Here is a 115,343-nt window from a genome sequence, read left to right as displayed (position 1 = left end):
AATTGATTATGACACAAAAACTAAAGGTACTGTTACAATTAGAGATCGTGATACTACAAATCAAGTTATAGTTAAAGTTGATCAACTTAAAGAATATTTATATGACAAATTAGACATTATTTGTTAGAATTGTGTGAAAAAATATGGATATCGAGTTTAATAAAAAAATTAATGAAGTTAAAGCAAAAATTAATATTGTCGAAGTTATGGGTAAATATTTAAATTTGATCCGTAAAGGCAATAATTTTTGAGCTATCTGTCCTTTTCATGAAGACTCTACTCCTTCATTATCAATTTCACAAGAAAAACAAATTTATAAATGTTTTTCTTGTGGTGAACAAGGAAATGTTTTTATTTTTTTACAAAAATATAAAAATATTAATTTTATTAATGCTCTTAAAGAAGCAGCAGATAATATTAATTTAAATTTAAAAGAGTTTGATATTAATTTATCTGAATTTAATGTTGAAACTAAAAAAAATCCACTAAAAATTTTAAATAATATTGCAATGAATTTTTTTAGTTATCAGTTACTAACTGATATTGGTCAAGAAGTAATGAAATATTTACGAAATCGTAATATTACTACTGAAAATATTAAATATTTTAATATTGGTTATGCACCTATTAATAATGAATTAATAGATTATCTTAATGCACAAGGTTATAAAGATAATATTGAATTTGTAAAATTAGGACTTATGAAAATTAATAATAAGGATCAACTTCTTCCTACCTTTTCAAATCGAATTATGTTTGCTATTAAAGATGAAGATGGAGACTGTGTTGGTTTTTCTGCAAGAAATTATAATAGAGAAGATAAAAGTTATAAATATATTAATAGTCCAGAAACAGATTTTTTTAAGAAAAGTAAAATTTTATATAACTTTAATAATGTTAGAAATTATATTAAAAAAAATGAAGTTATTTATTTGACTGAAGGTTTTATGGATGTTATTGCTCTAAATAATCAAAATATTAAAAATGTTGTTGCTTTAATGGGAACAAATTTAACAAAAGAACATATTTTACTTTTAAAAAAAATTACTACTAATATTATTATTTTTTTAGATGGTGATTTACCAGGAAAAATAGCATCTTTAAAAATAGCTAGTGTTTTATTATCAAATAATTTTAAAGTACAAATTATCAATAATGATACTAAATTTGATCCTGATGAATTAATAAATAAATTTCCTCAAAAATTTTATGAAATAATAAAAAAAACTATTCATCCTTTTGAATTTGCAATTAATTTATCATTAACTAAATATAACATTAAAAAAGATAGTTATGAACTTAATGAATTTTTAAAATCATTAGTTCCAATTTGAACAAAAATCAATGATGTTATTACTCAAAAGTTTTATTTAAATATGTTAGCAAAAATAACTAATTTATCCACTGAAGACTTAATACAAATTTTAAATATTGATAATAATTTAGTAACTACAACTTTTAGTATCAAAAATAAATCTAAAATAGAAGTAAAAAATATTTTTTTTGAAGCACAAGAACAACTTATTTTTTTAGTAATGTTATCAAGAAATGTTTATTTAATTTTAGAAAAAGAAAAATTTATTTTTCCAAATCAAGATTTTATGAATTTATACTTTTTAATTAGTCAAAAATATCAAAATAATCAAATAGAAGCAATTAATTTTGATTTAATTTTAGAAGAACTTAAAGGTAATTCACTTTTAAATATTTTAGAAAAACTTCTTGATAAGTATAAAAATAAAAAGTTTGATTTAAAACCTCAAATTATTAATGATTACTTAAAAATTATTAATAATCAACTAATTGATTATGAAATAAAAATGATCAATGATAAATTGAAATCTGAAAAAAATATTGAAAAACAAATATTGTTATTAAAAGAAATATCAGTATTAAAAAATAAAATAAAGAAAAAATAAGTATGATGATAAATTAAGGATAAGGTGAAAATATGGCTGCTATACAACAAAAAACGAAATTGAAAAAACTTTTAACTTTAGAGGAAGTAGAAAGTAATTTAATTAAAAAATTAGAAAAGAGTCAAACAAAAGAATTAAAACAAGAAGATGTCATTAAAGAGTTTGCACATTTAAAATTAGATGATGATACGATTGAGGAAATTTTTGATCGGTTAGAAAAAGAAGGAGTAGTCTTTACTGATATTTTGATGGATGAAGTTGAAGATGATGCTAATTTTCCCGATATTGATGATGAACAATTACCTGATGATTTAGATATTGATATTTTAGTTAGTGATTTGAGTTTTAAAAATACAATGGGGATCTCTAATGATACAAGAAGAAAAGATGGAATTAAGTCTTATTTTAATATTTTGGGAACAAGTCAAATATTGAGTCAAAGTGAGGAAATTAAATATGCTAAAATGTTAGAATCAAAAGATGTTGAGGAAAGAACATATGGTCGTGAGCAATTAATTAAATCAAATTTAAAATTAGTAGTTTCTGTTGCTAGAAAACATTTAAATCGTGGTTTAGATTTTGCTGATTTAATTGAAGAAGGTAATATTGGTCTTATTAAAGCAGTTGATAAATTTGATTATCGCCGTGGTTTTAAATTTTCAACTTATGCTACTTGATGAATTAGACAATCAATTACACGAAGTTTAGCTGATCAAGGTAAAATGGTTCGTGTACCTGTTCATATGGTTGAAAGAATTAATAAGTTAACAAGAATTGAAAGAAACTTAACACAAGAATTAGGTCGTGATCCTACTCATGAGGAAATTGCCAATAAAATGGGACAAAACATGACAGCCGATCGTGTTCGTGAAATTAAAAAACTTGCTATTGAACCAGTATCTTTAGAAAAACCAATTGGTGAAGAAGATGATACACATTTTGGTGATTTTATTAAAGATAAAAATATGCTATCTCCCGATGAATATGCTGAAAGACATTGATTAAGAGAACAATTGGATCGTGTTTTTGCTGAAGTATTAACAAAACGAGAAGAAAAAGTTATTAGAATGCGTTTTGGAATTTTACCAACAAAATTAAGAAGATTATTAGAACTTTGTGAAGATGAAAAAGAAATTACTGAATTAAAAACAGTAGTTAATAATTTACAGTTACACTATGATACTAGTTTAGATAAAACAGAATTGTTAAGTGATAAGGTTGTTCATCGTCATATTACTAAGTACGATTCTCCAAAAACTCTAGAAGAAGTTGGTAAAGAATTTATTGTTACAAGAGAAAGAATTAGACAAATAGAAGCAAAGGCAATTAGAAAATTAAAACATCCGTCTAAATATAAACATATTAAAGAATTTTATAAAGGATAATAGTTAACATGTTAACTATCAATAATATAATTAATGTTTTAGAAACATATTTTCCTTTAAAAGATGTTTGTGAATGAGATTTTTCAGGAATACAAATTAAATCAAAAACAAAAACCAATATTAATAAAATTTTAGTTTGTTTAGATGTTACTAATGAAGTTTTAACTGAGGCCATTAATAATAATATTGATTTAATAATTTCTCATCATCCATTAGTTTTTGCTAAAGATATTAATCAATCTAATATTTCAAATTGAAAAAAAGAATTATATAGTAAAATACTAATAGCAGATATTAATGTATATTCATTACATACTAATTTTGATATATCATTAGTAGGTATGAATATGTTGATGGCTAAAGAATTAAAAATTAAAAATATTCATTTTATTAATGAAGAAAAGTTGGCAATAGTTGGTAAATTTGATAGACAAATGCCATTAAAAGAATTGATTAATAACTTAAAAAAATATTTTAATGTTGCAAATATACAATTGGTTAATAATAAATTGAGTGATAACAATATAGTGACTGTTGCTTTATCTGCTGGTGCTGGTGGTGATATTATTAGTAATTTATCTAACAATATTGATTTATTAATTACTGGAGAAATGAAATGAAACTATATTATGGAAGCTAAAGATAGAAAAATTAATGTTATTTTGGTTGGTCATTATATGGAACAAAAATTTGTTGATTTTCTTTTTCAATTACTTATTGAAAAATTATCAACAAAAGTTAAAGTTTTTAAATATAATTTAGAAAATCCTATTACTTTTTTTTAAACTTATAAAATTTAAAAAGGAAAAAACTATTTTTTAAATAAAAATAAGTTTTAGGGGGTTGATAAATATGATTTTAGAAGATTTAGAACCAATGACTGATCAAGAGTGTCAGGCAGTTAGTGGTCGTTTTGCTCAATTTTTAATGGGTGCCGTGTTAGCGGGGATAGCAATTCCTGTTATTAAAAATTTATGAAATAGTGTTTCAGGAAGTATTAAGTTACCAGGTGGTATTGAAAGTAAATGAGACAGTTCTAAAGATGATAGTAAAGATTTAGCAAAAATTAAAGATGAATTTAATAAATTTCAAGAAAAATTAACACATTTAATACCGCCTTTTTATGAATTTTAAAGAACTTAATAATACAAAAAAACCAAGAGAAAAAGCCATTAAATATGGCTTTGACGCTCTTAGTGATAATGAATTATTAGCAATTATTTTGCGAACAGGAACTAAAGAAAAAAATGTATTATTTTTAGCGCAAGAAATAATTACTAATTTTAATGGTCTTGAGAGGCTTTTTAATAATCTGTGTATCTTTGTTTTACAAAGTTACTAATTTAGATTAATTCTGTCTTCAAATTTTATCATAAAATGAGCAATTGCTGTATTTCAATTTTGAATAGGCAATGTTCATTTTTTTGTTATATTTTCAATTGCCAAGTAAAATATTTTGAAAACTGCCATATCATTAGGAAAAACTTTTTTATTTCTGATGATTTTTCGTAATTGACTATTAACAGATTCAATAGCATTTGTAGTATAAATCACTCTTTTGATTTCTACTGGATAACTAATAAAAACCATTAAATTATCTCAATTTTTATATCAAGATTTAGTAATTTGAGGATATTGTTTATTTCATTTACTTTCAAACGATTCTAAAGCTTGCATTGCTTGTTCTTCACTACATGCACTATAAATTGGTTTTAAATCTGCAACTAGACCTTTTCGATGTTTGTATGAAACATATTTTAAACTATTTCTAATTTGATGAACAATGCATAATTGATGTTCTGTTTTAGGATAAACTGATTGTATTGCTTCTGACATGCCTGTTAAATTATCACTACAAGCAATAAGAATATCATTTAAGCCACGATTTTTCATTTCTGTGAAATTAGATAATCAAAACTTAGAACCTTCATTTTCACTAATTCATAATCCTAAAACATCTTTTTTGCCTTCTAAATCAACTCCTAATGCTATATAAACTGATTTGTTAATAATCGGTTTATCTTGTCGTACTTTAACTACTATACAATCAAAATAAACAATAGGATAAATACTTTCTAATGGTCGATTTTGTCATGCTTTAACATCATCAATAACATCATCAGTAATTTGACTAATAACACTTTCACTAATATCAGCACCATGATATAACTCTTGCAACTGCATTCTAATGTCAGATAATGTCATTCCTTTTGCATACAAGGAAAGAACTTGTTGATCAAAACCATCAAATCTTCTTTGCCTTTTAGGAACTATTACAGGAGTAAAATTACTATTGCGATCTCTTGGTACATCAATTTCAATTTTACCTTGTTGAGTTATTAATTTTTTTGAACTTGTACCATTACGAGCATTTTCAGTAGTAATATGTTGATTTTTTTCATATCCTAAATAATTTTGCATTTCGAGGCTTTTTAATAATCTGTGTATCTTTGTTTTACAAAGTTACTAATTTAGATTAATTCTGTCTTCAAATTTTATCATAAAATGAGCAATTGCTGTATTTCAATTTTGAATAGGCAATGTTCATTTTTTTGTTATATTTTCAATTGCCAAGTAAAATATTTTGAAAACTGCCATATCATTAGGAAAAACTTTTTTATTTCTGATGATTTTTCGTAATTGACTATTAACAGATTCAATAGCATTTGTAGTATAAATCACTCTTTTGATTTCTACTGTATAACTAATAAAAACCATTAAATTATCTCAATTTTTATATCAAGATTTAGTAATTTGAGGATATTGTTTATTTCATTTACTTTCAAACGATTCTAAAGCTTGCATTGCTTGTTCTTCACTACATGCACTATAAATTGGTTTTAAATCTGCAACTAGACCTTTTCGATGTTTGTATGAAACATATTTTAAACTATTTCTAATTTGATGAACAATGCATAATTGATGTTCTGTTTTAGGATAAACTGATTGTATTGCTTCTGACATGCCTGTTAAATTATCACTACAAGCAATAAGAATATCATTTAAGCCACGATTTTTCATTTCTGTGAAATTAGATAATCAAAACTTAGAACCTTCATTTTCACTAATTCATAATCCTAAAACATCTTTTTTGCCTTCTAAATCAACTCCTAATGCTATATAAACTGATTTGTTAATAATCCGTTTATCTTGTCGTACTTTAACTACTATACAATCAAAATAAACAATAGGATAAATACTTTCTAATGGTCGATTTTGTCATGCTTTAACATCATCAATAACATCATCAGTAATTTGACTAATAACACTTTCACTAATATCAGCACCATGATATAACTCTTGCAACTGCATTCTAATGTCAGATAATGTCATTCCTTTTGCATACAAGGAAAGAACTTGTTGATCAAAACCATCAAATCTTCTTTGCCTTTTAGGAACTATTACAGGAGTAAAATTACTATTGCGATCTCTTGGTACATCAATTTCAATTTTACCTTGTTGAGTTATTAATTTTTTTGAACTTGTACCATTACGAGCATTTTCAGTAGTACTATGTTGATTTTTTTCATATCCTAAATAATTTTGCATTTCAGAATTCAACATTTTTTCAACTAATCTTTTTGTTAATTCTTTATATAAACCGCTAGGTTTAAAAACTGTTGTTAAATCTTCAGTATTTTCTAGTAATAAATCTACTGCTTTTGATATTGGATCATTATTATTAAAGTTATCTTTTTTAGCCATCTGTAACTCAATCTTTCTAGTCATTTAATTATATTTACTAGAATTAATTAAACATAGTTATTTTTGTAAGTTACACAGATTACGAAACATTTCCAATGGCAACCCTTTTTAGGACTATTTTTTGGTAGACATTTGTTTTTGATAACTAACTGGAGTTAGGTAGTTTAGAGTACTGTGAATTCTTATGTTGTTATATCAATTGATGTAATCAAATAATTCTAATTTTAATTGGATTAATGATGTAAAATTTTTATCATTAATAAATTCAATTTTGAAAGTTTTAAAAGTTGCTTCAGCAACAGCATTGTCATAAGGACATCCTTTTTTGCTTAAAGATCGAGTTATGTTGAAAGCTAATAAAAGTTTATCAATAGTTTTATTATTGAATTCATTACCGCGATCAGTATGAAATATTTCAATATCTTTTAAACAGTGATTTGATTGCATAAATGCTTGATATACTAATGATGCATCTTTTTTAACTCCAACACTATGTCCAATAATTTCGCGGTTAAATAGGTCGATTAATAGGCAAATATAGTTTCATTTACCATTAACTTGAACATAAGTTAAATCAATAACAATAACTTCATTTTTAATTCTATTATTAAAGTTTCTATTAACAAGATTGGTTATTTGACTATCATTGACTTTATTATGATAATTTTTGAATGATAATTTAGTGTATTTTGATATTAAATTATGCTTATTCATAATTTCTTTAATTTTTCTGCGTGATAAATAAATTTCTTGGTTTGCTAGTATGACTTTTAATCTTCTAGTACCATAAACTTCTTTATTTTCTTTAAAAGCACTAATAACAGCTTGTTCATAAATATTATTTTGAATTTTATTTTTTTTCTTTAAATTAAAATAATATGTTGATTTAGAGAGTTTTAAAAAATGACACATTGTGCGAATTTTATATTTAGATTTATTATTTGCAATAATCTCTACTTTCTGCCTATTATTAGTGCTGCTTGCTTTAAAATATCAATTTCCATTCGTAACTGTTTTAATTCTTTATTTGCTTGAATTAATTGTTTTTCTAAATCTGAAAGATTATCTTTAGTTTTAAAACTACCTGAATTAGTAAATTGCTTAATTCAATTGTAAGTAGCTGCTCTTGTAACATTGTATTCTTTAACAAGGCAAGATACTGATTTGCCACTTTGATATAAAGCTACTATTTGTTTTTTAAATTCATCTGAATATGAGTTAATAGTGACCATAATTATAATTCCTTTCTTTTAACTAATTTGTTCACTTGTCTATGTAATTAGTGTCCAATAAAGTGTAACCCATCCAAATCTTGATATAAAAATTGAGATAATTTAATGGTTTTTATTAGTTATCCAGTAGAAATCAAAAGAGTGATTTATACTACAAATGCTATTGAATCTGTTAATAGTCAATTACGAAAAATCATCAGAAATAAAAAAGTTTTTCCTAATGATATGGCAGTTTTCAAAATATTTTACTTGGCAATTGAAAATATAACAAAAAAATGAACATTGCCTATTCAAAATTGAAATACAGCAATTGCTCATTTTATGATAAAATTTGAAGACAGAATTAATCTAAATTAGTAACTTTGTAAAACAAAGATACACAGATTATTAAAAAGCCTCTCAAGACCATTAAAATTAGTAATTATTTCTTGCGCTAAAAATAATACATTTTTTTCTTTAGTTCCTGTTCGCAAAATAATTGCTAATAATTCATTATCACTAAGAGCGTCAAAGCCATATTTAATGGCTTTTTCTCTTGGTTTTTTTGTATTATTAAGTTCTTTAAAATTCATAAAAAGGCGGTATTAAATGTGTTAATTTTTCTTGAAATTTATTAAATTCATCTTTAATTTTTGCTAAATCTTTACTATCATCTTTAGAACTGTCTCATTTACTTTCAATACCACCTAGTAACTTAATACTTCCTGAAACACTATTTCATAAATTTTTAATAACAGGAATTGCTATCCCCGCTAACACGGCACCCATTAAAAATTGAGCAAAACGACCACTAACTGCCTGACACTCTTGATCAGTCATTGGTTCTAAATCTTCTAAAATCATATTTATCAACCCCCTAAAACTTATTTTTATTTAAAAAATAGTTTTTTCCTTTTTAAATTTTATAAGTTTAAAAAAAAGTAATAGGATTTTCTAAATTATATTTAAAAACTTTAACTTTTGTTGATAATTTTTCAATAAGTAATTGAAAAAGAAAATCAACAAATTTTTGTTCCATATAATGACCAACCAAAATAACATTAATTTTTCTATCTTTAGCTTCCATAATATAGTTTCATTTCATTTCTCCAGTAATTAATAAATCAATATTGTTAGATAAATTACTAATAATATCACCACCAGCACCAGCAGATAAAGCAACAGTCACTATATTGTTATCACTCAATTTATTATTAACCAATTGTATATTTGCAACATTAAAATATTTTTTTAAGTTATTAATCAATTCTTTTAATGGCATTTGTCTATCAAATTTACCAACTATTGCCAACTTTTCTTCATTAATAAAATGAATATTTTTAATTTTTAATTCTTTAGCCATCAACATATTCATACCTACTAATGATATATCAAAATTAGTATGTAATGAATATACATTAATATCTGCTATTAGTATTTTACTATATAATTCTTTTTTTCAATTTGAAATATTAGATTGATTAATATCTTTAGCAAAAACTAATGGATGATGAGAAATTATTAAATCAATATTATTATTAATGGCCTCAGTTAAAACTTCATTAGTAACATCTAAACAAACTAAAATTTTATTAATATTGGTTTTTGTTTTTGATTTAATTTGTATTCCTGAAAAATCTCATTCACAAACATCTTTTAAAGGAAAATATGTTTCTAAAACATTAATTATATTATTGATAGTTAACATGTTAACTATTATCCTTTATAAAATTCTTTAATATGTTTATATTTAGACGGATGTTTTAATTTTCTAATTGCCTTTGCTTCTATTTGTCTAATTCTTTCTCTTGTGACAATAAATTCTTTACCAACTTCTTCTAGAGTTTTTGGAGAATCGTACTTAGTAATATGACGATGAACAACCTTATCACTTAACAATTCTGTTTTATCTAAACTAGTATCATAGTGTAACTGTAAATTATTAACTACTGTTTTTAATTCAGTAATTTCTTTTTCATCTTCACAAAGTTCTAATAATCTTCTTAATTTTGTTGGTAAAATTCCAAAACGCATTCTAATAACTTTTTCTTCTCGTTTTGTTAATACTTCAGCAAAAACACGATCCAATTGTTCTCTTAATCAATGTCTTTCAGCATATTCATCGGGAGATAGCATATTTTTATCTTTAATAAAATCACCAAAATGTGTATCATCTTCTTCACCAATTGGTTTTTCTAAAGATACTGGTTCAATAGCAAGTTTTTTAATTTCACGAACACGATCGGCTGTCATGTTTTGTCCCATTTTATTGGCAATTTCCTCATGAGTAGGATCACGACCTAATTCTTGTGTTAAGTTTCTTTCAATTCTTGTTAACTTATTAATTCTTTCAACCATATGAACAGGTACACGAACCATTTTACCTTGATCAGCTAAACTTCGTGTAATTGATTGTCTAATTCATCAAGTAGCATAAGTTGAAAATTTAAAACCACGGCGATAATCAAATTTATCAACTGCTTTAATAAGACCAATATTACCTTCTTCAATTAAATCAGCAAAATCTAAACCACGATTTAAATGTTTTCTAGCAACAGAAACTACTAATTTTAAATTTGATTTAATTAATTGCTCACGACCATATGTTCTTTCCTCAACATCTTTTGATTCTAACATTTTAGCATATTTAATTTCCTCACTTTGACTCAATATTTGACTTGTTCCCAAAATATTAAAATAAGACTTAATTCCATCTTTTCTTCTTGTATCATTAGAGATCCCCATTGTATTTTTAAAACTCAAATCACTAACTAAAATATCAATATCTAAATCATCAGGTAATTGTTCATCATCAATATCGGGAAAATTAGCATCATCTTCAACTTCATCCATCAAAATATCAGTAAAGACTACTCCTTCTTTTTCTAACCGATCAAAAATTTCCTCAATCGTATCATCATCTAATTTTAAATGTGCAAACTCTTTAATGACATCTTCTTGTTTTAATTCTTTTGTTTGACTCTTTTCTAATTTTTTAATTAAATTACTTTCTACTTCCTCTAAAGTTAAAAGTTTTTTCAATTTCGTTTTTTGTTGTATAGCAGCCATATTTTCACCTTATCCTTAATTTATCATCATACTTATTTTTTCTTTATTTTATTTTTTAATACTGATATTTCTTTTAATAACAATATTTGTTTTTCAATATTTTTTTCAGATTTCAATTTATCATTGATCATTTTTATTTCATAATCAATTAGTTGATTATTAATAATTTTTAAGTAATCATTAATAATTTGAGGTTTTAAATCAAACTTTTTATTTTTATACTTATCAAGAAGTTTTTCTAAAATATTTAAAAGTGAATTACCTTTAAGTTCTTCTAAAATTAAATCAAAATTAATTGCTTCTATTTGATTATTTTGATATTTTTGACTAATTAAAAAGTATAAATTCATAAAATCTTGATTTGGAAAAATAAATTTTTCTTTTTCTAAAATTAAATAAACATTTCTTGATAACATTACTAAAAAAATAAGTTGTTCTTGTGCTTCAAAAAAAATATTTTTTACTTCTATTTTAGATTTATTTTTGATACTAAAAGTTGTAGTTACTAAATTATTATCAATATTTAAAATTTGTATTAAGTCTTCAGTGGATAAATTAGTTATTTTTGCTAACATATTTAAATAAAACTTTTGAGTAATAACATCATTGATTTTTGTTCAAATTGGAACTAATGATTTTAAAAATTCATTAAGTTCATAACTATCTTTTTTAATGTTATATTTAGTTAATGATAAATTAATTGCAAATTCAAAAGGATGAATAGTTTTTTTTATTATTTCATAAAATTTTTGAGGAAATTTATTTATTAATTCATCAGGATCAAATTTAGTATCATTATTGATAATTTGTACTTTAAAATTATTTGATAATAAAACACTAGCTATTTTTAAAGATGCTATTTTTCCTGGTAAATCACCATCTAAAAAAATAATAATATTAGTAGTAATTTTTTTTAAAAGTAAAATATGTTCTTTTGTTAAATTTGTTCCCATTAAAGCAACAACATTTTTAATATTTTGATTATTTAGAGCAATAACATCCATAAAACCTTCAGTCAAATAAATAACTTCATTTTTTTTAATATAATTTCTAACATTATTAAAGTTATATAAAATTTTACTTTTCTTAAAAAAATCTGTTTCTGGACTATTAATATATTTATAACTTTTATCTTCTCTATTATAATTTCTTGCAGAAAAACCAACACAGTCTCCATCTTCATCTTTAATAGCAAACATAATTCGATTTGAAAAGGTAGGAAGAAGTTGATCCTTATTATTAATTTTCATAAGTCCTAATTTTACAAATTCAATATTATCTTTATAACCTTGTGCATTAAGATAATCTATTAATTCATTATTAATAGGTGCATAACCAATATTAAAATATTTAATATTTTCAGTAGTAATATTACGATTTCGTAAATATTTCATTACTTCTTGACCAATATCAGTTAGTAACTGATAACTAAAAAAATTCATTGCAATATTATTTAAAATTTTTAGTGGATTTTTTTTAGTTTCAACATTAAATTCAGATAAATTAATATCAAACTCTTTTAAATTTAAATTAATATTATCTGCTGCTTCTTTAAGAGCATTAATAAAATTAATATTTTTATATTTTTGTAAAAAAATAAAAACATTTCCTTGTTCACCACAAGAAAAACATTTATAAATTTGTTTTTCTTGTGAAATTGATAATGAAGGAGTAGAGTCTTCATGAAAAGGACAGATAGCTCAAAAATTATTGCCTTTACGGATCAAATTTAAATATTTACCCATAACTTCGACAATATTAATTTTTGCTTTAACTTCATTAATTTTTTTATTAAACTCGATATCCATATTTTTTCACACAATTCTAACAAATAATGTCTAATTTGTCATATAAATATTCTTTAAGTTGATCAACTTTAACTATAACTTGATTTGTAGTATCACGATCTCTAATTGTAACAGTACCTTTAGTTTTTGTGTCATAATCAATTGTTACACAATACATAGTACCAATACCATCTTGATAACGATAAGATTTACCAACACTTGATGATGCTTCATAAATTACTCTTAATTGTGTTTTATTTAACATTTCAAAAATTTCATATGCCTCTTTACCTAATTTTGTTTTATTTAAAGACATAACAGCTACTTGATAAGGGCAAATACTCTTATTTAATTTTAACACTAACCGTTCTTTATCGTCTTTTAAAACTTCTTTTGTAAATGCTTCACAAACTAAAGCTAATAAAAGCCTTTCAACACCAATTGAAGGTTCAATAACTGAAGGAATAACCATTCTTTTTACTGTAACATTAGGATCTTGAATCTCAAAATTTACACCAGAATTCTCACTATGTTTTGTTAAATCATAATTCCCACGATTAGCTATACCACATAATTCACTCATACCAAAAGGAAAATTATATTCAATATCAGTAGTTGCTAATGCATAATGTGCTAGTTGATTTTGTTCATGATTTTTAAATTTTATATTTTTTGAATTCAATAAACCTACTAGAGAGAGAAATTCTTTACATTGATCAACTCAATAATTAAATCAAGTATTATCATTTTTATCCTTTGGAATAAAGAAAAATTCTAATTCCATTTGTTCAAATTCTCTAGTACGAAAAATAAAATTACCAGGAGTTATCTCATTTCTAAAGCTTTTACCAATTTGACCAATACCAAATGGTACTTTTTTATTACAACTATTTCTTACATTATTAAAATTTATAAATATTCCTTGTGCGGTCTCAGGTCTTAAATAAATTTTATTTTTATCTTCTTTTAAAACACCTTGATATGTTTCAAACATTAATTGAAATTGTCTAACTTTAGTTCAATCTTCATTATTGCATTTAATACATTTAATATGATTTTGATTAATATATGTTTCTAATTTTTCATTACTTCAATTATCACAATTAATACTAGGAAAATAATGATTAATTAAATTATCAACTCGAAAGCGAGACTTACATTTTTTACAATCAATTAATGGATCACTAAAATTACTCAAATGCCCTGAAGCTTCTCAAACTTTAGATTTCATAATAATTGAACTATCTAGCCCAACATTGTATGGATTTTTTTCGACAAAAAAAACTCATCAACTTTTCTTAATATTATTTTTAAGTGCTACACCAAGCGGACCATAATCTCAACTATTAGCAAGACCTGAATAAATTTCTGATCCTTGAAAAATAAAACCATTTTCTTTTAAATGAGTAATTATTTCCTTCATTGACTTATCATTGATAATTTTATTAATCATTGCCCCTCCATTAATCATAAAAATTTTCTTAAATATCTTAAATAATACATAAAATCTCTAAAAAGAATAATCCTGTTAATAATATGTTCATAGATAGGTTTTGTCAACCTATTATAAGTGTTATATATTATTAAAAACAATATAACAACTAATTATTAAAATATTTATGTAATTATTAATTTATTATTATATTTTTGACAGTGGTTTTCTAAAATATTAAGAATTTTATTAAGTTCTTCTTTTTCAACTTTTCATTTATTAATATCTTGATAATTTAATAAATAAAGTTGATATATTTTTTTAAACAAAACAATGTCAAAATTAATTATAGCTAATTTTAAAGAACAATTTTTACAAAAAACACCACCCAAATCATAATTAATTAAATACAAATTAGTTATTTGATTACAATTAATACAATTAGTAAAGTTAAACTGAATTCCTTGAAATATTAAACTATGAAATAAGAAAAAAACATAAACTTTCTTAAAATTACTATTTATCATTAACTGTTCATATAAATTAAATAAAAAAGAAAAGATATTTTTATTATTAATAATAATTTTTTCTAAATAATTAATAACTATCTTGTTAAAACTCTTAATCAATTGATAACTTTTTTCATTTATAAAACTATTAAAACTTTTTATTTTTTTATATGTTATACATAAGTTTGAACAATCATAATTTTGATTAAAAATAAAAATTCAACAATCTAAAAGACTATATTTATTTAAATTGATTTTTATTTCTGGTAAAGAAACTATTTTAACACCATAATTTGATGTTAAAATAGTAACATTATTTATTGATTTAATGTAGTTAATGTTTAAAATCAAACCAGTATCAATATTAAACACATTTTAACTATAACCTAACTCTTTTAATTTTCTAGGATTATTTCTTCAATCAGGTATTACTTTTACAAAAGTTTTTAATATAATATGAGAATCAAAAATACTTTCTAAATCTGTTCTAGCTCTTATTCCAATTTCTTTAATCATACTACCTCCTTTACCAATAATAATTCCTTTTTGTGAGTCTCGTTCAACAACAATAACAGCATTAATATCAGTAATATTAGTATTTGGATTATAATTAATACTTTCAATTAATACTGCTACACTATAAGGAATTTCTTCTTCTGTTAAATTTAAAATTTTTTCACGAATAATTTCCTTAATTAAAGTATTATCTGAAACATCATCGTTATTTTCGATTAAATGATTCTTTTCACCAATTGGTAAATACTCATATAGTTTTTTCAATAATATATCTAAATTCATTTCTTTTATAGCAGAAATTGGAATTATTTCTTTAAATGGTAATAAATCTTTTCACTCATTAATTTTATCCATTAATTTTTCTTTTGTTACTAAATCAACCTTAGTTAATAAAAGTAGAATAGTTGTATTTACCCTTTCTGATAATAATTTAATAATATGTTTATCGCTATTTCCAATGTATTCATTACATGGCGCTAATAAACAAATAATGTTAGTTTCTTTAATGGCGCGATTAGCATCGCGATTCATCATTCGTCCAAGTTGGTTATTATGTTTATGAATGCCGGGAGTATCAAAAAATATGATTTGCATATCATCACTATTATAAATACCTTGAATTTGATTTCTGGTTGTTTGTGGTTTATTAGACACAATTGCCTTTTTTTCTTGAAGAATGGTATTTAATAAAGTTGATTTTCCAACATTACTTCTACCAATAAAACTAACAAAACCTGATTTAAAATTATTATTCATAAATTAATTCCCTTTCAATGAACTTGGTTTAAACGCTAAAGGTAATAAGTCTTTTACTAATATTTTACAAATTGTTTTAGTATCATTATTTTCATTTTTATTACTAATATAAATAGGACATGTTTCTGGCATAATTTCAATCATAAATTGACGACACATACCACAAGGAGAACCAACAGTTTCACTATCAGTAATTAAAAATAGACTAATAATATCTTCTTTTTTATAACCTTGAGCAATAACTTGTGACAAAGCCGCTCTTTCAGCACAAATGCCTACTGAGTATGCAGCATTTTCAACATTTACTCCTAACACTTCTTTACTATTTTTCAAAAGTACTATTGCAGCAACTCTAAATAAAGAATAAGGAGCATAAGCATTTTTTTGTATTGCTTTTGCTTTTTTCAATAATACTAATAAATCTATATCTTGTTCCATTATACCACCCCTTATTTTCTAGTAATACCAAGAATATTTAAAATTTCATCTTGTAAATCAAACATAACCTTTTCTTCTAGGCTATTTTGATGATCATATCCTAATGTATGAAGTAATCCATGAATAAAAAGAAATGATAATTCTCTAATTAAACTATGGCCATATTCTTGTGCTTGCGCTACTGCCTTTGAATAACAAATATAAACATCACCTAAATCTCTAATATCAATATTAATATTTGGAAAATCATCATCATTATTTCCAAATGATAAAACATCAGGAACATAATCTTTATGACGATACATTTTATTTAATTCAATACTAGTCTGTTCGTCATTAAAAATAGCAGCAATACACCATGTAATTTTCTGTTTTAACTTAATAGCTACTGCATTTAAAATTTTTTCTGATAAAATATTAAAATTTTTAATGTCATAGTTATGATCATTGTAAATATTTACAATATTAATTTTTGCTGGCATTTATCTACCTAACTTCTTTTTGATTAAATTATATCAATATTTACATTTATGTTGTAATATTATTTCAAATAAATGTTAACAAACTTTCTTCACCAATAATTATTAATACCATTTGATTTAAATATGTATTAGAATTAATATTTTCTTCAATTAAAAGTTGATTATTATCATTTCATTTTGGAAAAAAAATTGTTAAATAACATTTATTAATAGAGAAAAAAATGAGGCTTTTTAATAATCTGTGTATCTTTGTTTTACAAAGTTACTAATTTAGATTAATTCTGTCTTCAAATTTTATCATAAAATGAGCAATTGCTGTATTTCAATTTTGAATAGGCAATGTTCATTTTTTTGTTATATTTTCAATTGCCAAGTAAAATATTTTGAAAACTGCCATATCATTAGGAAAAACTTTTTTATTTCTGATGATTTTTCGTAATTGACTATTAACAGATTCAATAGCATTTGTAGTATAAATCACTCTTTTGATTTCTACTGGATAACTAATAAAAACCATTAAATTATCTCAATTTTTATATCAAGATTTGGATGGGTTACACTTTATTGGACACTAATTACATAGACAAGTGAACAAATTAGTTAAAAGAAAGGAATTATAATTATGGTCACTATTAACTCATATTCAGATGAATTTAAAAAACAAATAGTAGCTTTATATCAAAGTGGCAAATCAGTATCTTGCCTTGTTAAAGAATACAATGTTACAAGAGCAGCTACTTACAATTGAATTAAGCAATTTACTAATTCAGGTAGTTTTAAAACTAAAGATAATCTTTCAGATTTAGAAAAACAATTAATTCAAGCAAATAAAGAATTAAAACAGTTACGAATGGAAATTGATATTTTAAAGCAAGCAGCACTAATAATAGGCAGAAAGTAGAGATTATTGCAAATAATAAATCTAAATATAAAATTCGCACAATGTGTCATTTTTTAAAACTCTCTAAATCAACATATTATTTTAATTTAAAGAAAAAAAATAAAATTCAAAATAATATTTATGAACAAGCTGTTATTAGTGCTTTTAAAGAAAATAAAGAAGTTTATGGTACTAGAAGATTAAAAGTCATACTAGCAAACCAAGAAATTTATTTATCACGCAGAAAAATTAAAGAAATTATGAATAAGCATAATTTAATATCAAAATACACTAAATTATCATTCAAAAATTATCATAATAAAGTCAATGATAGTCAAATAACCAATCTTGTTAATAGAAACTTTAATAATAGAATTAAAAATGAAGTTATTGTTATTGATTTAACTTATGTTCAAGTTAATGGTAAATGAAACTATATTTGCCTATTAATCGACCTATTTAACCGCGAAATTATTGGACATAGTGTTGGAGTTAAAAAAGATGCATCATTAGTATATCAAGCATTTATGCAATCAAATCACTGTTTAAAAGATATTGAAATATTTCATACTGATCGCGGTAATGAATTCAATAATAAAACTATTGATAAACTTTTATTAGCTTTCAACATAACTCGATCTTTAAGCAAAAAAGGATGTCCTTATGACAATGCTGTTGCTGAAGCAACTTTTAAAACTTTCAAAATTGAATTTATTAATGATAAAAATTTTACATCATTAATCCAATTAAAATTAGAATTATTTGATTACATCAATTGATATAACAACATAAGAATTCACAGCACTCTAAACTACCTAACTCCAATTAGTTATCAAAAACAAATGTCTACCAAAAAATAGTCCTAAAAAGGGTTGCCATTGGAAATGTTTAGTAATCTGTGTAACTTACAAAAATAACTATGTTTAATTAATTCTAGTAAATATAATTAAATGACTAGAAAGATTGAGTTACAGATGGCTAAAAAAGATAACTTTAATAATAATGATCCAATATCAAAAGCAGTAGATTTATTACTAGAAAATACTGAAGATTTAACAACAGTTTTTAAACCTGGCGGTTTATATAAAGAATTAACAAAAAGATTAGTTGAAAAAATGTTGAATTCTGAAATGCAAAATTATTTAGGATATGAAAAAAATCAACATAGTACTACTGAAAATGCTCGTAATGGTACAAGTTCAAAAAAATTAATAACTCAACAAGGTAAAATTGAAATTGATGTACCAAGAGATCGCAATAGTAATTTTACTCCTGTAATAGTTCCTAAAAGGCAAAGAAGATTTGATGGTTTTGATCAACAAGTTCTTTCCTTGTATGCAAAAGGAATGACATTATCTGACATTAGAATGCAGTTGCAAGAGTTATATCATGGTGCTGATATTAGTGAAAGTGTTATTAGTCAAATTACTGATGATGTTATTGATGATGTTAAAGCATGACAAAATCGACCATTAGAAAGTATTTATCCTATTGTTTATTTTGATTGTATAGTAGTTAAAGTACGACAAGATAAACGGATTATTAACAAATCAGTTTATATAGCATTAGGAGTTGATTTAGAAGGCAAAAAAGATGTTTTAGGATTATGAATTAGTGAAAATGAAGGTTCTAAGTTTTGATTATCTAATTTCACAGAAATGAAAAATCGTGGCTTAAATGATATTCTTATTGCTTGTAGTGATAATTTAACAGGCATGTCAGAAGCAATACAATCAGTTTATCCTAAAACAGAACATCAATTATGCATTGTTCATCAAATTAGAAATAGTTTAAAATATGTTTCATACAAACATCGAAAATGTCTAGTTGCAGATTTAAAACCAATTTATAGTGCATGTAGTGAAGAACAAGCAATGCAAGCTTTAGAATCGTTTGAAAGTAAATGAAATAAACAATATCCTCAAATTACTAAATTTTGATATAAAAATTGAGATAATTTAATGGTTTTTATTAGTTATCCAGTAGAAATCAAAAGAGTGATTTATACTACAAATGCTATTGAATCTGTTAATAGTCAATTACGAAAAATCATCAGAAATAAAAAAGTTTTTCCTAATGATATGGCAGTTTTCAAAATATTTTACTTGGCAATTGAAAATATAACAAAAAAATGAACATTGCCTATTCAAAATTGAAATACAGCAATTGCTCATTTTATGATAAAATTTGAAGACAGAATTAATCTAAATTAGTAACTTTGTAAAACAAAGATACACAGATTATTAAAAAGCCTCATTTTTTTCTCTATTAATAAATGTTATTTAACAATTTTTTTTCCAAAATGAAATGATAATAATCAACTTTTAATTGAAGAAAATATTAATTCTAATACATATTTAAATCAAATGGTATTAATAATTATTGGTGAAGAAAGTTTGTTAACATTTATTTGAAATAATATTACAACATAAATGTAAATATTGATATAATTTAATCAAAAAGAAGTTAGGTAGATAAATGCCAGCAAAAATTAATATTGTAAATATTTACAATGATCATAACTATGACATTAAAAATTTTAATATTTTATCAGAAAAAATTTTAAATGCAGTAGCTATTAAGTTAAAACAGAAAATTACATGGTGTATTGCTGCTATTTTTAATGACGAACAGACTAGTATTGAATTAAATAAAATGTATCGTCATAAAGATTATGTTCCTGATGTTTTATCATTTGGAAATAATGATGATGATTTTCCAAATATTAATATTGATATTAGAGATTTAGGTGATGTTTATATTTGTTATTCAAAGGCAGTAGCGCAAGCACAAGAATATGGCCATAGTTTAATTAGAGAATTATCATTTCTTTTTATTCATGGATTACTTCATACATTAGGATATGATCATCAAAATAGCCTAGAAGAAAAGGTTATGTTTGATTTACAAGATGAAATTTTAAATATTCTTGGTATTACTAGAAAATAAGGGGTGGTATAATGGAACAAGATATAGATTTATTAGTATTATTGAAAAAAGCAAAAGCAATACAAAAAAATGCTTATGCTCCTTATTCTTTATTTAGAGTTGCTGCAATAGTGCTTTTGAAAAATAGTAAAGAAGTGTTAGGAGTAAATGTTGAAAATGCTGCATACTCAGTAGGCATTTGTGCTGAAAGAGCGGCTTTGTCACAAGTTATTGCTCAAGGTTATAAAAAAGAAGATATTATTAGTCTATTTTTAATTACTGATAGTGAAACTGTTGGTTCTCCTTGTGGTATGTGTCGTCAATTTATGATTGAAATTATGCCAGAAACATGTCCTATTTATATTAGTAATAAAAATGAAAATAATGATACTAAAACAATTTGTAAAATATTAGTAAAAGACTTATTACCTTTAGCGTTTAAACCAAGTTCATTGAAAGGGAATTAATTTATGAATAATAATTTTAAATCAGGTTTTGTTAGTTTTATTGGTAGAAGTAATGTTGGAAAATCAACTTTATTAAATACCATTCTTCAAGAAAAAAAGGCAATTGTGTCTAATAAACCACAAACAACCAGAAATCAAATTCAAGGTATTTATAATAGTGATGATATGCAAATCATATTTTTTGATACTCCCGCTCCCGGCATTCATAAACATAATAACCAACTTGGACGAATGATGAATCGCGATGCTAATCGCGCCATTAAAGAAACTAACATTATTTGTTTATTAGCGCCATGTAATTAATACATTGGAAATAGCGATAAACATATTATTAAATTATTATCAGAAAGGGTAAATACAACTATTCTACTTTTATTAACTAAGGTTGATTTAGTAACAAAAGAAAAATTAATGGATAAAATTAATGAGTGAAAAGATTTATTACCATTTAAAGAAATAATTCCAATTTCTGCTATAAAAGAAATGAATTTAGATATATTATTGAAAAAACTATATGAGTATTTACCAATTGGTGAAAAGAATCATTTAATCGAAAATAACGATGATGTTTCAGATAATACTTTAATTAAGGAAATTATTCGTGAAAAAATTTTAAATTTAACAGAAGAAGAAATTCCTTATAGTGTAGCAGTATTAATTGAAAGTATTAATTATAATCCAAATACTAATATTACTGATATTAATGCTGTTATTGTTGTTGAACGAGACTCACAAAAAGGAATTATTATTGGTAAAGGAGGTAGTATGATTAAAGAAATTGGAATAAGAGCTAGAACAGATTTAGAAAGTATTTTTGATTCTCATATTATATTAAAAACTTTTGTAAAAGTAATACCTGATTGAAGAAATAATCCTAGAAAATTAAAAGAGTTAGGTTATAGTTAAAATGTGTTTAATATTGATACTGGTTTGATTTTAAACATTAACTACATTAAATCAATAAATAATGTTACTATTTTAACATCAAATTATGGTGTTAAAATAGTTTCTTTACCAGAAATAAAAATCAATTTAAATAAATATAGTCTTTTAGATTGTTGAATTTTTATTTTTAATCAAAATTATGATTGTTCAAACTTATGTATAACATATAAAAAAATAAAAAGTTTTAATAGTTTTATAAATGAAAAAAGTTATCAATTGATTAAGAGTTTTAACAAGATAGTTATTAATTATTTAGAAAAAATTATTATTAATAATAAAAATATCTTTTCTTTTTTATTTAATTTATATGAACAGTTAATGATAAATAGTAATTTTAAGAAAGTTTATGTTTTTTTCTTATTTCATAGTTTAATATTTCAAGGAATTCAGTTTAACTTTACTAATTGTATTAATTGTAATCAAATAACTAATTTGTATTTAATTAATTATGATTTGGGTGGTGTTTTTTGTAAAAATTGTTCTTTAAAATTAGCTATAATTAATTTTGACATTGTTTTGTTTAAAAAAATATATCAACTTTATTTATTAAATTATCAAGATATTAATAAATGAAAAGTTGAAAAAGAAGAACTTAATAAAATTCTTAATATTTTAGAAAACCACTGTCAAAAATATAATAATAAATTAATAATTACATAAATATTTTAATAATTAGTTGTTATATTGTTTTTAATAATATATAACACTTATAATAGGTTGACAAAACCTATCTATGAACATATTATTAACAGGATTATTCTTTTTAGAGATTTTATGTATTATTTAAGATATTTAAGAAAATTTTTATGATTAATGGAGGGGCAATGATTAATAAAATTATCAATGATAAGTCAATGAAGGAAATAATTACTCATTTAAAAGAAAATGGTTTTATTTTTCAAGGATCAGAAATTTATTCAGGTCTTGCTAATAGTTGAGATTATGGTCCGCTTGGTGTAGCACTTAAAAATAATATTAAGAAAAGTTGATGAGTTTTTTTTGTCGAAAAAAATCCATACAATGTTGGGCTAGATAGTTCAATTATTATGAAATCTAAAGTTTGAGAAGCTTCAGGGCATTTGAGTAATTTTAGTGATCCATTAATTGATTGTAAAAAATGTAAGTCTCGCTTTCGAGTTGATAATTTAATTAATCATTATTTTCCTAGTATTAATTGTGATAATTGAAGTAATGAAAAATTAGAAACATATATTAATCAAAATCATATTAAATGTATTAAATGCAATAATGAAGATTGAACTAAAGTTAGACAATTTCAATTAATGTTTGAAACATATCAAGGTGTTTTAAAAGAAGATAAAAATAAAATTTATTTAAGACCTGAGACCGCACAAGGAATATTTATAAATTTTAATAATGTAAGAAATAGTTGTAATAAAAAAGTACCATTTGGTATTGGTCAAATTGGTAAAAGCTTTAGAAATGAGATAACTCCTGGTAATTTTATTTTTCGTACTAGAGAATTTGAACAAATGGAATTATAATTTTTCTTTATTCCAAAGGATAAAAATGATAATACTTGATTTAATTATTGAGTTGATCAATGTAAAGAATTTCTCTCTCTAGTAGGTTTATTGAATTCAAAAAATATAAAATTTAAAAATCATGAACAAAATCAACTAGCACATTATGCATTAGCAACTACTGATATTGAATATAATTTTCCTTTTGGTATGAGTGAATTATGTGGTATAGCTAATCGTGGGAATTATGATTTAACAAAACATAGTGAGAATTCTGGTGTAAATTTTGAGATTCAAGATCCTAATGTTACAGTAAAAAGAATGGTTATTCCTTCAGTTATTGAACCTTCAATTGGTGTTGAAAGGCTTTTATTAGCTTTAGTTTGTGAAGCATTTACAAAAGAAGTTTTAAAAGACGATAAAGAACGGTTAGTGTTAAAATTAAATAAGAGTATTTGCCCTTATCAAGTAGCTGTTATGTCTTTAAATAAAACAAAATTAGGTAAAGAGGCATATGAAATTTTTGAAATGTTAAATAAAACACAATTAAGAGTAATTTATGAAGCATCATCAAGTGTTGGTAAATCTTATCGTTATCAAGATGGTATTGGTACTATGTATTGTGTAACAATTGATTATGACACAAAAACTAAAGGTACTGTTACAATTAGAGATCGTGATACTACAAATCAAGTTATAGTTAAAGTTGATCAACTTAAAGAATATTTATATGACAAATTAGACATTATTTGTTAGAATTGTGTGAAAAAATATGGATATCGAGTTTAATAAAAAAATTAATGAAGTTAAAGCAAAAATTAATATTGTCGAAGTTATGGGTAAATATTTAAATTTGATCCGTAAAGGCAATAATTTTTGAGCTATCTGTCCTTTTCATGAAGACTCTACTCCTTCATTATCAATTTCACAAGAAAAACAAATTTATAAATGTTTTTCTTGTGGTGAACAAGGAAATGTTTTTATTTTTTTACAAAAATATAAAAATATTAATTTTATTAATGCTCTTAAAGAAGCAGCAGATAATATTAATTTAAATTTAAAAGAGTTTGATATTAATTTATCTGAATTTAATGTTGAAACTAAAAAAAATCCACTAAAAATTTTAAATAATATTGCAATGAATTTTTTTAGTTATCAGTTACTAACTGATATTGGTCAAGAAGTAATGAAATATTTACGAAATCGTAATATTACTACTGAAAATATTAAATATTTTAATATTGGTTATGCACCTATTAATAATGAATTAATAGATTATCTTAATGCACAAGGTTATAAAGATAATATTGAATTTGTAAAATTAGGACTTATGAAAATTAATAATAAGGATCAACTTCTTCCTACCTTTTCAAATCGAATTATGTTTGCTATTAAAGATGAAGATGGAGACTGTGTTGGTTTTTCTGCAAGAAATTATAATAGAGAAGATAAAAGTTATAAATATATTAATAGTCCAGAAACAGATTTTTTTAAGAAAAGTAAAATTTTATATAACTTTAATAATGTTAGAAATTATATTAAAAAAAATGAAGTTATTTATTTGACTGAAGGTTTTATGGATGTTATTGCTCTAAATAATCAAAATATTAAAAATGTTGTTGCTTTAATGGGAACAAATTTAACAAAAGAACATATTTTACTTTTAAAAAAAATTACTACTAATATTATTATTTTTTTAGATGGTGATTTACCAGGAAAAATAGCATCTTTAAAAATAGCTAGTGTTTTATTATCAAATAATTTTAAAGTACAAATTATCAATAATGATACTAAATTTGATCCTGATGAATTAATAAATAAATTTCCTCAAAAATTTTATGAAATAATAAAAAAAACTATTCATCCTTTTGAATTTGCAATTAATTTATCATTAACTAAATATAACATTAAAAAAGATAGTTATGAACTTAATGAATTTTTAAAATCATTAGTTCCAATTTGAACAAAAATCAATGATGTTATTACTCAAAAGTTTTATTTAAATATGTTAGCAAAAATAACTAATTTATCCACTGAAGACTTAATACAAATTTTAAATATTGATAATAATTTAGTAACTACAACTTTTAGTATCAAAAATAAATCTAAAATAGAAGTAAAAAATATTTTTTTTGAAGCACAAGAACAACTTATTTTTTTAGTAATGTTATCAAGAAATGTTTATTTAATTTTAGAAAAAGAAAAATTTATTTTTCCAAATCAAGATTTTATGAATTTATACTTTTTAATTAGTCAAAAATATCAAAATAATCAAATAGAAGCAATTAATTTTGATTTAATTTTAGAAGAACTTAAAGGTAATTCACTTTTAAATATTTTAGAAAAACTTCTTGATAAGTATAAAAATAAAAAGTTTGATTTAAAACCTCAAATTATTAATGATTACTTAAAAATTATTAATAATCAACTAATTGATTATGAAATAAAAATGATCAATGATAAATTGAAATCTGAAAAAAATATTGAAAAACAAATATTGTTATTAAAAGAAATATCAGTATTAAAAAATAAAATAAAGAAAAAATAAGTATGATGATAAATTAAGGATAAGGTGAAAATATGGCTGCTATACAACAAAAAACGAAATTGAAAAAACTTTTAACTTTAGAGGAAGTAGAAAGTAATTTAATTAAAAAATTAGAAAAGAGTCAAACAAAAGAATTAAAACAAGAAGATGTCATTAAAGAGTTTGCACATTTAAAATTAGATGATGATACGATTGAGGAAATTTTTGATCGGTTAGAAAAAGAAGGAGTAGTCTTTACTGATATTTTGATGGATGAAGTTGAAGATGATGCTAATTTTCCCGATATTGATGATGAACAATTACCTGATGATTTAGATATTGATATTTTAGTTAGTGATTTGAGTTTTAAAAATACAATGGGGATCTCTAATGATACAAGAAGAAAAGATGGAATTAAGTCTTATTTTAATATTTTGGGAACAAGTCAAATATTGAGTCAAAGTGAGGAAATTAAATATGCTAAAATGTTAGAATCAAAAGATGTTGAGGAAAGAACATATGGTCGTGAGCAATTAATTAAATCAAATTTAAAATTAGTAGTTTCTGTTGCTAGAAAACATTTAAATCGTGGTTTAGATTTTGCTGATTTAATTGAAGAAGGTAATATTGGTCTTATTAAAGCAGTTGATAAATTTGATTATCGCCGTGGTTTTAAATTTTCAACTTATGCTACTTGATGAATTAGACAATCAATTACACGAAGTTTAGCTGATCAAGGTAAAATGGTTCGTGTACCTGTTCATATGGTTGAAAGAATTAATAAGTTAACAAGAATTGAAAGAAACTTAACACAAGAATTAGGTCGTGATCCTACTCATGAGGAAATTGCCAATAAAATGGGACAAAACATGACAGCCGATCGTGTTCGTGAAATTAAAAAACTTGCTATTGAACCAGTATCTTTAGAAAAACCAATTGGTGAAGAAGATGATACACATTTCGGTGATTTTATTAAAGATAAAAATATGCTATCTCCCGATGAATATGCTGAAAGACATTGATTAAGAGAACAATTGGATCGTGTTTTTGCTGAAGTATTAACAAAACGAGAAGAAAAAGTTATTAGAATGCGTTTTGGAATTTTACCAACAAAATTAAGAAGATTATTAGAACTTTGTGAAGATGAAAAAGAAATTACTGAATTAAAAACAGTAGTTAATAATTTACAGTTACACTATGATACTAGTTTAGATAAAACAGAATTGTTAAGTGATAAGGTTGTTCATCGTCATATTACTAAGTACGATTCTCCAAAAACTCTAGAAGAAGTTGGTAAAGAATTTATTGTTACAAGAGAAAGAATTAGACAAATAGAAGCAAAGGCAATTAGAAAATTAAAACATCCGTCTAAATATAAACATATTAAAGAATTTTATAAAGGATAATAGTTAACATGTTAACTATCAATAATATAATTAATGTTTTAGAAACATATTTTCCTTTAAAAGATGTTTGTGAATGAGATTTTTCAGGAATACAAATTAAATCAAAAACAAAAACCAATATTAATAAAATTTTAGTTTGTTTAGATGTTACTAATGAAGTTTTAACTGAGGCCATTAATAATAATATTGATTTAATAATTTCTCATCATCCATTAGTTTTTGCTAAAGATATTAATCAATCTAATATTTCAAATTGAAAAAAAGAATTATATAGTAAAATACTAATAGCAGATATTAATGTATATTCATTACATACTAATTTTGATATATCATTAGTAGGTATGAATATGTTGATGGCTAAAGAATTAAAAATTAAAAATATTCATTTTATTAATGAAGAAAAGTTGGCAATAGTTGGTAAATTTGATAGACAAATGCCATTAAAAGAATTGATTAATAACTTAAAAAAATATTTTAATGTTGCAAATATACAATTGGTTAATAATAAATTGAGTGATAACAATATAGTGACTGTTGCTTTATCTGCTGGTGCTGGTGGTGATATTATTAGTAATTTATCTAACAATATTGATTTATTAATTACTGGAGAAATGAAATGAAACTATATTATGGAAGCTAAAGATAGAAAAATTAATGTTATTTTGGTTGGTCATTATATGGAACAAAAATTTGTTGATTTTCTTTTTCAATTACTTATTGAAAAATTATCAACAAAAGTTAAAGTTTTTAAATATAATTTAGAAAATCCTATTACTTTTTTTTAAACTTATAAAATTTAAAAAGGAAAAAACTATTTTTTAAATAAAAATAAGTTTTAGGGGGTTGATAAATATGATTTTAGAAGATTTAGAACCAATGACTGATCAAGAGTGTCAGGCAGTTAGTGGTCGTTTTGCTCAATTTTTAATGGGTGCCGTGTTAGCGGGGATAGCAATTCCTGTTATTAAAAATTTATGAAATAGTGTTTCAGGAAGTATTAAGTTACCAGGTGGTATTGAAAGTAAATGAGACAGTTCTAAAGATGATAGTAAAGATTTAGCAAAAATTAAAGATGAATTTAATAAATTTCAAGAAAAATTAACACATTTAATACCGCCTTTTTATGAATTTTAAAGAACTTAATAATACAAAAAAACCAAGAGAAAAAGCCATTAAATATGGCTTTGACGCTCTTAGTGATAATGAATTATTAGCAATTATTTTGCGAACAGGAACTAAAGAAAAAAATGTATTATTTTTAGCGCAAGAAATAATTACTAATTTTAATGGTCTTGAGAGGCTTTTTAATAATCTGTGTATCTTTGTTTTACAAAGTTACTAATTTAGATTAATTCTGTCTTCAAATTTTATCATAAAATGAGCAATTGCTGTATTTCAATTTTGAATAGGCAATGTTCATTTTTTTGTTATATTTTCAATTGCCAAGTAAAATATTTTGAAAACTGCCATATCATTAGGAAAAACTTTTTTATTTCTGATGATTTTTCGTAATTGACTATTAACAGATTCAATAGCATTTGTAGTATAAATCACTCTTTTGATTTCTACTGGATAACTAATAAAAACCATTAAATTATCTCAATTTTTATATCAAGATTTAGTAATTTGAGGATATTGTTTATTTCATTTACTTTCAAACGATTCTAAAGCTTGCATTGCTTGTTCTTCACTACATGCACTATAAATTGGTTTTAAATCTGCAACTAGACCTTTTCGATGTTTGTATGAAACATATTTTAAACTATTTCTAATTTGATGAACAATGCATAATTGATGTTCTGTTTTAGGATAAACTGATTGTATTGCTTCTGACATGCCTGTTAAATTATCACTACAAGCAATAAGAATATCATTTAAGCCACGATTTTTCATTTCTGTGAAATTAGATAATCAAAACTTAGAACCTTCATTTTCACTAATTCATAATCCTAAAACATCTTTTTTGCCTTCTAAATCAACTCCTAATGCTATATAAACTGATTTGTTAATAATCCGTTTATCTTGTCGTACTTTAACTACTATACAATCAAAATAAACAATAGGATAAATACTTTCTAATGGTCGATTTTGTCATGCTTTAACATCATCAATAACATCATCAGTAATTTGACTAATAACACTTTCACTAATATCAGCACCATGATATAACTCTTGCAACTGCATTCTAATGTCAGATAATGTCATTCCTTTTGCATACAAGGAAAGAACTTGTTGATCAAAACCATCAAATCTTCTTTGCCTTTTAGGAACTATTACAGGAGTAAAATTACTATTGCGATCTCTTGGTACATCAATTTCAATTTTACCTTGTTGAGTTATTAATTTTTTTGAACTTGTACCATTACGAGCATTTTCAGTAGTACTATGTTGATTTTTTTCATATCCTAAATAATTTTGCATTTCAGAATTCAACATTTTTTCAACTAATCTTTTTGTTAATTCTTTATATAAACCGCTAGGTTTAAAAACTGTTGTTAAATCTTCAGTATTTTCTAGTAATAAATCTACTGCTTTTGATATTGGATCATTATTATTAAAGTTATCTTTTTTAGCCATCTGTAACTCACTCTTTCTAGTCATTTAATTATATTTACTAGAATTAATTAAACATAGTTATTTTTGTAAGTTACACAGATTACTAAACATTTCCGGAATTTATGGAAAAAGTTGCAATTAAAAATCAATTTAAAGTTATATCTCTTTATGCCCAAATTCAAGCACTAAATTTTTATAAAAATTTGGGTTATAAAGTTTGTTCTGAAATATTTTTGGACGCTGGTATTAAACATTGTAAAATGGAGAAAAAAATATATAATGAAGGTAAATTTTAAAAAATAATATTTTAAATACATTGTTTTTAAAAAAACAATGAAAGGAAAAGAATATGTTTGAGTGAGTTAGAGAAATATTTGGAATAAATATAAATATTAATAACAAAGAAGCAAAAATGATAGATGCTATTAAAAATAAAAAGTTAGATGTAGTTAATAAAATATTAAAATATGATATTAATATTGATTATATTGATAGAACTGGTTATACGCCTTTAATGTGGGCCGCTGAAAAAGGTTATCTAGAAATAGTTAATGTTTTATTAGAACATAATGCTAATATTAATTACATATCTGTAAATGGTAATACTGCTTTAATCTTAGCTGCTAAAAAAAAATATACAAAAATAGTTAATCTGTTATTAGAACATAATGCTAATGTTAGTTGTGAGGATCAATTTGGTAATACTGCTTTAATTTTAAGTACTGAAAATGGAAATTTGGAAATAGTTAAAACTTTATTAACACTTAATGTTAATGTTAATCATGAAAATCGATATGGCGAAACTGCTTTGTTAGTGGCTGCTAAAAATGGATATACAGAAATAGTTAATGATTTACTAGCAAATGGTGCTAATATTAATCATGTCTCTATAAATGGTAATACTGCTTTAATATTAGCAATTAAATCTAATTATTTAGAAATAGCTAATGCCTTATTAACAAATTATCCTAATGTTAATAGAAAAAATATGTTTGGTTATACGCCTTTAATGTGGGCTGCGATGAATGGTCATTTAGAAATAGTCAGAACTTTATTAGAATTGGGAGCTAATGTTAATTGTATAAATGAAAATGGTGATACGCCTTTAATGTGGGCTGCGATGAATGGTCATTTAGAAGTAGTTAATTTGTTATTAAATAAAGGTGCAAATGTTTATTCTATAACAAAAATTTGTGGTTATACTGCTTTAATTGCTGCAGCTGGTAGAGGTCATTTAGATGTAGTTAATACTTTAATCAAAAATGGCGCTAATGTTAATCATGTAACTATTGATGGTTTGAGTGCTTTAATTGCTGCAGCTGGTAGAGGTCATTTAGATGTAGTTAATACTTTAATCAAAAATGGCGCTAATGTTAATCATGAAAATATAATTGAAGAAACCGCTTTAATTGTTGCTGCTAAAAATGGACATTTGGATATAGTTAAAACTTTATTAATAAATAGTGCAAATGTTAATTTTATAAACGAAAAAGGTTGCAATGCTTTAATGTGAGCTGCTAAAAATGGACATTTGGATATAGTTAAAACTTTATTAGCACATAATGCTAATATTGATGATGTAGATGTAAATGGCAATACTGCTTTATTATTTGCAACCAAATATAATCATTGACAGATAAAAAAGATAATTATTGAAGTAAATAGTTTAAAAAGAGAAAATTTATTAAATGTTAAAAAAATGATAAATAAAATGAATATTATTTTTATTAAAAATAAAGAAAGAATTTATTCAAAAAAAATAGAAAGAAAATTTATTAAAATATTGCAAAATTATGAAGATTATATTAATAAAAAAACCAAAAATATTGATGGACAACTAAATCTTTTTTTTAAAAAAGAATTTATTAATAGTCTAAAATTTGAAGAGGAAAATTATTCATTATTGCATATAGCAGTATTAAATGATTGACAAAAATTAGTAACTTATTTAGTAACAAAATGACCGGTTGATATTGATTATAAAGATAGTTCGGGGAATTCGGCATGAAATCATGCTTGTATGTTACTAAAAAAAGAAAATGCTTTAGCAATTAAATCAAAAGTTCAAATAAATGAAGAAGATAAAATATTTTTAGAAAAAAATATTGATTTATTATCAAGAAAAGAATCTTGTTTTATTAAACCTTTAAATAAAAAAGATAAAAATGCTAATAAAAATAGATTTAACATTATAAATTATTATTATGATGTAGATGAAGTTGCTATTGATGCTTTTGATTATTTTAAAAATAACATAAATTTAATTGAAGATGATAATACTTTTTTAACAATTAATAATAAACAAACTTTACAAATATAAAGGTAATTTTCATTTAATTATACAGATTAAATTTTAAGTAAACACTCAAATCATAATAAAATAATAATTAATGTAATATAACAAAAATTATATATAATAGGTATAGTAAAAAAGATTTAAAGATTGAGGAGAAAAATATGAATATTATAAAATCGGTATTAAGATTAATGTCGGCAGTTGCTTTAACTACAGTTAGCACAATCTCAGTTATTGCATGTGATAATCAAGATTTGGAAGAAAATTTATTAAATGCAAAAGTTTCACAAGGTTTAAAATTGACTAATGCTACTGGTGAAGGATTATTAATGCCTACTATTAATATTGATGAAAATGATAAATCACAAGTAACTTGAAAAATCAATACAACTAATATTAAGGTAATAAATTTGATTAAAAATGATAAAAAAGCTAAAGATGAAGAAAGTTTTCAATTTTTAAAAAATGTTTTAAATATTAAAATTGATAGTGGCACAAAATTAGAAGATGCTATTTTTAATGAAACAGAATTAAATAATGTAACTACTATTATTTCAAATATTAATGTTGATTTAAATCCAGTAACACAGAAAAATGATTTTTATATTGTAAAAGGTTCATATAATATAATGTTTACAAATGGTGTTACAAAAACTGATAAATATAAAGTAGTTACAAAAACAAGTCCAAATGGAGTAATTAATCATGATATTTTTCCAATTAAAAAACAGATTTTAATAGTAATTTTCAAAGTGAATTTAAAGTAGGCCAATCAGTAAGTAAATTTCAAATTAAGAGTGATTTGACTTCAATGTTAGATAATTCTAAAGATAATGTTAAAACAATCTTTGGAATCCAAAAATTATTAAATAAAGGTTCACTAAAATTATTAGTAACAAAAAATGATAAATCAACAGGTAATTTTATAGCCACTGATAAAATTACAGTTAGATTTAAAATCGGTGAAGTTATGATTTTTGTAGGAGAAGAATTAATAGTTAACCCTTAATAATAACATCATACTCAATGCTAATTATTTTAATAAAATATATCAAAAAAATAAAAAATAGTTTTTAAAACTATTTTTTATTTAATATAACAGGAATAATTAAAGGGTTTCTTCTTTTCTTTTTAAATATATAAGGTGCTAATGTTGATTTGATAGCATTTTTTATTGTGGCAAAAGTAGGTCTTTCGCTTTTTAATACTTCATTAATAGATTTTGTTAATAATGATATTGCTTCAGATACTAAAGGTGCTGCATCGCGAACATAGAAAGAACCGCGAGAAATAAACGTTGGTGGTGCTAATAATTTATTATTTTGTGAATCAATAGAAACAACAATTGCAATTAAACCATCTTTAGAAAGAATTTGTCTATCACGGATTACTGCAGCAGTTGTTACTCCTGACATATCTTTACCACCATCAACATAAATAGGATCAGCAGCAATGCGTTTATCACTTAAAGAACATTTACCATTATCCATAATAATTGGATCACCGTTAGCACAAATAAATATATTTTCTTCAGGGATTCCAATTGATACAGCTGTTTCTTTATGAACTTTTAACATTCTATAATCACCATGCATTGGCATAAAGTATGATGGTTTAATTAAATTTAACATTAGTTTTTGTTCTTCTTGTGAAGCATGACCAGAAGTATGTAATCAATTTAATGGTGAATTTTCTTCAACAATCGCACTAAGTCGTGTTAGTTTATTAACTACTCTTTCAACGTCAGCACGGTTACCAGGAATTGCCGATGAAGAGAATATTACTGTATCACCGGGTATAATTTTTATTTGACGATGTTCGCGATTAGCAATTCTTGATAATGCTGCCATTGGTTCACCTTGGGAACCCGTACAAATAATAACAATTTGATTATTATCATATTTTTTAGCTTCTTCTGCTTTAATAAATGAACTATCGCGAACTTTTAAATGTCCCATTTGACGAATAACATTAACTATTCTTTCTAAACTTCTTCCAACAACAATAACTTTTCTATTATGTTTTGTTGCAACTTCAATAATTTGTTGTAAACGGTGTACATTAGAAGCAAAAGTAGAAATTAAAATTCTGCCCTTCGCTTTAGCAAATATTTCACTAATTCTTTTAACAACAAGCATTTCTGTCATTGTATAACCGGGTACTTCAGCATTGGTTGAATCTGCTAAAAATAATGTTACTCCTTTTTGACCCATTTGTGCCATTTTATCAATATCTGCTTTATGACCTAAAGGTGTTCAATCGAATTTATAATCACCTGTTGTTACAACAGTTCCATTTGAATTTTCTACACAAATTCCATATGCATCAGGAATTGAATGATTAACAGCAAAGAAACTAATAATAAATCTGTTAGTTTTAATTTTACTATTACCATCAACAATATTTATTTTTATTTTTGATTTTATCCCTTTGTCTTTAATTTTATGACGAATTAAAGCTGCTGCTAAATTAGGAGCGTAGATAGCCGGAATATCACTAATTTCTTTCAATAAGTATGGTATACCACCAATATGATCTTCATGACCATGAGTAATAAATATTCCTTTAATTTTATGTTTATTTTCTTTTAGGTAGATATAATCAGGAATTACTGCTTCAATTCCTGGCATAGAAGCATCAGCAAATTTTACTCCAGCATCAATAATAATAATTTCATTATCTTGTTCAATTACATAAGTATTTTTTCCAACTTCTTCTAGCCCACCAAGCGCAAAGATTTTCGTGACGAACTTTTTAACTGGTATAGTATTTTTTGTCGATGTATCACTCATATTTTTTCTCCTTCATTCATTTTAAAATTATAAGAAAATAACATAAAACATAACATAAAAAAATGTAATGAATTTAATCATGTTTTTACTTATTACTTATTTGGTATATTATATTTAACTATAATAAAACAATTTAAAAACTTAAGTTTATCATTCTACCTTATATCATAATCCATTTATCATCATTAAGTCAAGGATTATACTTATTAATGTGATGATAAAAGAGTTTTCCTTCTAAATGGTCTTGCTCATGTTGAAAAACAATTGCTTCATAACCTCTAACAGTTAAAGTTACTTTTTTCTTTTTTAAATAGTCATAACCTGTAACGTTGATTTTATAACTACGTGGAACTAAACCTTCATGAGGGTGATTAGTTACACTTAAACAACCTTCACCTTTTTTTAAATAAGCTATTTGTTCGCTTTTACCAATGATTTTTGGATTTATTAATGCATGTTCATAGTAAATAATCTTTTCATTTTTATCAGGAATTGGTAATAAAATATAATACATTTTTATATTTTCTCCAATTTGTGGTGCAGCAATACCAATAGCTTCGGTTAAAATGTTGTTAGCATTAAATTCTTTATCTTGTGATGCTTTTACTCAATCAATCATACGTTTCATAATATTTTCATCTTTAGGTGTTAAGGGTAAAATAACATCAGCACAAGGTTTTAATAAACTAGCTTTTGTATCTTCAGTAATTCAAGATGCTGATGGTACTTCGTTTTGTAATTTGTTTAACATTGCAGATCCTTTCATCAGTTTGTAATAAATAATAAATTAAATTAATTTGCTTTTATCAAATTTAATGATAAAGTTATTATAAACTAAATTTTGGAGAAAACATGAAAATTATTGCTGGAAAATTAAAAGGAAAAAAAATAATTACTTTAGATGGTTTATCAACACGGCCAACATTAAATCGAATTAAAGAAAATATTTTTAATATTATGTTAAATTATTGTAGTTTTGAAGATAAAATTGTTGTTGATTTATTTGCTGGAAGTGGTAATTTAATTCTTGAAAGTTTATCACGAGGGGCAAAATTTGCTTTTGCAAATGATATTAACAAAGCTGCTTGTAATATTATTAATCAAAATTGTTTTGCTTGTAATTTACAAGAACAAGTTAAATTAAGTAATTTGGATTATCAAATTTTTAGTAAAACACTAGTACAACAGTGTGATATTGTTTTTATTGATCCACCGTTTGTAAATATTACTTGTCAACAGTGAATTATTGATTTCTTTTATAAAAATAATTTACTTGCTAATAATGCTTTAATTGTTTTAGAAACAAATGTACCACTTGAAAATTTACAATTAAATTTCCATTTTAAAGTAGTATCTAATAAAAAATACGGTAAAATATATATTAAAATAATTCAATTTTATGAAAAGTAGAAAGTAGAATCTAAATGGCACAAAAAAAAGGAAAATTAATTATTCTTTCTGGACCAAGTGGTGTTGGTAAGGGTGCAATTATTGCTAAATTATTTGCTGATAAATCATTAAATTTAGCATATTCAGTTTCGATGACAACAAGAAAACCACGTAATAAAGAACAAGATGGCATTAATTATTTTTTTGTTGATGTATCAACTTTTTTAAATCATGTTAAAGGTAATGATTTTTTAGAATATACAAATTTTATTGGTAATTACTATGGTACTAGTAAGAGTTATGTTTTAAATTTGCAAAATCAAGGTTATAATGTTATTTTAGAAATTGAGGTTGATGGTGCTAGTCAAGTTTTAAAAAATTATGAACATCGCAATGATATTATGAGTATTTTTATTATGCCTCCTTCTTATCAAGAATTAGAACAAAGAATTCGTATGCGTGCTAGTGAGTCAGAAGCAATTATTGAGAAAAGGTTAAATAAAGCAAAAGAAGAATTTAAAGTTCAACATGAATATGATTATATTGTTATTAACGATGACTTAGATATTGCTGTTAAAGAAATAACAGATATTATTAAAAATAATATTAATTAGTTTTTGATTTGATAGTTTAGAATTAAATATTAAAAACATTTAACGATGTTAATTTGTATAAAAATATAATGGTATAGAAAACTATATTACAATAATTTTATAAACTTAATATCAAGTTTATTTTAAATCCTATTTCTTTAATTTTAAAGCAATAGATTTTTTGTAAACTTTTTAAATGTTAAAAATGTTTTTTATGATTTTTTTGTAATTTTGGTAACCAGAATCAGCCAAAATTTGTATTTTTGGATTAATAAAAAGTAAAAATTATAAGTAGTGCTAAAAGAAAAAAAGTGTTGAAATAAGTTTTGGTATTAAAAATTATTAAAAACTAATAAGTGTTACAATTAAACAAAGGGGGAAGTATATTATGGATTTAAGTTGATATGATTGTATTAAGGATTGAAAATTTTATTTTAAATTAGGTTTTGGTTTATTTTTTCTAGCAGTTTTATTATATGGATTATTATCACCTTTAATTAATGGAATTACTGTAACTGATCAACAAAAAAAAGATGCTAGAAATTGAATGTGATTTACTGAAGATAAAGGAGATTTTATTTTAAATTATTTTTCTTTTTTTACAATTCAAACTAATGTTTTTGTTATTATTTGATTAATATCATCTGCTATTTTTTGAGAACAAGAAGGTAGAATTAATAGTAAATGATTTGGCCAATATATGACTTTAGCAGTAACAACTTTTATTACTATTACAGGTATTGTTTTTAATGTTATGTTATTACCAACTTTAGTAAATCAACTACAAACCTTTTATGCATGATTTACTAATATTGTCCAACATATGGTAGTTCCAATTATAATGATTATTTACTTTTTTATTATGCCAAGAGAACAAGGTAGTGTTTTCACAACTAAAGAATTTTGAAAAAAGCGTATGTGAATGTACTATATTTATCCAGTTATTTGAGCAGTTATAATGTTAATTCGTGGTGAATTTCGTTGACAAGCAGGAAAGGTTTGAGCTTATCAATATTTCTTTTTAAACATTCACAAATCTTTTTATGGTATTCCAGGGGCTATATGATTATTAATAACTGCATTATTAATTATTTTGATTATTTTTAGTATTTCAACTTTATTTAATTTAATTAATTTAAAACAATTAAAACGAAAATATCATACATATTATTTAAATGATACGACAAAATAAAAAAACAAATCTTGCTATGATCGTGTTTCGTTTGGTTTATAGTTTTATGAAAAGAGATTACAATTATTATATTTGTTAATTTTAATTATAGAATACTTTAATATACTAATATTATTAATTTATAATAAAGGTTAACAATTAAGGTAGGTTTAGAATAATCTTTAAGTGTGTATTCATTTTTAAAAACAAAACAGGCATAATTGTGTTAGTCATAAATTTAAATAAAAATAATAAAGTTAAATCAAAGAATATAACAAAATAATTTGCTAAAAGTACTATTTATAATTAAAAAGTAGATTATAACGTAAAGTATTTTTACGTTGTGAAAAGAGAATTTAAAAAATATTAGATAAAAACTAAATAAAAAAATATAGAAAAGAAATGATTAAAGACAATGAATGTATAGTATTTTTATTGATAAAGATTAATAAATTTCATTTCTTAAAAAATATTGTAAGAAGTATTTTTATCTTTAAAGGAATTAGCAAAACTATCAAATGCATTAAAAATGATAATACAATTAAAACAAAAATTATCTTCAAGAGAAAATAGTAAAGATAGTGATAATGATTTTTTAATAAAAGCAGAAGTAAATGAGAATTTACCAACATTATCGGTAGTAAATAAAAATAATGTTCATAACACTGTACCAAATTTATAGTAAATAAAGATAATTAACAAATAATAATTTTATAAACTTATATAAGGTAAAATCTAAAATTATTAGTAATATTAATACTCCTTTAAATTAAAAATAAATTTAAAAGGAGTATTTTGTTATGATAAGTTGTTATACTAATAATATCAAAAATAATTTTTTTACTTTATAATTAAAGTAGTGGAATCAAAAAATAAAGGAATGGTGGTATTTAATATGAGTGTATTACCGTTAAATATTATTTCGACTGTAATTTCAGCAGATATTGGAACAGTTATTGCTGAAATAGCGGTTTTATTTGGAATAACCATTTCTTTATTAATGACAATTCTTATTTTAATAGTTATGAATACTTTTATTCGTGGTAAAAAAGTTTGATGAACAACAAGAAATAAATCTCATATGAAACTACTAGCAACTTCAGAAAAGAGAATGTTAGCAAGTGTTTTAGCAGAAGCAGTGATTAAATTAGCAGAAGAAAAAATTGGAGCACTAATTACTATTGAAAGGAATGTTTCATTAAATGAATATACTGATTTGGGAGTAAAAATTGATGGTGAAGTTACTTCACAACTATTACAGTCTATTTTTATTAAAGGTTCACCATTGCATGATGGTGCAGTTATTATTCGTTTAGGTCGTATTGAATGTGCCTCTACTTATTTTCCACTAACTAATAAAAAAATATCTAGTCAATTTGGTTCACGTCATCGTGCTGCTATTGGAATATCAGAGCAAACCGATGCAGTATCAGTTATTGTCAGTGAAACTAATGGTTCTGTTTCAATAGCTCGTAGTGGTAAGTTTTTACAAGTTGAAAACTTAAATAATCTTGTTCGTACACTATATGATGAATTAGCTTCAACTAAAGAAATGGTTCAACAAGTATAATAATGAAAAGTTTGTTATTAGTAGATATTGGTAATACATTAATTAAGATTGCTATGATTTATGATAGTGAAATTATTGAACAATGAGCAGTAATAGAAACCAAAAGTAAAACTGCAATTGATCAATTGAAAAAAGCATTTAAATTAAATAAAAAATTACATTTTGAAGAAGCTGTTATTAGTTGTGTTGTTCCAATTTTTTTAATAATAATAGAAAAATTAATTGTTTTTACATATAATTTAAAACCGTTAATTGTTGATTTTAATTTGCTAAGTTCTTTACCTTTAAAACTTAATTTAGAAAATCGCCAATTAGGTAGTGATTTGATAGCATTATCATATGCTGCTTATACTAAGTATCACAATGCGATAGTTGTTAGTTTGGGAACTGCTACTACCTATAGTATTGTTGTTAATGATGTTTTGGTTGGCGTTATTATTGGACCTGGATTTAGTACAAGTAAAGATGCATTGATTGATAATGCTGCTTTACTTGTCGATTTTGAAATGCAACATTATCAATCAATGTTAGGTAAAAATACTAATCATGCTTTATCAATTGGTTATGGTTATGGTTTTAGTGCAATGATTAATAGTATAGTTGTTAGGATTCAAAATGAAACAAATATTAGTTTACCTGTAATTTTAACAGGAGGTAGTGTACCAATTTTAAAATCTTATTTTGATTTTTCTTATATTTATGAACCACAAATGTTATTTTTAGGTTTAGTTGATATTATTAAATATTTTAGAAGTAATAATAAAATAAAAGATTAATATCTTTTAATATATTTAAAATATAAGGAAAGGAGAAAAAAACTATGTTAATGTTAATAAAAATTTATAAATTAACTAGTGCACAAATTATTATAATAACTATTATTAGTTTATTAATTTTTACTATTATCGTTTTAACAAGTTTATTAGTAATTTTTAGTTCGTATAAAAATAAACAATTTATGGTTTATAAAAATTTGCAATATATTCAAAATATTAATATTAAAGAAAGATTAAATCGTATTAATCAAATGGTACAAGCAAATGAACAATATAGTTCTATTTTAGGAATTTGAATTAGTCGTTATAATCTTTTTTTAAAAAAAGATTTAAATAAGGTTTTTAAAAATTATATTCAAATTTTAAAATTACAAAATAATAAAGAATTATGAAAAAGATATAAATTAATGTATAGAATGCATAATAAGAGTAATAATTTAAAAAATCAGTTGCAGTTATTAACAATTGAAATAGATTATTTTATTAGTATTGATCAATTATTACGAGAATATCAATTATTTTTTAAACAAAATTTTAATTATTTACAAGATCAAATGATCAAGATTAATTTACAAAACGATCTTAATCGAGAACAATTAGATGAAGTTATTAAGATAATTAATGATATGTTTAAAGAATTAGAAACAAATATTAATGCTATTAATGTTAGTCAAATTATTACTATTTTAAGTGAGATTGCGATTGCTGTTGTAACATTGGCAGAAATTTTAGATAATTTACCAACACTTCGTTATATTATAACATATGAAATTAAACAGAAAATGGCTGCCTTAAAAAATAAATATCAAATGATAAAAATAAATAATACTTTACTTTTACAATACGAACAATTAGTAGCAAACGTTGATGAAAAGTTAAGTTTTATTAATAAACAAATTAATAATTTACAATACAAAAAAGTTAAGGTTAACACTCAAGAAATATTAAAATTAATTGCCATTTTTAGTAATAAAATTGATAAAGAACAAATATTTTATAATATTTTTAAACAAAATTATGAAAAATTTTTAGTTATGAGTTTTAATTTTAATGAAATATTTGAAACTATTAAAAATGAAATTGCTCTTTCAAATAAAATTAATTCTAAAATGATAGAAAATAGCAAAATAACTAACTTAGAAACTATTATTAATAAACAACTTGCTACTGTTAATCATTTTGATAATTTATTAATCATAGAACATCAAAAATCAATAAAAAATACTAGTTATGAAACATTAGTGATGTTATTAGCGGCGTTATTTGAAAATAGTATTGTTGTTTTTAATAGTTTAAAAGAGTATAATAAATTGTTGAATGAACAAAATAAAGCAAAAATTAAATTTAAAACTTATGTTGATAAAATCAATTCAATGATGTTACAAATTGATAATATTTTAAATAATATTAATTTTTATTATTTAAATGAAATTTATAAAGAAAAGTTTAGTGATTTACAATATTTAATAAATGATACTATTTTAAATTTTAAAAATGGAAATTATGATAATTCTTCTTTTAGTAAATTTAATGATTTACAAAATAAAATTTTTCATCTTTATACTGAATTAAAAATGGAAATTACTATTCATAAATTATCACATTTAACTCTTGTTTATGCTAATCGTCATCGTTCAATTAATCAGCAACTTAATAGTAAATTTAATGAAATTGAAAATAATATCACTAATAATCATAATCAAAAAGCATTAACATTATTATTGGAATTAATGGAATAAATTTTAAAAAAGAGGAAAATTAAATGGTACCAATTATTATTATTCGTTATGGTGAATTAACAACTAAAAGTAAAAATCGGATTGATTTTATTAAACAATTAAAAATAAATATTAAGTATGCTCTTAGTGATTATAAACAAATAAATATTATTCATTTTCATGATCGGATGGAACTAACCAATTTATCTCTTGATGTAATGAATGATGTTATTAATATTTTGGTGAAAATATTTGGTATTAGTTCATTATCACCTGCTTTTAGAATTGCTAAAAATATGGAAATATTATCAGAAAAAGTAATATCATTAATTTTAAGTCAAGATCTAACAAATTTTAAAACATTTAAACTTTTTGTTAGTCGTAGTGATAAGAGTTTTTCATTAAATTCAGAACAAATAGTTAAAATTATAGCTTCTATAATTTTAAAGAAAACAGATTTAAAAGTTAATGTTACTAATCCTGATTTAAAAATAAATATCAAAGTTAATAACGATGATATTTATTTATTTGCAAATAAAATTATTGGTGCTGGTGGATTTCCAGTAGGTAGTTCAGGGAAAGTGTTATTATTATTGAGCGGTGGTATTGATTCCCCTGTAGCAGCATATAAATTAATGAAACGAGGATTACAAGTTCAATATTTACATTTTGCTACTCCACCTTTTACTTTACCAACAGCATTAAAAAAAGTAGAAACTTTAGTTCAAATTTTAGCACCTTATAATGCTGGTAGTAAAAATTTATATATTTGCAATTTTACTAACTTGCAAAATGAATTAAGTCATATTAAGAAAGAAAGTTATCGTATTACTTTAATGCGTAGAATGTTTATTAGAATTGCTAGTTTATTTGCAGAAAAATATAAAATTCAAGCATTAGCAACTGGTGAAGCAATTGGTCAGGTTGCTTCACAAACATTAGCAAGTATTAATGCTATTAATATTGTTAGCAATTTACCAATTTTGCGTAGTTTAATTGCCGAAGATAAAGTTGATATTATTAATCTTGCTAAAAAAATTGGTACTTATGAAACATCAATTTTACCATTCGCTGATTGTTGTTCATTATTTGTTCCCAAAAACCCTGTTACACAACCAAAGATTAAAGAATGTGAACTTTTAGAAAATGATTTAAAGCAAATAATTGATTGAGAACAAATTTTAATAAATAGTTTTAAAGATATTGAAAAAATATAAATAAATTTATTAATAATTTAATAGTTTTAATAAATTGTAGTTTATTTACTTTAAATATAAAAAAATAGTGAAACTTCACTCTTTTTGTTATTTTTTAATAGTAAACTATAAAATATTACAATAAGTATTTTGATTACTTGTGGAAATGTTTAGTAATCTGTGTAACTTACAAAAATAACTATGTTTAATTAATTCTAGTAAATATAATTAAATGACTAGAAAGAGTGAGTTACAGATGGCTAAAAAAGATAACTTTAATAATAATGATCCAATATCAAAAGCAGTAGATTTATTACTAGAAAATACTGAAGATTTAACAACAGTTTTTAAACCTGGCGGTTTATATAAAGAATTAACAAAAAGATTAGTTGAAAAAATGTTGAATTCTGAAATGCAAAATTATTTAGGATATGAAAAAAATCAACATAGTACTACTGAAAATGCTCGTAATTGTACAAGTTCAAAAAAATTAATAACTCAACAAGGTAAAATTGAAATTGATGTACCAAGAGATCGCAATAGTAATTTTACTCCTGTAATAGTTCCTAAAAGGCAAAGAAGATTTGATGGTTTTGATCAACAAGTTCTTTCCTTGTATGCAAAAGGAATGACATTATCTGACATTAGAATGCAGTTGCAAGAGTTATATCATGGTGCTGATATTAGTGAAAGTGTTATTAGTCAAATTACTGATGATGTTATTGATGATGTTAAAGCATGACAAAATCGACCATTAGAAAGTATTTATCCTATTGTTTATTTTGATTGTATAGTAGTTAAAGTACGACAAGATAAACGGATTATTAACAAATCAGTTTATATAGCATTAGGAGTTGATTTAGAAGGCAAAAAAGATGTTTTAGGATTATGAATTAGTGAAAATGAAGGTTCTAAGTTTTGATTATCTAATTTCACAGAAATGAAAAATCGTGGCTTAAATGATATTCTTATTGCTTGTAGTGATAATTTAACAGGCATGTCAGAAGCAATACAATCAGTTTATTCTAAAACAGAACATCAATTATGCATTGTTCATCAAATTAGAAATAGTTTAAAATATGTTTCATACAAACATCGAAAAGGTCTAGTTGCAGATTTAAAACCAATTTATAGTGCATGTAGTGAAGAACAAGCAATGCAAGCTTTAGAATCGTTTGAAAGTAAATGAAATAAACAATATCCTCAAATTACTAAATCTTGATATAAAAATTGAGATAATTTAATGGTTTTTATTAGTTATCCAGTAGAAATCAAAAGAGTGATTTATACTACAAATGCTATTGAATCTGTTAATAGTCAATTACGAAAAATCATCAGAAATAAAAAAGTTTTTCCTAATGATATGGCAGTTTTCAAAATATTTTACTTGGCAATTGAAAATATAACAAAAAAATGAACATTGCCTATTCAAAATTTAAGGAAATGTTTAGTAATCTGTGTAACTTACAAAAATAACTATGTTTAATTAATTCTAGTAAATATAATTAAATGACTAGAAAGAGTGAGTTACAGATGGCTAAAAAAGATAACTTTAATAATAATGATCCAATATCAAAAGCAGTAGATTTATTACTAGAAAATACTGAAGATTTAACAACAGTTTTTAAATCTGGCGGTTTATATAAAGAATTAACAAAAAGATTAGTTGAAAAAATGTTGAATTCTGAAATGCAAAATTATTTAGGATATGAAAAAAATCAACATAGTACTACTGAAAATGCTCGTAATGGTACAAGTTCAAAAAAATTAATAACTCAACAAGGTAAAATTGAAATTGATGTACCAAGAGATCGCAATAGTAATTTTACTCCTGTAATAGTTCCTAAAAGGCAAAGAAGATTTGATGGTTTTGATCAACAAGTTCTTTCCTTGTATGCAAAAGGAATGACATTATCTGACATTAGAATGCAGTTGCAAGAGTTATATCATGGTGCTGATATTAGTGAAAGTTTTATTAGTCAAATTACTGATGATGTTATTGATGATGTTAAAGCATGACAAAATCGACCATTAGAAAGTATTTATCCTATTGTTTATTTTGATTGTATAGTAGTTAAAGTACGACAAGATAAACGGATTATTAACAAATCAGTTTATATAGCATTAGGAGTTGATTTAGAAGGCAAAAAAGATGTTTTAGGATTATGAATTAGTGAAAATGAAGGTTCTAAGTTTTGATTATCTAATTTCACAGAAATGAAAAATCGTGGCTTAAATGATATTCTTATTGCTTGTAGTGATAATTTAACAGGCATGTCAGAAGCAATACAATCAGTTTATCCTAAAACAGAACATCAATTATGCATTGTTCATCAAATTAGAAATAGTTTAAAATATGTTTCATACAAACATCGAAAAGGTCTAGTTGCAGATTTAAAACCAATTTATAGTGCATGTAGTGAAGAACAAGCAATGCAAGCTTTAGAATCGTTTGAAAGTAAATGAAATAAACAATATCCTCAAATTACTAAATCTTGATATAAAAATTGAGATAATTTAATGGTTTTTATTAGTTATCCAGTAGAAATCAAAAGAGTGATTTATACTACAAATGCTATTGAATCTGTTAATAGTCAATTACGAAAAATCATCAGAAATAAAAAAGTTTTTCCTAATGATATGGCAGTTTTCAAAATATTTTACTTGGCAATTGAAAATATAACAAAAAAATGAACATTGCCTATTCAAAATTGAAATACAGCAATTGCTCATTTTATGATAAAATTTGAAGACAGAATTAATCTAAATTAGTAACTTTGTAAAACAAAGATACACAGATTATTAAAAAGCCTCTCAGAAATAAAAAAGTTTTTCCTAATGATATGGCAGTTTTCAAAATATTTTACTTGGCAATTGAAAATATAACAAAAAAATGAACATTGCCTATTCAAAATTGAAATACAGCAATTGCTCATTTTATGATAAAATTTGAAGACAGAATTAATCTAAATTAGTAACTTTGTAAAACAAAGATACACAGATTATTAAAAAGCCTCAATTTTGCATTTCAGAATTCAACATTTTTTCAACTAATCTTTTTGTTAATTCTTTATATAAACCGCTAGGTTTAAAAACTGTTGTTAAATCTTCAGTATTTTCTAGTAATAAATCTACTGCTTTTGATATTGGATCATTATTATTAAAGTTATCTTTTTTAGCCATCTGTAACTCACTCTTTCTAGTCATTTAATTATATTTACTAGAATTAATTAAACATAGTTATTTTTGTAAGTTACACAGATTACTAAACATTTCCACTTCACCAAGTACCTTTATATTGCCAAAAATCATGCTTCTAGGGGCTTTAATTTTTAAACCAGTAACTTTTGTATCTTTATCTAATGGTTTTTGTAATTTAATAATGATTGGATAACCATCTCTTGTTTTAAAATCTTTAATTTTAATAATAGTTATACTTTTAGTACTTCTAGTTTTTGGATTTTGATAAGGTTGTGAATAATTATTAATTATATATAAATTATCAATATTATTTTCAGTTAAAGGTTCATTTATACTAACTGCATATAACTTAAATTGATTTAATAAATTTATTTCTTGAAATATTAAATTTTTAATATCAGTCATACTATATTCAATTGTATTATCATTAATATTAGTACTTGCTCTTTGATTTAATTGCATAGTAAAATCAGATGTTTCAACAGCAGTAGTTTTTAATACTTTATCAATATCAATAAAACCTATTTTAATAGTATTTGCTGAAAATTTTAAACTATTATTTTCATTATTTTTAAATAAACGTTCAATTTCATAAATATATATCGTTCTTTTTTTAAATTCATCATATGCTCTATTAATATCTGGGTCACTAGTAGCACGCATCATATTAGTAAAGTCATAAGGAATGTTATCAATTAAATAATCATTTTCTACTTCTGCTTGATTAAGTTTAGTTTGTTTCTGTGGAAATTTCGTTTGTGGTTTGTTGTTGTTTTCCATTGTTCTTTCCTATTAATTGGTTATTTTCGGGATTAAATAATTTTAATTTAACTGTTAAATTATTAATTTCTTGATCATCATTAATATTAAATGTTTTACTATTTAATAAATCTTTATCTACACTTACTAATATTTGAATAAATTTAAGAATATCAATATTAAATTGTCATAATTTTTGTTAAATATAATTAATAGTTGAAATATTTACTGCTGTACTTTCGGGAACTGATTGTTGTGCTGATTTCTTTTGACTTGGTATATGAATACCACAACGTTTAAATATTTCATTAACATTTCAATCATATATATCAGTTAAATTTTTACCTTTAAAATTACTATTTGTCATATTGATATTTTCGTTTTGTTCATTATTATCTCCACCGCTTTTAAATATGTAATTTTTAGTAACTAATGTTCTTACTGCGTCTTCTATTAAAGATTGAACATTGCCATAAGTTTGACTAAATATAAATTTAGGTGAGTTTAAAATAGTATCTAAAACAATTTGTTCATAAATAACATCTAATGCTTTAATTTTATCCATTACTTTATTACAATCTGCTAGCTCATTTGCTTTATTTCTCATAATTGCTATTGGTATATAGTTAATATTTAGTGTTTGTTCTTGTGCTAAATTAGGGTTATTAATGAATGATTTAAAATCTAATGGAAATTGTTTTTTATTATCACTAATACTATAAATTGCACGATTAATAGTTATTTGTTCATTATTTAATGTATAAACTTCAAATAATCTTACCATTTGTGCATTTTGTTCATAACTATCATAAAAAATAGTACATTCAATTAATTTACCAGTAATATCATAAACTCTTTGTTGTATATCTACTACTTGAAAATATAAGTCATCATTAGCAATATAAATTAAATAAGCACTAATTCCTAATTTACTTAATTTAAAAATTGAATTTCAATTTTTTCTGTAAAATTCTTGTTGAATTAAATATTGTTTAATAGTTTCATTATTAATATCTAATGGAGCATTATATAAATTAGCATTATTTTCTGCTACAAAATCAGTGAAATAAGTTTCATGGTTAAAATCATTAAAACCAAAATAATTTAAAATTGAAGCATGAGTACTTTTATTTTTATTAGTTAAAAATTTTACTTTTTCATTTTGATTATCACTAATATTACTTTTTTCTTTTCTTTTAAATAGACTTAACATAATATTCACCACCTTTTTTTAAAATATTTGATTAATTTTTAATACAATTTTTATAATAATAAATATAATTAAACCTGCTGTTGCTGATGATAAAATTACTCCTATTAAACCTAAAATAATTTTTATAATTTTAAAAAACATAATATTATTCCTGTAATTCTTCTAATTTTTTAAAAATATAATCTCTACCCATACCCCACATTATTCTATTATTATAAATATTAATTTCAGTATCCGCATTAACATTATTATTTGATATTCATAAACTACTTTTTAAAACATTTGTATCTAATTGATAATAAAAATTAATTATTTGTCAACTATAATTTTTATTATTTTCTTTACTAGTATAATCACCAAAACTATAATATTGGATGGGTTACACTTTATTGGACACTAATTACATAGACAAGTGAACAAATTAGTTAAAAGAAAGGAATTATAATTATGGTCACTATTAACTCATATTCAGATGAATTTAAAAAACAAATAGTAGCTTTATATCAAAGTGGCAAATCAGTATCTTGCCTTGTTAAAGAATACAATGTTACAAGAGCAGCTACTTACAATTGAATTAAGCAATTTACTAATTCAGGTAGTTTTAAAACTAAAGATAATCTTTCAGATTTAGAAAAACAATTAATTCAAGCAAATAAAGAATTAAAACAGTTACGAATGGAAATTGATATTTTAAAGCAAGCAGCACTAATAATAGGCAGAAAGTAGAGATTATTGCAAATAATAAATCTAAATATAAAATTCGCACAATGTGTCATTTTTTAAAACTCTCTAAATCAACATATTATTTTAATTTAAAGAAAAAAAATAAAATTCAAAATAATATTTATGAACAAGCTGTTATTAGTGCTTTTAAAGAAAATAAAGAAGTTTATGGTACTAGAAGATTAAAAGTCATACTAGCAAACCAAGAAATTTATTTATCACGCAGAAAAATTAAAGAAATTATGAATAAGCATAATTTAATATCAAAATACACTAAATTATCATTCAAAAATTATCATAATAAAGTCAATGATAGTCAAATAACCAATCTTGTTAATAGAAACTTTAATAATAGAATTAAAAATGAAGTTATTGTTAGTGATTTAACTTATGTTCAAGTTAATGGTAAATGAAACTATATTTGCCTATTAATCGACCTATTTAACCGCGAAATTATTGGACATAGTGTTGGAGTTAAAAAAGATGCATCATTAGTATATCAAGCATTTATGCAATCAAATCACTGTTTAAAAGATATTGAAATATTTCATACTGATCGCGGTAATGAATTCAATAATAAAACTATTGATAAACTTTTATTAGCTTTCAACATAACTCGATCTTTAAGCAAAAAAGGATGTCCTTATGACAATGCTGTTGCTGAAGCAACTTTTAAAACTTTCAAAATTGAATTTATTAATGATAAAAATTTTACATCATTAATCCAATTAAAATTAGAATTATTTGATTACATCAATTGATATAACAACATAAGAATTCACAGTACTCTAAACTACCTAACTCCAATTAGTTATCAAAAACAAATGTCTACCAAAAAATAGTCCTAAAAAGGGTTGCCATTCCAGTTATTGGATTTTTAATTAATAAAATAAAAAATTTCTTCAACCGAAACTAATATACAAGTTGAAGAAATTTTTTTATTACTTTCAAATTTTCCAGCAATAATTTTCATGTTTTTTTACTAAATGCACTATAAATTATTTTAAATTGATTTTCAATAGTCTTTAGTATTTTTCTAAACTGGTTCTAATTTAGTAAACATTATATAAATTTTAAAATTAGTTTAAATATGAAAAAATTATATAATTTAAGGTTAATGATATTATCATTAACCTTAAATTTCATTAACAACTGTTAAAATCATAGGTAACTTACCAGTTTCTTTTTTAATATAATCTTGTAAATCATTTTTCATTTTAGTCTTAACTTCACTAAGACTAAAAGCAGTATTAGTTTTATATTTTTCAATAACATTAATAATAATGTTTTGCAATTTTTTCAACATTTCTTCATTATTAGTTAAATAAACAACACCACGCATTTGTGCATCAATTAAAGAAACAATTTCCTTAGTTTTACGATTTATTGTCACTCCTGTAATTAAAATACCATCACGTTGTAATTGTTTTCTTTCACTAATAACAATTGAACCAATATCACCAACACCAATACCATCTACATATACATCACCAGTTTTTATTAAGTTATCTGTTGTTTTATTAGTAGCATTTTTATCATTAAAACGAGAAGGACGTGCAACATACTGTTTAACAAAATTATCAATTAATTTACCATTTTCAAAAGTAATAACTTCACCATTATCATGAATTAAAGCATTGTTATGTAACACACCAGCATCAATGGCTGCTGCTTGTGCTGCTACAAAATCTTTATATAAACCTTTAACTGGTAAAAAATATTTTGGTTCAATAATATTAACCATTAACTTAATATCTTCATAAGAAGCATTTAAACTTCAAGCTTGTTTTTCTGATATATTAATAACTTTAACATCAGTACGTGCTAAGTCATCTAATAAGGCTGCATGAGCCAATTCATTTCCTGGAATTGGTGGAGTTGCTAAAATTATTGTATCTTGCGATTCAAGTTTTAAATAATCATCATTACCAATAGCAATTTTATTCATTCTAGTAAATAAACGTTCACCACTACCAGTAACAATAATTACTGTATCTTTAGTACCAATTGTTTGTGCTAAATTAATAATTTGTGATTTATCAATATTGAAAGCGTTTAAATCATTAACTTTTAATAAAATATCATATAAAGTTGCACCATAAACTGCAATTTTACGTTTAGAGTCAGTTTCTTTAATAGCATTAAGAATTTCACTAACACGATATAAATCTTGATCATAACATGCAAGAATAACCCTTCCTGGTGCTTCTTTTAATACTGGTTCAATAATAGTTTGAATTTTATGCTTAGGAGCTGTAAAAGCTTTTCTATTGGCACATGTTGCTTCACTAATTAATAATAAAACATCATTTTTAGGAACACTAGCTAAATGTTGAATATCAGTAGTAAAATCACTACGATGTTCACCATCAAAAATATAATCACCCGTATAAACAATTGTTTCATTTAATTTAATATTTTCACCATTATTTACAGTTAAAACAAAACCTAAACTACCTGGAATTGAAGTAGTTGTTTTAAATGTTTTAACAACAACATTACCAAACGATACTTTTTGTTCAGGCTCAATAGTTTTAATTATAATTTCATTTTGATTAATAAAACGAAAACGTTCTAATTTCTGCTTAATCATAAAATCAGTTAATTTACTAGTAAAGATTGGAACTTTATACTCGGGTTTTATTTTATTAAAATCTTTTAAAATATAAGGTAGTGCTCCAAAAGCATCATCAGATGGTTTTGAAATAAATATACCTTGAATACGATGTTTATTTTCTTTTAAATATGTATAATCTGGAATAATAATATCAATTCCTAAAATTTCTCTTTCTGGGAGTCTAATGCCGGCATCAAATACAAATATCTTATCATTTACTTCAACAACATATAAGTTTTTACCACGTTCATCTAATCCACCCAGAGCAAATACTTTTATCTTTGCCATGTTTTCACCAGTTTTCAACTTTCTTTATTTTTATTTTATAAAATTTAATATCTTAGAAAAACATAAAAATTAAAATTTTAACTTAAATTCCCAAGATGCTGCTATATTATGTTATTAGTATTTTAACACTAATTTAATAATAAAACTGTAATTAATTTTCATTAAAAATAGTTTCAAATTATTTATCAATAATTTCTAAGCTAAGCTTACTATTATCTTCAACTTTAATTACTCGAACTTTAATTATATCATTGATTTTAACGACATTATTTAAATTATCAATACGTTTATTAAATTTTTTTGAAAATTCTGAAATATGAATTAAACCATCAATCTTATCTTGTAAATTAACAAAAACACCAAAATTAACAATTTTTACAACTTTACTATCAAATTCAGAACCGATTTTAATTTGAACAGAATTAACAATACTTTCAATAATTTGTCAAGCTTTATCAATGGCTGATTGTTCATTATGATAAATCATCAATCGTCCATCATCTTCAATATCAATTTTAACATTATCACAGTCGGTAATAATTTTATTAATAACTTTCCCACCAACACCAATAATATCACGAATTTTATCAATTGGAATTAACTTTTGAATAATTTTTGGAGCATTAGGTGCCAATGTAGTTCTAGGCTTTTTAATTACTTCATTCATGTTTGCTAATACTTGTAATCTCGCAACTCTGGCTTTTTCCAAAGCTTGTGTAATAATATTAAAATCAATACCAGTAATTTTAATATCCATTTGTAAAGCACAAATACCATTGGCTGTTCCTGCCACTTTAAAATCCATATCACCTAAGTGATCTTCTAATCCTTGAATATCAGTTAAAATTGTAAAATCTTTTTCTTCTTTAATTAAACCCATGGCAATACCAGCAATTGCAGCTCTAATTGGTACGCCACCAGCCATTAATGCCATTGATGAAGCACAAATTGCTGCTTGTGAAGTTGAACCATTTGATGCTAATACTTCTGATACTAATCTAATTGTATAAGGGAAATCTTTTTCAAGAGGAATAATTTGTAATAATGCTTTTTCACCAAGGGCGCCATGACCAATCTCACGTCGTGAAGGAACACCCATTCTTCCGGTTTCACCAACAGAAAATGGAGGAAAATTATAATGATGAATAAAACGTTTATACTCTTCTTTACCTAATCCATCAATAATTTGATGTTCAGCAAGTGCACCCAACGTTAAAACTGATAAAACTTGTGTTTCACCACGAGTAAACATTGCACTACCATGAACAATAGGTAAAACATCAATCATACTTGTTAATTTTCTAATATCATCAGCTTTTCGTCCATCAACTCGTACATTATTTTTTAAAATCATAGTACGCATTGCTTTTTGTAATAATTGATCAATACTTTTGCGTAAATTATGAATAGTTGTTTCTTCACCAATATTTAAAACTTCTTGATTAAATTCATTTTTAAAACTTTGAAATGTTTCTTCAACTAAATTTTTAATCAAGTTGCTTCGACTTTTTTTATCAACAGTAGTACTAATTTTACTAATTTGTGATTGACAATTTGTTTCTACAAATTGTTCAATATTAACAGGAATTAATGCTAACTGTGGCTCAAATTTATTTGGTTTTAATTTTTCAATGATACTTTCTTGAAAAATTATTAATTTAATAATATGTTCATGTGCAAATTTTAATGCTTTAATCATATCTTTTTCTAAAATATCATGACATCCTGCTTCAACCATATTGATGGCATCTTTTGTTCCACCAACAATTAATTCCATTTTTGAATTTAATAATTGCTCTTGTGTTGGATTAAGGACAAGTTCATCATTTATTTTACCAACAACAACAGTAGCACTAGGACCCTGAAATGGCAAACTACTTAATCCTAAAGCAAGTGAAGTCCCAAAAGCTGCATTTACTCTAACATCACAAGCATCATCTAACGCAAAAACATTATTTACAACTTGCACTTCATTAACAAAACCTTTTGGAAATAATGGACGAATTGAACGATCAATTAATCTAGCACATAGTGTTGCATATTCACTAGGTCGACCTTCACGCTTTAAAAAACCACCCGGAATCTTACCAACTGAATATAACTTTTCTTGAAAAACTATTTGTAATGGAAAAAAATCTTGATTATTAATAACTTCATTATAAGATACAGTTGTTAATACAACTGTATTTCCATAAGTAATTTTTACTGATTTTTCTGCTAAATTAGCCATTGTACCTAATTCAACAATTAATTCATATTTTCCTTCTTTAAAAAGGAATTTTTCTTTTAACATTATTTTACTCCTTAACTTCCATTTTTTGTCGCAACTATGAGCATTATAGCATAATAAAATGTTAAAATAAGTTATAGAACAATTTTATTTTAGGAGGTCATAACTTATGTTTAAACATAAAATACAAAATGAAATTTCAATTTCAAATAAAGACTTTGATAAAATTAAAAATAAAGCTTTAATTATTGATGTTCGTGATGTTGCTGAATATCAAATTTTAAAAAAAATAACAAATGATAATGGTGAACTTAATATTGTTAATATTCCTTACTATGATTTGATTAAAAATCCTAGTAAATATATTGAAAGCAAAAATCAAGTGATTATAACTATTTGTAATGCAGGAAATCGTTCAACTGCTGCTGCACTAACACTCAGAGAATTGGGCTATACTAACACTTATGTTTTAATTAATGGTATTTATGGATATTACAAAAAATAACTTATTTCTCATTATTTAATTTAATAAGATCATTAATAGCAATACTTAAATTATTACAATAAGTTCCTAGGACTAAACTAACACTATCGTCTTTGTCTAAAATACCACGATTTTTAATTTTTTTAAGATTATTAAAATTAATTTTTGAATGATCAATAATCTCTACCTTAATTTTATTTGCTGTTGCTGTTGTCCCTTTAATATTATCAATTCCTCCTAAATCAACAATAAAATTTTTTAATTTAAATGGGAATTTTTGTGGTTTATTAATGGGTTTTAAACTACTTTCTTGTTGATTGCGTAATTTTTTAGCTGTACTAACATTTCATATTCAAATCCCAATACTAGCCACAGCAAATAACAATGCAATAACTAATAATACTATTTGTCAAATTGGCATAATTACCTTCCTTAATTAATATATTTTTAAATATTTTCTTAATCTTCTTGAATAAAAGCTTTTTTTACTTTAGCAAGTAAAGAATGATGATTAAGTCGATATTCTAAAACTTGTAACGTTAATTTTGATAATTTAATTGTTACCTTATCATTTAGTTTATCATTAAAATCAAAAGTATCAACAATTAATTTTCCAAAATCGCTCAATTTACTATCTTTTTGAATATTTTTCAAGGTAATTTCATGATTTTCATCCAAAATTAGTGGTGAATTTAAACTGCGATAACTATTATTAGCTACTGGAGCAATTTCATGAAATTGCATTAAGTTATGATTTGAAATTAAAACAGCACCACCAAGTGATTTCATTAAACCCGTCGAACCAGTTCTTGTTGCAATAACTAAACCAGAACCACGAAAGTTTTCAAATAATTGATTATTAATTAACACTTGACATGAAAGAGTTGTTGTTAAATTAACAAATTTAACTTCATTAATAGCATATAAAATCTTATTATTAATATTTACTTCTAATAATGAAAATTTATTTACTATTAAATTATTATCATTTTTATCAATTCACATTAATACTTTGTCAACTTCTGTGTTTAAAAAGTTTTCATAAAAACCAAGATTACCACATTTAAAACTAACAAACTTAACAGTATTGAGTATATTATTATAATCATGAACAGCTTTTAAAAATGTTCCATCACCACCAATAATAAAAACAATATCTGGAAAAGAAGTATCTTCAAGTGCTTTAAGGGCCAATAACTTGGCCCTTAATTCCTTAGCTAATGATTGAGAATTCTCATATTTATTAGCAATAATTGTAAATTTATAATTTTTCATCATGTATTCCAATCATATTTCAATTAAAATATTTCACAAGAATCTTCAAATTCGTTTTCAATAGAACCACGTAAAAATAATTCAATCTCATCTTCATTATAACCAATTTGAATACGTTGTTTATTTTCTTGAACAATAATTGGACGTTTTAAAACAGTTGGTGAAGTTTTAATTAAATCAAAAACTTGTAACATTGTTAACTTTTCAATATTAATAGCATGTGTTTTAATAAACTTTGCTCTTGTTGAAATAATATCACCAACACCATTTGGTACAAATCTTAATAATAATTTAATTTCAGTATCGGTCAATGGATTATGGATAATATTACGTTTAATATATGGAATTTTATGCTTATCAAAAAATTGAATAACTTTTTTTGAAGACAAACAACTTGGCGAAACATATATTTTAATCATGACAATACCCCTCTTTGCTTTTAGACTACATTTGATTTAAATACTCTTTTTTTAAAATTAATATTTTTTTATCTTTTAAAGATAAAAGTTAATAAACTCTACATTACTATAATAATATATATTTCCACACTATCTTTGACCAAACTTAGAAAATAAGTACATGAAAGACCTTTTCCGCTATATCCTTCACCCACACATTATATCATATTATTTTTTGAAAAATAGATACTTTTATTCCTTAAATTTTATAAAAAAATTTAACATATATTTTACTGTCAAATTTAATTTTATAATTTGAATTATAATATAATGAAATTATAAAATTAAATTTTCTTTATTTTAAAGTAAATAATTAAAAATAAATAATTTTTATGCGTAAAAAACAAGGAGTTAACTAAACATGCCTATTCAAAATAATAACAGTAAATATTTTAAAGAATTTATAATTGGAACTATAATTAGTTCCACCGGAATATTATTAACTGGTCTTAGTTTATCAACTATTTTATTTTTTTTATGATAATACAAGAAATGGAAAATCAATAAAAGATAAATTAAATACTATTTTAAATCCAAATAATTTAGTAGTATGCATAATGGGTTCTGTATCTTTAATTCATAGTTTAAACATAACACAATTTGGTAATAAAAAAATAACAAATGCCACTAAGGGATTAATAGAAAATATGCTAGTATCATTTTCAAAATCTAAAAAAACAACTCCTTTATTAGCAAATAATGATGTAACGAACATCAATAACTTTGAATTACAAAACCCAGTCAATAATATAAATAATAAAGTAACAATTAATACTTTATAAATATTTATCTTTTTATTTTATGAATAAAATTTAATTTAAATACTTTAATAAATTAAACTGAACTTATCATTTTAATTGATTCTGTTGTTATATCAATACCAGAATCGTTAGAATTACTCTTTTCTAAGAGTGGCTTTACTTTAGTAAATGGTTCTATTTCTAAAAGTTGTTTTTTTGTTTCAATTTCTACTTCTATCTTAAAATTATCTAAACTAGAATCTGAAATAGATGATTCATTTTCATTAATTTTTATTTTTAATTCACTTTCTCTTACTATTACTGTTTCTATATTTTTATCAAGTTTATCTAAACTAATGGCATTTAATGAATTTAATTTATCACTTTTTTCTTTTTGAAGTATTTCTAAATCAGTTAATGGTTGCGTATTTTCAATTGAAATATTTTTTAATTTTTCTCTTTGTTGTTTAATTTTTAGTATTGTATTTTCTAATAAAAATTGTTTTTGACTATTAGTTACTTTTAAATCTTCTATTTCTTTAGTATTATTCTTTTTGCTTAATTGTGCTTTTAATACTAGTCAATTTTCCTTTAATATATTTGTCTCTTTTTTATGTTTTAATATTTCATCAGACAAATCTTTTTTTTGTTTTATTTTACTTTCATTTGTCATTCGTAAATCAGCAATTTCTTTATTTATATTACTTCGATTAACAAATTCTTTATCTAATTTTTTTTGAACACTTTTGTAACTACAAAAAATGCCAAAAGTTAATATTGCAATAACACGACGTCAATTACTATCTCTTCAATCTTGTAAAAGTAAAAGATTCTGAAAAATATTTTCTGAATCTTTTACTTTTAAATTAATATCTTTATCATTACTTTCAATTTCTTCTTCTAAACGAGAAATTGAATTAGTTTTTGCATCTATCTTGTCATTTAATGTTTTAATATTTAAATTTATTTCATCTATTTTTGTGATTAATTGTTCTTTAGAAGTTTCATTATCATTAAAAATAGATTGTATTTGACCGTTATTTACATCAATCTCTGTTGTTAATTGTTCCTTGTTTTTTTCTAATCTTTCAATTTCTAATTCAATTTCTGATTTTTGTTTTATTAATGCAATTAACTTTTCTAAACTTTGTAATTCCACTTTCAATTCTTCTTTTTTTAAAATTTCTTTTTTTAAATTTAATATTTTAGTTTTTTCTTCTTGTAATTTTGTCATATTTTCTTTTAATGCTTTTAAACTACCATTAAAAAAAGATGATTCTTGAATTATTTTTTTTAAATTAAATAATTCATTTCTAATTCTTTCTAAGGTTCTTCTGTTATCTACTCTGTCTAGATTTCTGTTTTTTATATCTTTACTAGTTTCTTTACTTTCAACTTCTAAAGTATATATATATTCATTAACTGCTTTTAATTTATCAGTCATCTGATTAACATATTGTTCAATAAATGTTTTTTTATCTTCACTATCTTTGATATTTCTTAATTGACTTTCAGCTTTCTTCAATATATCTTCTAGTTGTTTTCTTTCAAATTCAAAACTTGCTTGTTTTTCAGCAATATTTTGTTTCTTGATTTCTAATTCCTCGAGTTTTAACCCAAGAGTTTGAAGATATTCTTTCACATTGTTTCGATCTTTTATTTTATTTAAATATTTTTGTAAATCATCCTTATATTTTTCTTCTCCAAATAACATAAAAAAACTCCTTTATAAAGTAAAAAACCCATTACTCTTAAAAAATAAAAGCTATGGGTCAAAAACTATTTTTAATTTATGTTTTTATTATATCAAAATCAAACAAATTTTAATATAATTAATTGAATTATTTAACTTTATCATTGATAATTAATTATATTAAAAAAATAATTTGGAGGAAGCAAAATATATGGCTCGTATTATATCCGGAATAACTAGCACTGGAAAATTAACTCTTGGTAACTACTTGGGAGCAATTAATAATTTTTTAAAATTGCAAGAAGAACATGAACTCTTAATATTTGTTGCAAATTTACATGGATTAACACTACCAATAAAAGCACAAGAATTAAGAGATAATATTAAAGATATTGCCGCTTGATATTTTGCTGCTGGTATTATACCAAATAAATCTCATATTTTTATTCAATCTGATGTTTTAGCCCATAGTCAATTAGGATATATATTATTATGTAATAGTTATGTCGGTGAATTAGAACGAATGACACAATTTAAAGATAAAAGTCAAAAAATGACAAATCAACAAAATAAAACGATTAGTATTCCAACAGGTATTCTTACATATCCAGCATTAATGGCTGCTGATATTTTACTATATGACGCTGATTTTGTGCCAGTTGGTGTTGATCAAACTCAACATTTAGAATTGACAAAAACTTTAGCAACAAGAATGAATAACAATTATAAAACTGATTTATTCAAAATTCCTAAAATCATTATTGATAAACAAGCACAGAAAATTATGAGTTTACAAGAACCTGAAAAAAAAATGTCAAAATCTGATACTAATCTAAAAAATACTATTTTTTTAAGCGATAGCAAACAAGAAGTTGCCAATAAAATTAAAAAAGCAGTTACTGATTCAGAAAATATTATTAAATTTGATCCAGAACATAAGCCTGGAGTTAGTAATTTATTAACTATTTATGCTAGCATTACTAAAAAAGATATCAAAACTTGTGAACAATACTTCAGCAATCACAATTATGGTTTTTTAAAAGAAGAAGTAATTAAAGTAATAAATGATTTATTAGAACCAATGCAAAAAAAACACCAAGAATTTATTAACGAAAAATCATCACAATTAGCAAAATATTTAGAAGAAGGTGCAAATTTTGCTAATAATATTGCTACTAAAAAATTAAACTTTGTTCAAGACACAATGGGTATTAATTTTATCGAGAAAGAAAGATAGGAGGAAGAGATAATGTCTTTATACAATAAAAAACAAAAACATTTAATCCTAGTTGATTTAGATGGTACTCTATTAAAAAGTGGTGGTCGAGAAATTCATATTAATACTAAAAAAGCACTAATTGATGCTCAAAAACAAGGTCATATTGTTTGTATTGTCACTGGTCGACCTTATCGTGGATCAATTAAATTTTATCGTGAATTAGGTCTTAATACATTACTATGCAATTTTAATGGTGGCCATATTCATGATCCAAAAATCAAAAAATTCAAACGATTAGTTTTTCCAATTTCTGAAACAATTGTTAAACATATTTTAAATGAAGACTATATTTTTCAACAAATTGAAAACGCGGTTATTGAATATTACAACAAAGCAGTATGTTGAAAAAAAGATGATTTCTTTGAAACTTATTTTCATTTAGATACTATTGAGAATGATACTTTTACAATTAGTAAATTAATTCGTGATTGAAAAGGGAGCGCTAATGCCATTTTAATTGAATTTAAAGAAAATACTAATCTTGATCAAGTATATCGTGACTTAGAAAAATATTCAAACTCAATTAAGGTAAATACTTGAAATCGCTATGATAATAATAAACTAATCTTTGAAATTTCAAGTAAATTTATTGATAAAGGAATGACAGCTCGCATTTTGGCTCAATATTATAATGTTGATATTAGAGATGTTATTGCTTATGGTGATGAAATTAATGATAAAGAAATGTTGATGGAAGTTGGCTATGGTGTAGCAATGAAAAATGGTAATATTGTTATTAAAAGTATTGCCAATGATATTACTACTAAAACTAATGATGAGGGTGGAGTTGGTGATCATTTAGCAAAATTATTAAATCTTTATGAAGAAAGTGAAATTTATATTTAATAGGAATGAAAATATATTAACTATTATTTCTATATTTGTAATATGATATAGTTTTTAAAAATTAATATAAGTTTTTAACCTATTTACTTTATTTTTAAAGTAAATAGGTTTTTATTTAAAAAAGTTTTTTATAAATTTAATATACTAAAATAAAAAAACCTATTGTTTTATTTTTTAAAACAATAGGGCATTAATTTCTACTAAATATAAATATTTTAATACTATTAATACAAAAAAACTATAAAACTTCTAAAGGCAAGAAGTCAAAAATTTCTGGGTGATTGGCACAAAACTTTAATTCCGAATCATTTTTTTGTTCTTCAATTTTAATTTTTAATTCATTTAATTGCTTTTTTATTTTAAGTAATTGAGCAGATGCTGGTGGTTGTTTATCTCATTCATCAAATAATATTTTACCTGTTTTAAAAAGTTTTTCATACTGACATTTTAAACAACTTTTTTGCTGTGATTCATGATCATGGATATTTTTGCCAAACATAAAATTACCTACTTTCCTCAATTCTTTTATTTAAATTTATTATACCAAATAATAAAAAAGGAGAAATAATTCTCCTTTTTAACTAGTAAAATGCTATAAAACCGTTGGTAAATAATGTAAGAAAAAACTATTTTCTAATTCTCATCCTCAATCACGCTGATTCTGGGGCGTTAAAATTCACCTAGCAAAACTTTCGGCAAAAAATTCATCATCAAGATTTATATTATATTTACCATTAAATCAGGCACTACGACCATAATTACTATTAACTGTTATTAAACCAAATAATAATTTTTGCTTAATATTAGTTAATTTTGCTTGTTGACCTAAATAATCAATTAAATATCAAGTACGATCATAAATTTGTTTGTTATCATTGTTAACGGTTAGTTTATGAGAAACTGATGTCATATTAGTATTAATATCACTATAACTGCTATCTGGTCACTTTCAATTAGCATTAAATGAATTTCTTTCATCAGCACTTAAACCAATAAAATTACTTAAAGCATGACCATATTCGTGAGTTGTAACACTAATTATTTGATCTGAAGATCAAAATCCCTCTTGAAATTGTTGATCAATTAAATTAATATTTGCAAATTCAGGACCATAACCCATACGTTGATTATCAGCTTTTGAATTAAAAGCAGTTCATGCTACTGTGCTATCACTTACAGCAACTGGTGCTACTTTTTGAATTAGTTTAATAACAGTGTTTTTATGAAAAACTTTAGCAAAAATATTATAAAAACGTAATTGTTGTTGCTCTGCTAATTGTAATTGTTCATTATTTAAACCAGCTTTTTTATACATTTCAACTCAATTAACATCAATGGTTTTACCACCAATTTTAGTATGAGTTAAATCATATTGTAAACTATCATAATTACTTCAAATTACATCACTTTTATTATTATCATACAAGTTATTAAATTCATCAATACTTTCTTTACTTGCCATTTGATGTATTTTATATTCATATTTTTTTACCATCTTTGCATCTTCTGGTGAAAGTTTTCATTTTAATAAACTAGCATTAGCATCATGCTTATTTAAATAGACATAATGATCACTGTCTGGAGAAAACGTTAACATTAAACCATTAACTGTTACAAGATTTAATGCTGTAATCATAGTTACTAATTTAATACCTTTTTTCATAATTAACCTCCCCTTCATATCATAATTATAATTATGATTTTACATTGTAGCATTTAAATAAAAATACTGCACTAACTATTCTCATTTATTTTTAATTTTTTTATTAGTAAAAATTTCAACTTCAAAAACAGCAAATTCTTTGCGAACCTTTATAACTTTAAATGAAAAATTTCGAAATTTTAAAAGTGGGCTATTTTTCCTTACTTTCTTTACTTTTGTTTTAAACATATATCATTCTTGGACAGTTTGTTTATTATAATTTGGAGGTTTTCTTTTTAAATAACGTTTAAATAATACTTCAAGTTTTGAAGAACCATCAACACGAAACTTATGTGTTCCTATTTCTTGTATCAATCCAATTTCATCAGTTTCATCATAAATTTCACCAACTAATTCTTCAAGAATATCTTCAAGTGTAATAATACCATTAAAATCTTTTTTATCTTTATTATTGCAGACAATAGCCATATGCATTCTTTCGGTTTGTAAAATTTCCAATGCTTCATTTAACTTAGTACGCTTAGAAATAAAAATTGCTGGTAACATTAATTGTAATAAATCTGGATTTTCATTTTCTAACATATTAATAATAAATTCTTTAATATTTAAAATACCAATTACATTTTGATTAACATGATCTAAAAGAGGAATTCTACTATATTTTTCTTCTAAATATAGATGTTTAATAACTTTAGGTGGCGTATCATCATAAATATATTTAATTTTACTTTTGAGATGCATAGCTTGAAAAACTGATTTTTCATCAAATTTAATTGCAGATTCAATTAAATCACGTTCTGCTTTTTCAAGAACTCCTTCTCTTTCAATTATTGAAATCAGTTCAATAAGTTCTTGTTCAGAACTTGTTGGTTTTTTACTTTTAAATTGAAATAAAGTAACAATAAAAGTTATTGGATAAAAAATAATATTAAGAATATACAAAATATATGCATAATTTAAAGCTATTGTCTCAGGATGTAATTTTGCAACACTTTTAGGTATAATTTCACCAATAATTAAAACAACAATCGCCGAAACTAAAGTTGATATTAAAGGACCATAAGTAGGAGAAACATGAAAAGAATCAATAAATAATATGGTACTTAAAGTACCAATTCCAACATTAATTACTGTGTTACCAAGTAAAATTGTTGTTAAAGTTACATTATAATTTTTAACTAACTTAAATACAATATTAGCACGACGACTTTTCTTACTACGTAATTTACCAATAGATTTAATTCTTATAACATTTAAAGAAGTTAATGATGTTTCAGCAGATGAATAAAAACCACTTAAAAATAATAAAACTAGCAATATTATTAAATAAATATACCAATTACTGTCCATATAGAAAAAAAACTACTCCTTTTGATTTTTATATTGTTATTAAGATTATAACATAGTATACTTAGTACGTTATATTTAATTATTAATTTATTACTCATATAACTTTATGATATTATATTGAAGGTGATGAAAATAAATGCGTAAAAAATTTGGACTAATAGCAGCCTTAATAATAGGCACAACAACTAGTTTACAAGTTAGTGCTTGTACAGATGATTCAAAATATCAAGAATTTATTAGTGATGTTAATAGTGGGCATGCTTTTTTTGGCATACTTGGTGCTGCTGATAATCCACTTTCTAAGCAAATTATTGACGGTTTACACACAATGCAAATCAAAAATAATAATGTACCAAGTAAATGAGATAACTGATTAACAGAAAAGAAAACTGAAATAAACAGTGTTACTACTAATGGAACTATTGATATTAAAATTTATGAAAAATCTCCTTATGCCAACCCTAGTAGTGATATTGTTAACCAATTTTGAAATGATAAAAAAATTAGTTGACAACAACAAATTTATCATTGACTACTTGACCATAAAATTTCTGATAATAGTTCAGCACCTGTTGCTGATTCAGGTGTCAAGGAAATTCAAAATCCTGTTGATAAAAAAAGAGCATTTAAAGCTTTACCAATTGTTTTTATTGTTAATAAAGGTAAACTAATAACTGTTGGTCAAGAATGAGGAACTATTGATGGTCCAAATCAGTTTTTTGATCAACTAACAGCTTTAATCACAGGTAATCTATTAAAAACTGCTGCTAAAAAAACTATATAATTTTTAAAAGAAGATAATTATATATCTTCTTTTACTTTTTTATTTCTTAATATTTTTTATTCCATTTTTTATAAATTTATATAACTAAAATACGTGTTTATTTTTTATTGTATTTTATTTATAAGGTGCTAAAATTTTAGTAGATAAGCAGATTTAGTAAAAATAACAATAATTCTAAACATTTCTAACTCATTACTTTAAAAAAAGTAATGAGTTTTATAGTTAAAAAGAGGTATCTAAAATGAATGATTTACTTATTAATAATACCAGTGAATTGGTAACTTTTAATACTAACAGTACAGATCCTACTAATATAAAAAATATTACTTGAAAAAATTCTATTCAAGAATACAAAAATAAAGTTGAACAAACATATCAAAATTTTTTAAAATCACAAGAATGAGGAAAAAAGTTAAGACAACAAATAACAACGCCATTAACAACAACTAAAAACAAAAATAGACATAAAAAAAAGAAGCACAAATATATTGGTTTCAACACTCACAACTGAACAAATACAAAGATTATCAACAAAACAAATAAAATGATTAACAAATTGACAAATTAAAACATTTACAGCAGAACAAATAAAAAGTTTTACACTTCAACAAATACAAGCACTAACAAGCGAACAAATACCCGCATTAATGCCACATCAAATTGAACAATTTACATTTTGACAAATCTCTGCTTTTACAACAGAACAAATACAAGTACTAACAGAAAAACAAATACAAGCATTATTACCTGAGCAAATACAAAGTTTTACAAGTGAACAAATACCTGCATTCACCAAAGAACAAATACAAAGTTTTACAAGTGAACAAATACCCGCATTCACCAAAGAACAAATAAAAAGTTTCACAATTCAACAAATACAAGCACTCACAACAAAACAAATACAAAGTTTTACAAGTGAACAAATACCTGCATTCACAATAGAACAAATTGAACTCTTTACAAAAGAACAAAAAGAAGTATTTTGACGGAAATGTTTAGTAATCTGTGTAACTTACAAAAATAACTATGTTTAATTAATTCTAGTAAATATAATTAAATGACTAGAAAGAGTGAGTTACAGATGGCTAAAAAAGATAACTTTAATAATAATGATCCAATATCAAAAGCAGTAGATTTATTACTAGAAAATACTGAAGATTTAACAACAGTTTTTAAACCTGGCGGTTTATATAAAGAATTAACAAAAAGATTAGTTGAAAAAATGTTGAATTCTGAAATGCAAAATTATTTAGGATATGAAAAAAATCAACATAGTACTACTGAAAATGCTCGTAATGGTACAAGTTCAAAAAAATTAATAACTCAACAAGGTAAAATTGAAATTGATGTACCAAGAGATCGCAATAGTAATTTTACTCCTGTAATAGTTCCTAAAAGGCAAAGAAGATTTGATGGTTTTGATCAACAAGTTCTTTCCTTGTATGCAAAAGGAATGACATTATCTGACATTAGAATGCAGTTGCAAGAGTTATATCATGGTGCTGATATTAGTGAAAGTGTTATTAGTCAAATTACTGATGATGTTATTGATGATGTTAAAGCATGACAAAATCGACCATTAGAAAGTATTTATCCTATTGTTTATTTTGATTGTATAGTAGTTAAAGTACGACAAGATAAACGGATTATTAACAAATCAGTTTATATAGCATTAGGAGTTGATTTAGAAGGCAAAAAAGATGTTTTAGGATTATGAATTAGTGAAAATGAAGGTTCTAAGTTTTGATTATCTAATTTCACAGAAATGAAAAATCGTGGCTTAAATGATATTCTTATTGCTTGTAGTGATAATTTAACAGGCATGTCAGAAGCAATACAATCAGTTTATCCTAAAACAGAACATCAATTATGCATTGTTCATCAAATTAGAAATAGTTTAAAATATGTTTCATACAAACATCGAAAAGGTCTAGTTGCAGATTTAAAACCAATTTATAGTGCATGTAGTGAAGAACAAGCAATGCAAGCTTTAGAATCGTTTGAAAGTAAATGAAATAAACAATATCCTCAAATTACTAAATCTTGATATAAAAATTGAGATAATTTAATGGTTTTTATTAGTTATCCAGTAGAAATCAAAAGAGTGATTTATACTACAAATGCTATTGAATCTGTTAATAGTCAATTACGAAAAATCATCAGAAATAAAAAAGTTTTTCCTAATGATATGGCAGTTTTCAAAATATTTTACTTGGCAATTGAAAATATAACAAAAAAATGAACATTGCCTATTCAAAATTGAAATACAGCAATTGCTCATTTTATGATAAAATTTGAAGACAGAATTAATCTAAATTAGTAACTTTGTAAAACAAAGATACACAGATTATTAAAAAGCCTCCTACTAATAAAAGTAGTGGGTCTCATAATAAAGTCATTTCATCCATTTACAAATTCAAATTTGGTAGTATTTTTTCAATAGTTAGTTATTGCCACAATTGGTGACATAATTATTGAAACTGTTCATGATAAACTAATTAAACTAAATGGTTTTATTCCTGATTTTCAAATAGGAGTAGTGGTAGTTTTAATATTATTGTTATTACCAGTTAATAATGGTAATTATGAATCTGTTAATGATTATGACAAAATTAAATCATCCTTTTTATTTTCATTTTAACTATCTAATTTTGTTCTTGTAAAAATGTTAATAATTGCTCAATTGCTGAATTATGATGAGAAATTTTATTTTTATCTGCTAATGACAATTCACCTAAAGTAGCATGTACTACTGGAACATAAAATATTTGATCGTAACCAAAACCATCATTACCTTTTATCTCAGTAGTGATTTCACCTTCAAGTTTACCAATAAATGCTTTAGTAATCTTATGATCAAAATCAACATAAGCAATAGCAGAAATAAATACTGCTGCACGATTAGTTTCACCTTCCATTTGTTCTAAAATGTCTAACATTGCATCATGATAGGACATTTCTCCCTTTCATCGTGCTGAGTTAACACCAGGAAAATTATTTAAAGCCAATATTTCTAATCCTGAATCATCAGCAATAACAGGACCATTCACTAATTTTGCAAGTGTTGTTGCTTTTAAAATTGCATTTTCAATAAATGATGTACCTGTTTCATTAATTTCAAGAGGAGAATTAAGATCTAACATTGATTTGACATTATATCCCTTTGTTTGTAATATACTCTTTAATTCATTAATTTTACCGATATTATTAGATGCAAACCATAAGGTTTTAGCAGTCATTAATAATCAATCCCTTCACGAGCAATTTGACCTTGTTCAAAATAATGTTTAATTGATTTAACTTCACTAATTAAATTAGCACATTGTTCTAAGGCAAAAGATGCATATCTACCAGATAATGCAATTTCAATATGTCTTTTTTTATTTTTTAAAATTTCAATTAAGTCTTGTTCTTTAATCAAATTATTTTGAATACACCCTAAAATTTCATCAACAACAATAAGATCAGTATTATCACTTTGACTTAACAGTTTTAATCTAGTAAGACCATAATTAGTTTCTTGTTTTAATTTATTTTTTTCTTCTTCATCCATTTCTCAAAAAAATTTTTGCGAAGATTCATAAAAACTTTCAATTTTAAGTTTAGTATTTTGTTTTAAAAAATTAATTTCACCAGAAGGACGATTTTTTAAAAAACGTAAGTAACTAACATTAAGATTATTACCCAATGCTCTAATTACCATACCATTAAGAATTGAGGTTTTACCTCTTCCTTCACCTTTATAAATATGAATATAACCTTTTTTTAACATACTATCACTTACTTTCAATAATTTTTATTTAATAAATTGTATAATTTTATTACGGACAATACAAGCAAAATAGAGGTGTCATTTTGAAATTTAAAACTATTAAACCACCATATCAATTAGAACTATTAAAAACAAAAGGTTTAACCAATGACTTATTTTTAGTAAATAAACATTTTTTTTTAAAACAATCTAAAGATATTTTGCAACCTTTTTTGAATTTTACAAATCAAATTAATGTTATTAAATTAATTAAATCAAAAAAATTTACATTACCTATTAATGAAGTCAATATTAATAATAAACTATTAACCTTAATGCCATATTATCATAATTTAATTAATTTAAGCGAACAAATAATTAATAAACAAATATTAGAACAAATTTCATCATTGGTAAAACAACTACATAATATTAAATTTGATAATAAATCATTAATTAAAACTTGAAAAGGCTTAGAACAACTTAATTTATACTGTAATTTAACTACTAGTAATCCTTGCTTAGAAAAAATAACCAGTGAGGTAATCAAATGAATTGTTACTTATCAACCAACAACAATTGTTTTATCTCATAATGATTTAACATTAAATAATTTTGTTAAAAAAAATAATTGCTGATATTTAATTGATTGAGATTTTGCCTGTTGAAATGATGAATTATTTGATATTGCCTCTTTTGCTTCTGAAAGTTTAACTTCTGAAACCGAAATTAATACTTGATTTAATTGTTTTAATTTAAATAATGAACAAACAATTATTGCTAAAAAATGAATGAATTATCAAAATTTAATTTGATATTATTGAGCTTGTTATTTATACGAACAAACTAATTTAAACATATATAAAGAAATTAGTGAAAGTAAATTAACTAATCTATTAAAATAAGTTATTTAAATAATTCATCATTTTAAGTCTGATTATGTAGTTTTAACTTCTTAACAAATTGAACCATAATTAGGTAATTTATTAGTAGTCTGTTTTTTTTGTTCAATTTGTTTTCCTTGTAAATTTATTTCTACTATATTATTAACAGCTGAAATGTTTGATTCTATTTCAATAACTATACATTTATTATTTGAAGTGTGTTCTTGTAACAATGGCATTCTTTCATCATTTACAATTTGACAATTATCATTTGAAGTAATATTTTTATGTAAATTTTTTTTATAATCACAGTTTGCACAAATTTCATTATTATCTTTTATTTGATTTATAAATTCTTTTACTCAATATTTCATTATTTATTTACTCCCTTTTTTCTTTTTTATTTTTCATTAGCATATACAATAAAATTTAATTTTACTGGAAATAGTTTTTAATAAATAGTATTTATAATGTTTAATAATTATTGTAAATATAAAGAATATCACAATTATTATGGCTTTAATAATTTACTACTAGAATTAGCAAAATATTTAATTGTTTCTATTAAATCTTTATCCACTTGTTTTTTTAAATCATCTAAATTAGTAAATTTTAAATTATCACGAAGAAAATCTAAAAATCTAACTTTAATGATTTTTCCATATAAATCTTGATTAAAGTTTAATAAGTAAGTTTCAACTAACGGCTTATTATTACGTAACATAATTACTGTCATACTTTGATATCATTTATTATCTACTTCAGTAAGCGTAATATAAGTAGCAAGACCTGGTAGTGCATAGTTTGTTAATAACGATAAATTAGCAGTTGGAAAATTAATCATTCTAGCCTCTTTAATACCATGAACTACTTTACCACTAATTGTATATGGCTCTTGTTGTAAACAAAGATTAGCACTACTAATATCTTTATTTTGTAAAAGTTGTTTAATATAAGTTGAAGAAACTTTGTTATTATTAATAATAATATCATTACAAAGATAAACTTGTAATGAAGATTGTTGTAATGTTTTAATATTACCTTGCCCTTGATAACCAAACCTAATATTTGGATTAACAACTACTGCTTTAACATTATTTGCCAATAATCACGAAATAAATTGCTCTGGTGAAAGTGTTGCTATTTCTTTACTAAACTTAATTTCCCAATAATAATCAAAATTATATTTAGCAATTGTTTTAATTTTATCTTCATTACTTAATAAAACCTCATTATTTTTATTACTAATTACACTTTGTGGTTTTCTATCAAAACTAATAATACATGTTTGATAATTATTTATTGTTGAATTAACTAATAATTGTTTAAATAAGGCTTGATGACCTTGATGAATACCATCAAAAAATCCTCAACAAGCAATAATTGGTTTAGACATCAATTTTTGATTTTGAATATTTAGATTTTTCAATTTTAATATCTTCATTACATTTAAAACCTCGTTGGCTTACGTATAAATTATTTTTTTGATTACGATAAATAGCTAATGGCAAATGTTCAGAATTAACAACTAAAACATATGGCTCATTAATACTATCAATAACTAAAGGTTTACCATCAATAACACTTTTACTATTATCAACAACAATCGCTGGCATAATATTTTTAACACCATCATAAATACTAATATGATTTTTACTAACTGTTTCTTCATTGATAACATCTAAATTTAAGGCATTACTTAAATCAAAACCCGATTGATGAATTCTTCTCAAATAAGTTAAAGTTGCTGATGTATGTAAAATTCTAGCAATGTCAGTAACCAAAGCTCGAACATAAGTTCCTTTTGAACATACTACTTCAAAAGTAACTAAATCATTATTAAAACTAATTAATTTTAAAGATTTAATATAAACCTTACGTTTTGGTAATTCAACAGGAATATTCTCGCGAGCATATTCATAAAGTTTTTTACCATTAATTTTAACTGCTGCATAAGCAAGAATTATTTGCTCATATTGACGATTATTATAAAATTCAAGTGCTTTAACAATTTCTGATTCTTTTAAATCAAGATGTGGTTTTGATTCAATAATTTTACCAGTAATATCGCCGGTGTCGGTTTTTAAAAATAGTTGCATTTTTGCAATGTAAACTTTATCACTTTTTAAAATAAAATCACTAATTTTGGTTGCTTCATTCACAAGTACTACCATTAGTCCTGTTGCTAAAGGATCTAACGTACCTGTATGACCAATTTTATTTAATTTCAAACGTTTTTTAATAACAACAAGACAATCTTGTGATGTCATAAATGAAGGTTTATCTATTAATAATATATAATCTTTTAACATGCGTTTCACCTACTTTACTTCTTTATCAGAAGCTATTTCTTTATACTTTTCAACATGTTTACAATTTGGATAATTAGTACACCCTAAAAATTTTCGATTTTGTTTTGAAGATTTAACAACCATTCAACCATCTGTACATACTAAACAAGGTTTAATTTTTTCTAATTGTTTTTGAATATATCGACATTTTGGAAATGCTGAACAACCGTTAAATTTACCATATCTTCCTGTTCTTTGCACAAGTGGGGCACCACAAAGTGGACAATCTTGATCTAATAAAACTGGTTTAATTTTAAACTCAGTCATTTTATCAAAAGCATCATCAATCCTTGGTTCAAACTTAACTCAAAAGTCTTTTACCACTTGATGCATATCAAAATTACCATGAGCAATTTGATCTAATTGAGTTTCAACTTGTGAAGTATATGTCTCATTAATAATATCATAAAAAAACTCTTGAAGTTTATCATTAGTTAAAAGACCTTTCTCAGTAGCTTTAAAAGACTTATTTTCAATAATAACATAACCGCGTTCTTTAATAGTGTTCATAATTGGATTATAAGTTGATGGTCGACCAATTCCTAGTTCTTCTAATGTTTTAATTAATTTAGCTTCTGTGTATCTTGGTTTTGGTTTAGTAAAGTGTTGCTGTAAATTTACTGACTCAACTTTAATAATTTGATTTTTTTCAAATTTTGGTAAAACTAAAAGTTCTTCATTTTTAAGACTTTCTATATCAAGCGTTAAAAATCCTTTAAACTTGATTTGTTGTCCTGTTAAACGAAATTGATAATCATTATTTTTAAATAAAACAGTAGTACTAATTAATTGTGCTGGTGGCATTAATGAACTAAGGGCACGAAAATAAATTAAATTATAAAGTTTTAATTGATCTTTATTTAAAAAATCAATAGCACGTTTATTATTCATTGTTAAATCAGTTGGTCTGATTGCTTCATGAGCATCTTGCACATTTTTTTTATTAGTCTGTTCTTTCTTCTGCCCAAGATATTGGTCACCATATTCATTAACAATTAATGTTTTGGCATTTTCAATAAATTTATCATTTAAACGTATTGAATCAGTACGAGGATAACTAATAAATCCGGTAAGTGTTCCATTAACATCAATTCCTTCATACAATTGCTGAGCAATAAGCGTTGTTTTAGCAGTACTAAAATTTAATTGCGTTGATGCTGCTTGTAATAAACTACTAGTAGTAAATGGATTTAATGAATTACGCTTACGATTTTGTTCAGTAACAGAAATTACTTGATAACTATCACTTAATGCATTTTTAATAGCAACTGCTTCTTGTTCATTATTAATAACTAACAGTTCTTCTTTATATTTTTCACAATTTAATATTATTTTTTTTTGATAAGTACTATTAATTGTTCAAAATTCTTTACTAATAAAATTAGTAATTTCACGTTCTCTTGTTGCTATTAATTTTAATGCTACTGATTGTACTCTCCCTGCACTACGTGAACCGATCTTTTTTTGTAATAGATTACTTAAGCGAAAACCAATGATACGATCAACCATTCTTCTTGCTTCTTGACTACGAACTAATGGTAAATCAATACTATGTGGAGATTTAAATGCTGTTAAAATTGCATCTTTAGTAATTTCATTAAAAGTTATTCGTGATGATATATTACTTGTTGCTAATACTTGATCTAAATGATAAGCAATTGCTTCTCCTTCGCGATCATGATCGGTTGCTAGATAAACATGAGTAATACTTTTTAATTTACTTTTTAATTCTTTTACCTTTGGCATTTTTTTGCGATCAATTTTGTAAATTGGTTCAAAAGTTTCTAAATCAATTCCCAAACCATATTGACCTTTAATTGCTAAATTACGAATGTGTCCATCCGAAGATAACACTAAATAATCATTACCTAAATATGATTGTACTGCTTTACTTTTAACTGGAGATTCCATGATTACTAATTTTGATGGCATCTTATATCTTCCTCTATATATAATTTATTAACTTTATTCAAATACTATTTTGTAATATATATATAACTTTAACGCGAAAGTCAATATTTTTTTGGATATATGCTTTTTTATAAAAATTTTAAATAACTTATTAACAATTAATATATAAATTATGCTATATTTATTTAGTAAAAATTTAATATAAGTTTTTATCCTATTTATTTTTGTAAATAAATAGGTTTTTATTTTGATTTGAAAGGAACATAAAAATGAAATTTTTAAACACAAATGAGAGCGAAATTAATTCTGAAATACTTTCTAATTTATTAAAATCAATACTTCCAAATAATCCTCTTACAGTGGGATTAGTGTGTCTTGCTGGTGGAATTGGTTACTATTAATGAAATTTTTACAAAAATAAAAAACAAGAATTAAATATAAAAGTAATAGAAAAAAATGAAAATGAAAAAAAATATTTAGATGAATGGATGGGTTACACTTTATTGGACACTAATTACATAGACAAGTGAACAAATTAGTTAAAAGAAAGGAATTATAATTATGGTCACTATTAACTCATATTCAGATGAATTTAAAAAACAAATAGTAGCTTTATATCAAAGTGGCAAATCAGTATCTTGCCTTGTTAAAGAATACAATGTTACAAGAGCAGCTACTTACAATTGAATTAAGCAATTTACTAATTCAGGTAGTTTTAAAACTAAAGATAATCTTTCAGATTTAGAAAAACAATTAATTCAAGCAAATAAAGAATTAAAACAGTTACGAATGGAAATTGATATTTTAAAGCAAGCAGCACTAATAATAGGCAGAAAGTAGAGATTATTGCAAATAATAAATCTAAATATAAAATTCGCACAATGTGTCATTTTTTAAAACTCTCTAAATCAACATATTATTTTAATTTAAAGAAAAAAAATAAAATTCAAAATAATATTTATGAACAAGCTGTTATTAGTGCTTTTAAAGAAAATAAAGAAGTTTATGGTACTAGAAGATTAAAAGTCATACTAGCAAACCAAGAAATTTATTTATCACGCAGAAAAATTAAAGAAATTATGAATAAGCATAATTTAATATCAAAATACACTAAATTATCATTCAAAAATTATCATAATAAAGTCAATGATAGTCAAATAACCAATCTTGTTAATAGAAACTTTAATAATAGAATTAAAAATGAAGTTATTGTTAGTGATTTAACTTATGTTCAAGTTAATGGTAAATGAAACTATATTTGCCTATTAATCGACCTATTTAACCGCGAAATTATTGGACATAGTGTTGGAGTTAAAAAAGATGCATCATTAGTATATCAAGCATTTATGCAATCAAATCACTGTTTAAAAGATATTGAAATATTTCATACTGATCGCGGTAATGAATTCAATAATAAAACTATTGATAAACTTTTATTAGCTTTCAACATAACTCGATCTTTAAGCAAAAAAGGATGTCCTTATGACAATGCTGTTGCTGAAGCAACTTTTAAAACTTTCAAAATTGAATTTATTAATGATAAAAATTTTACATCATTAATCCAATTAAAATTAGAATTATTTGATTACATCAATTGATATAACAACATAAGAATTCACAGTACTCTAAACTACCTAACTCCAATTAGTTATCAAAAACAAATGTCTACCAAAAAATAGTCCTAAAAAGGGTTGCCATTCCAGAATTATTTTTTTTAAACTAGGTCTTAAAATATCGGGTCCTTTATTATCATGATAGTATCTTAATCATTCATCATTAGTTTTATTATGTATTAAAAAATTGAAAAATCATGATTCTATTGATTCATTAGAATGGGGAACTAAAAAATTAATAAAATCAATTTCTTTTAGATAAGATAAGTATATCTTAATTAAATGATTTTTACAAAAATCATCTGCATATATAGAGTTACTAAATTTAAATAACTCTTGTTCTTGTTCTAATTTATTTAAATTTGTTAAATGTTCAGAAATCATTTTTTTAAAATAATTTAAATCTAAACTATGACTAAAAATATTTTCTTCACAACTTTTGAATTGACATTTTTTATTTTGGAATTCATTGAAAGTAATTGTTTCTCTTCCTCATTTATTTAAATTTTTTGACATAATTAACACCTTATAAAAATGATTATTACTATATATATATATATTATAAATAATAACTACTTTTTCTTTCTTCTTTTTAATACAAATATTGGAATAACAATTGCAAAAAATATTAAAGCAGTAAAACCAATAGTAATAATCATACATATTCTATTTATCTTTTTTTTGTAGTGATTTAACTCTTGTGGATTAATAATTTCATAGCCATAATAACTTATAATATTACGTTTACGAAATTTAAAAATAACAATATTAATCATATGAATAAAGAAAATAACACCTAAAATAATTGTTAATGTTATTGCATCTTTAATAATATCAGGAACATTAACTGTTCATTTTTGAATAATAAAAGTTAATTTCTGACCACTAATCAAAAACATAATGCCAATAATAATACCAAGAACAATATAACTACTAATACTTATTCAATTAATAATTATCAAGTTAGCATGAATTTTACGATAATTTCTAATTATAAAATTAGGAGGTAATAGCGATCCTTTTAGTGTTCTTTCAATATATAAATCCACTTCTCTTCTTAATGTCACAAATTCAATAATATTAATCAAAATAATAGTAAGAGCAATAATTGCTAATGGAATAGTAATTACAGGATGAGGAATAATTTTTATGTTAATCATACCAAAATATAAACTAATAAAAGTTGAAGCAATAATTAATGTCATAACACCAATAAATAATAAAATCAATTGTTTTAGCTTCTCTGATTTAATTTCTCTGCTAATTGGTTTTGGAATTTTAAAACTATTTTTATAACTAACTATTTCCATAGTATTAAATGTTTGTGGTTGATCATAATACATATCTTTTTCTTTAGTAAAGTTTTCATTGATCGGCACTGTCTTTTTTTCTTGTAAAGGTATTATATAAGAACTAGTAACTTGTATATTTTTACCATCATATTTTTTTTCATTATAATCGTTTTCATTAAAATCAGAATTATGAATATTTTCTTTATTTTTATTAATTGGTGGTACAACATTGCTAAAATAAGTGTTATTATTAGTTGATTTTCGATAATCTTCTTTATCTGATAACCTATTTTTTTGTGAAAAAAATTTATCAAATAATTTAAATTTTATTTTAGACATATACATCACCTACATTTAATTAGTTAAAATATTTTTTTGTCTTTTTAGAAATATGTTTACTTGAATAAAATTTTCTTTGTAATTTGGCAATTTCATGTTCAATTTCCAAAATTTTATCTTCAAATTGATAATCTTTTTCTTCTAAACTTAAGTATCCTTTAATAGAAATCCTTTTGCGTAAATACATTATTAATAAAATTGATAATAATAACAGAAAAATCAAAAGTGCTAACCCACCCATTGAATATAAAAAAGTAGTAATTGGAATCTCAAAACCTAAAAACTTAATGGTATTAGTACTACTATCATCACTTACTACTGCTAACACTAATTTCACCTCATACATTAGTATATAAATATTATAACAAAAACACCAAATCTAATTAATATTATCTATTTAATAGCTTATTTTCTGTTATAATAATTATTTTAATAATAAAAAAGAATATTATTAATATTCTTTTTCATATGTTCATCCTTCGCTACGTAAATATTTTGCTGCAACAAATTGTGCAAATATTGCTAGAAACAGACCAAAGAAAGTAATCAATAATAAAATTGTATAATCAAGGATTGGACGATTAATTAAAAATAAATCTTCTGGTGGGCGCTGTAACTCTAAAATAAATCTAATTAAATTTCATCCAAAAAAGTAAAGTCCCATTTGAACACCTACATGCATCATTCGATAATGATGTGGATTATTTATTTCATAAAGTTTTTTGCTTTTATTTATATAATCATTAATTTTCTTACCAGAAAGTTTGACTTCTGCTAATGCTTTATTTACTACATTTTTTGGTACTTGATTATAATAGTAAACTTCATTTCACATTTTAGTTCAAGTCAAATGCTTTGGGTCACGATTTACTTTATTTCAATATTTTGGATTAAAAGTTATTTTTCCTCAGTATTTAAAATTATCTTTAAAATCAAATTGAAACTTATCTGGTTCCACTTTTCATGGCTTTTTACCAAATCATTTACCAAGATTTGGAACAATAAATGTAATCGCTAATCATAAACCTAAATTAGCAATTGATTCATAAAGAAATATTGGTGCACGATAAACAATTTCACCATTAATCGTTTCGGGATTACCACTTGGTCCACCAATTAATTTAAAACAATTATCACGAATAAAAGCAGGTAATCATGATAATGAATCATAACTTACAACGTTACCAAGTAATTCATGATTAAAGAAATTACCTCAACGTCCTAATATCTGCCCTAATAAAATATTAGGAATAATTAAATCGCCATATATTCATAATGATATTTTATACTTACGACCAACAAAGTAAAAAATAATTGCACCAGCAATAATGCCAAATAAAACACCACCATGAATAGACATCCCTGGTTTTCAAAATGCAAATTTTTCAAAAAAACTAATTGACTTATCAGGATCATCCTTACCAAGAAAACTAGCACCAAATAATGAAGCAGGAATAATAAATATTATTGATCATGCTAAAGAATCAGTAGGAACACGATAACGTTTAAATTTTACTCAAGAAGCAATAATTGAAGCAAAAATACCTGACATAATAGCAAATGCATAAACATGAAATCATCCACCATAAGTATCAGTAATGCCGTGAGGTCCAACAAAATCTAAATTTAACATAACAAACACCTCACTTACAAGACCATCTTTTAATATAGAATACCATAATAGAATACCATAACTAACTAAGAATCACAATATAAATAAAGACAAACAATACATATTGCATATATAATTTTGATAAAGTGTAATTGTAATTCACATTTTTTTAGATTTTTTATTGTATATTATTTTTTGCAAATATAAACTTAAATTAAGATTTACCAAAAAACAAATACAAAAAATAATGTATTTTTGATAAAGAGGCTTTTTAATAATCTGTGTATCTTTGTTTTACAAAGTTACTAATTTAGATTAATTCTGTCTTCAAATTTTATCATAAAATGAGCAATTGCTGTATTTCAATTTTGAATAGGAAATGTTCATTTTTTTGTTATATTTTCAATTGCCAAGTAAAATATTTTGAAAACTGCCATATCATTAGGAAAAACTTTTTTATTTCTGATGATTTTTCGTAATTGACTATTAACAGATTCAATAGCATTTGTAGTATAAATCACTCTTTTGATTTCTACTGGATAACTAATAAAAACCATTAAATTATCTCAATTTTTATATCAAGATTTAGTAATTTGAGGATATTGTTTATTTCATTTACTTTCAAACGATTCTAAAGCTTGCATTGCTTGTTCTTCACTACATGCACTATAAATTGGTTTTAAATCTGCAACTAGACCTTTTCGATGTTTGTATGAAACATATTTTAAACTATTTCTAATTTGATGAACAATGCATAATTGATGTTCTGTTTTAGGATAAACTGATTGTATTGCTTCTGACATGCCTGTTAAATTATCACTACAAGCAATAAGAATATCATTTAAGCCACGATTTTTCATTTCTGTGAAATTAGATAATCAAAACTTAGAACCTTCATTTTCACTAATTCATAATCCTAAAACATCTTTTTTGCCTTCTAAATCAACTCCTAATGCTATATAAACTGATTTGTTAATAATCCGTTTATCTTGTCGTACTTTAACTACTATACAATCAAAATAAACAATAGGATAAATACTTTCTAATGGTCGATTTTGTCATGCTTTAACATCATCAATAACATCATCAGTAATTTGACTAATAACACTTTCACTAATATCAGCACCATGATATAACTCTTGCAACTGCATTCTAATGTCAGATAATGTCATTCCTTTTGCATACAAGGAAAGAACTTGTTGATCAAAACCATCAAATCTTCTTTGCCTTTTAGGAACTATTACAGGAGTAAAATTACTATTGCGATCTCTTGGTACATCAATTTCAATTTTACCTTGTTGAGTTATTAATTTTTTTGAACTTGTACCATTACGAGCATTTTCAGTAGTACTATGTTGATTTTTTTCATATCCTAAATAATTTTGCATTTCAGAATTCAACATTTTTTCAACTAATCTTTTTGTTAATTCTTTATATAAACCGCCAGGTTTAAAAACTTTTGTTAAATCTTCAGTATTTTCTAGTAATAAATCTACTGCTTTTGATATTGGATCATTATTATTAAAGTTATCTTTTTTAGCCATCTGTAACTCACTCTTTCTAGTCATTTAATTATATTTACTAGAATTAATTAAACATAGTTATTTTTGTAAGTTACACAGATTACTAAACATTTCCTAGATATCAAAACTTAGAACCTTCATTTTCACTAATTCATAATCCTAAAACATCTTTTTTGCCTTCTAAATCAACTCCTAATGCTATATAAACTGATTTGTTAATAATCCGTTTATCTTGTCGTACTTTAACTACTATACAATCAAATAAGAATTCACAGCACTCTAAACTACCTAACTCCAATTAGTTATCAAAAACAAATGTCTACCAAAAAATAGTCCTAAAAAGGGTTGCCATTCCATTTTTAATGCTAGATTTGATTGTAAAACTTCAATTAATTATCATTTTTATTTTTTATATTTAAGATTTACTTAAAATATTTTTTTATTTAAAATTATAGATTTAAAAATATAAAAAATGCATTAATATATTAAATTAGTTACTATATTAAATAGTAAGTAATATTGAATTAAATGAATTAATTTTATATAATTTAATGATAAATTTTTATTTTTTAAAAGTTATTCTAAGCAAATCTTAACTAAAGTTTATATCTGAAAAAATGAATATACAATAAAAAAAATACCAGTTAAATTATATTTTTAATTAAATAGAAAAAATCTTTCTTGTAATTTTTATTATATAAAGTTAATAATTAATATTTTTTTCTTTTTAATTTATAAAAATATTTCATAATTTTATCTTTTTGCTTGTAATAACTAATATTTATGGTTAATATTAAAATTGAAATTAATATTTATATTAATCTAAATTAGATAAGTATAATTAATAATAATTAGTTTTCAGCGAGAGTGAATAGTGTAAGCACTTAACCATTATTAATTAGAAGCTCCTAATTTAACAATTTTAATCATTAATTAAGCGCATTTACTTTGTAAGTGAATTAGGATGGTACCGCGTTAAAAAACGTTCCTATTTTGATAGGAATTTTTATTATTTTGAGGAGAAATTATTATGTTAATAAAATGAACAACAGATAAAGTTAGAACAACTTGATTAAATTTTTTTAAAAGTTATGATCATCACATTTTAGAAAGTGCATCACTTGTTCCAAATGATGATCCTTCATTATTGTGGATTAATTCTGGAGTTGCTACATTAAAACCATATTTTGATGGACGACAAACCCCAATTGCTAAAAGATTAGCAAATTCACAAAAAGCAATTAGAACTAATGATATTGAAAATATTGGTATTACAGCAAGACATCAAACTTTTTTTGAAATGTTAGGTAATTTTTCAATTGGTGATTATTTTAAAAAAGAAGCTATTATTTGAGGATGAGAATTTTTAACTAGTAAAAAATGATTAAATTTAGATGCTAATTTATTATATGTAACAGTTTTTAATGAAGATGAAGAAACATATAATTTATGATTAAATATTATTAAATTACCAAAAGAACGTATTATTAAAGGTACAAGATCTACTAACTTTTGAGATATGGGTCAAGGTCCTTGTGGTCCTAATACTGAAATTTATTATGATCGTGGTATTAAATATGATCCTAAAAATATTGGTATTAAATTATTAAAAGATGATATTGAAAATGATCGTTATATTGAAATTTGAAATATTGTTTTTTCACAATTTAATAATGATGGCAAAAATAATTATACTGATTTACCAAGAAAAAATATTGATACTGGTGCAGGATTAGAAAGACTAGTAGCAATTTTACAAGATGTGCCAACTAACTTTGATACTGATTTATTTCAAAATATTATTCATGAATGTGAAAAATTGACAAATTTTCGTTATGATATTAATAATTATTTTACACAAGAGATTAAGCAAAAAACTATTAATACTGCATTTAAAATTATTGCTGATCATATTCGTTGCTTAGTTTTTGCAATTAGTGATGGTGTTTTTCCTAGTAATAAAGATCGTGGTTATGTATTACGAAGATTGATTAGAAGAGCTGTTGTATATGGACAAAAACTTAATATTAATGAACCATTTTTGTTTAAGTTAGTTTCAATTATTATAAAAGTTATGGGTCAACATTATCAAGAATTACATGAAAAAGTCGATTTAGTAACTAATATTATTAAAAGCGAAGAATTAAAATTTTGAACAACATTAATAACAGGAAAACAATTATTATTACAAGTTATTAGTGATAATAAAAAAGTAGATGCAACTGCGGCTTTTAAATTATTTGATACCTATGGTTATCCTATTGAATTAACATTAGAGATTGCAAATGAAGAAAATGCTACTGTTGATTTAAAAGGTTTTCAAAAGTTATTGGATAACAGTAAAGATAATACAAGAAAAGTAAGAATTAATCATCAAGCATTAACAATTCAATCTTCATTACTAACTAATTTAAAAGTTCCTTCAACCTTTGTTGGTTATGATAAAGAACAAATAAATACAAATATTGTTTTTATGTTTAAATCAGAGCATGAGGTAAAATTTTTAAAAAATGAAAAAGGTTATTTAATTTTAAATGAAACACCTTTTTATGCAGAAAAGGGGGGACAAGCATCTGATGATGGCATTATCACAGGAGAAAATGGAACGGCCTCTGTTATTGATGTACAACAAGGACCACAAAAACAGCATATTCATCAAGTGGAAGTAAAAGGTGAATTAACACAAACAGAAATTGTTGAAGCACAAATTAATAGTTCACATCGTTTTTATACAAGAAAAAATCATTCAGGAACTCATTTATTACATGCTGCTTTAAGAAAATTATTAGGTTTACATGTTATGCAATCTGGAAGTTTTAATAATTATCAATATTTACGATTAGATTTTAGTCATTATCAAATGTTAACTTTAGAACAAATTATAAGTATAGAACAACAAGTAAGTAAATGAATTAAAGGTAAATATCCTTGTGAAATTATTTATTGTACATATGAAGAAGCAATCAAAATTGGAGCTTTAGCTTTTTTTGGTGAAAAATATGAAGAAAAAGTTCGAGTAATTAAGTTTGGTAATTTTTCAATTGAACTTTGTGGGGGTACTCATTGTTATAATTCACAAGAAGTAGAACAATTATTAATAACTAATGTTGAGTCAAAAGGATCTGGTTCTTATCGAATTCATGCTTTAACATCATTAAAAACTATTAATGAATACTTAACACAACAAATAATGATGATTAAAGAACAAAGCAATAGTTTATTTATTCAATATCAAAAAAATAAAGATAATTGTATGCAAGAAGAAGAAATTGAAAAAATATATGATACTATTAATAATTTAAAAGTGGTAGCTGCTGATTGAAGAAAAGGAAAAATGTTATTACTAGAATTACATGGTTTATTTAAAAAATGACAAATTAATTTTGAAGAATTAAATCGTCAGAAGATAGTGAAAAAATATTTAACTTTAGTTCCAAAAAATGAAAATAATTATAAATTATTAATTGCAAATTTTGAAAATTTAGATATTAAAACATTAAGAGAAATAATTGAACATTATCGTAATCAATATCAAAATATTATTATTATTTTTATTAATAAAATTAATAATCAAGAATATTTAGTATTAGTTGCTTCAAGTAAAGAATTGCATAATAATAAACAGTATCAAAGTAATAATATTTTACAAAAAATATTAAAAACATATAATGGTAAGGGTGGTGGTAGCCCAATCTTAGCGCAAGGGAAGATTGATAAGTTTATTACAGAAAAAGAAATTAATAAAATTATATATTAAACTTAATACTTATATGTATTAATTTATATAAATATTATGATATACAATAATATATGTTCAACGTCAATAATTTTTTACAATCATATATAACATTATTATAGTAATTGCAGAATCTTTTATAATTTCTTATTGATGAAATATAGGAAAATAGTAGTGATAATAATTTTGAAAAAAATATATTTTTTTAATTAATAACTTGTATTTTTTCTAAAATTTAATAAAATGACTAAGTGTAAACTAAATATTGGTTTTTTAACTCATTATTTTAATTTAAAAAATAAATGAGTTTTTATTATATTTAATAAATAAAAAACATAAAAAATACAATAGGTGTATTGGAAATACTCTATTGTTTAGACCAATAAAATAGATTTCAAATGTCCATCTTAAGTATAGAGGAGATAAATATTATGGCATATAACAAACAATCTGATTTATCACATATTAATGGTGGTTTGCCTTCAACTTCATCAAATAATTCAAAAGATGAAGAAAGATTAAAAAAAGAGATTTATGGTCAATTGTTTAGAAGTGAAATTTTACATCAAATTTATGAACTATGCGAATCCTCTCAACAAGAAGATTATGAATCTGCTTTAAAAATATTATCTAAAAAATGCAAGATGAGTCAAGAAAATGCAAAAGATTTATTAGAAAAGATTACTAAAATATTACAATCATCAAGGTTAACAATTAATTTTGATTTTTCAAAAATATACGATATTAATAATAAATGACCAGAGGTTTTAAATTGTTTTGCTTATAAGGAAAAACCAAATGAAATTTCTAACTATAATGTAGGTCGAGCAAGTGTAGAGGAAGTTGCATTTTATCTAAATCAATTATTTGATAATAGTAAATATGAAAAATTTGGACGTTTTTCAACCCCTACTGGTGATCAAACAAAAAGAAGTGCTAATTTTCAGTGAACAAGTAGACCTTGCTATGCGGCATTAGATTTTTTGGAAAATCCTATGGGTGGAGCTCCTATGTATGGAAAATCTTTTATTATACTAAAAGATTATGTAAAACATAATTGTACATATAGTCCTTATGATACGTATTCACCACCTACGTTCACTCGTGGGAAATTAAAAGATAAAATATCTACTTTTTTACACTTCCCAAGATTGATAAGATATTGTCAAAATGATTTATTTGGATATAATTGTTTAGAAAGTTTAATTAATAAAGCTAATGGAAAAAATTTTGTTCCTCATAGTAATTATGGTAAAAGTGAAGGAAATTATATAGAGGCTCATGTTTATTCTAGAATCTTATTTGCACGTGATATAAAACAAATTTGTTTATCAAAATTGGAATTTGATAGTCATCCACCTAATAAACAAAAACAAATATTAGAAAAAATAAATGAAATAAATTCACGTCTAGGAACTTCATTTATTATATTCATAACTGAAGAAGAATATAAAATAAAACAAGAAGAAAGACATTTAGAAGATAAATTATCATTAAAACAAGAAAAAATAACAAAATTAAAAAGTGATATTGTCAAGCTAGAGAAAAAAAAGATAAATCCAATTTTAAATTTTATTATTAAAATTTTTAGTTTTGGATGTATTAATAAAAATAAAGAAATAAAAGAAATAATAAATGCTAAAAATATTGAAATTAAAAATTTGTTATTAGAGATAAAAAATAATGAAACACCAAATTCACCATTAATTTCAAGGGAAACTATGCCATTATTACAAGATCAAAGAGTAACTGATGAAAAAAAATTGGGCGGTTGTCAAAGTTACGAAATAATTAATTATCATATTAGTAACTTATTTCCAAAAATGAATTATTTGCAAAATAATGAAAAATTAGACAAAATTACTCTCTTTAACCCTTAAATTTAAATTTATATTCGACGTATTTTAAAAAATATACATTTAAAAAATAAAAATTATTCTCAAAGTTATTAAGGAAAAGACAAGAAATAATCTTGTCTTTTTTTGTAATTGTAAAATTTTAAATGGATGGGTTACACTTTATTGGACACTAATTACATAGACAAGTGAACAAATTAGTTAAAAGAAAGGAATTATAATTATGGTCACTATTAACTCATATTCAGATGAATTTAAAAAACAAATAGTAGCTTTATATCAAAGTGGCAAATCAGTATCTTGCCTTGTTAAAGAATACAATGTTACAAGAGCAGCTACTTACAATTGAATTAAGCAATTTACTAATTCAGGTAGTTTTAAAACTAAAGATAATCTTTCAGATTTAGAAAAACAATTAATTCAAGCAAATAAAGAATTAAAACAGTTACGAATGGAAATTGATATTTTAAAGCAAGCAGCACTAATAATAGGCAGAAAGTAGAGATTATTGCAAATAATAAATCTAAATATAAAATTCGCACAATGTGTCATTTTTTAAAACTCTCTAAATCAACATATTATTTTAATTTAAAGAAAAAAAATAAAATTCAAAATAATATTTATGAACAAGCTGTTATTAGTGCTTTTAAAGAAAATAAAGAAGTTTATGGTACTAGAAGATTAAAAGTCATACTAGCAAACCAAGAAATTTATTTATCACGCAGAAAAATTAAAGAAATTATGAATAAGCATAATTTAATATCAAAATACACTAAATTATCATTCAAAAATTATCATAATAAAGTCAATGATAGTCAAATAACCAATCTTGTTAATAGAAACTTTAATAATAGAATTAAAAATGAAGTTATTGTTAGTGATTTAACTTATGTTCAAGTTAATGGTAAATGAAACTATATTTGCCTATTAATCGACCTATTTAACCGCGAAATTATTGGACATAGTGTTGTTAAAAAAGATGCATCATTAGTATATCAAGCATTTATGCAATCAAATCACTGTTTAAAAGATATTGAAATATTTCATACTGATCGCGGTAATGAATTCAATAATAAAACTATTGATAAACTTTTATTAGCTTTCAACATAACTCGATCTTTAAGCAAAAAAGGATGTCCTTATGACAATGCTGTTGCTGAAGCAACTTTTAAAACTTTCAAAATTGAATTTATTAATGATAAAAATTTTACATCATTAATCCAATTAAAATTAGAATTATTTGATTACATCAATTGATATAACAACATAAGAATTCACAGTACTCTAAACTACCTAACTTCAGTTAGTTATCAAAAACAAATGTCTACCAAAAAATAGTCCTAAAAAGGGTTGCCATTCCAAATAGTGATTTTGAATTATTAATTGAAAATCCGATTAATAATTTAAATCGGATTGAAATTAGTGGTATATTTGGTGCTGGTAATTATGATTTAATTTTAATAACCGATAAACAAGAAATTGATTTAAACAATATTAATTTATTTGATAAATATAACGAGAATATTTCATATATTAATTTGGAAATTTAGTTATCAATTAAAATATCCTTTTGGATATTGATCATCTCATTTTAAATCTGTATTAATGCGTTTATCTTTATCAAAATATAAATCTATTATACGTTTATCATTAGTTTTTCTTTCTCATATTGTTGTTCCAGCCCCCCCAGTAGACTGTATAATCATGTCCTAAAAATGATTGATAACCATTAGTTTTATTTTGTGCTAGTGAACCAATTATTAAACTAGTTACTCCACTTATTGCACCAGTTAGTGCTAATGTTAATGTTATTTTACTTAAATTTGTTTTTATTCATGTTTTCATAATAAATTACTCCTTTTTTATAAATGAGGTGCAGTTGAATTTATTTCATAAATTTCTGGAACTGAATAATATTCATCACCTAATTTATTTATTTCTTCAGATTCTTGAAAAATATTTTTATTTTTATGGTAAAATTTATGAGCTTGTAATTTCAAATCTTCATGTAAATTTGATGAATGTGAAATTAACATTTCATCACTTAATCTTTGCAGTTTATCAAATATACTATTGTCTAAATCTTCTTCAAGTTTCAAAAATTCTTGTCGATTTTCTATAGGTAAAAAATCCTTTATTAATTCTGGGTTTTCTTCGTCAATTTCATTAATATGAATTCCAGTTAAAAACTTATGAGATAATATGTCATTTTTAAAATTAAATAGTTGTTTTGCTTTTTCTTTTATTGTTTTTTTTCTAGAAGTTCATTTACCTAAAATTGCTAAACATAAAGAATCATTAGATTTGCAAATTTTTTCATAACTTATAAATTTTGCAATGATGTCTTTTTCTGCTTCTGTTCCATCACCATTACCTTTGTATGTTTTTGTTAAATCCAAATTCAACATTGTTAAATCTATAGAAAAAAAATAGAATATTTTTGTACTTGATTTATTTGCATAATGTTTACCTAAATAATAAATTTTTGATTTATCATTTTTAACATCAATTCCAGTTTCTTCTAACATTTCATTAATTACTGTTTGATAATGGTCAAGATTTTCAAGACCTCCAGTGATAGTACCATATTCACTAATTTCTTTATCTTTAAATAATGGATTATTTTCTTTAACTAGTAAATAATAATATTCATTGTTTTTAATAACATAAGGTAAAATAGCAACTCCTTGGTTATTGCATCAAGGTTCTTCTACACCATGCATAAACTCAACTTTAATAATTTTTAAATATTCTGGATTCATTAAATTACTCCTTTTTTCCTTGATTTTACGTTTTAATTTTACTATTTTTGATTATTTTTACAAGTATGCTTTTAAATGCAAAATAACGCCTAAATTAAAGTCGTTTATTTTATGATACCTATACTATTAATTATATTGAAATTATTTATTATATTTTAAATATGAAAGTGGTTTTTTAAATAATTTTTTATTTTAGTTAAAATTACACTTATATATTTATATAATATATGCAGTAAATTATTTTTTTAAATTATTTACAATAAATTTAGATTTTTTTAAAATAGTTAGGAGAAGTAAATGTGAATTTTAATTATAAATGAAATTTTAGAGAACAAAGTGCAAAAATTGATAAATTAGTTTTAGAACATATAAGAAAAAAATGAGAAAAATGAGATTGAAGAATAAAAAATACAAGAGATAAAAATAAATATAAAATTGTTGATTATCAATATCGAACAAGAAAAATAATGTATGGATTAGTAACTTATAAAAGAAGAATTTATGAATATTTTGATGAAAAATTACAAAAATGAGTTCGTGTTTGTTTAGTTGATGAATGACTAGAATTACCTAAATATAAAAGAATTGGTGAAGATGTTGAACAAACTATTATTGAATATTTTGCTGATGGAAAAAGATATCATGATATTTGTGCTATTTGTAAAAAAGCAGGTATTAGTGTTAGTACTGTTCATAGAGTTTTTAAAAATTTAGAAATAATTGAAGCAAATCCAATAAAAGTAAAATTAGAAAAAAATCAACCTATTTTTGTAGCAATTGATGATGGACATCGAAAGTTTTGAAATTTTAAACGTAAAGGTACAAAACACTCTATGCGATTAATAGTAACATATACAGATAATATTAATCACAAAGTACAAAATAAAAGAGTAAAAGCAATTATTAGACCAACAAAAACAAAAATTGGAGTTAAAAAAACTGCTGATTTTGTTAAAGAACATTGTCAAAAATTTTATGAAAACATTGAACAAGCAAAAATTATTATTTGTGGTGATAGTGTAGGATGAATTAAAGAAGTTGCTGATTATTTAGGTACACAGTTTTTTTTAGATAAATTCCATTTAATTAGAACATTATATCTTGGAATAATGGCTGGAAATAAAGGAAAATATTTAAAAGAATATAATCACTGTAAAAATTTAATTAATAATGGTAAATATGATGAATTAATTGATTATTGATATAATCAATTAGATAATCATAAAAAATTAAAGAAAAAATATTTTAAAAATAATAAACAAGGTATTGAAAATCAAGGTAAAAAATGAAATAAAGGTTGTTATACTGAAACTAATATTTGACATGTTTTAAAAGAAATGCTTGGTAATAGAACATATAATATTTTAATTTATATTAAAATGGTTATTTTTAAATGTAATAAGATAAATTTAGAAATATAATTAATGAATGTAATAATTACTTATTATTTCACAATTTGCAATAGCATCTCAAAAATTATTATTTTTTATTTTTCTTTTTAAACCAATAATTAAGAATGTTAATGACAAAATTATAGAAATAAAAATTGGAACTACAATTGTAGAAAAAATAACTGCAATTTTTAACCATAATAAAGAATAATTATAAGAATTATGAATAATATAATAACTTCCAAAATTATTAAGGCAAATATTGTTATTAGTTAATATATAATATCAACTGTATTTACTTCATAAAGTAAAACCATTATATTCATATATTAAAGCTTCTGTATTTTTAACTAAATGATTACTTTTAATAGTTACTACTTCTTTTCCATGAAATAAACCTAGTAATAATAATCCTGCAATAATAATTAAAATAGTTAAAATAAATATTAATACAGTTATTAACTGTAATTTTTTAAGTGCTTTAATTTTCATTTTTAAATCCTCTCTAAGTTTATTTAATAAGTTTAGCATTTAATAAAATTTAATATAAGTATTTTAGTTGAAATATCTTTTAAAAAATAGTAAGATGAATGTACAATTTCATAAAAATCCAAATTATTTCTTGTCTGAAATATAATAAGACTATATAGATTTAATTTATTCCGGATTTTTGACAATCACCCTTTATCTTTAACTGTGGTATTTTTTTTATGAGTAATCATTTCTTGTTTAGTAGCATCAACTTCGACTTTATCTTTTGGTGGTATTACAGCATCCTTTTTATAAACTAATTCACCTTTATTATCAACAGTAAATAATGTTCGTGCTGATGTCTTACCATCACTTAATAAATAATTAGCATGACTAGTATCATAACTATAATAGTTATTATCTATTTGATTAGTAATTCAATCACTACTACTTAAATAACCATATTGATTATTAAATAATGAAGTTACAGAATCACTTATTGATAATTTATTTGTTAATAGTTTATTAACAGTAGTGTTAGCAACATCAATAGTATTAATAATACTATTACTTGTTAAAGTTAATGTTGTTAATGTACTTAATGTCATTAGTAATTGTTTCATGTTACATTCTCCTTTCGTTTTAAGTTTACTAAAAATTATTTTATAAAAAATATCTGGCTAATCTATACTAAATATAACACTTTATTAATTTTATTTAAGAAGATTAATAAAATGCTCATTTTAAAAAGTAAATTTAGTATGTAAGTATTTAATTTCATTGAGAAATACTTTTAATATAAAATTTATCAACTAATGAAGGATGTCATATATCTGTACCATAACAGTCAATATGAATTATTATTCCATTAACACCCACATTATTTAAAAATTTTGTTAAATTATCTTTAAATATAGAATTTCAAAAATTTTTAAAAGTTCAATTATCACCAATTTCATGCTCCATATTACTATAATCAAATAAGTTTCCATTAGTAAAATACTTATAAATTACATCTCAATTATTTTGATTATTAATTAAATAATATAAATCTTGATAATTAATATAAATATCACCTGTATAATCAACTGAAGCAAAAGGACCAGGACTAACATGAGTTTCAAAATTACTTGTATTACTTTTTTCGTAACTATAATGATTATAATTTAACTCAATAATATTATTATTATGATCAAAAATATAACTAATGGCATAACTCGTATCATCATTTGAAAATGGCATATTTAACATAAAATTATAAACATATTTATTATTAATAATTAAATCAATAATTTTAGTAATTAAGTCATTATTAATTTTTCCTTTTAAACTACTTTGTGCTATAAAATATATTCCCAAATTAATAGCAACTGACTGACTAATCTTATTTTCAATTACTGCTTTTGCAATATAATATAAACCTGATGTTTCACTTAAACTATTGCTATGTTCAACTTTATCAGCACCTGCTTGTTGGGAAATATCAATATGTTTATTAACACCACCAAATTGAATATATTGTCAATCAGTATTATCACCACTAAAATCGGTAGATGAATACTGACTATTACTATAAGAATTGTAATTTGCTTTAACTGTAGTTATTTTTTTATGACTAATCATTTCTTGCATCGTATTTTCAATATTTAATTTTTGATCAGCAGGAATAATAACATCAGGATTATAAATTAAAGTTCCTTCATTATTTACTAAAAAAACATCTCTTGCATTAGCAAAAGTATAACTTTTTAAAGCTGATGTGTCATAACTATAAAACTTATGATCAGTTATTGATTGATTAGTTATTATATCACTATCATTTAAATAACCATATTGATTATTAAATAATGAAGTTACAGAATCACTTATTGATGATTTATTTGCTAATAATTTATTAATGGTAGTACTAGTATCATCAATAGTATTAATAATACTACCACTTGTTAAAGTTAATGTTGTTAATGTACTTAAAATGATTAGTAATTGTTTCATATTAGTTTTTCCTTTTTTTAACTTACTAACTGGTAATTAAAATTAAAATTAAAATCAGGGAATGTTAAAGTAGCACGATCACTAATAGTTTTGCCAGCAAATCTTTCTGATAAATCAAGAGTATAAAGTGTATTATCTTTAGTTGGTTTTGTTTCGCTGTCAGTAAATACTAGTTTTACATTATTTAACTCTCAACCCGATTTTGTTGTTACTGCAACATCGGTTTCTAGAAAAATACTTTTTGTTTGAGTAATTAAATCTCAGAAATTATTTACCTTACCAACTTTAATATCTTTACTAATATCAACTGACATACCACTTGGTTTTGTGTCACCATCTAATAAATAATTCATAGTGAACTGTCCAGTAAATGCATTCTCAACTGGACGATAAGAATTGTTATTAATTGTATTTAATAAACTATCTTTATTAGTAATTCAATTACCTAATAAATTATCTTGTTCATAAAAATGTTGACCTTCTTGTAAAATATTTGCATCTTGACCATCTTTTAATCAAATACCTTTTAATGCAAAATCTTTTGGTGAAGAATAATTACCAGTAATATTATTTTTATTATGACCATGAACAATTGCCTTAATGCTATCTAAACTTTTTGTTAATTTATGATCATTAGGACTAGCAGTTATTTTTATTTCAATATTTTTACCTAACTTATTATTAAAGATATTATCACCAACTTTTAAATTTGTTGATATTGTATAATCACTATCTTCAATATTAAGATCTGAATAATTTTTTTGGAAATAATTTTGACAAATTGTTTGAACACCTTTAATAATTTGATCATTAATAAATTTAAGATTATCTTTTGATAAACTAACATCAGCATTAATATAGTTACCATTTTTATCTTTTTGATTATCTAAAGTAATTTGAAAGTTTTTATTATCTTTATCATTATTATATTGTGCTTCAATTTCATTAGTTAATTCTTTCATACTACTTAAATCAGCAATATAATTTTTAACATTTATAGTGCAATCATCTTTTTTTCCTGTAAAGTTTCAAGGATTATTATCTAAAGATGTAATTGAAAATTGAACAGGAACACTTTTAGTAAAGTTTTGTGATTCTGAACCATTTTGAAATTCAATTTTGTAATAACTAGGTTTAATTTCTTTTTTGGGTACATTTAATGCTTTACTTAAAGTTGTTGCAAATTGATCTTGAATTGTTGGAATTAATCATTTATCTTTTATTGAATCAATAGTAGCATTTTCAGGATTAGTAATATTAATAATTTTATCAGGAAAGTTAACTGGTAAACTAGCAATATTAATTGCAACTTGATTTATAATATTAATACTAATTTCGATATTAATGTTAGTATTTTCAATACCAAAAATTGATGCTTGATCATTAGTTGTTAAATTTAAAACATAACTTTTAGACTCATTAAAGTTCTTTGGCAAAATAAAAGAAGTATTAGTTATCGGTTTTTTATCCTTACCAACAGTAAACTTAACTGCTGGATTATAATTAGCATTTAAGAAAAAATTAATTGGTAATAAATTTGAATTATCATTATCAATATCACTTTCAATTTTAGGATCAGTTTTTTGTAAATTATTATCAATACTACTTAAAACATTTGTAAAATCAATATTACCATTATCAGCAGCATTTTCAATAACATTAAAATTAACAATATTTGTTGATTTACTAAAATAAGCAATAGTAGAATTTAAACTAATAGGTTTAGAGTTACGATGATGTTTTTGATAATAATCATCTCATAATTTATTATTAGAATTAGGATTAAATTCAGAATTATTGAAAGCAGCAGTAGTATGTAAGAGTAATATTGTAGTAACTGTTGTAGAACCAAATGCTAATAAATACAACGAAAATAATAAGATTCTTTTCTTCTTATTTTTTTTAACATTAATTGTATATATTGAATTAGATCCTGTTTTTATTTTTTTATGTTTATCCTGATTAACCATATCTTTACTCGGGCTATTACTATTTATTTTATATTTCATTTTAACAATCCTTTCCTAGCATTATTTTTTAAATAATCTAAAGTGAAAAATATAGCTTAACGCTTTAACTTGCTATTTTTAACTAAAATATTAAAATAGGAAAAAATATTAAAATACTTTAAACCTTAGTTTTAATAAAATAAAACTAAGGTTTAAAGTAAACCAATTAAATTTAGTTTTTATATTTTAATATTAATAATTTTAATAATTATATAAACTTTGCTATACACCTATTAAAATTATAAGGAAAGAAATACTCTGTCCTTAAAAATAATATTACACTTATTATAAAAAAAGACAATATTCTTTTTAAAAAAAGATTGAATATTTTTAATTAAAAAGAACACTAATAGTAAAATAATTTTCAAAATAATTTTTCTTAATTAAGATAAAAATTAAATTAAAAATTCAATGATTGAATTAAATAGTCATTGAATTTTTAATTTATGATTAATTTTTTTTAATATTACATTCAACATGCATTGGTTGTAAATTTTCTAAACTATTATTATTTGGATCACCATCAATGTGATCAATATTTCAAGCAAATGCTGAAGTTGGTTGTTCACCTTGATAAGCACCTTTTATCATTGGCAAACAACATCACGGACAAGGAGCTTGCACATTCAATGTTCAAAATTCAGATAATCCTTTAAAATATTTCTCCATTTTTTGAATAGAATAGTTTCATATTTTTTCTTTGTCTTCTTTTTCTCACTTTTTACGACGTGCCACAATGAATTAACCCCTTTCGTATTAAATTATACTATAAGTTACAATATTTTTTTATATTTTTTTAAACTTAATATTACAATTTATTTTATTAACGTGCTAATAATCTATTATAAGCAGTTTGCATTTGTGGGTCAAAACTACGAGTATATAAACCGTTAAAATATCCTTCATGATGCTTACTTGGATCTAATGGATCAGGTAATTGACCATTTTTTGGAATATATACATGCTTTCAAATTTCTGCTGAAAAATTAGTACTAACTTCATCCATAGCTGCTTGTAAAGGTGAGGTATAACCAAATTCACTACTTAAATCAACTTGTGTTTGTTTTTGCATTATATAATTAATAAATTTAAAAGCTAAATCTTTATGAGGAGAATCTTTACTAATTACCATATCATCATTTCAAACATTAGTCCCCATATATGGTCTAACAACAAGGTACTTACCATTATAAGAAGCAGGATCATCAGCAATTGCAGATAATAAATCACCGTTATACATCATTGCTACATCCCACTTATTTTCATTACTAATTTCATCAACAATATCATCTTTTAATAATTTTGTATTTTTATTTTTGATAACTGGTTCTAACCAATCACTTGCATCTTTAATTTCAATTGGACTATGAGCATTAATATTATCAGAAAATTCATTTCCTACTTGATTATATTGACCTAAACCAGTATTTTCTCCTCATTTATTTTTATAGTGTAAATCAGTAAGCACAGTCATAAATAAGTTATGCATATCATCATTTAAAACGATACGTTTACCCAATTTTGCAGAATCTGTTAAAACACTTCATTGAACATTTGAACCATCAGCTTTAATACCAAGATCACTAAGATTATTTGTATTAGTAGTATTAATTACTAATACAACATCACCTCAAAAATAAGGAATACTATAACTATTTAAACCAAATTTATTTAAAATTCCATCACTATTTTCAACTCGATAATTATTCATTAATTCATATAAATCATGATTTATATCTTCTTTGGGATTAAAATCAATTCTACTATCATATTCAATATCACCTGCAGAATTTTTTGATGCAATTGGAAAAAGTCTATCTTCACTTGCTAATTTAGCCACCATATAATCACTAGGAACCATTACATCATAACTAGTAGTATACAATTTAGCATACAATGATTCATTATCATCAAAAGTTGAATATTTTATTTTAACTTGATATTTATTTTCAAATTCTTTTAAAATATTGGGATTCATATATTCGCCTCAATTAGCAATTGATAAATCATAAACATTAGTATAAATGTAGAAAGCACCCAAACTAATAAAACTTGATAATAAGATGATACTAATCATAATTAATTTTCACGGTCATAGTAAAAAACGATACTTCTCTCTTCTTAATTTTGAGCGTTCTTCTTTTAACTCTTTCTTTTTTTTAATCTTATTCTTTATATGTTCAATTCAAATTGATTCCATCTCAAGTTTTGCTTCAAGTTTAGAAATTTGATTAATAAGTTTCGGGTGATTTTTAATATAATCTTGAATTTTAATAATATCTTGCTCAGTTACAATTTCAAAATTACCATCACTATATAATGATTTAAGCTTTCTACCTTTACTCTTAACCTTTTTATAGTTAAAACCATTTAATTGTAAATAATATTTAGTTAACAACTTCTCAGTTTTAATAATTTTTTTATCATGATAAATACCTTTATCAATTTTTTCATTACGTTGTTTAATTTGTTTTTTGCAAAGAATATAAGTATTTCAAGAAATAATAAGTACTGCAATTAATAAAATAATTATTGTTGAAAAAGCATTAATATAAGGCTTAATTCGTTTTAAAGAATAAATAAAAGTTGAAACGTTAGAAGTATTACCGCCAGTAAAATAAGAAATTAAAAAATCATCAAAACTCATAGCAAACGCAATAGCTGCACCGGCAATTATTGCCGGTTTAATTGTTGGTAATACAATTTTACGTAGCGTATATCAAGGGGTCGCTCCTAAATCTTGACTTGCTTCTAATTGTGACATATTTATTGATCTAATTTTTGGTAAAACAGTAATAATAACATAAGGAATATTAAAAGAAATATGAGCGAAAATTAATGTTCCAAGACCAAAACTAAAACCAAATGCCATAAATAATAACATTAAAGAAACAGCAGTAACAATATCAGCATTAACTAAAGGAATATTAGTAATCCCTAAAGTAATATTACGTGTTATTTTTTTTGTTTTACTTAAACCCAAAGCAGCAAACGTACCAATAATAACAGCAACAAAAGTAGAAATAAAAGCAACAATTAATGTTACACTAACCGATTCTCAAAGTTCACTTTGTTGAAATAAATCGTAATAAGGTTGCAATGATCAAGAATTTCAACTGCGAACTGAATCGCCACCATTAAAAGAGAATATCATTAAAACTAAAATTGGAGTATAAAATAATAAAAAGATAATAGCTAAATAACTATTTTTAAAAAAAGATCTCATTAATTAATACCTCCTATTTTTTTACCAGTAGCTCAACTACCAATCGCTTTTAAAGTAAAAATAATAATTAAAACAATAATACCTAAAATAACAGAAATAGCAGCACCATAAGCAAAATTAGCACCACGATAAAAATATGATTCAATAATATTTGCAATTAAAATAGTTTTTCCTTCACCAATATATTTAACTACTACTAGTGAAGTCATAGCACTTAACATCATTAAAGTAAAACCAGAAACAATACCAGGCACTGAAAAACGAAAGGTAACTTTTCAAAATGTTTTCATCTTAGAAGCTCCTAAATCTTGACTTGCTTCTAATAAATTGCGATCTGTTTTTTCTAAAGAATTATAAATTGGTAAAATAACGAAAGGCATAAACATATAAACCATTGCTAAAATAATACCAATTGGAGTTCCTAATAAAACATTAGGACCTAAAATACTAAAAATAATTTGTAATCCAATTGTACGTAATAAAATGTTAATTCAAATTGGTAAAGTAACTAAAACCCAAATATTTTTTGAAGCAATTTTTGTGGACATAAAAGCCATAATATAAGCAATGGGATAACCAAAAATAACAGCAATTAAAGTGGCAACAAATGAATAACCAATTGAACGTAATAAAACCATAACATAACTATTTTCTTTAAAAAAATCATTAAAATTACTAAATGTAAAACGAAATATTCAAGCATTATTAGTTGCTTTAATAATTGAATATAAAATTACAATTAATAATGGCAATACAATTAAAATTACCATCACCAATAAATATGGATAAGCAAGCGTAACTCATGATTTAAAACCAAAATTTACTGATTTATCTTTGATTTTATTTTTAATAAAACTTATTTTTTGGTTTGTTTTTTTTCAACATAACAATGCTTTTTTCTTTTTTACTCGTTTCATTTTCGATTTATTTTTTGCTACCTCTTGTAAAGAAACATTATTTTTTTTAAGTTTAAACCATTTTTTAAATCTATACTTTTTTTTATTTTGATTATCAATAATTTTTTCTGGATTTGAATTATTAACTAACATATCTTGTGATTTTAAAATTTGTGTTTTAATATTACGTTTAAACAAATTTTTCATTTTACTCTTCAATTTCCTTTCACATAACATGAATATCTTCAACATTTCATTTTAAACCAACACGGTTACCTACTTCAAAATTATCAGTAGTATGAACTATCCATTTGCGTTTATTAGCAATAATTTCAATTTCTCATAATAATCCTTTAAAAGCAATAGTTTTAATAGTTCCATCAAAAAAACCACTACCTGCATTAACTAAATCAATATCTTCTGGTCGAATAACAATATCAATATTACGTTCTTGTTCACCAAAACCAGTATCAGAGCATGCAAATTTTTTACCGTCAAAACGAACACAATAATCATTAACAAATACACCATTTTCAATAACATTCGAGCTACCAACAAACTGTGATGTTCATTTATTTTCAGGCTCATTGTAAATATCTTGTGGTGTCCCAATTTGTTGAATTTGACCTTGATTTAAAACAACTACCCGATCTGACATAATAAATGCTTCTTCTTGATCATGAGTAATAAAGATAAAAGTAATATTAATTTCTTCTTGAATTTTTTTTAATTCTACTTGCATTTGTTGACGTAATTTCAAATCCAAAGCAGCAAAAGGTTCATCTAATAATAAAATTTTAGGATTAAGAACTAATGCTCTAGCTACTGCTACTCTTTGTTTTTGACCACCAGATAAATCATTAACATCTTTATCTTCCATACCATTTAATTTAACCAAATCTAAAGCTTTTTTAACTTCTTTTTTGATTTTTTCACGATCAATTTTTCTTAACTTTAAACCATAAGCAATATTATCAAAAACATTTAAATGTGGAAATAAAGCATAATTTTGAAAAATAGTATTTATTTCTCTTTTATGAATTGGAATTTTAGTTAAATCCTTACCTTTAAACAATAATTGACCATTGTTTGGTTGTTCAAAACCAGCAATAATCCTTAATAATGTTGTTTTTCCACAACCACTAGGACCAAGAATGGTAAGAAATTCACCTTCATGAATATTTAAACTAATTCCTTTTAAAACAACTTTACCATCATATTCTTTGGTAATATTACGTAATTCTAAAATATTTACACTCATAATTTCCTCCTTTAAATGGTTTAAAAAATTGGTGGATTTGAAACTCATAAAATAGTTGCAATTGAATTATTGGGATTTTCTAAATAATGTTTTTCATTACCTTTAATATAAAATGCTTCATTAGCTACTGCTTTTACTCTCGTTGCACCATAATGAACAAATACTGTTCCACTTAATACATATCCAAAGATCTGACCTTGAAATGGCGGAATTTTATTTGAATTACCAAATGGTTTTAAAGTTAAAATTACTGGTTCTAATGTTAATTTTTGAGCATTAGGAATAATTCATTTTATTTGATAATCTTCTTCGTCACTAACAGTAACATCTTGTGATTTAAAAACTATTTTTTCTTTTACTTCACCAGCAAAAAAGGTTGATAATGGACAATCAAAAATGTCTAAAATACTTTTTAGTTTTTCAATACTGGGTGAAGAAACATCATGCTCTAACTGACTAATAAATCCCTTTGATAAATCACAACGTTTCCCTAACTCTTCCATAGTTAAATTGTGTTTCAATCTTAAAGTTTTTAACTTTCTTCCAATTTTCATATTGATTATTTTCTCCTTTTGTTTATTTATACTAAACTTTAAGTTAAATAATACAAATAAAATTATATAATATTTTTTAAAAAAAACAATTATTTATTTTATTTTTAATAAATAAAATAAATATAAAATTATTAGTGTAAAAATGTGTAATAAAAAGAATAATTTTTTCATTTTTCTACTATAAAATTAAAATAAAATTTATTACTTTATTTTAAAGTAATAAATTTAAAAAATATATTTTATTTTTTAGTAAAGAAGAAATTGATATGTTTTAATAAATTACCTTTTACATTGTTGATGTATTAGAATTGTATACACTTGTTGAAGAATATAAATTTTCTAAATTTGAATTTATAATTTTTTTGAATCTTCAAAATCTAATTTTTGCTCTTCTTGTTTTTCATCATCTTTTTTTGCTAACATTTGAGTTATTTCAAAACCACGACCGATAGCACCACTAATGGCACCAACAGCAACTCCCCCAGCAACTAAACCAATAATAGTAGGAGCACCAAGAATAGCAACTCCTCCGGCTGCACAAGTAATAGAGGCCACATTAGTAGCAACATTAGCAACCGTAGAAGCAACTAAATTAACAGCCGCAACACCAATACCAACAACTTTTGCAGCACCAGTAATAACTCCAATAGTGCTACCCGCTGCAGCACCCACTGCAATAAGTTCAATGGGAGTAACATTATTTTTTACTTTATTATTTAATTTTTCTCTTTTTTCTATAATGGACATATCTTTTAATCTTTCTTATTTGAAATTTAGAATAAAAAACCTATTTACTTTATTTTAAAGTAAATAGGTAAAAAACTTATATTAAGTTTGATGTTATTATAACATAATAGATCAGTATATTTTAAAATTTATATTACCTTTTTCATATACAGTATGTAAAATAACTATAATCAATTATTAAATTAAATTTTATTTTTACATTCTTGACCAGATAAAATTACTTTTAAATTTTCATAAGTAATTTCAATCATATTTTTAATAGCTTCATCAGTATACGATCCAATATGTGGTGTCACAATAATACGCGGATATAATGATAATAATTTATTTGTAATATTATCGGGAGTTGGTTTTCCAGCAAAATCTTTGAAAAAAACTTTGCTTTCATTTTCTAAAACATCCAAACCAACACCTTTTAAATGACCACTTTTAACTGCATCATAAACTGCTTGTAAATCCATTAATTCACCACGAGCTACATTAATTAAAACTGATCCAGGCTTCATTTTTGCTAAAAAACTCTTGTCAACTAAATGATAATTTTCTTCTTTAATATATGGACAATGTAATGAAATTAAATCCGATTCTTTAAGTAAAGTTTTTAAATCACAATAAGTTAGAATACTTTTTGCTTGATCACTTTCATAAATATCATATCCCAATACCTTTGCTCCCATTCCATGTCATGCCTTAGCTGCTTGATAACCAATACGGCCAGTTCCAATAATACCTATTGTTGAATTACGAATTTCTTTGGCAAACATAAAATCATCAATTTCAAAATTATGATTTTGTTGATGATTAGCACTATAAAATAAATTTCGAAGTAAGCCGTTTCCCATACTTACTGCTAATTCACTAACAGCATTGGGCGAATAACCAGGTACATATGCCATTTCAAAACCTAATTCATGAGCTTTTTTTAAATCAATATGATTATAACCAACAGTTCTAGTTAATAAATATTTAACGCCATATTCTTTCATTTTTAATAAATTTTGCTCATAACAGTCACAATTAGCACGAACCATTACTGCTTCATGTCCCCTTTGCCGTTTCAATATTATCCTTTGTTAAATACTCTTCAATTAACGTTAAATCATATCCATAATTTTTATTTAATGTTTCAAAAAAAAGCTTTTCTGTTTTACGAACACCATAACAAACCATTTTAATTTTTTTTGCCATATTTTTATTCCCTTTCTTTTGTTTATATTTTAACTAAATAACGGTGTTGCGCCAATCGCTGTAGTAATAATTACTCAAAATGGTAATGAAATAATTGAAAATAATGTAGCAATTAATGTTAAATTACTTGTTAACAATGGCTGTTTTTTATAAGCAATTGAATAGGCAACAATAACTGATGCTGGGGGGCTGCTAACATGATTACAATAACTCCTAATCCAACAGTATCTAATTTTCATGCTCCAGTTTCTTTTCCAATTGCCGCAACTGCACAAACTAATGCTAATCCAAATAATGGTGCAAAAATAATTTTCATTACCATTCCAAATCATACTTTTTTATCTTGTGCAGCATCTTTAAAATTACCTTTTGCTAAAGTAATTCCAATTGCCAATCATGCTAATGGCGTACATAATGCCTCTAAAGTTTTTGTTACTTTAAACAATGGTGGAAATGTATTATCTAATCGTAATGGTGAAAAATATTGACCACTAGTAATATCATTTTGATCAGGAACAATAGCAATTCCAGGAATTAATTGTGTAACTCAAAAAATAAATCCAACCATAGTTGCAATTAAAATTGGATTTAAAAAAATCTGCTTTACATTCTTTATTAAATTTTCTCTTTTTATTACTTTCATTTCTGATTTAATTTGTGCATATCCATCAGTATTTAGTTTTGTATCAACAATAAAATCAGCACCAGTTTGTCCTTTTGTTACTACTGCTGCTTTAATAGGTTTGCTCATTACAATAAACCCTAATGAATATAAAAATATTCGATATGGAATATTAAAAATATTAGCCGGTAAGGTGGCAGCTCCATTATCAAATAGTGCTGTTACTACAGGAATTCCAAAAAATGTTGTTGAAGCAAATACAGTACACATTGCTAATGTATCTTGAATATCCTTATCATATTTAATATAAAAATATTTAGCAACTATTCCCAGTATCATATAGAATAAAAAACCAACTAGTAAAATTGCAACTTGCGTTTTAACTTGCTCTGTTGTTGTATTTGTCATAAAACCATCAAAAGCTAAAGATGGTAAACCAACAACCATAACAATTTTAATTAAAACCGCTTCTCAGTCTTTTTTAAATGTCCCTCTCTTCGTTAAAAATCAACCTAAAAAAATTACAAATATCGTTGCTAAAATTGCACTTCAAAATCCTCAAGCTTTTAATGTATTTATAACAGCTTGACCAACATCAGCTTGTAAATAAAATTGCATATTTCTTTCTATTTCTCCCTTCTTTAATACTTTCTCCTTTCTCTAAAATCTAAGTATTTTGTAACTACTTATGTGTTATTATATAACTTTCAAATAAAAAATAAAACTAATTTACCAAATTTTCAATATTGTGTATAGAGTAATAAATTTGGTAAATTAAAGTTGTAATATTTTTTTAAAGTTACAGACCCATTCTTTTCATAGTTCTAGCTGGTGATTTTTGTCTATTATCTTCTTCTGGAATAAATCCATTTACTCTAGTTTCACTAGTTTCTTTTTCTAACTCTTTTAGTTTATTTTTTCATTCTTGAAATTCTGATCATATTTCTTTTGTTTTTTCTTCGGATTCAATTTGATACTTTTCTTTTTTATTTTCAGTAAAAACATCTTTTATTTTTTTTATATGTTTAGGTTCTAAATATTTTGAAAATGCAATATTTTCTTGTCATTTTTCGTTTCATTTATTGATTGATTGGTAATATTTTTTTGAAAATTTATTTCTTTTAAATTTTCGATTTAATTCTTTTTTGCAAGTTTCAAAAGTTTTTGATTCATTTTTTTCTCTAGTTTGTAGCAAACAGTTTAAAATTATTTCTTCTATTACTTCTTTTGAATTTAAAGATATGTCTTTTAAATATTGAACTTCTTCTTCTAAATTATTTGATCTATTTTCTAGTTCTTTTATTTTTTGTTCTAATTCAAGTTGATACTTGTCTTTTACAATTGAAGACATTACTGGTCTTAATTTTTTAGCACAGTCACATAAAATTTTGTAACAAATACCAGCAACAATACCAGCAATAGTAAAAGGTAATCAACCCATAATAGCACTTGACACAACAAATGTACTAATTATTGGTGTGATAATTATTTTAGCAATAGGAGATGTGGCACCCCACGCAATAAAAAATATTAAACCATGAAAAATCTTTCATATAAACCTTTTAAAAATTCAATATTTATCTTGTACTTCTTCTGTAATATTATCTTGTTTTTGATTTGTAATAGTTCTTACAAATTCTAAAAATGGTGTTCTAATGATAGTTGTATGTTTAGATTCTTTTTTTATAAGCTTTGCATTATTTTTAATTTCATTTAAAAATTGCTTATAACGTAAATGTCTAATTTGTTGAACAATTTCATTTTTTTCAAAATAAATTAATAATTCTCAAACTTTTTTTCTTTTATCATCATATAATCTTAATAAAAAAAAGGTTTTATCTTCTCTTTTTATTATTTCATCATAAATAAAATAATATTCATTTTGTTTCTTAATAATTGTTCTAATTTGAAAACATTTTTTATCTTTTTCATCAAAATGATTTTCAAATTTACATGTTTCACCATTATGTCAATTTTGATGACACCTAATAAAATTTTTAGTAAATCATGTTAAATCTGCTACATTTCTTAATTCTTCTTCAATAATAGTTTTTGTTTGTAAACTCATTTTGATTCCCCCTTATTTAAATAAAAACCCATTATTTTAAAAATAAAAAACAATAGGTTTATTTAGTTTACACTTATTTTTGCTAAAGTTTTAAAATTATGCAATAAACTTTTTAATATTTTTCAAATATAGAAAAAAAGATTTCAATTGAAATCTTTTTTCCATATAATATTTTTTACAAGTTTGGTAAATTTAATTTAGATTTAACTGTTGATGATTGAGTTTGTAAATCAATTGCGTTGATATCTTTTTTTTCAATGTCATCAAAATCACTATCACATTCTAAATTACTTTCTAATTCATTAATTTTGTATTTTAATCTTTCTGCCAAATTCATATTGGAACTTTCAATATCATTTATTTTAAATCATTTTCCATCAAATAGTAATTCATATACTATTGTTTCTTCAGATTTATCATTTGTATTTAATAAACCAGAATAATTAGATTCTGGATGGGTTACACTTTATTGGACACTAATTACATAGACAAGTGAACAAATTAGTTAAAAGAAAGGAATTATAATTATGGTCACTATTAACTCATATTCAGATGAATTTAAAAAACAAATAGTAGCTTTATATCAAAGTGGCAAATCAGTATCTTGCCTTGTTAAAGAATACAATGTTACAAGAGCAGCTACTTACAATTGAATTAAGCAATTTACTAATTCAGGTAGTTTTAAAACTAAAGATAATCTTTCAGATTTAGAAAAACAATTAATTCAAGCAAATAAAGAATTAAAACAGTTACGAATGGAAATTGATATTTTAAAGCAAGCAGCACTAATAATAGGCAGAAAGTAGAGATTATTGCAAATAATAAATCTAAATATAAAATTCGCACAATGTGTCATTTTTTAAAACTCTCTAAATCAACATATTATTTTAATTTAAAGAAAAAAAATAAAATTCAAAATAATATTTATGAACAAGCTGTTATTAGTGCTTTTAAAGAAAATAAAGAAGTTTATGGTACTAGAAGATTAAAAGTCATACTAGCAAACCAAGAAATTTATTTATCACGCAGAAAAATTAAAGAAATTATGAATAAGCATAATTTAATATCAAAATACACTAAATTATCATTCAAAAATTATCATAATAAAGTCAATGATAGTCAAATAACCAATCTTGTTAATAGAAACTTTAATAATAGAATTAAAAATGAAGTTATTGTTAGTGATTTAACTTATGTTCAAGTTAATGGTAAATGAAACTATATTTGCCTATTAATCGACCTATTTAACCGCGAAATTATTGGACATAGTGTTGGAGTTAAAAAAGATGCATCATTAGTATATCAAGCATTTATGCAATCAAATCACTGTTTAAAAGATATTGAAATATTTCATACTGATCGCGGTAATGAATTCAATAATAAAACTATTGATAAACTTTTATTAGCTTTCAACATAACTCGATCTTTAAGCAAAAAAGGATGTCCTTATGACAATGCTGTTGCTGAAGCAACTTTTAAAACTTTCAAAATTGAATTTTGGATGGGTTACACTTTATTGGACACTAATTACATAGACAAGTGAACAAATTAGTTAAAAGAAAGGAATTATAATTATGGTCACTATTAACTCATATTCAGATGAATTTAAAAAACAAATAGTAGCTTTATATCAAAGTGGCAAATCAGTATCTTGCCTTGTTAAAGAATACAATGTTACAAGAGCAGCTACTTACAATTGAATTAAGCAATTTACTAATTCAGGTAGTTTTAAAACTAAAGATAATCTTTCAGATTTAGAAAAACAATTAATTCAAGCAAATAAAGAATTAAAACAGTTACGAATGGAAATTGATATTTTAAAGCAAGCAGCACTAATAATAGGCAGAAAGTAGAGATTATTGCAAATAATAAATCTAAATATAAAATTCGCACAATGTGTCATTTTTTAAAACTCTCTAAATCAACATATTATTTTAATTTAAAGAAAAAAAATAAAATTCAAAATAATATTTATGAACAAGCTGTTATTAGTGCTTTTAAAGAAAATAAAGAAGTTTATGGTACTAGAAGATTAAAAGTCATACTAGCAAACCAAGAAATTTATTTATCACGCAGAAAAATTAAAGAAATTATGAATAAGCATAATTTAATATCAAAATACACTAAATTATCATTCAAAAATTATCATAATAAAGTCAATGATAGTCAAATAACCAATCTTGTTAATAGAAACTTTAATAATAGAATTAAAAATGAAGTTATTGTTAGTGATTTAACTTATGTTCAAGTTAATGGTAAATGAAACTATATTTGCCTATTAATCGACCTATTTAACCGCGAAATTATTGGACATAGTGTTGGAGTTAAAAAAGATGCATCATTAGTATATCAAGCATTTATGCAATCAAATCACTGTTTAAAAGATATTGAAATATTTCATACTGATCGCGGTAATGAATTCAATAATAAAACTATTGATAAACTTTTATTAGCTTTCAACATAACTCGATCTTTAAGCAAAAAAGGATGTCCTTATGACAATGCTGTTGCTGAAGCAACTTTTAAAACTTTCAAAATTGAATTTTGGATGGGTTACACTTTATTAAATTAGTAATTAAAATTATAGTTTATTTTTTTAGTCTATCAATAAATATGCTTGTTACTAATTTTATTAACACTATAAAATGTAAGTAAATATTATAATTTTAATAAAAAGACTTTCATTTTATTTAAAAAACCAATATTAATTAGAATAATATATTAATATTATTCATTTTTCCAGTCCAATTAATTACACGACACTATCTTAATTTTTAATTTGATATAATTATAAAAAGAGTAAGTATATTAAAAATAGATTGGGGTATTTTTATGATAGAGGAAATAAATTCTAGTTCAATGAAAGAACCAAAAATTTATCGTATTGGTCTATATAGCAAATTAACAATTCTTATTAATGGTCTTCTAATTACTACAAGTTTAATGATAGGTTGGGCTTTATGAGCAACTATTGGTCGAGATGCAGTTGATAACTATATTAAATGATTCAATAATCCACAACAGCCTAATTCTAATTTACAAATTAGTTTCAATATAATAAGTATTATTGTTTTCATAGTTTCTGGTTTATCTTTAGCATTAGTAGTCGTACCTTTTATTTTTTTAAAAACTAAAAATAGTGTATCAGCACTTTTTTGTTTAATAAGTTTTATTTTTTCAGCAATATTTGTTATCTTTCTTATTGTATTTTTTATTTTTAGATTTAAAACTTTTACTTTCTTAGCTAATAAAAAAGACGGCGAAATAATAAATACAACTGGTAACTTTCTAATAACTTTTTTACCATGAATGTTGGCTGAGCTATTTGCAATACTTTTATTAATCCACAGTCTTTGATTAATTATTAATATTACCTCTAAATACAAATCAAATACACTATTAATGCCTATTGCTAAACCAAAAGCAAAACAAGAAACAGTAATAGCAAAACAAGAAGTTGATGATACGATAACGCTTCCTAACGTCGTACCAATACCAGTAACTCAAAATAATGAAGAACAACAAATAGCAAACCAAGAAACTAACAATACTGTTCTTAAGCAAGATCTAACACAAGAAAAAATAATCACTAACCCTTCAACAGCAACTGTCCATTATACTAATCATGAACTATCAAAAACACCAACGCAAGGTGCCTATCATGCCGAAACTGTTTCACCAACACCAGGTACTCTTACTAATCTTAAATCCGAATCTATTACAAATGAAGAAGAAATAAATGATAATATTGAAAATATAACAATATATTCAGAACCAACAGTTGAAAAAACAAGTGTAGAAGATACAACAATATATTCAAAATCACCAACAACAGAAAGTAATATTAATACCGAAACTAATTACCAACCAAAAAATCAAGGTGGTTTTGATGTTAAAGACAGTAGTTATTCTGAATCTGAAACATCTAATTTTAATGAACAAGCAACAACAATAACTGTTGAAGAAACACAACCAATAATAGAGAAAACAAACACAAAAACAAAAAAAGAAACAATCGAAGTGCAAAAAGTTACTACTCACCATTGAACATTAGAACAAATTGAAGCTGTTTGAGAAAAAGCGGAAATAATTGATGGTGTTAGTGATAAATTATATCGTAAAGATTATAGTGGTGCTTGAATGTTTCGTGATTCATTTACCACTGATTATAGCGCAGCAGATAACTTAGAAACTTACTCTTGAACTATTGTTCTACATCGTCCTACTAGTCAACAAGGAACAACTGAATTATATAATCTAGATCCAATGAATATTGTTAATGCAAAAAGTAAAGGTGAAAATTACCCTTCTTGAAAAACTAAAATTTCTTCAAAAGGAAATAAAAATATTGCGAAAGAACAACATTGAAAAGCAAGAACATAATAAATATAGTATCATTTATTTATGAATACACAAACTACTATTGAACATTTATATATAGAAATACCTAATTTTAAACATGAAGTAAATACTAACTATTCTTATTTTATAGAAAGTATTAAAAAAGAATTAACAAATATAATAAATAAATACCAATTAAACTTAAAAACAATTTATCTTGCTAACAAAAATAAGTCAGTTTTACCAATTATTTTTTTAGAACAATTATTAATACTACTTAAACCATTGACAACCACTATCAAAGAATACAACTTTGAATGTACTATTAATAATACTAATTTCACAACTCTACAATTATTTTCCAAATTTCAAATTAATCGTTTAATTTGAAAAATAATTAGTTTTCAAAATCAATTAAATAACAAATTTAATTATCAACAAAGTATAAAAATTATTAATGATGCTATTAACTTAAAAATTAATAATTTCTCAATTGATTTAAAATATAATCTTCCTCATCAAACAGTAATTGATGTTAATAATGATTTACAAATATGTATGCAATTAAAAACACCTCATATTAGCTATGATAGTTATAATCACAAACAAAATCTTACTATTAAAAGATACATTAATAATTTCTTAAAAAAACATAAATATGATAACTATGAATACTATAGTTATAGTAAAAATACTAATAATCAATCAAAATATATTATTGCATATTGTTTATTAGAAAACTATTATGGAATTGGTCCAAATGCTGTTTCATATATTAAAACAGAAGATAAAGCAATAATAATTACTAATAGCAATAACATTAATAATAACAATCAAAAAAATAGTATCTTATCAACAAATGAAATTTTAATCCAAAAATTAATACAAGGTTTATTACTAAAAAAGGGAATAAAATTTAACAAAAGTGATAACATTCTAGAGCAGCCACTGATTAGTAAATTAATCAAAAATAAACAAATAAAAATAAAAAATAATCATTTATCTTGCACAAATAGTTCCTGATTATTGTTAAATGATTTAATAGTTGATATTATAACTAATACTACTATTTAAATTTGTATATCAAGGAGTGAATAAATATGAAATTCAATGAAAAATTGTTAAAAGAAAAATATTTTCCGCAAGCACTAACAAAAATAAAAGAAATTGTTAAAATTCAATCATATGCTCAACCACCCACAACAACAGCACCTTATGGGCCTGGTGTTAAAGAAGTATTAGATTATGCTATTAATTTAGGGCAAGAATTAGGTTTTAAAACTTATCGTGACAAAAACAATAAATATGGATATTTAGAATATGGTGAGGGTAAAGAAATATTTGCCATATTAGGTCATCTTGATGTTGTACCACCAGGTAATTTAGAAGAATGAAAAATTTCACCTTTTTCGCCAGAAATTATTAATGATATTTTATATGGACGAGGTGTATTAGATGATAAAGGTCCAACAATTATTATTCTATACTGTTTAAAATATTTAAAAGATCATGGTTATCAACCAAATCGTCGAATTAGAGTTATCTTTGGTTTAACTGAAGAAACAACATGAGATTCAATTAACACATATATGAAGCAAGAAGGTACTCCAACTTTTGGTTTTACTCCTGATGGTATGTTTCCGCTAGTATATGCTGAAAAAGGAATTATTAACTTAGATATTATTGGTATAGGTCATAAATCCATTGTTATTAATGCAGGTGATGCTTACAATGTCACTTGTTCTACTAGTAATATTAATGGTGTTGATATTGAATCATTTGTTAAAATTGGGAAAAATAAGAACTATCTAATTGAAAATAATAATCAACAAATTACCATTCATGGTAAACCAGCACATGGGTCACGACCAGATGAAGGAATTAATGCAGGATTAAGAAGTTTATTAATTTTAAATGAACTTAAAGTTGAACACAATCTAATTAAATTTGTTGGTGATATTTTACAAGAAGATACTGCTTTAACAAAATATTTTGGTGATTTAGATGATGAATCTGGAAGTTTTACTATTAATGTTGGCATCGTTGAAATTAATAGCAAAAATTCAAAATTAGGATGTAATATCCGTATTCCAGTTAAAACTGATTTACAAGAAATTTTAAATAGATTAACAAAAATATTAAAACCTTATAATTTAACAATAAAACAACAACATTATGATAAACCATTATATATGCCACAAGAATCAACAATTGTTATTAAATTAATGGAAATTTATCAAGAAGTTACTGGTGATAAAAAAGCAAAACCAATTGCAATTGGTGGTGGAACTTATGCTAGAGCAATGCCAAATTGTGTAGCATTTGGTGCAATATTTGATCATACTAACTCAACTGAACATCAATATAATGAATGTATTAAAGTTGACGAATTATGAAAATCAATGTTAATTTATGTACGTGCTATTAGTACACTGGGAAGTTTAGAAATTGGTAAATTATAAAAAAAGTTAGAATAGTTTATTCTAACTTTTTTTATTTTCATTCAAATAAATTTTATGCAATTGAAGGATTTCTAGGACAACCACCAAATGCAGGACCATTAATACTATTAATAACACTCACCAATTCATCATTAAAGTTATTAGTTAATTGTCGTTCATCACTACTATTAATACTCATATAATTACTATTAGTTACTATTTCCTCTAATTCATTATTTGGAGTAGACTTAAAAAATTTCTGTCATTGTTTTTTAGCATATTTATTTAATACTTTATTACCAATAGTATCATTGATAATTAAACCAAACATAATAGCAAACATTGGAACTTGAAAAAATGTAGATTCAAATTCTGGTAATCTATCAGCAGTATACATAACAGCTGCAGTTTTAATTGCATTATCTATTATAGTTGCTATTACCATTGCTGTTAAATAACCACCACTTTTTAAAAGACTCATACATTTTGATTGTTGAGAAAATAATGATTCTAACTCATCATTTTCATTAATATTATTATTTAAACAATTAAAATATCTTTTGAAAGCAAACCACATATGTGTTTTTGTTAAATATTCTATACCCTTATCTATTAAGATAGAAGTATAACATAAAACTTCTGCTCGTATAATTGTTGATAAAATATTTGGTCCATAAATAATTTTACTTCAATATTCAGCTAAACTAGTTAAAGAACCAACTGAATACATACTAGAAGCAGTAATCATAAAATGATTCGAAATTCAATATCCAACTTTTGCTATTAGCATTTTTCCAAAAATAGATGTTTTTGAAAGACATGAATAACCTTCTTCAACACCAATTTCGGAATATAAAGATAAAAGTGGACTCATTTCTTGATCAGCAGTTCTATTAAATACTGTTCTTCCTTCTTGTCAAATTTTTTCTGCTCCCCATTTTCATAAATTCATTGCTTGTGTACTAATTACCAATTGTACTGGAGTTACTCCAAAATCAACTAAATTATTTAAAGGATTTACTTTATTTCAATCAAATGATCCAATACTAGTAACTGCTACCTGAAATACTCGTTGTACAGTTTTCAAACCAACTGCTGCTGTTAATAAACCAGCTGTTCCAATTATTTTTTTAGTATCTGATCATATTAAACTACTTCAACTATTATTAATAGTATTTGCTTCTATATTACTATCTATATCATTATTTATTAATAACTCTTCTTCTTGTGGCATTTTTTCTCTTCTCTCTATTTCTTTATTAAAACATAAAAAACACATTAGTAACAAACTTTACAAAAGTGGTTATAAACCATATTTTGTTAAATTGCTTTTATGTGTTTTAACATTATTATAAAGGATTATCACTTAATAATCAATATGTAAATTCAATAATTTAAAAATATTTATTTGGGTATTTATTATATATTTGTTACAATTATTAAGCATTTATGAAAAGTACTAAGGAGTAATAAAATGACAGAAAAAAAACGCATTGTTGTTGGTATGAGTGGTGGAGTTGATTCATCAGTAACAGCAGCACTTTTACAAGCAGAAGGCCATGAAGTTATTGGTCTTTTTATGCGTAATTGAGATTCACTTTTAAATAATGATTTACAAGGTAACAATAATCAAGATATTTGTCCACAAGAACAAGATTATCTTGATGCTTTAGCTGTTTGCCAAAAATTAAATATTAAATTAGAAAGAATTGATTTTGTTAAGGAATATTGAGATAATGTTTTTACTTATTTTCTTGAAGAATTTAAAAAAAGCCGTACTCCCAATCCCGATATTTTATGTAACAAATATATTAAATTCGATGCTTTTTTAAAATATGCACAAAAAAATTTACAAGCAGATGATATTGCAATGGGGCACTATGCACGAATTAACTACAACCCAATTACTAAACAATATCAGTTATTAAAAGGAATTGATGATAATAAGGATCAAAGTTATTTTTTATGTCAATTAACACAAAAACAATTAAAATATAGTTTATTTCCTTTAGGTAATAAAACTAAAACTGAAGTTAGGGAATTAGCAAAAATATATAATTTACCAACAGCAACAAAAAAAGATTCTACTGGCATATGTTTTATTGGTAATCGTAATTTTCAAACATTTTTAACAAATTATTTACCAGCTAATCCGGGCAAAATTGTTGATATTAATACCAAAACTACTATTGGTAATCACAATGGTGTTTACTACTATACACTTGGCCAAAGAAAAGGTATTAATCTTTCAGGAATGAAAGTTCCGTATTTTGTTGTTGAAAAAGATGTTACTAATAATATCCTTTATGTTGCTAATGATAATGAAAATAAATGACTAATGAATAGCGGTTGTACTGTTAAATCATTGAATTGAATTAATAATAGTACATTAAAAAAATCTTTAAAATGTAATGCAAAATTTCGCTATCGTCAATCTGATGTTGCTGTTATTATTAATTTTATTAATAATGATGAAATTAAGGTTGAATTTTCAGAAAAGATACGCGCTATTACGCCTGGTCAAACCGCTGTTTTTTATGATGGTGATATTTGTCTTGGTGGTGGAGTTATTGACCAAATATTTCGCTAATCAATTATTAAAAAACTAATATAAATAATAAAATTTTAATTACATATTTTTTTATAATTTTCAAGATTCAAAAATTACTATTAAACTATTTTTTTAGTTTTTAGATACTTTTATTGCATTTTCTTTTTTACGTTCTTAAAATATAAAATAACCTATTATTATAAAAGTTATAGAAAAAAACAAAAAGGAGAGTTTTAATGAAAAAAATATTAACATGGATGGGTTACACTTTATTGGACACTAATTACATAGACAAGTGAACAAATTAGTTAAAAGAAAGGAATTATAATTATGGTCACTATTAACTCATATTCAGATGAATTTAAAAAACAAATAGTAGCTTTATATCAAAGTGGCAAATCAGTATCTTGCCTTGTTAAAGAATACAATGTTACAAGAGCAGCTACTTA

109 protein-coding genes and 10 pseudogenes (2 of these 119 only partly in view) are annotated in these 115,343 nt (G+C 23.8%); 61 read left to right on the top strand and 58 right to left on the bottom strand.

The genetic code is table 4. The features are described from left to right. The 6 genes from AACK94_RS03555 to AACK94_RS03530 all read left to right on the top strand — a co-directional run. A protein-coding gene (locus AACK94_RS03555) for a glycine--tRNA ligase (protein ID WP_338976257.1) crosses the window boundary here: on the top strand, positions 1-127 show its final stretch. The gene continues 1,289 nt to the left of window position 1, outside the view; 127 of the gene's 1,416 nt are visible here — the last part of the coding sequence; its start codon lies beyond the left edge, outside the window; it ends in the stop codon at positions 125-127. A 16-nt stretch (positions 128-143) separates the two neighbouring features. Then, entirely contained in the window at positions 144-1,919 is a 1,776-nt protein-coding gene (gene dnaG / locus AACK94_RS03550) for a DNA primase (protein WP_338976246.1), read from the top strand. A 32-nt stretch (positions 1,920-1,951) separates the two neighbouring features. Then, on the top strand, positions 1,952-3,304 hold the full coding sequence (locus AACK94_RS03545) for a sigma-70 family RNA polymerase sigma factor (protein WP_338976244.1): 1,353 nt from the start codon (positions 1,952-1,954) through the stop codon (positions 3,302-3,304). 8 nt (positions 3,305-3,312) lie between these two features. Continuing rightward, a complete protein-coding gene (locus AACK94_RS03540; protein WP_338976242.1) occupies positions 3,313-4,089 on the top strand; it encodes a Nif3-like dinuclear metal center hexameric protein in 777 nt (258 codons plus the stop codon). A gap of 67 nt (positions 4,090-4,156) precedes the next feature. Continuing rightward, on the top strand, positions 4,157-4,438 hold the full coding sequence (locus tag AACK94_RS03535) for a hypothetical protein (protein WP_338976241.1): 282 nt from the start codon (positions 4,157-4,159) through the stop codon (positions 4,436-4,438). Next, positions 4,428-4,646: a UPF0758 domain-containing protein gene (locus tag AACK94_RS03530; protein WP_338976240.1), complete on the top strand. Its 219-nt coding sequence runs from the start codon at positions 4,428-4,430 to the stop codon at positions 4,644-4,646. Before AACK94_RS03535 ends, AACK94_RS03530 begins: the two co-directional genes overlap by 11 nt. Here the strand turns inward: AACK94_RS03530 and AACK94_RS03525 are convergent. The 3 genes and pseudogenes from AACK94_RS03525 to AACK94_RS03515 all read right to left on the bottom strand — a co-directional run. Then, a pseudogene (locus AACK94_RS03525) lies at positions 4,643-5,767 on the bottom strand (IS256 family transposase); the annotation flags it as partial. The gene AACK94_RS03530 and the pseudogene AACK94_RS03525 sit on opposite strands and share 4 nt — an antisense overlap. 3 nt (positions 5,768-5,770) lie before the next feature. After that, positions 5,771-7,009, bottom strand: coding sequence for an IS256 family transposase (locus AACK94_RS03520; RefSeq protein ID WP_338976328.1), 1,239 nt, complete (start codon positions 7,007-7,009; stop codon positions 5,771-5,773). A gap of 114 nt (positions 7,010-7,123) precedes the next feature. Next, positions 7,124-8,241, bottom strand: a protein-coding gene (locus AACK94_RS03515; RefSeq protein ID WP_338976256.1) for an IS3 family transposase whose coding sequence is annotated in 2 segments (ribosomal slippage) — positions 7,124-7,971 and positions 7,971-8,241 — 1,119 coding nt in all. Because the reading frame shifts where the segments join, the coding sequence is not laid out codon by codon here. A 72-nt stretch (positions 8,242-8,313) separates the two neighbouring features. On the opposite strand from AACK94_RS03515, the pseudogene AACK94_RS03510 reads away from it, so the two are divergent. Next, positions 8,314-8,598: pseudogene (locus AACK94_RS03510) on the top strand (transposase); the annotation flags it as partial. On the opposite strand, the gene AACK94_RS03505 reads toward AACK94_RS03510, so the two are convergent. The 11 genes and pseudogenes from AACK94_RS03505 to AACK94_RS03455 form a co-directional block, all read right to left on the bottom strand. Beyond that, positions 8,595-8,813: a UPF0758 domain-containing protein gene (locus AACK94_RS03505; protein ID WP_338976240.1), complete on the bottom strand. Its 219-nt coding sequence runs from the start codon at positions 8,811-8,813 to the stop codon at positions 8,595-8,597. The pseudogene AACK94_RS03510 and the gene AACK94_RS03505 overlap by 4 nt on opposite strands. After that, complete coding sequence (locus AACK94_RS03500; protein ID WP_338976254.1) at positions 8,803-9,084, bottom strand: hypothetical protein; 282 nt, start codon at positions 9,082-9,084, stop codon at positions 8,803-8,805. The genes AACK94_RS03505 and AACK94_RS03500 overlap by 11 nt, the downstream gene beginning before the upstream one ends. 67 nt (positions 9,085-9,151) lie before the next feature. Continuing rightward, entirely contained in the window at positions 9,152-9,928 is a 777-nt protein-coding gene (locus tag AACK94_RS03495; protein WP_338976242.1) for a Nif3-like dinuclear metal center hexameric protein, read from the bottom strand. 8 nt (positions 9,929-9,936) lie between these two features. Next, complete coding sequence (locus tag AACK94_RS03490; protein ID WP_338976244.1) at positions 9,937-11,289, bottom strand: sigma-70 family RNA polymerase sigma factor; 1,353 nt, start codon at positions 11,287-11,289, stop codon at positions 9,937-9,939. A gap of 32 nt (positions 11,290-11,321) precedes the next feature. Beyond that, entirely contained in the window at positions 11,322-13,097 is a 1,776-nt protein-coding gene (gene dnaG / locus AACK94_RS03485; RefSeq protein ID WP_338976246.1) for a DNA primase, read from the bottom strand. A 16-nt stretch (positions 13,098-13,113) separates the two neighbouring features. Further along, positions 13,114-14,529, bottom strand: coding sequence for a glycine--tRNA ligase (locus AACK94_RS03480; protein WP_338974931.1), 1,416 nt, complete (start codon positions 14,527-14,529; stop codon positions 13,114-13,116). A gap of 164 nt (positions 14,530-14,693) precedes the next feature. After that, a complete protein-coding gene (gene recO, locus AACK94_RS03475) occupies positions 14,694-15,389 on the bottom strand; it encodes a DNA repair protein RecO (protein ID WP_338976249.1) in 696 nt (231 codons plus the stop codon). Positions 15,390-15,392: 3 nt separating this feature from the next. Next, positions 15,393-16,289 (bottom strand): GTPase Era, encoded by an 897-nt coding sequence (era, locus tag AACK94_RS03470; RefSeq protein ID WP_338976253.1) that lies wholly within the window; start codon positions 16,287-16,289, stop codon positions 15,393-15,395. Between the two features lie 3 nt (positions 16,290-16,292). Then, entirely contained in the window at positions 16,293-16,727 is a 435-nt protein-coding gene (gene cdd / locus AACK94_RS03465; protein WP_281748063.1) for a cytidine deaminase, read from the bottom strand. A gap of 11 nt (positions 16,728-16,738) precedes the next feature. Continuing rightward, on the bottom strand, positions 16,739-17,209 hold the full coding sequence (gene ybeY / locus AACK94_RS03460; protein ID WP_338976251.1) for an rRNA maturation RNase YbeY: 471 nt from the start codon (positions 17,207-17,209) through the stop codon (positions 16,739-16,741). A gap of 265 nt (positions 17,210-17,474) precedes the next feature. Beyond that, positions 17,475-17,759: pseudogene (locus AACK94_RS03455) on the bottom strand (transposase); the annotation flags it as partial. 72 nt (positions 17,760-17,831) lie between these two features. On the opposite strand from AACK94_RS03455, the gene AACK94_RS03450 reads away from it, so the two are divergent. From AACK94_RS03450 to AACK94_RS03385, 13 genes and pseudogenes are all read left to right on the top strand, one after another. Beyond that, positions 17,832-18,949 (top strand): IS3 family transposase gene (locus AACK94_RS03450; RefSeq protein WP_338976252.1). Its coding sequence is split into 2 segments (ribosomal slippage): positions 17,832-18,102 and positions 18,102-18,949, totalling 1,119 coding nucleotides; the frame shifts between segments, so codons are not numbered across the junction. A 114-nt stretch (positions 18,950-19,063) separates the two neighbouring features. Further along, positions 19,064-20,302 carry an IS256 family transposase gene (locus AACK94_RS03445; RefSeq protein WP_338976327.1) on the top strand — a complete coding sequence of 413 codons (1,239 nt, stop codon included), beginning with the start codon at positions 19,064-19,066 and terminating at the stop codon, positions 20,300-20,302. A gap of 265 nt (positions 20,303-20,567) precedes the next feature. Further along, positions 20,568-21,038, top strand: a complete 471-nt coding sequence (gene ybeY, locus AACK94_RS03440; RefSeq protein WP_338976251.1) for an rRNA maturation RNase YbeY — start codon at positions 20,568-20,570, stop codon at positions 21,036-21,038. An 11-nt stretch (positions 21,039-21,049) separates the two neighbouring features. Beyond that, on the top strand, positions 21,050-21,484 hold the full coding sequence (gene cdd / locus AACK94_RS03435) for a cytidine deaminase (protein ID WP_281748063.1): 435 nt from the start codon (positions 21,050-21,052) through the stop codon (positions 21,482-21,484). A gap of 3 nt (positions 21,485-21,487) precedes the next feature. After that, positions 21,488-21,787, top strand: coding sequence for a GTPase (locus tag AACK94_RS03430; protein ID WP_338976250.1), 300 nt, complete (start codon positions 21,488-21,490; stop codon positions 21,785-21,787). 3 nt (positions 21,788-21,790) lie between these two features. Continuing rightward, complete coding sequence (gene era, locus AACK94_RS03425) at positions 21,791-22,390, top strand: GTPase Era (protein WP_338976326.1); 600 nt, start codon at positions 21,791-21,793, stop codon at positions 22,388-22,390. Between the two features lie 3 nt (positions 22,391-22,393). Next, on the top strand, positions 22,394-23,089 hold the full coding sequence (recO, locus tag AACK94_RS03420) for a DNA repair protein RecO (RefSeq protein WP_338976249.1): 696 nt from the start codon (positions 22,394-22,396) through the stop codon (positions 23,087-23,089). 176 nt (positions 23,090-23,265) lie between these two features. After that, positions 23,266-24,669 (top strand): annotated as a pseudogene (locus AACK94_RS07460) (glycine--tRNA ligase). A gap of 16 nt (positions 24,670-24,685) precedes the next feature. Further along, positions 24,686-26,461 carry a DNA primase gene (dnaG, locus tag AACK94_RS03405; protein ID WP_338976246.1) on the top strand — a complete coding sequence of 592 codons (1,776 nt, stop codon included), beginning with the start codon at positions 24,686-24,688 and terminating at the stop codon, positions 26,459-26,461. A 32-nt stretch (positions 26,462-26,493) separates the two neighbouring features. Then, the gene (locus AACK94_RS03400; RefSeq protein ID WP_338976244.1) at positions 26,494-27,846 is read left to right on the top strand and encodes a sigma-70 family RNA polymerase sigma factor; all 1,353 of its coding nucleotides are present in this window, start codon (positions 26,494-26,496) and stop codon (positions 27,844-27,846) included. A gap of 8 nt (positions 27,847-27,854) precedes the next feature. Beyond that, entirely contained in the window at positions 27,855-28,631 is a 777-nt protein-coding gene (locus AACK94_RS03395; RefSeq protein WP_338976242.1) for a Nif3-like dinuclear metal center hexameric protein, read from the top strand. A gap of 67 nt (positions 28,632-28,698) precedes the next feature. Next, positions 28,699-28,980: a hypothetical protein gene (locus AACK94_RS03390; RefSeq protein ID WP_338976241.1), complete on the top strand. Its 282-nt coding sequence runs from the start codon at positions 28,699-28,701 to the stop codon at positions 28,978-28,980. Further along, entirely contained in the window at positions 28,970-29,188 is a 219-nt protein-coding gene (locus tag AACK94_RS03385; protein ID WP_338976240.1) for a UPF0758 domain-containing protein, read from the top strand. The genes AACK94_RS03390 and AACK94_RS03385 overlap by 11 nt, the downstream gene beginning before the upstream one ends. Here AACK94_RS03385 and AACK94_RS03380 read toward each other — a convergent pair. Then, entirely contained in the window at positions 29,185-30,423 is a 1,239-nt protein-coding gene (locus AACK94_RS03380; protein WP_338975571.1) for an IS256 family transposase, read from the bottom strand. The two genes, AACK94_RS03385 and AACK94_RS03380, sit on opposite strands and share 4 nt — an antisense overlap. A gap of 101 nt (positions 30,424-30,524) precedes the next feature. Here AACK94_RS03380 and AACK94_RS07455 point away from each other — a divergent pair, with 101 nt between their 5' ends. From AACK94_RS07455 to AACK94_RS03365, 4 genes are all read left to right on the top strand, one after another. Next, the gene (locus AACK94_RS07455; protein WP_422397396.1) at positions 30,525-30,698 is read left to right on the top strand and encodes a GNAT family N-acetyltransferase; all 174 of its coding nucleotides are present in this window, start codon (positions 30,525-30,527) and stop codon (positions 30,696-30,698) included. 53 nt (positions 30,699-30,751) lie between these two features. Then, complete coding sequence (locus AACK94_RS03375) at positions 30,752-32,722, top strand: ankyrin repeat domain-containing protein (RefSeq protein WP_338976239.1); 1,971 nt, start codon at positions 30,752-30,754, stop codon at positions 32,720-32,722. Positions 32,723-32,859: 137 nt separating this feature from the next. After that, a complete protein-coding gene (locus tag AACK94_RS03370; RefSeq protein WP_338976238.1) occupies positions 32,860-33,465 on the top strand; it encodes a hypothetical protein in 606 nt (201 codons plus the stop codon). A 44-nt stretch (positions 33,466-33,509) separates the two neighbouring features. After that, positions 33,510-33,707, top strand: coding sequence for a hypothetical protein (locus tag AACK94_RS03365; RefSeq protein ID WP_338976236.1), 198 nt, complete (start codon positions 33,510-33,512; stop codon positions 33,705-33,707). Positions 33,708-33,777: 70 nt separating this feature from the next. On the opposite strand, the gene AACK94_RS03360 is transcribed toward AACK94_RS03365, so the two are convergent. Together AACK94_RS03360 and def are read right to left on the bottom strand one after the other, a co-directional pair. Next, positions 33,778-35,490: a ribonuclease J gene (locus AACK94_RS03360; RefSeq protein ID WP_338976235.1), complete on the bottom strand. Its 1,713-nt coding sequence runs from the start codon at positions 35,488-35,490 to the stop codon at positions 33,778-33,780. Positions 35,491-35,650: 160 nt separating this feature from the next. Further along, positions 35,651-36,241 (bottom strand): peptide deformylase, encoded by a 591-nt coding sequence (gene def / locus AACK94_RS03355; protein ID WP_338976232.1) that lies wholly within the window; start codon positions 36,239-36,241, stop codon positions 35,651-35,653. 101 nt (positions 36,242-36,342) lie between these two features. Between def and AACK94_RS03350 the strand changes: the two genes are divergently transcribed. From AACK94_RS03350 to AACK94_RS03300, 11 genes and pseudogenes are all read left to right on the top strand, one after another. Then, the gene (locus AACK94_RS03350; protein ID WP_338976230.1) at positions 36,343-36,900 is read left to right on the top strand and encodes an RsmD family RNA methyltransferase; all 558 of its coding nucleotides are present in this window, start codon (positions 36,343-36,345) and stop codon (positions 36,898-36,900) included. A 14-nt stretch (positions 36,901-36,914) separates the two neighbouring features. Beyond that, complete coding sequence (gene gmk, locus AACK94_RS03345; RefSeq protein ID WP_338957663.1) at positions 36,915-37,493, top strand: guanylate kinase; 579 nt, start codon at positions 36,915-36,917, stop codon at positions 37,491-37,493. Positions 37,494-37,860: 367 nt separating this feature from the next. Then, on the top strand, positions 37,861-38,664 hold the full coding sequence (locus AACK94_RS03340) for a Pr6Pr family membrane protein (RefSeq protein WP_338976228.1): 804 nt from the start codon (positions 37,861-37,863) through the stop codon (positions 38,662-38,664). A gap of 508 nt (positions 38,665-39,172) precedes the next feature. After that, positions 39,173-39,325 (top strand): hypothetical protein, encoded by a 153-nt coding sequence (locus AACK94_RS03335; RefSeq protein WP_338976226.1) that lies wholly within the window; start codon positions 39,173-39,175, stop codon positions 39,323-39,325. Between the two features lie 213 nt (positions 39,326-39,538). After that, on the top strand, positions 39,539-40,213 hold the full coding sequence (locus AACK94_RS03330) for a diadenylate cyclase (protein WP_252320291.1): 675 nt from the start codon (positions 39,539-39,541) through the stop codon (positions 40,211-40,213). Between the two features lie 2 nt (positions 40,214-40,215). After that, a complete protein-coding gene (locus AACK94_RS03325; protein ID WP_338976224.1) occupies positions 40,216-40,989 on the top strand; it encodes a type III pantothenate kinase in 774 nt (257 codons plus the stop codon). Positions 40,990-41,033: 44 nt separating this feature from the next. After that, the gene (locus AACK94_RS03320) at positions 41,034-42,728 is read left to right on the top strand and encodes a hypothetical protein (protein ID WP_338976222.1); all 1,695 of its coding nucleotides are present in this window, start codon (positions 41,034-41,036) and stop codon (positions 42,726-42,728) included. Between the two features lie 23 nt (positions 42,729-42,751). Further along, complete coding sequence (gene thiI, locus AACK94_RS03315; protein ID WP_338976220.1) at positions 42,752-43,924, top strand: tRNA uracil 4-sulfurtransferase ThiI; 1,173 nt, start codon at positions 42,752-42,754, stop codon at positions 43,922-43,924. 235 nt (positions 43,925-44,159) lie between these two features. Further along, positions 44,160-45,389 (top strand): IS256 family transposase, encoded by a 1,230-nt coding sequence (locus AACK94_RS03310; RefSeq protein WP_338976325.1) that lies wholly within the window; start codon positions 44,160-44,162, stop codon positions 45,387-45,389. A 47-nt stretch (positions 45,390-45,436) separates the two neighbouring features. After that, complete coding sequence (locus tag AACK94_RS03305; protein ID WP_338976324.1) at positions 45,437-46,675, top strand: IS256 family transposase; 1,239 nt, start codon at positions 45,437-45,439, stop codon at positions 46,673-46,675. A gap of 44 nt (positions 46,676-46,719) precedes the next feature. Continuing rightward, a pseudogene (locus AACK94_RS03300) lies at positions 46,720-46,878 on the top strand (IS256 family transposase); the annotation flags it as partial. Between the two features lie 40 nt (positions 46,879-46,918). Here the strand turns inward: AACK94_RS03300 and AACK94_RS03295 are convergent. The 3 genes and pseudogenes from AACK94_RS03295 to AACK94_RS03285 form a co-directional block, all read right to left on the bottom strand. Then, a pseudogene (locus AACK94_RS03295) lies at positions 46,919-47,086 on the bottom strand (IS256 family transposase); the annotation flags it as partial. A 57-nt stretch (positions 47,087-47,143) separates the two neighbouring features. Further along, positions 47,144-47,884 carry a hypothetical protein gene (locus AACK94_RS03290; protein WP_338976216.1) on the bottom strand — a complete coding sequence of 247 codons (741 nt, stop codon included), beginning with the start codon at positions 47,882-47,884 and terminating at the stop codon, positions 47,144-47,146. A gap of 178 nt (positions 47,885-48,062) precedes the next feature. Beyond that, positions 48,063-49,076 (bottom strand): hypothetical protein, encoded by a 1,014-nt coding sequence (locus AACK94_RS03285; RefSeq protein WP_338976214.1) that lies wholly within the window; start codon positions 49,074-49,076, stop codon positions 48,063-48,065. A 447-nt stretch (positions 49,077-49,523) separates the two neighbouring features. On the opposite strand from AACK94_RS03285, the gene AACK94_RS03280 reads away from it, so the two are divergent. Then, positions 49,524-50,641 (top strand): IS3 family transposase gene (locus tag AACK94_RS03280; protein WP_338975281.1). Its coding sequence is split into 2 segments (ribosomal slippage): positions 49,524-49,794 and positions 49,794-50,641, totalling 1,119 coding nucleotides; the frame shifts between segments, so codons are not numbered across the junction. A gap of 293 nt (positions 50,642-50,934) precedes the next feature. Here the strand turns inward: AACK94_RS03280 and AACK94_RS03275 are convergent. Together AACK94_RS03275 and AACK94_RS03270 are read right to left on the bottom strand one after the other, a co-directional pair. Then, on the bottom strand, positions 50,935-52,704 hold the full coding sequence (locus AACK94_RS03275) for a ribonuclease J (RefSeq protein WP_338976213.1): 1,770 nt from the start codon (positions 52,702-52,704) through the stop codon (positions 50,935-50,937). A 178-nt stretch (positions 52,705-52,882) separates the two neighbouring features. Beyond that, complete coding sequence (locus AACK94_RS03270; protein ID WP_338976211.1) at positions 52,883-54,997, bottom strand: polyribonucleotide nucleotidyltransferase; 2,115 nt, start codon at positions 54,995-54,997, stop codon at positions 52,883-52,885. Between the two features lie 106 nt (positions 54,998-55,103). Between AACK94_RS03270 and AACK94_RS03265 the strand changes: the two genes are divergently transcribed. Further along, the gene (locus AACK94_RS03265) at positions 55,104-55,439 is read left to right on the top strand and encodes a rhodanese-like domain-containing protein (protein WP_281749170.1); all 336 of its coding nucleotides are present in this window, start codon (positions 55,104-55,106) and stop codon (positions 55,437-55,439) included. A 1-nt stretch (position 55,440) separates the two neighbouring features. On the opposite strand, the gene AACK94_RS03260 is transcribed toward AACK94_RS03265, so the two are convergent. The 3 genes from AACK94_RS03260 to AACK94_RS03250 are packed head-to-tail and all read right to left on the bottom strand — an operon-like array spanning position 55,441 to position 57,112. Continuing rightward, positions 55,441-55,839: a hypothetical protein gene (locus tag AACK94_RS03260; protein ID WP_338976210.1), complete on the bottom strand. Its 399-nt coding sequence runs from the start codon at positions 55,837-55,839 to the stop codon at positions 55,441-55,443. Positions 55,840-55,877: 38 nt separating this feature from the next. Next, positions 55,878-56,693: an NAD(+)/NADH kinase gene (locus AACK94_RS03255; protein ID WP_338976209.1), complete on the bottom strand. Its 816-nt coding sequence runs from the start codon at positions 56,691-56,693 to the stop codon at positions 55,878-55,880. Between the two features lie 23 nt (positions 56,694-56,716). Next, the gene (locus AACK94_RS03250; RefSeq protein WP_174481244.1) at positions 56,717-57,112 is read right to left on the bottom strand and encodes a Spx/MgsR family RNA polymerase-binding regulatory protein; all 396 of its coding nucleotides are present in this window, start codon (positions 57,110-57,112) and stop codon (positions 56,717-56,719) included. Between the two features lie 596 nt (positions 57,113-57,708). Here AACK94_RS03250 and AACK94_RS03245 point away from each other — a divergent pair. Then, positions 57,709-57,933: a hypothetical protein gene (locus AACK94_RS03245; RefSeq protein ID WP_338976208.1), complete on the top strand. Its 225-nt coding sequence runs from the start codon at positions 57,709-57,711 to the stop codon at positions 57,931-57,933. Between the two features lie 52 nt (positions 57,934-57,985). Here the strand turns inward: AACK94_RS03245 and AACK94_RS03240 are convergent, their stop codons facing one another. After that, entirely contained in the window at positions 57,986-59,605 is a 1,620-nt protein-coding gene (locus tag AACK94_RS03240) for a hypothetical protein (RefSeq protein ID WP_338976207.1), read from the bottom strand. Positions 59,606-59,795: 190 nt separating this feature from the next. Between AACK94_RS03240 and trpS the strand changes: the two genes are divergently transcribed. Beyond that, complete coding sequence (gene trpS, locus AACK94_RS03235) at positions 59,796-60,821, top strand: tryptophan--tRNA ligase (protein WP_338976206.1); 1,026 nt, start codon at positions 59,796-59,798, stop codon at positions 60,819-60,821. A gap of 12 nt (positions 60,822-60,833) precedes the next feature. Continuing rightward, entirely contained in the window at positions 60,834-61,709 is an 876-nt protein-coding gene (locus tag AACK94_RS03230) for a Cof-type HAD-IIB family hydrolase (RefSeq protein WP_338976204.1), read from the top strand. Between the two features lie 238 nt (positions 61,710-61,947). Here AACK94_RS03230 and AACK94_RS03225 read toward each other — a convergent pair whose 3' ends face one another. The 3 genes from AACK94_RS03225 to AACK94_RS03215 form a co-directional block, all read right to left on the bottom strand. Further along, positions 61,948-62,208: a hypothetical protein gene (locus AACK94_RS03225; protein ID WP_281749201.1), complete on the bottom strand. Its 261-nt coding sequence runs from the start codon at positions 62,206-62,208 to the stop codon at positions 61,948-61,950. A 93-nt stretch (positions 62,209-62,301) separates the two neighbouring features. Next, positions 62,302-63,372: a hypothetical protein gene (locus tag AACK94_RS03220; RefSeq protein WP_338976203.1), complete on the bottom strand. Its 1,071-nt coding sequence runs from the start codon at positions 63,370-63,372 to the stop codon at positions 62,302-62,304. A 75-nt stretch (positions 63,373-63,447) separates the two neighbouring features. Continuing rightward, positions 63,448-64,722, bottom strand: coding sequence for a hemolysin family protein (locus AACK94_RS03215; RefSeq protein ID WP_338976202.1), 1,275 nt, complete (start codon positions 64,720-64,722; stop codon positions 63,448-63,450). A gap of 136 nt (positions 64,723-64,858) precedes the next feature. Here AACK94_RS03215 and AACK94_RS03210 point away from each other — a divergent pair, with 136 nt between their 5' ends. From AACK94_RS03210 to AACK94_RS03195, 4 genes are all read left to right on the top strand, one after another. After that, complete coding sequence (locus tag AACK94_RS03210) at positions 64,859-65,506, top strand: hypothetical protein (RefSeq protein WP_338976200.1); 648 nt, start codon at positions 64,859-64,861, stop codon at positions 65,504-65,506. Positions 65,507-65,747: 241 nt separating this feature from the next. Next, positions 65,748-66,074 carry a hypothetical protein gene (locus AACK94_RS03205; RefSeq protein ID WP_338976199.1) on the top strand — a complete coding sequence of 109 codons (327 nt, stop codon included), beginning with the start codon at positions 65,748-65,750 and terminating at the stop codon, positions 66,072-66,074. Next, the gene (locus AACK94_RS03200) at positions 65,995-66,540 is read left to right on the top strand and encodes a hypothetical protein (RefSeq protein ID WP_338976198.1); all 546 of its coding nucleotides are present in this window, start codon (positions 65,995-65,997) and stop codon (positions 66,538-66,540) included. The genes AACK94_RS03205 and AACK94_RS03200 overlap by 80 nt, the downstream gene beginning before the upstream one ends. Before the next feature lie 47 nt (positions 66,541-66,587). Then, a complete protein-coding gene (locus AACK94_RS03195; RefSeq protein ID WP_281749630.1) occupies positions 66,588-67,826 on the top strand; it encodes an IS256 family transposase in 1,239 nt (412 codons plus the stop codon). Between the two features lie 325 nt (positions 67,827-68,151). Here the strand turns inward: AACK94_RS03195 and rdgB are convergent, their stop codons facing one another. Beyond that, the gene (rdgB, locus tag AACK94_RS03190) at positions 68,152-68,745 is read right to left on the bottom strand and encodes an RdgB/HAM1 family non-canonical purine NTP pyrophosphatase (RefSeq protein ID WP_338976196.1); all 594 of its coding nucleotides are present in this window, start codon (positions 68,743-68,745) and stop codon (positions 68,152-68,154) included. Continuing rightward, positions 68,745-69,278: a cob(I)yrinic acid a,c-diamide adenosyltransferase gene (locus tag AACK94_RS03185; RefSeq protein WP_338976195.1), complete on the bottom strand. Its 534-nt coding sequence runs from the start codon at positions 69,276-69,278 to the stop codon at positions 68,745-68,747. The genes rdgB and AACK94_RS03185 overlap by 1 nt, the downstream gene beginning before the upstream one ends. Positions 69,279-69,361: 83 nt before the next feature. Between AACK94_RS03185 and AACK94_RS03180 the strand changes: the two genes are divergently transcribed. After that, a complete protein-coding gene (locus tag AACK94_RS03180) occupies positions 69,362-70,162 on the top strand; it encodes a phosphotransferase (protein ID WP_338976193.1) in 801 nt (266 codons plus the stop codon). A gap of 50 nt (positions 70,163-70,212) precedes the next feature. Here AACK94_RS03180 and AACK94_RS03175 read toward each other — a convergent pair whose 3' ends face one another. From AACK94_RS03175 to topA, 4 genes are all read right to left on the bottom strand, one after another. Continuing rightward, complete coding sequence (locus tag AACK94_RS03175) at positions 70,213-70,515, bottom strand: hypothetical protein (RefSeq protein WP_338976192.1); 303 nt, start codon at positions 70,513-70,515, stop codon at positions 70,213-70,215. Positions 70,516-70,652: 137 nt separating this feature from the next. Then, positions 70,653-71,585: a riboflavin biosynthesis protein RibF gene (ribF, locus tag AACK94_RS03170; RefSeq protein WP_338976190.1), complete on the bottom strand. Its 933-nt coding sequence runs from the start codon at positions 71,583-71,585 to the stop codon at positions 70,653-70,655. Further along, on the bottom strand, positions 71,530-72,453 hold the full coding sequence (truB, locus tag AACK94_RS03165; protein WP_338976188.1) for a tRNA pseudouridine(55) synthase TruB: 924 nt from the start codon (positions 72,451-72,453) through the stop codon (positions 71,530-71,532). The genes ribF and truB overlap by 56 nt, the downstream gene beginning before the upstream one ends. Before the next feature lie 9 nt (positions 72,454-72,462). Continuing rightward, positions 72,463-74,424: a type I DNA topoisomerase gene (topA, locus tag AACK94_RS03160; protein WP_338976187.1), complete on the bottom strand. Its 1,962-nt coding sequence runs from the start codon at positions 74,422-74,424 to the stop codon at positions 72,463-72,465. 248 nt (positions 74,425-74,672) lie between these two features. On the opposite strand from topA, the gene AACK94_RS03155 reads away from it, so the two are divergent. Further along, a complete protein-coding gene (locus AACK94_RS03155) occupies positions 74,673-74,804 on the top strand; it encodes a hypothetical protein (protein WP_338976186.1) in 132 nt (43 codons plus the stop codon). 160 nt (positions 74,805-74,964) lie between these two features. Continuing rightward, positions 74,965-76,082 (top strand): IS3 family transposase gene (locus AACK94_RS03150; RefSeq protein ID WP_338975281.1). Its coding sequence is split into 2 segments (ribosomal slippage): positions 74,965-75,235 and positions 75,235-76,082, totalling 1,119 coding nucleotides; the frame shifts between segments, so codons are not numbered across the junction. Here AACK94_RS03150 and AACK94_RS03145 read toward each other — a convergent pair. From AACK94_RS03145 to AACK94_RS03120, 6 genes and pseudogenes are all read right to left on the bottom strand, one after another. After that, positions 76,038-76,532: a hypothetical protein gene (locus AACK94_RS03145; RefSeq protein ID WP_338976185.1), complete on the bottom strand. Its 495-nt coding sequence runs from the start codon at positions 76,530-76,532 to the stop codon at positions 76,038-76,040. The genes AACK94_RS03150 and AACK94_RS03145 overlap by 45 nt on opposite strands. Before the next feature lie 56 nt (positions 76,533-76,588). Then, positions 76,589-77,647, bottom strand: coding sequence for an MSC_0882 family membrane protein (locus tag AACK94_RS03140; protein WP_338976184.1), 1,059 nt, complete (start codon positions 77,645-77,647; stop codon positions 76,589-76,591). Between the two features lie 19 nt (positions 77,648-77,666). Further along, positions 77,667-77,975 carry a hypothetical protein gene (locus AACK94_RS03135; RefSeq protein WP_174480536.1) on the bottom strand — a complete coding sequence of 103 codons (309 nt, stop codon included), beginning with the start codon at positions 77,973-77,975 and terminating at the stop codon, positions 77,667-77,669. A 123-nt stretch (positions 77,976-78,098) separates the two neighbouring features. After that, the gene (locus AACK94_RS03130; RefSeq protein ID WP_338976183.1) at positions 78,099-79,280 is read right to left on the bottom strand and encodes a prolipoprotein diacylglyceryl transferase; all 1,182 of its coding nucleotides are present in this window, start codon (positions 79,278-79,280) and stop codon (positions 78,099-78,101) included. Positions 79,281-79,564: 284 nt separating this feature from the next. After that, positions 79,565-80,803: an IS256 family transposase gene (locus AACK94_RS03125; RefSeq protein ID WP_338976323.1), complete on the bottom strand. Its 1,239-nt coding sequence runs from the start codon at positions 80,801-80,803 to the stop codon at positions 79,565-79,567. A gap of 100 nt (positions 80,804-80,903) precedes the next feature. Further along, positions 80,904-81,041: pseudogene (locus AACK94_RS03120) on the bottom strand (transposase); the annotation flags it as partial. Positions 81,042-81,043: 2 nt separating this feature from the next. Here AACK94_RS03120 and AACK94_RS07450 point away from each other — a divergent pair. The 4 genes from AACK94_RS07450 to AACK94_RS03105 all read left to right on the top strand — a co-directional run bounded on the left by AACK94_RS07450 (position 81,044) and on the right by AACK94_RS03105 (position 87,712). Further along, positions 81,044-81,115, top strand: coding sequence for a hypothetical protein (locus tag AACK94_RS07450; protein WP_422397404.1), 72 nt, complete (start codon positions 81,044-81,046; stop codon positions 81,113-81,115). A 697-nt stretch (positions 81,116-81,812) separates the two neighbouring features. Further along, positions 81,813-84,539, top strand: coding sequence for an alanine--tRNA ligase (alaS, locus tag AACK94_RS03115; protein WP_338976182.1), 2,727 nt, complete (start codon positions 81,813-81,815; stop codon positions 84,537-84,539). A gap of 410 nt (positions 84,540-84,949) precedes the next feature. Continuing rightward, positions 84,950-86,398 carry a DUF3626 domain-containing protein gene (locus AACK94_RS03110; RefSeq protein WP_338976181.1) on the top strand — a complete coding sequence of 483 codons (1,449 nt, stop codon included), beginning with the start codon at positions 84,950-84,952 and terminating at the stop codon, positions 86,396-86,398. Positions 86,399-86,597: 199 nt separating this feature from the next. Continuing rightward, positions 86,598-87,712 (top strand): IS3 family transposase gene (locus tag AACK94_RS03105; RefSeq protein WP_338976180.1). Its coding sequence is split into 2 segments (ribosomal slippage): positions 86,598-86,868 and positions 86,868-87,712, totalling 1,116 coding nucleotides; the frame shifts between segments, so codons are not numbered across the junction. Positions 87,713-88,024: 312 nt separating this feature from the next. On the opposite strand, the gene AACK94_RS03100 is transcribed toward AACK94_RS03105, so the two are convergent. Together AACK94_RS03100 and AACK94_RS03095 are read right to left on the bottom strand one after the other, a co-directional pair. Continuing rightward, positions 88,025-88,219, bottom strand: coding sequence for a hypothetical protein (locus AACK94_RS03100; RefSeq protein WP_338976179.1), 195 nt, complete (start codon positions 88,217-88,219; stop codon positions 88,025-88,027). Between the two features lie 17 nt (positions 88,220-88,236). After that, positions 88,237-89,136 (bottom strand): NUDIX hydrolase, encoded by a 900-nt coding sequence (locus AACK94_RS03095; protein ID WP_338976178.1) that lies wholly within the window; start codon positions 89,134-89,136, stop codon positions 88,237-88,239. A 299-nt stretch (positions 89,137-89,435) separates the two neighbouring features. Here AACK94_RS03095 and AACK94_RS03090 point away from each other — a divergent pair, with 299 nt between their 5' ends. Next, a complete protein-coding gene (locus AACK94_RS03090; protein ID WP_338976177.1) occupies positions 89,436-90,557 on the top strand; it encodes an Mbov_0401 family ICE element transposase-like protein in 1,122 nt (373 codons plus the stop codon). Here AACK94_RS03090 and AACK94_RS03085 read toward each other — a convergent pair whose 3' ends face one another. The 14 genes and pseudogenes from AACK94_RS03085 to AACK94_RS03015 form a co-directional block, all read right to left on the bottom strand. Then, positions 90,558-91,019, bottom strand: a complete 462-nt coding sequence (locus AACK94_RS03085; protein ID WP_338976176.1) for a hypothetical protein — start codon at positions 91,017-91,019, stop codon at positions 90,558-90,560. A gap of 32 nt (positions 91,020-91,051) precedes the next feature. Next, complete coding sequence (locus AACK94_RS03080; protein ID WP_338976175.1) at positions 91,052-91,621, bottom strand: hypothetical protein; 570 nt, start codon at positions 91,619-91,621, stop codon at positions 91,052-91,054. Positions 91,622-91,769: 148 nt separating this feature from the next. Next, entirely contained in the window at positions 91,770-92,990 is a 1,221-nt protein-coding gene (locus tag AACK94_RS03075) for a hypothetical protein (protein WP_338976174.1), read from the bottom strand. Between the two features lie 17 nt (positions 92,991-93,007). Continuing rightward, positions 93,008-94,999 (bottom strand): hypothetical protein, encoded by a 1,992-nt coding sequence (locus tag AACK94_RS03070; RefSeq protein ID WP_338976173.1) that lies wholly within the window; start codon positions 94,997-94,999, stop codon positions 93,008-93,010. Between the two features lie 450 nt (positions 95,000-95,449). After that, positions 95,450-95,734: an HNH endonuclease signature motif containing protein gene (locus AACK94_RS03065; RefSeq protein ID WP_252319983.1), complete on the bottom strand. Its 285-nt coding sequence runs from the start codon at positions 95,732-95,734 to the stop codon at positions 95,450-95,452. A gap of 88 nt (positions 95,735-95,822) precedes the next feature. After that, positions 95,823-98,225, bottom strand: coding sequence for an extracellular solute-binding protein (locus AACK94_RS03060; protein WP_338976172.1), 2,403 nt, complete (start codon positions 98,223-98,225; stop codon positions 95,823-95,825). After that, on the bottom strand, positions 98,225-99,328 hold the full coding sequence (potB, locus tag AACK94_RS03055) for a spermidine/putrescine ABC transporter permease (protein WP_174481536.1): 1,104 nt from the start codon (positions 99,326-99,328) through the stop codon (positions 98,225-98,227). Before potB ends, AACK94_RS03060 begins: the two co-directional genes overlap by 1 nt. A gap of 1 nt (position 99,329) precedes the next feature. Next, positions 99,330-100,382, bottom strand: a complete 1,053-nt coding sequence (gene potA, locus AACK94_RS03050) for a spermidine/putrescine ABC transporter ATP-binding protein (protein ID WP_286640486.1) — start codon at positions 100,380-100,382, stop codon at positions 99,330-99,332. A 20-nt stretch (positions 100,383-100,402) separates the two neighbouring features. Further along, the gene (locus tag AACK94_RS03045; protein ID WP_338976171.1) at positions 100,403-100,936 is read right to left on the bottom strand and encodes an XRE family transcriptional regulator; all 534 of its coding nucleotides are present in this window, start codon (positions 100,934-100,936) and stop codon (positions 100,403-100,405) included. 351 nt (positions 100,937-101,287) lie between these two features. Next, positions 101,288-101,683: a hypothetical protein gene (locus AACK94_RS03040; RefSeq protein ID WP_338976170.1), complete on the bottom strand. Its 396-nt coding sequence runs from the start codon at positions 101,681-101,683 to the stop codon at positions 101,288-101,290. Positions 101,684-101,865: 182 nt separating this feature from the next. Beyond that, positions 101,866-102,871, bottom strand: a pseudogene (locus tag AACK94_RS03035) (NAD(P)-dependent oxidoreductase). A gap of 130 nt (positions 102,872-103,001) precedes the next feature. Beyond that, positions 103,002-104,111: an AEC family transporter gene (locus tag AACK94_RS03025; protein ID WP_338976166.1), complete on the bottom strand. Its 1,110-nt coding sequence runs from the start codon at positions 104,109-104,111 to the stop codon at positions 103,002-103,004. Between the two features lie 181 nt (positions 104,112-104,292). Beyond that, positions 104,293-105,561 (bottom strand): hypothetical protein, encoded by a 1,269-nt coding sequence (locus AACK94_RS03020; protein WP_338976165.1) that lies wholly within the window; start codon positions 105,559-105,561, stop codon positions 104,293-104,295. A gap of 175 nt (positions 105,562-105,736) precedes the next feature. After that, positions 105,737-105,898 (bottom strand): hypothetical protein, encoded by a 162-nt coding sequence (locus tag AACK94_RS03015; RefSeq protein ID WP_338976163.1) that lies wholly within the window; start codon positions 105,896-105,898, stop codon positions 105,737-105,739. A 190-nt stretch (positions 105,899-106,088) separates the two neighbouring features. On the opposite strand from AACK94_RS03015, the gene AACK94_RS03010 reads away from it, so the two are divergent. From AACK94_RS03010 to AACK94_RS02980, 7 genes and pseudogenes are all read left to right on the top strand, one after another. Next, positions 106,089-106,367 carry a transposase gene (locus tag AACK94_RS03010; protein WP_338975565.1) on the top strand — a complete coding sequence of 93 codons (279 nt, stop codon included), beginning with the start codon at positions 106,089-106,091 and terminating at the stop codon, positions 106,365-106,367. Positions 106,368-106,408: 41 nt separating this feature from the next. Further along, a pseudogene (locus tag AACK94_RS03005) lies at positions 106,409-107,059 on the top strand (IS3 family transposase); the annotation flags it as partial. A gap of 76 nt (positions 107,060-107,135) precedes the next feature. Beyond that, entirely contained in the window at positions 107,136-107,414 is a 279-nt protein-coding gene (locus tag AACK94_RS03000) for a transposase (RefSeq protein WP_338975565.1), read from the top strand. Positions 107,415-107,455: 41 nt separating this feature from the next. Continuing rightward, entirely contained in the window at positions 107,456-108,133 is a 678-nt protein-coding gene (locus AACK94_RS02995) for an IS3 family transposase (RefSeq protein WP_338976161.1), read from the top strand. 260 nt (positions 108,134-108,393) lie between these two features. Next, positions 108,394-109,944: a hypothetical protein gene (locus AACK94_RS02990; protein ID WP_338976160.1), complete on the top strand. Its 1,551-nt coding sequence runs from the start codon at positions 108,394-108,396 to the stop codon at positions 109,942-109,944. Between the two features lie 21 nt (positions 109,945-109,965). After that, positions 109,966-110,976 carry a hypothetical protein gene (locus tag AACK94_RS02985; RefSeq protein WP_338976159.1) on the top strand — a complete coding sequence of 337 codons (1,011 nt, stop codon included), beginning with the start codon at positions 109,966-109,968 and terminating at the stop codon, positions 110,974-110,976. A 26-nt stretch (positions 110,977-111,002) separates the two neighbouring features. Next, entirely contained in the window at positions 111,003-112,364 is a 1,362-nt protein-coding gene (locus tag AACK94_RS02980; protein WP_338976158.1) for a Sapep family Mn(2+)-dependent dipeptidase, read from the top strand. Between the two features lie 52 nt (positions 112,365-112,416). Here AACK94_RS02980 and AACK94_RS02975 read toward each other — a convergent pair whose 3' ends face one another. Next, the gene (locus AACK94_RS02975) at positions 112,417-113,577 is read right to left on the bottom strand and encodes a hypothetical protein (protein WP_338976157.1); all 1,161 of its coding nucleotides are present in this window, start codon (positions 113,575-113,577) and stop codon (positions 112,417-112,419) included. 240 nt (positions 113,578-113,817) lie between these two features. Here AACK94_RS02975 and mnmA point away from each other — a divergent pair, with 240 nt between their 5' ends. After that, on the top strand, positions 113,818-114,933 hold the full coding sequence (mnmA, locus tag AACK94_RS02970) for a tRNA 2-thiouridine(34) synthase MnmA (protein WP_338976156.1): 1,116 nt from the start codon (positions 113,818-113,820) through the stop codon (positions 114,931-114,933). Positions 114,934-115,224: 291 nt separating this feature from the next. Further along, positions 115,225-115,343 (top strand): annotated as a pseudogene (locus tag AACK94_RS02965) (IS3 family transposase); it runs 1,028 nt beyond the window's last position.

This window comes from Spiroplasma endosymbiont of Monopis laevigella (assembly GCF_964019975.1).
Taxonomy (GTDB): domain Bacteria; phylum Bacillota_I; class Bacilli_A; order Mycoplasmatales; family VBWQ01; genus Spiroplasma_E; species Spiroplasma_E ixodetis_A.
Note: the sequence above shows the minus strand (reverse complement) of the source record. Positions and strands in the feature narration are given on the sequence as shown.